This window comes from Micromonospora sp. NPDC005305 (genome assembly GCF_040607315.1).
Classification (GTDB): Bacteria; Actinomycetota; Actinomycetes; order Mycobacteriales; family Micromonosporaceae; genus Micromonospora.
The window spans coordinates 134227-246676 of record NZ_JBEXGL010000009.1 but is presented as its reverse complement, the minus strand read 5'-3'; the positions used below and the strand labels follow the sequence as shown (position 1 = coordinate 246676).

Here is a 112450-nt window from a genome sequence, read left to right as displayed (position 1 = left end):
TCGGCTGCTGGCGCTGATGCTGCACGAGTCGTTGAGCGGGTCCGGCGCCCTCTCCCTGCCCACCGCCGACCAACTCCCCGAGGCGATCCGGGACCTGTACGCGCGCGGCCAGGCGGAGGGTGTCTTCCGCCCGGACTGCCCGTTCGAGGTGGCGTACGCGACCGCGATGGGCGCGCTCGTGGCGTTGCAGGTCTTCGCTCCCCCGTTCGCCGGCGAGGCGGGCGGGCCCCAGCTGCGGGACCGGGTGATCGGGCAGTTGCTCGACGGGATGACCGGGCCGGTCGCGCGCCACTGAACCAGGACACAGCCACCGACGGCGGAAGCCCCACCAGCGCAGTAAGTGTTTACCGCAGGATCGAGGGAGGACCCGATGGATCGGACCGTGGAGCCGCCCGCGCCGGCGTCCGGGATGCCACCGGCGCTGCGCCGCCTTGTCGGGGTGGTGATGCTCGGGGCGCTCGCCGTGCAGCTCGACGCCACCATGACCAACGTCGCCGTACACACGCTGCTCTGGGAGTTCGGCGCGACCCTGTCCACCGTCCAGTGGGTCGGCACCGGTTACCTGCTGGCGATGACGGCGATGATCCCGCTGACCGGGTGGGCCGCCGACCGGTTCGGCACCCGCACGCTCTGGACCCTCGGCCTCGCCGGGTTCCTGCTGGGCTCGCTGCTGTCCGGGCTGGCCTGGTCCGCGGGCAGCCTGATCGTGTTCCGGGTCGTGCAGGGCGCCGGGGGCGGCATGCTCGTACCGCTGGCGCAGACCATCCTGGCCCGGGCCGCCGGTCCGGACCGGCTGGGTCGGGTGATGGCCGCCATCGGCGTACCCGCCATGCTCGGTCCCGTTCTCGGGCCGGTCCTCGGCGGCCTGATCGTCGACGACCTGGGCTGGCGGTGGATCTTCTTCGTCAACCTGCCGGTCGCCCTGGCCGGGTTGCTTCTGGCGCGCCGGGCGGTGCCCGACGACCGGGCGGCGGTCGCCGCCCCGCTGGACCTGACCGGGCTGGCGCTGCTGCCGCCCGGCTGCGCCGCCGTGGTCTACGGCCTGGCCGAGGCCGGCCGGCACGGCCGGTTCGACGACCCCGCGGTGCTCGTCGCGGTGGGTCTGGGCGGCCTGCTGCTGGCCGGGTTCGCCGGGCACGCGCTGCGGACCCGGCGCGAGCCGCTGATCGACCTGCGGCTGCTGGCCGACCGGACGTTCGCGGCCTGTGCGGCGGTCGTCTTCCTCTCCGGTGTCGCCCTGTTCGGGGCGATCATCCTGCTGCCGCTCTACCAGCAGCAGGTGCGGGGTGCGTCCGCGCTGGCGGCGGGGCTGCTGTTGGCGCCGCAGGGGGTGGGCATGGCGGTGGGGCTGGTGGCCGCCGGGCGGCTCACCGACCGCATCGGACCCCGGCCGATCGTGCTGGTCGGGCTGGTGGTGGCCGCCGCCGGCACGCTCACGTACACCCAGGTGGCGGCGGACACGGCGCAGCCGCTGCTCGCCGGCGCGCTGGTGGTCACCGGCGTCGGCATGGGGGCCACCGTGGTGCCGGTGCTGGCCAGCCCGTACCAGGGACTGCCGCCGGCGGCGATCCCCCGGGCGACGAGCGCCATCCGGATCTTCCAGCAGCTCGGCGGGGCCTTCGGCGGGGCGGTGCTGGCCGTGGTGCTGCAACGGCAGCTCGCCGGGCAGGGCGGCGCGGCCGGGCGGGCGGCCGCGTTCGGGGCGACCTTCTGGTGGGTGCTCGGGTTCACGCTGCTGGCGGCGCTGCCCGCGCTGCTGCTGCCGGCGACCAGGGTGCCGCGTCCCGGCGTCGGGCCGGCCTGAACAGCCGCCGTCGGGGACCACCGGCTCGGGGGTGGTGGTCCCCGACGGCGGCGAATCAGCGGCGTCGCCAGGGCCACCACGGGCGACGCCTCGGCGGGGCCGGGACGGTCGCCGGGTCCGTCGCGACGGCCACCCGCTCGGCCGCGGCCCGCTCCCGGGCGGCCCGCCAGTCACGGACCACGTCGTCGGCGTTGACCGGGCGTACCACCACGCGCGGCCCGGTGGGCGTGCGCAGCCAGGCCACCACCTCGGTGTTGAGGGCGGCCAAGTACGCCCGCACCGACTCCTCGGTGGGCAGGTCGCGCACCTCGTCGGGGAGCTTCTCGATGCGCCGGCGCAGTTGCAGCGGGGTGGGCAGGAGCAGGTCACCGGGAAGCTGCTCGCGCTCCAGGAAGCTCCGGATCCACCAGCCCTCGTCGTAGGGCAGGTCGCGGCCGGGGATCGGCTTGCCGGCCCCCGGCAGGTTGTCGAACTCGCCGCGCTGCTGGGCCGAGCGAATCTGCGCCTCGACCGCGGCCTCCCAGCCTGTCGTCACCGCCGTCACCTCCCGTTCCCACCGTATCCGCCGGTCACCGACCCGTTTCAGCGCCGACCTGGACCCGGCTGTTCCCGGGGCTGAAGAAGAGCGACCACGAAGCCCTGTCTGTCCCGTATCGGCGGGTTTCGGGGGTAGCCGGGCAGATCGAGTGGCCCGCCCGGCTACACCCCGGGGCTAGTCCCCGGCCGTCACCGTGAAGGTGAAGCCGGCACTCGTCGAACGGCGCAGCGAGATGTCGCACTTGATCCGGCGCAACACCTCGGTCCTGCTGAAGCCGAGACCCTGCGCGATCAGCCGTTCCGGGCGTACCGGTACCGGATCCTCGAAGGCGACGTCCACCCGCACCGGCCACGTCTCGTCGAGCCGTTCCGACAGGGTGTCCAGCCGCCAGGCTCCCGTCCAGTCCAGGGTGAAGCGGTTGCGCCGGGCGAGCAGCGGGTCCAACAGCCGGGAGGCCACCAGTTCCGGATCGTTGACGTGGTAGCCGTGCAACTCGCCCGGATCGATGGACCTGACCGCCGTCCGTTCGTGCACGGTGAGCTTGCTCGTCCGGTCGCAGGACACGCAGCGGACGAGCAGCCACACGTCCAGCAGCTTGCCGTTGGCGTTGACCCGGAATCTGCCGGCGCCGGTGGTCGCCGACTCCGACCGGCAGTCCACGCACCGCAACGACAGCAGCGGCAGCCTGGTCCGACGAACAACCCAGGGCAGCACGATATGAGGGGATGAAGACATGACTCGCTAGACCTGATCTCTAGACCTGACACGAGGCCGATCACGCGCGGCCTCAATCGCTGTACGACCGGGCGCACAGGGGCAGCCCGGCGGAACCGACGGGAGCGTCGGCTACCGGTGAGCGGAAGAAGGTGTCTGGTCTAGAGAGCAGGCGGGGTCACGCGGTTTTGTCCTCTGTCTTCAGTCCGACGGGTTGCGGGCAACCTACGGGAACCCGGAAGCAGGGCTCAAACGGTTTACGACTGACCCTCATGTATGGGGGCGTACATTCCTGGTGGGCCGGCGGCGGCCCGTACCCCCGGCGGGAGGGACCAGCGGCGTGCGTGACTGGCTCATCGGCCTCGGGGTCGCGGTGGTCTGCCTGCTGGCCAGCTGGGCACTGCTGGTGCTGCTGGCCCGGCGGCTGCCGCCGGGCATCCTGCGCGACCTCGCCGCGTTCATCCCGGACTGCCTGACCACCGTGCGCCGGTTGCGCCGCGACCCCCGGGTGCCGCGGCGGGCCCGGGTCGCGATCGTGTTCGCCGGGCTCTGGCTGGCCAGCCCGATCGACCTGATCCCGGAGTTCCTGCCGGTCATCGGCCCGCTGGACGACATCGTGGTGGTGGCGCTCGCGCTGCGCTACGCCGGCCGGCAGGTGCCCCGGCAGGTGCTGCTCGACGCCTGGCCGGGCGAGCCCCGGCTGCTGCGCCTGCTCGGCCCGGCTCCGACCGGCGAGAGCACCGAGGGGCGCCACCGCTGAGCGGCCTGCTGGCGGCCTCGGCGGCGGCGTTCCTGCTGGCCGTGCTGTCCGCGGTGACCGGCTTCGGTGGCGCGCCGCTGCTGGCACACGCGCCGCTGTCCGCCCTGAAGCGGCTGCTCGGGGTGTTCCTGCTGGGCGTGGTGGCCTGGCGTCGCCTCGGCCGGCCACCCGCACGGCCCGGTGCGCGGACCTTCGTGGCGGTCGGCGCGGTGTCCGGGCTCGGGTCGGCGCTGCTCGGGTCGGTCGGCCCGCTGACCGCGCCGTTCTTCCTGGCCTACGGGCTGACCCGGGCCGCGTAGGTGGGCACCGAGGCGGCCGCCGCGCTCACCCTGCACCTGGCCAAGACCGCCGGGTACGCCGGGGCGGGACTCCTCGACCGGCAGGTGCTGCTGCTCGGCGCGGCACGGACCCCGGCCACCCTGGCCGGCGCGTGGGTGGGGCGACGGATCGTCGGCCGGATCAGCGACCGCACCTTCGTCGCCCTGGTGGAGGCGGGACTGGTCGCGGCCGCCCTGCTCTTCCTGGCCGGCCGCTGAGCGCGTCCCGGCTCAGGACAGCAGGCGGACGTGGCGGTGGCCGTCGCGCGGGAACGGCGGCCGGGCCGGCAGCACCTCCGCGAAGGCGTACCCGCTCTTTTCCGCCACCCGGCAGGAGGCCGGGTTGTCCACCTGGTGCAGCAGTTCCAGGCGGGTCAGGCCGCCCGCGCCGAAGCGGGCGAACGCCCAACCGGTGACCGTCTCCACGGCCCGCGGCGCGACCCCGCGCCCGCGGGCCGGCGCGGCCGTCCAGTAGCCCACCTCGGCGGCCGGCCGGCCGGGCGTGACGTCCTTGAGCACCACGTTGGCCACGAGCCGCTCCCCCTCGGCCGCGGCCTCCAGCACGGCGAAGCTGAACCGGCTGCCGGCCGCCCAGCCCTGGCGGCTGCGGCGCAGGAACGCCCTGGCCTCCGCCCGGGTGGTCACCGGGTACCGGGTCCAGCTGCGCAGCACCGGGTCCCGGTAGGCAACCAGCAGCGCCTCGGCGTCGTCGTCGCGCCACGGCCGCAGCAGCAGGCCGGGGGCGGAGGGGGTGGCGGCGGCGTGGAGCACGATCGGCATCCCGGTAGTGTGGCGCGTCACGCCGCCGCGCCGCGAGCCCGCCCTCGCGTCGCCGCCGACCGCTCGCGCGCCGCCGTCGCCACCCCCGGACCGCTCACAGGTTGTCCGGCCGGTGCAGGGCGGGGTGGTGCTCGCCCGGTGCCGCGTACCAGGGGTGCGGGTCCTCGCGCAGCGCCGTGGCGATCCGCAGGCGGGACCATTCGTCCAGCTCGGGCAGCTCGCCCGGGGCGAACCAGCCGACCGCGAGGGACTCGTCGCCGTCGGCGGTGGGCACACCGCCGACGGCCCGGCAACGGAACCAGACGTTGAGGTATTCGCAGGCGTCCCCGTTGGGGTAGACGACCGGGTGGGTGGCCACCCCGCCGATCCGCTCGATCTCGACCTCGATGCCGGTCTCCTCGCGGACCTCGCGGACCAGCGCGTCGGCGGGCTGCTCGCCCGGGTCGACGGTGCCGGCCGGCACCGACCAGCGGCCGTTGTCGCCCCGCCGGGCCAGCAGCACCCGCCCCGCCTCGTCGGTCACGACGGCGCTGACCCCGTAGAGCATGAGCAGGTCGCGTCCGATGTGCCGGCGCATCCGCGCGATGTAGGGCGAGACAGGCATGGCGGCACCCTACCGGCGGGCCTCCCGGTGCCGCCGCACCATGCCGGCGGCCAGCGGCGCGGCGTCCAGGTCGCCGGCGGCGATCCGCCCGGCGACGGTACGCCGCACCAGCCGGTCGGCCAGCGCGGGCGCGTGCCGGGCCAGGGCCAGCTCCAGCCGGCCCCGGGGGGTGGTGGCCACGTCCCGGGGCGCCCGGCGGGCGGTCGCGGTGCGCAGGATCGCGGCGACGACCCCCTCGACGGTTTCCAGCCGGGACACCCCGCTCAGCGACAGCCCGGCCTCGGCGGTGGTGTCGTGGATCGGTGAGGCGACCATGCTCGGGTAGACGACGCTGACCCCGACGTGGGTACCGGCGGCACCCGGGCCCAGCCGTCTTGCGGAAACCGCAAAGATGACGGGGTGGAAGCCGACCTCACGGAACTCCTCGACGCCATCGGGCCCCGGCTGCGCGCGCTGCGCCGCGACCGCGAGCTCACGCTGGAGGATCTCGCGGCGCAGACTGGCATCTCGGTGAGCAAACTGTCCCGCCTCGAGTCGGGCAAGCGGCGCCCCACGCTGGAACTGCTGATCCCGCTGGCCCGCGCCCACCGCGTCGCGCTGGATCAGCTGGTGGCGGCGCCGGCCACCGGCGACCCCCGCGTCCACCTGCGGCCCCACCGGCGCCGCCGCGGCGGCGTGGTGGTGCCCCTGACGCAGTATCCGGGGCGGGTCCAGGTGTTCAAGCAGGTACTCGCGCCTCGGGAGCCGAGCCTCGTCACCCACGCCGGATATGAATGGCTCTACGTGCTCGCCGGGCGGCTGCGTCTCGTCCTCGGTGACCGCGAGTTCACCCTCGCCCCCGGCGAGGTCGCCGAGTTCGACACCGGCGAGCCGCACTGGTTCGGCCCGGCCGGCACGGACACCGTCGAGATCCTGCACCTGTTCGGGCCGCACGGCGACCAGGCCGTCGTCCGCACCGGGCCGTCGACGCCGTCGTGACTTCCGGCAACTAGACTTCGCCGCCGATGGACGCCCAGACCGCCCCCGAGACCCGCCCCTGCGCCCACTGTGGACGGGATGTGCCGCAGCGCGCCGGCGCGGGCCGGCCCTTCCGGTACTGCCGGGACAACGACGGCGCCTGCCAGCGGGCGTCGCGCAACTCCCGGATGCGCCACCGCAACGCCCCCGGCCTGCCCGGGCAGGTGGCCCGCACCTGGGAGGCCGTGGACCGGCTCGACCAGGTCGTGGAGACCCTCACCGAGGCGCTGCACGCCGAGCTGTCCCCGGCCGGGGTGGAGCGGCAGCTCGCCGAGGTCCGCGCCGAGACGGCCGCCCAGGTGGCGGCGGCGCACACCGCACGCGACGAGGCCCGCCGGGACGCCGAGGACGCCGCCGCGGCCGCCGCGCGCGCCCGCCAGGAGGCGCAGGCGGCGCTGGCCGAACGTGACGCCGCCCGGGAGCGGGCCGACCGCGCCGAGGCGGCGTCGACCGCGGCCGCCGACCGGGGCCGGCGCGCCGAGGCGGCCCGGGACGAGGCGCGGGGCGAGGCCGGGGCCGCGCAGGCGCTGCGGGTGCAGGCCGAGCGGGACCGCGACGCCGCCCGTCACGAGCTGCGTACCGTGCGGTCCGAACGCGACGGTGAGCGCCGGCGGGTCACCGACCTGACCGCCGAACGGGACGCCGCCCGGGTCGACGCCGAGCGGGCCACCCGCTCGGCGGGTGAGGCCCTCGACCGGGCCGAGCGGCTGCGCGCCGAGACCGACGGAGCCCGGGCCGACGCCGCGGCGGCCCGCGCGGAGGCCGAGCAGGCGCGGCAGGCCGCGCAGGAGACGGCGCAGCGGGCCCGCGCGGAGGCCGCCGAGGCGCAGGCCGCCCGGGACCGGGCCGAGGCCGGCCGCGGGGAGGCCGTGGCGGCGGCCTCCGCCGCCCGGGAGGAGCTGGCGGCCCGGACCGCCGAGCGGGACGCCCTGGCCGCCGAGCTGGCGGCCGCACGGCAGTCCACCGCCGCCGTCGAGGCCCGGCTGGCCGAGCTGACCGTACGGCTGGCCGCCGCCGAGACCGACCGCGACGCCGCCCAGCGGCGGGCCGGCCAGCTCGCCGACCAGGTCAGCGATCTGGCCAGCGCCCTGGCCCGGCTGGGCTCGCGCACCGGCTGAGCCCGCCGGCCACGGGCTGGGACGGGCGGGGACGGGTCAGCGGGAGGTGGCCTACGGCGAGGATGATCCGGGCGTGGGTAAGACGTACGAGCGCATCGACGGGCGGCTGCGGACCTTCATCGAGGCGCAGCCGATGTTCTTCACGGCCACCGCCCCCCTCGCGGGCGACGGCACGATCAACCTCTCCCCCAAGGGCCTGCGCGGCTCCTTCGCGGTGCTCGACGAGCTGACCGTCGCCTACCTGGACTTCGCCGGCAGCAACGCCGAGACCGTGGCGCACCTGCGGGAGAACGGCCGCATCACGCTGATGTGGTGCGCCTTCGACGGCCCGCCGAACATCGTCCGGGTGCACGGGCGGGGCGAGCCGGTGTTCCGCGACGACCCCCGCTGGCCGGAGCTGCTGGGCCACTTCCCCGAGATCGACCCGGACCCGCACGGCCTGCGGGCGATCGTCGTGGTCCGCGCCGAGCTGATCCGCGACACCTGCGGCTACGCGGTGCCGCTGATGACGTACGGGGCCGACCGCGACCTGCACGGGCGGCGGTTCGCCCGGGAGGACGACGCGTCGCTGAGCGTGTACTTCGCCGGCAAGGAGCACGTGGCGACCAGCATCGACGGGCTGCCGGGCCTGCCGTTGCCGCTGCCGCCGACACCGGCCCGGTGACGTCCGGGCCGGTCAGTGGATGCCGGCCATCAGCTGCCGGATCTGCCGGGTGAACATCACGGCGGCGAACCCGAGCACCACCGAGGCCAGCCCGAAGGTCAGGAAGTACGTGGGCTCGGACCAGCTGTCGGCGAGCCGGGCGACCTGACCACCGATCGCGTCGCCGACGGCGGTGGCGAGGAACCACAGGCCCAGCATCTGGCTGGCGTACTTCACCGGGGCGAGCTTCGTGGTGGCCGACAGGCCCACCGGGCTCAGCGCCAGCTCGCCGGCGACCTGGATCGCGTACACCGCGACCAGCCACCACGGGGAGACCAGGTCGCCGCCGACGGCGGCCTGCGCGGCGGCGGCCATCAGCACGAACGACAGGCCGTTGAGCACCAGGCCGACGGCGAACTTCGTCGGCGTGGAGACCCGGTGGCCGAGCTTCAGCCACAGCGCGGCGGCCAGCGGCGCCCCGATGATGATCAGGATCGGGTTCACCGACTGCAGCCAGGACGCCGGGAAGGTGAAGCCGCCGACGTTCCGGTCGGTCTGGTCCTCGGCGAAGATGTTCAGCACCGACCCGGCCTGGTCGTAGATCAGCCAGAACGCCGCGGCGAAGACGAACAGCCACACGTACGCCTTCATGCGGCTGCGCTCGGTGCCGCTGATCTCCCGGTCGGTCAGGATCCGGGCGAAATAGGCGATGGTGACCAGCACGGTGACGAGGGTGAGCAGGTTCACCACCGTGTCGACGGTGAACAGCCCGATCACGGCGAGCACGGCCAGCACCACGAGCACCACCACGGTGACGACGGCGATGCGGGTCAGCGCCCGCCGCCGGTCGGCGCCGAGCAGCGGGTCGGCCGGCCGGGCGCCGGCGTCACCGAGGTTGCGCCGGCCGAGCACGTACTGGATCACGCCGAAGGTCATGCCGATGGCGGCCGCGCCGAAGCCCAGATGCCAGTTGATCTTCTCGCCGAGGAAACCGGTGATCAGCGGGGCGATGAACGCGCCCAGGTTGATGCCCATGTAGAAGATCGAGAAGCCGGCGTCGCGGCGCGGGGAGTCCCGGTCGTAGAGGTCGCCGACCATGGTGGAGATGTTCGGCTTGAGCAGGCCGGTGCCGAGCACGATCAGCGTCATCCCGGCGAACACGCTCCACCGGGCCGGCACGGCCATCACGTAGTGCCCGGCCGCGATCACCACGCCGCCCCAGAGCACGCTGCGCCGTGCGCCGATCAGCCGGTCGGCCACCCACCCGCCGGGCAGCGCCATGAGGTAGACCATGGCGTTGTAGGTGCCGTAGACGGCGTTGGCGGTGGACTCACCGATGCCCAGCCCCTCGTCGGCGACCGACGCGGTCAGGTACAGCACGAGGATGGCGCGCATCCCGTAGAAGCTGAACCGCTCCCACATCTCGGTGAGGAACAGCGTGGACAGCGCCCGCGGGTGGCCGAAGAACGTCTTCCCGCCGGGCGCTCGGGCCTCGGCCGGCGCGTCACCGGTCATCGTCACCTCCGCACACGTGGAGGCGGCTAACATCCCCGTTGACAGTCGAAACACTCCACCGATTCGGCCCGGCCGGGGACGACCCCGCCGGGCAGCTGTCATGACCGGCTACTGTTGAGGATCCCGACCCCGTGCCGGGCCGTCGGCATGGCCGGGAATGGGGCGGCGGTGACGGGCCGTTACACCTGATGACCAGCACCACGAACGAGGGGAAGTCGATCATGGGCGAGCGTATGCTGCGCGGTAGCCGGCTGGGCGCAGTCAGCTACGAATCCGACCGCAACACGGAGCTCGCGCCGCGTCAGACCCGCGAGTACCTCTGCGCGAAGGGGCACCAGTTCGAGGTGCCGTTCGCCGTCGACGCCGAGGTCCCGACGACCTGGGAGTGCAAGTTCGACGGCAGCGTCGCCCGCCTGGTCGACGGCAACGAGCCGGAGCAGAAGAAGGCCAAGCCGCCGCGCACCCACTGGGACATGCTGCTGGAGCGGCGTTCGATCGCCGAGCTGGAGGACATCCTCGCCGAGCGGCTGCAGGAGGTCCGCACCCGCCGCGGTCGCGCCTGAGCACCCGTAACGACGAAGCGCCCCCGGGATCACCCCGGGGGCGCTTCGTCATGTCTGTCCGGTTTCAGCGGCCGGGTTCGACGATCTCCCCCTCGATGGCGCGGCCCGGCTCGGTGACCGGCGGCGGCTGCGGCGCCGGGGTGGGCTGGGGCGCGCCGCGACGCACCCGGACCCGGCGGGGCCCGAACAGGTCACCGGCGACCATCGACGACACCCGGCGCTCGGTGGCTCGGCGCACCCCGGAGCGGGCCAGGCGCCGCACCGGCGGCACCAGCAGGAGCAGCCCCACCGCGCCGCTGACCAGGCCGGGCAACGCCAGCAGCAGCGCGCCGAGCAGGCCCACCAGGCCGTCGGTGACCTGCTGACCCGGCGGCTGCCGGGACTCCACGGCGGCCCGGAAGCCGCGCCAGGCCCGCATGCCCTCCCGGCGCAGCAGCACCAGGCCCAGCAGCGAGGCCGCGAACACCAGCAGCACCGCGAACCCGAACCCGACGCCCCGGCCGACCAGGACGAACACGGCCAGCTCCACCAGCGCGAGCAGCAGCAGGGCCGGTGGTACGTACTTCAGTCCTCGGCGCATCTCACCTCATCCGCCCGGGGGTGTCATCACGCCCCTCCAGCATGACACGCCCGCGCTCACGGCCAGCGGGCCAGCGCGTCGGGGCGGCGCGCCGCGGCACGGCGGTCCCGCAGCCCCCAGGTGGTGATCCGCCACAGCGCCTCCGCCACGATCAGCGGGCTCATCTTGCTGTCGCCGTGCTCCCGCTCGGCGAACGTGATCGGCACCTCGACCATGCGCACCCCGGCGCGGTGCGCCAGCCGGGACAGCTCCACCTGGAACGCGTACCCCTGCGAGCGCACCGAGGCCAGGTCGATGGCGTCCAGCGCGGCGGCCCGGTACACCCGGTAGCCGCCGGTGGCGTCGGAGACCGGCACGCCGAGCGCGAGGCGCGCGTAGAGGTTGCCGGCGCGGGACAGCAGCAGCCGCCGCAGCGGCCAGTTCACCACCCGCGCGCCGCGGGTCCACCGGGAGCCGATCACCATGTCGGCGTCGCGGGCGGCGTCCAGCAGCGCCGGCAGGTCCTCCGGGGCGTGTGAGCCGTCGGCGTCCATCTCCACCACGGCGTCGTAGCCGCGCTGCCGGGCCCAGGCGAAACCGGCCAGGTAGGCGGCGCCCAGCCCGTCCTTGCCGGGGCGGTGCAGCACGTGCACGTGCGGGTCGGCGCCGGCGAGGCCGTCGGCGATGGCGCCGGTGCCGTCGGGGCTGTTGTCGTCGGCGACGAGGACGTCGACCCCCGGCGCCGCCTCCCGCACCCGGGCGACGATCCGGTCGACGTTGTCGGCCTCGTTGTAGGTGGGAATGACCACGAGGACCCGTCCCACCCCGGGATGGCCGACCGTCCGCCTGTCGGCTACCACGCCCACCGTCTACCGCCTCCCGCTCGTCGTCCTACCCCGGGTCGACCTCCCGGCGCCGGCGCAGCACGGCCGCGCCGGCCAGGGCCGCGACGGCGAGCGCCGCGAGGGCCACCTCCGGCCACACCCCCGCCGTGGTGGCCGGGGTACGCCCGTCGCCGAGCCGCATCTGCCGCACCACCACCGCGGAGGTGTTGAACCCGGTGGCACCGTCTACCCGCCCGTCCGGGGAAACGAACCCGGACACACCGACCGTGGAGGCCATCAGGGCGGCGCGACCGTGCTCGACGGCGCGCAGCCGGACCATGGCCAGCTGCTGGCGGGCCTCGGCCGCGTCGAAGGTGGCGTTGTTGGTCTGTACGACCAGCAGCTGCGCGCCGCCGGTGACGGTGTCCCGGACGATGCCGTCGTAGGCGACCTCGAAGCAGATCACGTCGCCGAGGGTGGCCACGCCGGTGTCCAGCACGCCGGGAGTGCTGCCGGGGACGAAGTCGGAGCGGACCCGGTCGACCTCGGAGCTGACCATCCGGGCGATCTCGCGCAGCGGCACGTACTCGGCGAACGGCACGGGGTGCCGCTTGGTGTAGAGCTGGTCGAGGTCGGCGCCGCTGCCGGGGCGCCACAGCAGGCCGGCGTTGCGGACCTCGCCCTCGCCGGGGCCGAGCAGCACGGCGCCGACCAGGATGGGTGCGCCGATGGTGTCGGCGGCCTGGGAGATCCGCTCGCCCGCGCCGGGGTAGCGCAGCGGGTCGATGTCGCTGGAGTTCTCCGGCCACACCACCAGGTCGGGGTGGCGTTGTGTGCCCTCGGCGACCTGTTCGGCCAGTTTCAGGGTGGCCTCGACGTGGTTGTTCAGCACCGCCTGCCGTTGGGCGTTGAAGTCCAGCCCGAGGCGGGGCACGTTGCCCTGGACGATGGCGACGGTGACAGTGTCGCCGCCGCCGCGTACCCCGGCCGGCACGGCGGGGCCGGCGGCGAGCACGGCGGCCAGGGCGGCGGCGAGGCCGGCCACGGGCCGCCACAGCCCGGCGGGCTGGCGCCAGTCCCGCCAGGCGAGGGTGAGCAGGATCCCGCCCGCGAGGGCCACGGCGAAGGTGACCAGCGGGGCGCCGCCGAGCGCGGCCAGCCGCAGCAGCGGGGAGGTGTCCTGGCTGAACGCCAGCCGTCCCCACGGGAAGCCGCCGAACGGGGTGCGGTCACGCAGCGCCTCCTGGCCCACCCACAGCACCCCGGTGACCAGCGGCCACGCCGCGCGGTGCCGGTCGACCAGCGGGGACACCCAGGCGGTGGCGGCGCCGAGCAGCGCCAGGTAGCCGGCCTGGAGCAGGGACAGCAGCAGCCACGGCAGGTAGCCGGTGTGCAGGTTGGTCCATTCCAGCAGCGGCGCGAACAGCGCCACCCCGGCGAGGAAGCCCAGCCCGGCGCCGGCGCGCAGCCGCCGCCGGTGCGCCGCGGCGGCGAGCAGCGCCACACCGGCCGGGGCGAGGGGCCACAGCCCGTACGGGGGGAAGGCGGCGAGCAGCGCCAGACCGGCCAGCAGGGCCGCCGGGACGGCCAGTTTCAGCGGCAGCGGTCCCCCGCCGGCGCCCAGGCGTGCCCCGCCGGTGGCCTGCGTCTCTTCCCGGTCCAGCGTCGTCACCGGCACCTCACCACGATCACGGGCCGAAGGCTACCCGGCGGACGGGCCCGTCGGCCCGTCCGGGCCGGGTCACCCGGGCAGGTGGATCACCGGCAGGTCGTCGGTGCCGTAGCGGGACTCGCCGGTGAGGATCGGCGCGTCGTGGTCGAGGCAGGCCAGCACGGTGGCGGCCAGGTCGACCCGCCCGGTGAAGCCCCGCCAGTACGCCAGTTCCTGCCAGGCCCCGCCGTCGGTGGGCAGGACGGCGCAGGCGTCGAGGGCGAGCAGCCGCCGTAGCGCCCCCCGGTCCTTCGGGTCGTCGACGGCCGCGTACGCCTCGGCGGCGGCGACCGCCGTCACCCCGAAGCGCACCCCGTCGGCGATGACCTCGTGCAGCGTCTCCCCCACGTGCACCGACCCGGCCACGTACGCCAGCAGCGCCGACCGGTCGAGGACCAGCCGCACGGGCGGGCCGTCGGGGTCGCTCACGCGGCGGTGACCCGGGCGGCGAGGTCCTCGCCGTCGGCGGCGACCTGCCGCGCGCGGTCCCGGATCGCCTGGTAGCGCTCGGCCGGCCAGGCCACGTCGACGGCGGCGCGCGTCGCCCGCGCCCGGGCGACGCCCTCCTCGGTGACGGTGACGCCCTGGTGGGCCAGCTCGGCGTCGAGGGCTTCCCGGCGCATCAGCGCCCGCGCGGCGTGCACGAGGAAGGCGCTGGCGTTGGGTTCCCGTTCGAGGCGTTCGGCGACGTCCGGCGGAACCGAGATCGACAGCTTCCGCACCGCTCCGGTCATACCGCACAGCATAACCGGTCGTACCGCCCTGGCCGGGGCTCCGGCGGGCACGAAAATCGGGGCGCGGCTCGCGCCGCGCCCCGATGCTCCCAGGCCCTTCCCGGCCGGTGGGGCGAGGACGATCGGCGCCGACCTTCGGACCGACCCGACGTGGACTGGCTGCCCCCGCCTGGCCGTTGTCTACTGGCCGTGCCTCTCACCCTGCCCGTACACCGGTAACCGCGGCCGGTTCGCGCCGCCCCGCCGACCCCCGCCCGCTGGACCTGGCCGCCGCAACCTTCCGGTCGCTCGGCCAGCGGACGAAGGGACGAAGCGAACAACAGCCGCTTCCCGTGGTAGGACTCAAAGACGGTACGGCGTGGACCCCCGCCGCTGTCAACCCACCCGGGCCTGTCGTGTGTTGCGACACGGCGTGTCGCGTCGGCGCGTCTCGATGCGAACGGGGGTCGTTCACGTGTGGTGGTGGTGCGCCGCCTGGTACTGCTCGTCGGGGAGGGGTTCGAGCCAGGTGGTGGGGTCCTGCCCGCCGGGCAGGGCTTCGAGCAGGGCCAGGTGGCTCATGAAGGTGTCGGCGGTGGCGCCGTGCCAGTGCTCCTCCCCGGGCGGGCAGCTGACAGTGTCGCCGGCGCGTACGCGCACCACGGTGCCGTCGCGGGTGCCGACCAGGCCGACGCCCTCGGTGACGTGCAGGGTCTGCCCGACGGCGTGGGAGTGCCAGTGGGTGCGGGCGCCGGGGGTGAACCGGACCAGGGCGACGGTCATCCGGGACGGCTCGGTGCCGGTGTGGATCGGGGTCAGGTAGACGTCGCCGGTGAAGTTCGACGCGGGTGTCCTGACGGTGGGGTTGACGGGCCGGAGTTCCATGCCTGCTCCTGAAGTGCGTGGGGTGGTCAGGGCCGCAGCAGCGTCTTGACGGCGCGGCGCTCGTCCATCGCCGTGTAGCCCTCGGCGGCCCGGTCGAGGGGCAGTTCGAGGTCGAAGACGCGGCCCGGGTTGATGGTGCCGTCGCCGATGAGGCGCATCAGGTCCGGCAGGAACCGGCGTACGGGTGCGGGACCGCCGTGCAGGTGCACCAGGGACCAGAACAGCTCCATGCCGGGCACGGCCACGTCGTGGGTGACGCCGACGAACCCGACGTGCCCACCGGCGCGCGTGGAGTGGACGGCCTGCAACATCGACTCCTGCGTGCCGACCGCCTCCACCACCGAGTGGGCGCCGAGCCCACCGGTGAGGTCCTTGATCCGGGCCACGCCCTCGTCGCCGCGTTCGGTGACGATGTCGGTGGCGCCGAACTCGCAGGCGAGCTTCTGCCGTGACTCGTGCCGGCTGACCGCGATGACGCGTTCGGCGCCCAGTTGCCGGGAGGCCAGGACGGCGAGCAGGCCGACCGCGCCGTCGCCGACGACCGCGACGGTCCGGCCGGGGCCGGCCTGGGCGGCGACCGCGGCGAACCAGCCGGTGCCCAGCACGTCGGAGGCGGCCAGGTAGCTGGGGATCAGGTCGGCGGGCGGCACCTCGGGCGTGGCGACGAGGGTGCCGTCGGCGAGGGGCACCCGCAGGTACTGGGCCTGGGACCCGAGACTGCCCATGGGCACCCGGTGCACGCAGGCGGACTGGTAGCCGGCCCGGCAGATCTCGCAGGTGTTGTCGGAGGCCCAGAACGAACCGACCACGAACTGGCCGGGCCGGACGGTGCTCACCTCCGCGCCGACCTGCTCGACGATGCCGACGTACTCGTGGCCCATCGGCGTCGGGCCCGCCACCTTCTGCACCCCGCGGTACGGCCACAGGTCCGAGCCGCACACGCAGGTCGCCGACACGCGGATGATCGCGTCGGTGGGTTGCTCGATCCGCGGATCCGGGCGGTCCTCCACCCGGACGTCGCCGGGTGCGTGCATGACGACGCCACGCATGATGTTCTCCCTTGCCGATCGTGTGGGTCCGGCGGTGAACCGCCGCACGGATGCCCCGATGACGGGCGCCTAGTCCCGCCCGGGGACCAGGTAACTCCCTTTCCGCGCCGGCAGGGAGTTCCTGGTGAGGGGTGTACCGGCAGTACATGGTTGCCGCGGTCCCCGCCGCGTACGGTCGACCGCGTGGACAACCATGAGCAGGTCCGCGACTTCCTCGTCTCGCGGCGCGCCAAGATCACCCCGGCGCGGGCCGGTCTGCCGGCCGGCACCCGGCGCCGCGTGAAGGGGCTGCGCCGCAGCGAGGTCGCCGCGCTCGCCGACGTGAGCGTCGAGTACTACGCCAAGCTCGAACGCGGCCACCTCGCGGGCGTCTCCCCCGGCGTCCTGGAGGCCGTGGCCCGCGCCCTGCAGCTCGACGACGCCGAACGCGCCCACCTGCTCCACCTGGCCCAGGCCGCCGAGGGCTCCGACGCGCTCGCCCGGCCACGTCGGCGGGCGGGCCGGCAGGCGCCGCTGCACCGCAGCCTGCAGTGGACCCTGGACGCCGTCACGGCCGGCCCGGCGTACGTCAGCAACGGCCGCCTGGATCTGCTGGCCACCAACCAGCTGGCCCGCGGCTTCTTCAGCGACATCTACACCGGCGGCGGCTCGCCGCCGCCGAATCTGGCCCGCTACCAGTTCCTCGACCCCGCCGCGCGCCGCTTCTATCCCGACTGGGAACTCATGGCCGACGTCACCGTCGACGTGCTGCGCACCGAGGCGGGCCGGGACCCCCACGACAAGGACCTGCACGACCTGGTGGGCGAGTTGTCCACCCGCAGCGACGCGTTCCGGACCCGGTGGGGCGCCCACAACGTCCGCCGGCACGGGACCGGCGTGAAGCGTTTCCACCACCCGGCGGTCGGGGATCTCACCCTGGCCTTCGAGACCCTCGCGATGACCGCCGAACCCGGCCTCTCCCTCGTGATCTACACCGCCGAGCCCGGTTCCGCCGCGGAGGACAACCTGCGGCTGCTGGCGTCCTGGGCGGCCTCGCAGGAGGCGGACGCCCGCGGCGCGACGCTGCCCGCCGAGTAGCGCTCAGACCCCGCCGAGGTGGCGGCGCAGCAGCGCGGCCGCCGCGTCGGGGTGCTCGGCGGCGAGCAGACCTCCGGCGGCCAGGACGTAGTCGACGTCGACGACGGGCCGGGCGGCCCGGGGCAGCGGCCACCCGCCGGCGTGGTCGCCGAGGACCGCGGCGAGCACCCCGGCGGCGTCGCCGGGCGCGGCGTGCCGCAGCACCCCGCCGGAGCCGACCATCAGCTTGACGTCGCGCAGGTCCCGGCCGGCGCGTTCGCCGGTGGCGGCGCCGCGGGCGTGCCGGCGCAGCGCCACGGTCGCGGCGAGCGCGGCGATGCGCCGGTCGGCGGCCCGGTCGGCGTCCCCGGCGGGCAGGTACCCGGGGTCGGCGGCCCGCACGGCCGCCGCGGCGGCCAGGTCGTCCTCCTCCCCCGCGGCGAGGAGGCGTTCCTCGGCGGCGGCGCGGACCACGCCAGGGGCGCTCCACCGCATGCCGAGGTCCCCCTCGACGGTGCGGGCCCGCCACAGGGTGCCGGTGACCTCCTGGCTGGGGCCGGTGTCGCGCTCGTCGGGGGTGAGCACCGAGTACACGTCGGTCGTGGCGCCGCCGACGTCGACGACGGCCAGGTCCCCGCCGAGGGCGTCGGCGAGGACCTCCACCCCGGTGAGCACCGCGTCGGGGGTGGCGGCCCGCACCAGGCGGGCGAAGCGGCTGCCGCGGGACAGCTTCTTGCCGCCGATGACGTGCCGCAGGAACACCTCGCGGATCGCGGCGCGGGCCGGCGCGGGGGCGAGCACCCCGATGCGGGGCAGCACGTTGTCGGCGGCGGTGACCGGCACTCCCGCCGCGGCGAGCAGCGCGTGCAGGTCGTCGCGGACGTCGGTGTTGCCGGCCAGCACCACCGGCACCCGCCAGCGGGCCCGGGCCAGCCGGGTGGCGTTGTGGGTGAGGGTGTCGGCGTCGCCGCCGTCGGTGCCGCCGACGAGCAGCACCACGTCGGGACGGGCGGCGCGCAGCGCGGTCAGGTCGGCCGCGCCGAGCCGCCCGGCGGCCACGTGCACCACGTTCGCCCCGGCGGACAGCCCGACCCGCCGGCCGGCCTGCGCGGTAACCAGCGGCTCGTAGCCGATGACGGCCAGCCGCAGGCCACCGCCGGCCGACGAGCACACGTACCAGGGCAGGTCGCCGGCGGTGAGCCCGGCGGTGGCGGCGCCGACCGCGGTGTCCAGGCCGTGCAGCACGTCGGTGCCGACGGTGGTCGGCGCGGCCGCCGCGGCGACGAGCCGGCCGCCGTCGAGGTCGACCACCGCGGCCTTGGTGTACGTCGACCCGACGTCGGCGCAGACGGCGAGGTTCACGCGGAGCCGTCCTTCGTTCGCGACTGCGGGGCTCGCAAACCCGGCTCACTCCTCGCGCTCACGGGCAGCCGTCCTTCGTTCGCGACTGCGGGGCTCGCAAACCCGCGCTCACGCCGCCGGGGGTACGACCACCGTGCCGGTCGCGGTGACCGCCACGATCGGCTCGGCGAGGACCTCGGCGGCGGACTCGCCCTTGTCGGGGCGGCCCCGGCACACCACCCGGGCGGCGAAGTCGATGGTGCGGCTGCGGGTGCCGACCCGGGTGACGGTGGCGGTCACCTCCAGCACGTCACCGGCCTTCATGGGCGCGGTGAACTGCACGTCGGAGTAGGAGGCGAACAGCCCCTCGTCGCCGTCGGTGCGGATGCACACCTCGGTGGCGACGTCACCGAACAGGCCCAGCGCGTACGCCCCGTCGACGAGGTTGCCCGCGTAGTGGGCGTGGGAGTACGGCACGTAGCGGCGGTGGGTGACGGTCAGGCCGACCCGGGGGTCACTCATGCTCTCGCCTTCTTGTCGGTGATCAGGGCGTGGACCAGGTAGCTGGCGACCTCGCCGGGGGTGGTGCCGCGGCCGAAGATCCGGTCGACGCCCAGCTCCCCGGTCATGGTCTCGTCGAAGCGGGGGCCGCCGACGATGAGCAGGGGCCGCCTGCCGGCGGGCAGGGCCTCCCGGAACGCGGCGGACATCTCCCGGGTGTTGTGCAGGTGCGCGTCGCGTTGGGTGACCACCTGGGAGACGAGCACGGCGTCGGCCTTCTCCCGGCGGGCGGCCTCGACGAGCTCGGGGACGCTCACCTGCGCGCCCAGGTTGGTGACCTTGAGCTCGCGGTAGTACTCCAGGCCCTTCTCCCCGGCGATGCCCTTGACGTTGAGGATGGCGTCGATGCCGACGGTGTGCGCGTCGGTGCCGATGCAGGCGCCCACCACGGACAGCTTGCGTCGCAGCCGCTGCTTCACCACCGTGTTGACCTCCTTGGCCGACAGCAGCGGGAAGTCCCGCTCCACCACCTGCACCTTGTCGAGGTCCACGAGGTGGTTCGCGCGGCCGTAGACGACGAAGAAGGTGAACCCGTCGCCCATCTGCTTGGCGTGCACCAGCATGGCCGGGTCGATGCCCATCTTGTTGGCGAGCTGCACGGCGGCGCCCTCGGCGCGCTTGTCGTGCGGCACCGGCAGCGTGAACGACACCTGCACCATGCCGTCGCCGGTGGTGTCCCCGTACGGCCGGACGATCTTCTTCTCCGTCATGCCGCCTGCTCCAGGATGTCCGTGGCGGGGTTGTAGTAGTCCGCCTCGTGCTTCGCGACGCCGTCGAGGCCCTTGCCCCGGTCGGCGGGCCGCTTCATGATCCCGAAGGTGCCCTCGGCGATCGCGGTGAGCAGCGACTGGTCACCGATGCGGTCGAGCAGGTCGACGGCCTCGCCGAGCACCCGGTGGGCGCGCTGCTGGATGAACCCGCCCGGCGCGGGCACGAAGTCCTCGTGCAGCCCGCCGGCGGCGCCGAGCACGTAGCGGACGTTCTGCAGGGCGATGTCCCGGTCGGACAGCCACGGGGTGACCACCGCCTCGGTCATCATGCCGACCAGCAGGATGCCCTGCCCGGTCATGGTGCCGACCAGGTTGAAGAACCCGTCGAGCAGGTTGCCGCGGAACACGTCGCCGGTCATGTGCTTGGTCGGCGGCATCCACTTCAGCGGGGCGTCGGGGAACAGTTCCCGGGCCAGCAGCGCGTGCGCCAGCTCCAGGCGGAACGACTCCGGCACGTCCGGGTTGATCTCGAACGCGTGGCCGAGGCCGAGCTGCCAGTCGGCCAGCCCCGCCTCGTGCGCGAAGTACTCGTTGAGCAGCTGCGACACGGTCACCGTGTGCGCCTCGTCGACGGCGTCGGCGGTGGTGAGGTAATTGTCCTCGCCGGTGTTGATGATGATGCCGGCGCGGGCGTGCACCTGCCGGGAGAACCGCTGGTCGACGAACGTGCGGATCGGGTTGATGTCGCGGAACAGGATCCCGTACATCGAGTCGTTGAGCATCATGTCGAGCCGTTCCAGGCCGGCCAGGGTGGCCATCTCCGGCATGCACAGGCCCGACGCGTAGTTCGTCAGCCGCACGTACCGGCCCAGCTCCCGCGACGACTCGTCCAGGGCGGCCCGCATGAGCCGGAAGTTCTCCTGCGTGGCGTAGGTGCCGGCGAAGCCCTCCCGGGTGGCGCCCTCGGGCACGTAGTCCAGCAGCGACTGCCCGGTGGAGCGGATCACCGCGATGACGTCCGCGCCGGCGCGGGCGGCGGCCTGCGCCTGCGGGATGTCCTCGTAGATGTCGCCGGTGGCCACGATCAGGTAGATCCACGGCCGCTGCTTCGGGTCGCCGTACCGTTTCACCAGGCGGTCCCGTTCGGCGCGGCGCCGGTCGATCTGCCGCACGCCCGCGGCGACCGCCTTGCGGGCGGCCTTCCGGGCCGCGGTGGCGGCCTTGCCGGTGGGCTGGGTGAACCGCACCGACCCGGCGGCGGCCTTCTGCGCCAGCAGCGTCACGTCGGCGATCTGCTCCCGGGCGAGGGCGTCGAACACCGGCGCGGCCACCCCGTGGCCGAGACCGACGTCGGCGACGACCGCGTCGACGAGGCGGTTCACCCACGGGATGCCGTCGGGGTCGGCGCCGGTCACCCCGGCCAGCCGCAGCACCGCCCGCTCCACCGACACGGTGGTGTGGCTGCGCGCCAGATCCACCACCGGCTGCCCGGCGCGGCGCGCCAACTCCCGCGCCCGCGCCACCAGCGCCGGATCCAGCCCAAGCTTGCCTGTCACGTAGAAGAGCCTTCCTGATAGATCACGTCACCGCGCAGGACCGTGGCCCGGCACACCGGCAGCGGCGTCGGGTCGCCGGCGCCGCGCGCCTCCGGGTCCTCGGCCTGCAGCACCGGCAGCCCCCGCTCCACCCCGGCCGGGGTGTCCCACACCGCGAACGTCGCCGGCGCGCCGAGGGCGAGGACCCCCTCGTTGTCCAGGTGCACGGCCCGCCACCCGCCGCGGGTGTGCGCGGCGAACGCCGCCCGCCCGCTCATCCGCTGCGCCGGGTTGTGGTGCGCCGCCGCGGCCCGCACCGACCCCCACGGGTCCAGCGGCGTCACCGGCGAGTCCGACCCGAACGCCAACGCCACGCCCACCCCGTGCATGGCGCCCATCGGGTTGGACTCCAACGACCGGGACAGGCCCAGCCGCGACTCGTACATGCGGCCGGCGCCGCCCCACAGCCGGTCGAACGCCGGCTGCATCGACGCCACGATGCCGTACTCCACGAACCCGGCGATCAGCCGCTTGCTCATGATCTCGGCGTGCTCGATCCGGTGCCGGGCGGCCCGCAGCCGGTCGACGCCCACCTTCTGCGCGGCCTGCGCGAACCCGTCCAGCACCGTGCCGATGGCCGCGTCCCCGATGGCGTGGAAGCCGCCCTGCAGCCCGTGGGCCGCGCAGTCCAGCAGGTGGTCGCACACCTGCTCGGCGGTCACGTACCCGTGCCCGCACGCCCCCGGCTCCCCGTCCAGGTACGCGGCCGACACGTGCGCGGTGCGCGACCCGAGCGCCCCGTCGGCGAACAGGTCACCGCCGGCGCCGACCGCGCCCAGTTCCCGGGCCCGCGCCGCGCCCAGCAGTTCCCCCCAGTACCCGTACACCTCCGGCACGCCGGCCCCGGAGATCGCCAGCAGGCCGGTGAAGTCCTCCTCGTCGGAGATGTCCGGGCCGCCGCACTCGTGCACCGCAGCGATGCCCAGCGACGCCGCGTGCGCCAGGGCCCGCCGCTGCGCCGCCACCCGCTGCGCCCGGGTCACCGACGCGAACGCCGCGGCCCGCACCACGTGGTGGGCGTCGCGGCGCAACCAGCCCGACGGGTCGTACCCGGCGGCGGCCGCCGCGTCCGGGCAGGCGGCCAGCAGCGCCGCCGACACCAGCGCCGAGTGGATCGACGCCTGCGACAGGTACACCTTGCGGCCCCCGGCCGCCCGGTCCAGCGCGGCCGCGTCGGGCAGGGCCGGCTCCGCCCAGAACGACTCGTCCCAGCCGTGCCCCAGCACCACCGCGTCGGACGGCAGCGCGGCCGCGAACGCCGCCACCGCGTCCAGCAGCCCGGACGCCGACCGCACCGCCGACAGGTCCAGCCCCGACAGGGCCAGCCCCGTGTCCGTGGCGTGCACGTGCGCGTCCACGAACGCCGGCGTCACCAGCGCCCCGCCCAGCTCCACCACCCGGTCGGCGGCCGGCGCGTCGGCGTCGGCGCCCAGCCAGGCGATCCGCCCGTCACGCACCAGCAACGCCGTCGCGCTCGGGTCGGCCGGACAGTGCAGCACTCCGCCGCGGTACAAGGTCGAGGGGTTCGTCATGATGCTCAGTCTGCCGCCAGGCGGGCCTCGAACAGACGACGCACCCCCGGCTCGCCGCGCAGCAGGTCCAGCGCCAGCGCGGCGTGCCCGGGCACGTACCCGTTGCCGACCAGCATGGTCACGTCCGCCGCCAGGCCCTCGGCGCCCAGCGCGGCCGCCGCGAAGCTCGTCGCCATCGAGAAGAAGATCACCGTGCCGCCGTCCCCGGTCGCGAGGACCGCGCCGTGCTCGCAGCCCGGCACGTCCACGCAGACCACCGTGACGTCCGCGGGGGCGCCCAGCGCCGTCGTCACCGCCGTGGACAGGCCCACCGGGTCGCGGGCGTCGGCCAGCGCGACCACGTCGGCCAGGCCGGCCGCGTCGAGCGCGTCGCGCTCCGCCGCCACCGGCACCACCCCGACGGTACGGCCGGCGCCGGCCCGCCGCGCCGCGGCCAGGGACAGCGAACCGCTCTTGCCGGCGCCGCCGATCACCGCCACGGTCACCGGGCGCGGGTCCTCCTCGCGGCGGCGCCGCGCCACCTGCTCGGCCACCACCCGCGCGGTCAGCGCCGGCGCCCCGCACACGTCGAGCACGGCCAGGGACAGCTCCGGGTGCAGGTCGCCGGGCAGCACCGCGGCGATCGACCGGGCGAACAGGATCGCGTAGCCGTCGCAGGGCACCTGCTCGCTGCGCCCGTCCCAGCGGGCCAGCCCGTCGAGGACCGTCAGCGGGGTCAGCGTCAGCGACACCAGGGTGGCCACCCGGTCGCCCGGTCGCAGCCCCAGCGGGGAGCGCTTCCCGGCCTCCTCCACCGTGCCGATGAGCATGCCGCCGGAGCCGGTGACCGGGTTCTGCATCTTCCCCCGGGTCGAGATGATCTCCAGCACCTCGGCGCGGACCTTCTCCCCGTCGCCGCCGTGCTTCTCCGACAGCTGCCGGAAGCTCGCCGCGTCCAGGTTCAGCCGCTCGACCCGGATCCGCACCTCGTTGGCGCCGATCCGCGGGTCGGCGTCCAGCCGCCACGCCGCCTGCGGCAGCACCCCCGCCGGTTCCACGACTCGGTGCAGACCCACCGGTGACGTCACGCCGACCCCCTATGTCCAGCCGCCCGAAACCCCGGCCAGGGCTCGCGTCGCGGGAAAACTTACGGCAGACTAATTTCTTCACCGGATATTTTCCAGTAGCCTTCGGGATCGTTGATCACCCGCACCACATGTCAGGAGGGGCCGTGACCCAGACCCAACCGGTTGAGACCATCCCTCAACCCCGTCACGCCCCGGTCGCCGTTCCGACCGCCGGGCAGCCGTACGAATACCGCCGCAGCCCCCTGGTCGAACCCGACTGGACCCGCTTCCCCGGCTGGCGCCACGTCACCCGGGAGCAGTGGGAGAACGCCCAGTGGCAGCGGGTCAACTGCGTCAAGAACATCAAGCAGCTGCGCACCGTCCTGGGCGACCTGGTCGACGAGAGCTTCTACGCCGACCTCGAGGCCGACCAGAAGGCCCTGGCCACCATGTCGATGCTGGTGCCCCCGCAGATGGTCAACACCATGGTGCCGTTCGAGCCCATGACCACCGAGGCGTTCCTCGCCGACCCGATCCGCCGCTACATGATCCCCGTCGCCTCCGACCGGCGCACCGACTGGCCCTCCCACCCCTACGCCAGCCGCGACAGCCTCCACGAGCACGACATGTGGGTCGCCGAGGGCCTCACCCACCGCTACCCCACCAAGGTCCTCGCCGAGCTGCTCTCCACCTGCCCGCAGTACTGCGGGCACTGCACCCGGATGGACCTGGTCGGCAACTCCACCCCGGCCGTCGACAAGCTGAAGCTCACCCTCAAGCCCGTCGACCGCTACGACGCCCACATCACCTACCTCAAGGCCCACCCCGGCGTCCGCGACGTGGTGGTCTCCGGCGGCGACGTGGCCAACGTGCCGTGGAAGAACCTCGAGTCCTACCTCATGCGGTTGCTCGAACTGGAGACCGTCCGCGACATCCGGCTCGCCACCAAGGCCCTCATGGGCCTGCCCCAGCACTGGCTGCAGGCCGACGTCGTCGAGGGCCTCGAACGGGTCGCCCGCACGGCCGCCCGGCGCGGCGTCAACCTCGCGATCCACACCCACGTCAACCACCAGCAGTCGATCACCCCGCTGGTCGCCCGGGCCGCGCAGACCGCCCTCGACGTCGGCGTCCGCGACGTCCGCAACCAGGGCGTGCTCATGCGCGGCGTCAACGCCACCAGCGCCGACCTGCTCGACCTCTGCTTCGCCCTCCAGGGCGAGGCCGGCATCCTGCCGTACTACTTCTACATGTGCGACATGATCCCCAACGCCGAGCACTGGCGGGTCCCGGTCTGGCACGCCCAGCAGCTCCAGCACGACATCATGGGCTACCTGCCCGGCTACGCCACCCCGCGCATCGTCTGCGACGTCCCGTTCGTCGGCAAGCGCTGGGTGCACATGCTCACCGAGTACGACCGCGAACGCGGCATCTCCTACTGGACCAAGAACTACCGCACCTCGATCGAGTCCGCCGACCTCGAAGCGCTCAACAAGCGCTACGCCTACTACGACCCGATCGACACCCTGCCCGAAACCGGCCAGGCCTGGTGGGCCGCCCACCGCGACGACTGACCCGCACCACCCCGCCGCCCCCGTGAGCCACCAGGCCGCGGGGGCGGCGGCTTCTCACCCGCCGCCACCATCGCCACGACCACCCGAGGTCGCTTCGGGCTTCGTGTAGAGGATCTCCCGGGCCTGCTCCGCGGCGCGGCTGATGCTCTCGGCGATGAACTCGACGAAACGCGCGATGCTCTCCAGGCGGATGGCGGCCGGGGTGCCGGGCCCGAGGATGCTCACGCCCTGCCGTGCGGTCTCCGCGAGCTGGGCGTTGGCCCGGGCGCCGGCGATCGTGCCCTGGTAGAAGACGTCGTCGTCGACGACGTAACGCTCGCGGCGGCGTTCGTCGCGTTCCCGGCGGATCAGCCCCTGGCTCTCCAGGAACGTGATCGCCTTGGAGACCGACGCCGGGCTGACCTGGAGGCGCCGGACGAGTTCGGACGCCGTGAGGCTGCCCGCGTCGGCGGTGTAGAGAGACGTCAGCACCCGGGACATCATCTTGGGCAGGCCCTGCTGCATGAGCAGGGTCGTGAACATCTCCTCGTACTCGCGCACGGCCTCGGCGTCGCGCCCGTGCGCCTGCGATGGGGCCTGCGGCCCTAGTGCGGGGGCCTGCCTGCGCCGGTGGGAGCGGCGTTCGGTGGCACGGTGGGCCAGGTCGGCGCGGTAGGCGGTGGGACCGCCGTTGCGCATCACCTCCCGGGTGATCGTCGAGGTGGGCCGGTCGAGACGTCTGGCGATCTCCGCGTAGGCCAGGCCGTCGGCCAACCCCAGCGCGATCTGCTGGCGTTCCTGCTGGGTGAGCCTGCCTCCCGGCATCGCGATATCCCCTCCACGGTCGCTCGATGCCGCCAGCATAGCGTTCACTCCTCAACCAATGCAACGAGCAGGCATCCCGCGTTGCGTTAGATTTATGTCGGTTGCAACGATAGTCCCGTACTGACCTGCACTGATACTGGGTTTGCGCAACGCACTTGTTGCCGTATTTGTGAACGCAACGTAGCGTTTCCGGTGTCAGAAACAAGCGCAGGAGGAGAGCACGATGCAGACATTCGACACCCCCACCCCGATCACCGCCGTCCTCCACATCCCCGCCGGGCGCATCCAGCTCATCGCCGCCGACCGGACCGACACCACCGTCGACGTCCGGCCCGCCGACGCCACCAAGAGCCGCGACGTGAAGGTCGCGGAGCAGACCACGGTCCAGTACGGCGACGGCGTCCTGCGCATCGAGGCCACCGCCAGGAACCAGATCCTCGGCAGCTCCGGCGTCATCGAGGTCACCGTCCAACTGCCCGCCGGCTCCCGAATCGAGGCCAAGGCCGCCAGCGCCGACCTCCTGGCCGTCGGCCGCGTCGGCGACGTCACCTTCGAGGGCGCCCACGGCACCATCAAGATTGACGAAGCCGCGGGCGTCCACCTCACCGCCGCCGCCGGTGACGTCACGCACGGCCGCCTCAACGGCCCCGCCGAGATCAGCACCGCCAAGGGCGACATCCGCATCGCCGAGGCCGTGCGCGGCGCCGTCGTGCTGCGCACCCAGGCCGGCGACATCACCGTCGGCGCCGCCCACGGCGCCTCCGCCTCCCTCGACGCCGGCACCACCCACGGCCGGATCCACAACTCCCTCAAGAACACCGACGGCGCCCCCGACCTGACCATCCACGCGACCACCGCCCACGGCGACATCGACGCCCGCAGCCTCTAAAGGAGCACCCACCATGACCAACCTGGCCATCGCGGCGAACGGACTGCGCAAGTCCTACGGCGACAAGGTCGTGCTCGACGGCGTCGACCTGGCCGTCCCGCACGGAACCATCTACGCCCTGCTCGGCCCGAACGGCGCCGGCAAGACCACCGCCGTCAAGATCCTCTCCACCCTCATCTCCCCCGACCCCGCCTCCGGCCCCGTCCGCGTCGGCGGCCACGACCTCGCCACCGACCCCCGGGCCGTCCGCACCGCCATCGGCGTCACCGGCCAGTTCTCCGCCGTCGACGGCCTGATCACCGGCGAGGAGAACATGCTCCTCATGGCCGACCTGCACCACCTGCCCAAGCGCGACGGCCAGCGCGCCGCCGCCGAACTCCTGGAACGCTTCGACCTCACCGACGCCGCGAAGAAGCCCGCCTCCACCTACTCCGGCGGCATGAAACGCCGCCTCGACCTCGCCATGACCCTCGTCGGCAACCCGCGGATCATCTTCCTCGACGAACCCACCACCGGCCTCGACCCCCGCAGCCGCCACAACATGTGGCACATCATCCGCGACCTTGTCGCCGACGGCGTCACCGTCTTCCTCACCACCCAGTACCTCGAGGAGGCCGACCAACTCGCCGACCGCATCGCCGTCCTCAACGACGGGAAGATCGCCGCCCAAGGCACCGCCGAGGAACTCAAGCGCCTCATCCCCGGCGGACACGTCCGACTGCGCTTCGAGGACCCCGCCGCCTACGAGCGGGCCGCCGCCGCGCTGCCCGACACCGCACGCGACGACCAGGCGCTCACCCTCCAGATCCCCAGCGGCGGCACCCAGCGCGAACTGCGCGCCATCCTCGACCGCCTCGACGACGCCCACGTGCACGCCGACACCCTCACCGTCCACACCCCCGACCTCGACGACGTGTTCTTCGCCCTGACCGGCGGCGACGCTCGCATCCCCACCCAGCCCAAGGAGGCCCTCCGATGAGCTCCCTCGCCCTCGCCGTACGCGACTCGTCCACCATGCTGCGCCGCAACCTGCTGCACGCCCGGCGCTACCCGTCCCTCACCCTCAACCTGCTACTCACCCCGATCATGCTGCTGCTGCTCTTCGTCTACGTCTTCGGCGACACGATGAGCGCGGGCATCAGCGGCGGCCCGGACCGCTCCCGGTACATCGCCTACCTCGTCCCCGGCCTCCTGCTCATGACCATCGGCAGCACCGTGATCGGGACCGCCGTGTCCGTCTCCACCGACATGACCGAGGGCATCATCGCCCGCTTCCGCACCATGGCCATCCACCGCGGCTCCGTGCTCGTCGGACACGTCGTCGGCAGCGTGCTGCAGTCGGTCCTGAGCGTGGTCCTCGTCGGCGCCGTCGCCGTGGCCATCGGCTTCCGGTCCACCGACGCCGGCGTCCTGGAGTGGCTCGCCGCGCTCGGGCTGCTCGTCCTCTTCGCCACGGCGCTCACCTGGATCGCGGTCGGCATGGGACTGGTCAGCCCGAACGCCGAGGCCGCCAGCAACAACGCCATGCCGCTGATCCTGCTGCCGCTGCTGTCCAGCGCCTTCGTCCCGGTCGACGCCATGCCCGGCTGGCTCCAGCCGATCGCCGAGTACCAGCCGTTCACGCCCGCCATCGAGACCCTGCGCGGCCTGCTGCTCGGCACCGGGATCGGCCACAACGGGTGGCTCGCGGTCGCCTGGTGCCTGGGCCTCGCGGTGCTCGGCTACTTCTGGTCGACGTCGAAGTTCAACCGCGACCCGAGGTGACCCCCGCCCGGTCAGGGCGGCGCACTCCGACACCCGTCGGCGTGCGCCGCCCGCCGGCGCTTCCCGCGACCGTCAGCCCCGCGGCGCGTACATGATCACCGCGACCCCGGCCAGGCAGATCACCGCTCCCGTCAGGTCCCACCGGTCCGGCCGGAACCCGTCCACCAGCACACCCCACGCCAGCGACCCGGCCACGAACACACCCCCGTACGCCGCCAGGATCCGGCCGAAGTTCGGATCGGGCTGGAACGTCGCCACGAACCCGTACGCCCCCAACGCCAGCACCCCGGCCGCCACCCACCACAGCCCCCGGTGCTCCCGCCAGCCCTGCCAGACCAGCCACGCGCCCCCGATCTCCGCCACCGCGGCCAGCACGAACAACACGAGGGAACGCAGAACCGTCACCCCGCGACCCTAACCAGACCACGACCCCCCGAACGGCATGCGTACGGCGGCGGGCCCCCGGGTGATCCGGGGGCCCGCCGCCGTACGGTCACTTGTCGAAGGCGTTGCGCCCGGCCTCCTTGACGTTCTGCCCGGCCTGCCGCGCCCGGGCGGTGCTCTGCTCGTTGGCGCCCTCGGCCCGCAACCGCTCGTTGTCGGTGGCGTCGCCGATCCGCTCCTTGGCCGCGCCGGCCAGCTCCTGGGCCCGGCTCTTGGCCTTGTCGGTGAAGCTCATCCCGCCTCCTCGGCTTGTTCGGGCTTCCGCCGGTTGCGTCCCCGGTGTCGGTCCCCTGAAACGTTGTGCGGGGGCGCACACCCCGTAAGGCATCCTAGGAAGATAGGTTCCAGCGCTGGCAGGTTCCGACAGTTGGTCCGTGGTTGACTGGGCTGGTGAGCGAGATCCTGCTGATCCGGCACGGCGAGACCACCTGGAGCGCCAGCCGCCGGCACACCTCGTACACCGATCTGGAGCTGACCCCCGACGGCGAGCGACAGTCCCGGGCGCTCGCCGTCGCGCTAGCCGGCCGGCGCTTCGTCCGGGTCCTGTCCAGTCCCCGGCAGCGCGCGACCCGCACCGCGCACCTGGCCGGGCTCACCGTCGACGCCACCGACCCCGACCTGGTCGAGTGGGACTACGGCGCCTACGAGGGGCGCACCACCGTGGACATCCACGAGGAGAACCCCCGCTGGAACATCTGGACCGACGGCTGCCCCGACGGGGAGTCACCCGCCGAGGTCGGCGCCCGGCTCGACCGGGTGCTCGACCGGGTGGCCCCGCTGCTGGAGCGGGGCAGCGTCGCGCTGGTCGGCCACGCACACAGCCTGCGGGTGCTCGGCGCACGCTGGATCGGCCTCCCCCCGTCCGCGGGCGGGCTGCTGCGGCTGGACACCGCCACCGTCAGCATGCTCGGCCACGAGCACGGCCGGCGGGTCGTCCTGCGCTGGAACCAGCCGGTCCCGCAGACGACCACGCCCGGCCCCGAACGGGCCGCTCGGCACTGATCCGCGGCCGGTTCCCGTCGGGGCGGCGACACCCGCCGCGCCGTCGTGCCGGGAGCAGCCGCACGGACAACCGGCTCCGGTTCGGCGTCCATGCCGAACCGGAGCCGGTCGTGGGCGGCCCGCCGCTCGCCGTCAGAGGTAGCGCGAAGCCTCGTCGAGGAAGCGCTGCGCGTACCGGTCCGCCGGGATGTCCCCGAGGTAGTACTTCTTGAGGTCGCGGCGGGCGGCGGCGAGCGGGTCGCTGCCCAGGAAGTCGTCGAGGACGGCGTCGAGTCCCTGCAGCCGTCCGCCGTGGGCGTCGATCACGTAGGCCGCGCGCGCGAGCGGGAACGCCTCCGGGAACCGGGCCCCCGGCACCGAGACGGCGACCATCACGAAGGGCTTCTCCGAGTAGAGGTAGTCCGCCACCACGCTCGACACGTCCGACACCATCGCGTCCGACGCGTTGAAGCAGTCCGCCACCGTCATCGACACCTCGGCCTCGGCGCCGAAGACGTGCGGCCGTCCGTTCGTCCGCCGGTCCTCGGCCAGCAGCGTCCGGATGCGGTCGCACTCGCGGGCCAACTCCGGGGACCGCCGACTGTACGGATGCGGCCGGAACACGACGCTGCACCCGCGAGCCACGAGCGCCTTCACGATGTCGTAGCCGACCAGCAGGGACGAATAGTTCGAGTCGGCGTAGAAGCCGGCCCACGTCGGGGCGTACAGGACCCGGGGGCTGGCGATCGAGCCGATCGGCTCGGTGGCGATGGCGACGTTCTCCACCTGAGGGCGCCCGACGATCGTGAACATCTCCGCCGGCATGCTCACCCCGTTGGCCGCGAACCGGTCGATCGCGGCCTGGCCGGCGACGAAGTTCTTGTCGTAGATCCGGAAGACCGGGTTGTGGCTCGGGACCTTGTCGCTGTCGCCGTGGTTGAGCTGGATGTGCTTGAGGTTCGTGTACCGGAGGACGTGGTTGTTCATCGTCGCCGTGTTGACGTAGAAGGCCGCCCGCAGCGACGGGGCGATGACGTCGTCGATCTGGTTCAGGCCCATCCGTAGCACCACCGGGGCCTTGGTGAGACCCGTCACCTCGTGGAAGTTGGTCTGGTTGCGCACCAGCACGAAGAACTTCCGGCCGAGGCGTTCCAGGTAGGGCAGCCACATCGCGAGCTGGTAGGCGGTGCCGGCGGGCGCGTTCCAGTGCACGAGGAAGACCGGCTCGTAGGCGGTCAGCGCGGCAAGGAGCTTCGCCTCCCGGCTGCGCCGCGCCCGCACCCTGCGCAGCGCCTGCAACCCGGTGAGCAGGGTCACCCCGAGCGCCGCTGCCGCCACGGCCAGCGCGACCCACCCGACGAGGCCGGTGAACGCGCAGACCAGCGCCGCGACCACGGCGACGCCGTTGGCCAGCGCCACCCGGCTCAGGTTGGGGCTGCGGTCCGCCCCCGAACCGCTTCCGGGCAGGTTGGCCGCGACGGGGTAGACCGCCTCGGACACGGAGGCCAGTAGCGGTTCGCTGAGAATCGCCAGGCCGGCGACGGCGACACCGACGGCCAGGGCCGGGTCGAGACTGCCGTGTACCGCGCCGAGCAGGTACGCGCAGGCGAGCAGGAGGATGCGCCCCGCGACGGCGGTCCCGGCGGCCGCTGAACCGCCGCGCCACATCCAGGCCAGCAGGGCGAGCGCGAGAACGGCCGGGGGAAGCGCCCAGAGGCGGGAGCTTCCCACCGCCGCCAGCAGCAGGGCGGCAAGGGCCGTCACCTCGACCACCGAGGCGGGCAGCTGCCCGCCGGCGGCCGACGTCCGCGCCTCCGCGAGCCATCCGCTGAACCGGGACCGGCCCGGCCTCGAAACGGTCATCGCCCGGTCCCCGCCGACCAGGGGCCGGCACACCGCAGCCGCCCCGCCCGACCCCGGCAGGTTGCCAGGAACTTCTGTCGCAACGCCAACTCCTTCTCCAACTGGCTCACCCGTCCACCGGGCCCCCACGGCTCGGTGGACGATGGTTCACAAGCGTAGGCGGACGCCGGCGGATCACTCCGAGCCCGGCGGCCCGCCGACGCACGCGCGCACTCATCTGCCGCCGCCCGGTGACCTCCGTCACGGGCCGGCCGCGAAGGTGATCTTCGCTCGCTCGGGCGCGGTCAGCCCGGCTGCGGGCCCGCCGACCCGGCCGGGACACCACGGAGCCGGTGCTGGTCCGCCGGATCCGGGCCGACCTTCGGGGGGCGATGCTCGTACGGGGTGGAGAGCACCACGGTCGTGCGGGTGGTGACGTTCGCGGACGTGCGGATCTCCTGCAGCACCCGCTCCAGGTCCGCCGGGCTGGCCACCCGCACCAGCAGCAGGTAGAAGTCCTCCCCCGCCACCGAGTAGCACGAGTCGATCTCCGGCAGGTGGGCCAGCCGCTCCGGGGCGTCGTCCGGCTGCGAGGGGTCGAACGGCCGGATCGCCACGAACGCGGTCAGCGGCAGCTCCAGCGCCTCGAACGAGACGCGGGCCGCGTAGCCCTTGATGACCCCGCGCTGCTCCAGCCGGCGGACCCGCTGGTGCACGGCCGACACCGACAGCCCCACCTTCTCGGCCAGGTCCGTGTACGACAGCCGACCGTCTCCGGTCAGTGCGGCGACGATGGCGCGGTCGATCTCCTCCACGCGGTGCAACCTACCTGGAATAGCGCTCCCACGCCGCACCCGGCCCGCCGCCGTGACGCTGCGCGGGCCGGCTGTCGCGCACCGCGTCGATCAGCCCCTGGCCAGGGACCGGGAGATGACCAGCCGCTGGATCTGGTTGGTGCCCTCGACGATCTGCAGCACCTTCGCCTCGCGCATGTACCGCTCGACCGGGTGGTCGGCGACGTAGCCGGCGCCGCCGAGCACCTGCACCGCGTCGGTGGTCACCCGCATGGCCATGTCGGTGGCGAACAACTTCGCCTTCGCCGCCTCGATCGAGTACGGCCGGCCGGCGTCGCGCAGCCGGGCGGCGGCCAGCGTCAGGGCGCGGGCGGCGGAGATCTGGGTGGCGTGGTCGGCCAGGGTGAACCCGAGCCCCTGGAAGTCGAGGATCGGCCGGCCGAACTGCTGGCGCTCCCGGGCGTAGCCGACGGCGTAGTCCAGGGCGGCTTGGGCCAGGCCGACCGCGCAGGCGGCGATGCCGAGCCGGCCCGAGTCCAGCGCCGACATGGCGATGGTGAAGCCGGCCCCCTCGCCGCCGAGGAGCCGCTCGGCCGGCACCCGGGCGTCGTCGAAGGCGATCTGGGCGACCGGGGAGGCGTGCAGGCCCATCGTCCGCTCGGCGGCCTGCGGGTGGATGCCGGGGGTGTTGCGGTCGGCCAGCAGGCAGGAGATGCCCTTCGGGCCGGGGCCGCCGGTGCGGCAGAAGATGTTGTAGAAGTCGGCGACCCGGGCGTGGGTGATCCACGCCTTGGTGCCGGAGACCACGTAGTCGTCGCCGTCGCGGACCGCCTTCGTGGTCAGCGCCGCGGCGTCGGAGCCGCCTTGCGGCTCGGAGAGGCAGTAGGCCCCCAGCAGCTCGCCGCCGATCATGTCGGGCAGCAGCTTGCGCTGCGCGTCGGTGCCGAACTGGGCGAGGGGGTAGCAGGACAGGGTGTGCACGCTGACCGCCTCGGCGACCGCGAGCCAGCGGCTGGCCAGGATCTCCAGCACCTGGAGGTAGACCTCGTACGGCTGGGCGGCGCCGCCGTGCTCCTCGGCGTACGGCAGGCCGAGCAGGCCGGCCCGGCCCAGGGTGCGCAGCACCTCACGGGGGAACTCGGCGCGCTCCTCGAAGCCGGCGGCCCTGGGGGCGAGCTCCCGGTCGGCGAGTTCGGTGGCGAGGTCCAGCAGGACGTGGGCCTCGTCGGTGGGGAGGATCCGGTCGACAGTCATAGCGCGATGAGCTCCGTGGGGGTGGTGTTGAGCCGCTGCCCGCCGTCCGTCGTGCAGACGACGATGTCCTCGATCCGGGCGCCGTGCCGCCCGGCGAGGTAGATCCCGGGTTCGACCGAGAACGCCATGCCGGCCTCGATCGGTCGGGGGTTGCCGGCCACGACGTACGGGTCCTCGTGGGTGTCGAGGCCGATGCCGTGTCCGGTGCGGTGCAGGAACGCGTCGCCGTGACCGGCGGCCGTGATGATGTCGCGGGCGACCGCGTCGAGCGCCTCGGCGGTCACCCCCGGGCGGACGGCCGCCACGGCGGCGCGCTGCGCCTCGTGCAGGACCGTGTAGTAGTCGGCGAACTCCGCCGGGGCGGGGCCGCCGGCCACGTAGGTGCGGGTGCAGTCGGACCGGTAGCCCGACGGCATGGTGCCGCCGATGTCGACCACCACCGGCTCGCCCGCCCGGATCGGCCGCTCGCCGGTCTGGTGGTGCGGGCTGGCGCCGTTCGGGCCGGCGGCCACGATGACGAAGTCGACGCGGACGTGCCCGGCGGCGCGGATGGCGGCGGCGATGTCCGCGGCCACCTCGGCCTCGGTCCGGCCGGGGCGCAGCCACTCCCCCATTCGCCGGTGCACCGCGTCGATCGCGGCGCCCGCCTCGGCCAGGGCGGCCACCTCGGCGGGCGACTTGCGGATCCGCAGCTCGCGCAGGACCTCGGAGGCGAGCCGCTGGGCCGCCTCGGGCAGCGCGGCGCGCAGGGCGAGCACGTGCTCGGCCCACATCCGGTCGGCCAGCCCGACGGCGGCGGCCGGGCCGGGCAGCGCGGCCCGCACCAGCGGGAACGGGTCCGTGCCGTCGGCGTGGTCGACGATCCGGTATCCGGCGCCGGGCGCGGCCTCGGCGCCGGGGCGCTCCAGCGCCGGCACGATCAGCGTGGGCTCGCCCTGGGCGGGGACCACCAGGCAGGTGAGCCGCTCCCCCTCGTGGGCGTCGTAGCCGGTCAGGTAGCGCAGGTCGGAGCCGGGAGTGAGCAGCAGCGCGTCCAGCCCCGCGGCGGCGGTGGCGCGCTGGGCGGCGGCCAGCCGCTCGGCCGGGTACAGCTCGTCGGTTCCCACCCCCAGAGCTTAACGGTCGTTTGGGCACCAGCGGGAGCCGGTGGCCGAGGCCCCGCCCGCGCCCGTGACCGGTTCTTGACCGGACCGGAAGAATGGTTCGTATTCACCGCCTGCGAGGGGGAGGGCGATGCGGTGCACGGGGATCTCCCCACCACACGCGCGGGTCCGGCCCGGCCTGGCCTCCGCCGGACTGTCGGAGAACCGACAGTCGACATGAGACAATCTCCCCGACTGCGATCATGGACGTCCGCCGCGGCCGGCGGGCCGCGGCCGGACGACCCTCGGCACCCACCGCGTGACAGACCGGATGGCCCATGACGCAGCTCCCGTCCAACGGTGAAGCGGAGCGACGCCGCATCGAGGATGAACTGGTCGACGTGCTGTCCGGCATGCGCCTGCTCCAGCAACCCAACAGTCGTCAGCTGATGGTGGAGAAGCTGCGGGAACGGCTGTACGACCGTGGGGTCAACGACTTCGCCAACCCCCGCGACCAGAGCATCGAGATCGCCGGCGCCTGCCTCGGTGACCTGCCGACCCTCATCGAGGTCGTCGCCCTCTTCGAGCCGGCCGCGGCGCAGCTCACACCGCTGCACCGGCTGCGCTGCGAGGTCGACGCGATCGACCTGCTGACCGCCGAGGACTGGACCGAGCTGCGCCCCGCGCTGTCCGGCCAGCGCCTCGACTCGCTCGGCTGGCTCTACCAGCGGGCCAGCGAGCACAAGCTGTCCATCCCGCCGCACTGGTGCCTTAGCGCGTGGGATGTCTTCGTCTACCTCACCGGGCAGAACGCGCCACCGCGCGGGCTGCCGCCGAACATGCTCTTCCTGGTCCTGCTCGAACACGAGGTCGACCCGGCCACCGCCCGCCTGATCCGGCACCGCAACCGGCGCGCGGCCACCCTCCTCGAACTGACCGAGGACCTGGACCTGCGGCGGGCGGCGGTCAACGCCGGCACCGAGGCCCCCGAGCCGTACGTGTACCTGGTGATCCAGATCGAGCCGGACCTGGCGCCGGGCAGCACGGTCCACACGGTGTCGCACTACCGGCAGTGGCGCGGCGCGGACGGGTGGCACTCCCGGCGTCGCGGTCAGTTCACCGACGTCGCGTACGACGAGCTCGAAGCGACGGTGGAGCGGATCGTGCACCAGATGGAGGTCGAGTGGGCCGACCGGCGCGCCGACGTGGCCGTCGAACTGGTCCTGCCGGTGGAGCTGCTCAACGAGGACGTCGCCTGGTGGCGCAAGGAGCCGGCCAGCGTGCACCTGGAGCAGAAGGTGCTGGCGATGGACTACCCGGTCGTCGTCCGCAGCCTCAACCGGCTGCGCCAGCCCGAGTGGCACCGGGCCTGGCGGCGCCGGTGGGACCGCCTCCAGTCGGAACCGGCGAGCAGCCGGCTGTACCGCAGCCAGCCCGACGGATCCGCCTATCTCACCCGGCTCGAGGCCGAGCTGACCGCCGACCAGCGCTGGTCGACCCTGCTGCTGAGTCAGGCTCCCACCGCGGCGAACCCGCTCGGTTTCAAGGAAGTGATGACCGCCCTCCGGGCGGGGCTGCCGGTGATCGTCTGGCATCGCACCCGCCCGTCCGACACCGAATTCTGGGAGGAGATCCGGGACATGACCTCCGACGGACGCATCGCGCGTCTCCCGGTGCAGGCCCGCCACTCGCGGCTCGCCGCGCTGGCCTTGGAACCGCCGCACGCCGACCGGCACACCGGCCGCAATCTGGTGGTGCTCTGGGACGACCCGGACCGCACCCCGGAGCTGGACCGGCCCGGGGGCGCCGCCGGGCGGCCGGCGTGACCGCGCCGGGCGGCTCCGGCTGGCGGGTCTACCGGGGTACCGGCGAGCCGATCGACCCCGACGAGCGGGACGCGCGCTGGCCCGCGCCGCCGCGCTGGCGCGCCTTCGACGGCGGGCCGGACGAACCGCCCGCGCCGGCGGAGGATCCGGACCTGCAGCGGCGGCTCGGCCGGGCGGTGCCGGCCGAGCGACCGGACCCGCGCGAGGTGGACGTGGTCAACGCCGCGCTGCTGCTGCGCCGGCCGTTGCTGGTCACCGGTCGGGCCGGCTCCGGCCGGTCGAGCCTGGCCTACCGGATCGCCCGGGAACTGCGCCTGGGCCGGGTGCTGCGCTGGCCGGTGACCACCCACGACACCGTCCGCGCCGGGCTGTACCAGCACGACCCGCTCGGCCGGGTACGGGCGGCCCAGGCCCACGACGGCCGCGACGACGCCCGGGCGGTCGACCTCGGCGAGCACCTCACCCTGGGGCCGCTGGGCACCGCGCTGCTGCCCTACCGCACCCCACGGGTGCTGCTCGTTGACGAGCTCGACCAGAGCGACATCGAGCTGCCCCAGCAACTGCGCACCGTCTTCGACGACGGCGGATTCGAGATCCCCGAACTGGTCCGGGCCGCCCGGCGGAATCCGGAGGTGACCGTGCACACCGCCGACCCGGGCGGCCGGGCGACGGTGCGGGGCGGCCGCGTCCGCTGCCACGAGTTCCCGCTCGTGGTGATGACCTGCACCGAGGACCGGGTCTTCCCGCCGGCCTTCCTGCGGCACTGCCTGCGGCTGCGGATCACCGAACCGGACGAGGCGACCCTGCTGCGGGTGGTGGACGCCCACTTCCCGGACCGCCCGCCGGCCGCGGCCGGGCTGGTCCACGCGTTCCTGGACCGGCAGCGCGGGCCGGACGCGCCCACCCTGGACCAACTGCTGGACGCGGTGCACCTGGCTTCGGCCGGCCCGGCCGGTGAGGCCGCCGACTGGGACCGCCTGGCCCGGGTGCTGTGGCGGGGCGGTCCGACGGCGGATCCGGAATGACGCTGCCGGCCCGGCTCACCGAGGGCGGCACGCCGGCCCCCGGCGCCGCGGCCGCCGGCAGCGAGTCGCTCGCCGAGGTGCTGCGCCCGTTCCGACGGCTGGTCTCGGCGCGCGAGCTCTTCGCGTACGACGAGGAGAGCACCGCCGCCCAGGCCGCCGCCGGTCTGGTGTGGCCGGTGTTCCACCGGGCGGCGCAGGCCCGGTGGGACGTGGTGCTCGTCCGGGACGAGCACCCCTCGATGGCGGTCTGGTCCGCCCGGGTGCGCACCTTCGCCGCGCTGCTGCGCCGGCACGTGGCCTTCCACGACGTACGCGTGTGTTACCTCACCACCAGCGGGACGCGACCGGAGGAGGTACTGCTGCGGCGGTCGCCGCACGGCCCCGCCGTGCCCGCCGCCGACGGGCTGCCGGCGGTGCGGCGGCACCGGATCGTCCTCCTGCTCTCCGACGGTGCCGCCCCGGCCTGGCGGACCGGCGCGGCGCTGCCGCACCTGCACGCCTGGGCGCGACGGCAGCCGGTGGCGGTGGTCCACCTGCTGCCGCAGCAGATGTGGCACCGGGGCGGGCTCGCCCCGCAGCGCCTGCGACTGTGGGCGCCGCGGGCCGGCGTACCGAACTCCCGCCTGCGGTGGCAGCAGCAGGACCCGTTGCGGGCGTTGGCCGACACCGACGACGGGCCGGTGGACCAAGACGCGGTGCCCGTGCCGCTGGTGGAACTGCGCCCCCGGTGGCTCGCCGCCTGGGTGGACCTGATCGCCGGCCGGCACCCGCGGTGGACCGACCTGCCCGCCGTCCTCACGCACGCCCGGCCGCCGGCGGAGCCGGACCGGCCGGCCCGCGCGGAGCCGGACCCGGCCGCGGCGGTACGCGAGTTCGTCTCCTGGGCCTCGCCGGCAGCCCTGCAGCTGGCCACCTGCCTCGCCGCGGCCCCACTGGACCCGGACGCGATCCGCGTGGTCCGGTCCGACGTGGTGCCGGAGGCGACCGATCTGCACCTGGCGGAGGTGCTCACCGGCCCGCTGGTGCGACCGCGTCCGGACGCCGCCGGCCGGCCGGGGTTCGACTTCGTGCCCGGCGTCCGGGAGGAGCTGCTGGCCACCGGTCGGCGCGCCGACACCGTACGGGTCTGGCAGGCCCTGGCGGCGCGGCTCGGCCCGGCCCGGCCGGAGCTGGCGCGGTGGGGCCGCGTGCTGGCCGACCCGGACGGCGCGCCACTCCCCCGGCCCGGCGCGGACGGCGACGCGCTGCGGCGCGTCGAGCGGGCGGTGCTGCGCGCGCTGTCCGGCCGCTACCTGGCCCGATCCCGCCGGCTGCAGGCCATGATCGAGCGGGACACGCCGGACGAACGCGACGTCCGCGACACTCCCGCAGTGCCGGGCACGAATGTCATCATGGCGGGAGGCGAAGATGCCGACGCCCACCGTAGCGGTGCTACTGAAGGAGCCGGATTGTCGTCGACCCCCGTGGACGCCACCCCCACCGGCCGGACCCCCGCCGTCTGGGGCAACATCCCGCCGCGGAACCCGAACTTCACCGGCCGGGCCGACCTGCTGCGCCTGCTGCACCAGCAGATCAGGGGCGGCACCACGGCCGTGCTGCCACACGCGCTGCACGGCATGGGCGGGGTGGGCAAGTCACACCTGGCCGTCGAATACGTCTACCAGCACCAGGGCGAGTACGACCTGATCTGGTGGATCCCCGCCGAGCGCGCCACCCAGATCGGCGCCTCACTGGTGGAACTGGCCCACCGGATGAACCTCACCGCCGGCCCGGACGTGGGCAGCGCCCGCCTCGCCGTGCAGGAGGCGCTGCGGCTGGGTCGGCCGTACCCGCGCTGGTTGCTTATCTTCGACAACGCGGAGAGCCCGGAGGCGCTGGTGCCCTACCTGCCGACCGGCGGATCCGGCAACATCATGATCACGTCGCGCAACCCGCAGTGGGCGACCATGGCGCGCACGCTCGAGGTGGATGTCTTCAGCCGGATCGAGAGCGTCGAGCTGCTCCGGCGGCGCGGACCGGAGCTCACCGACGACCAGGCCGACCAGCTGGCCGAGGCGCTCGGTGACCTGCCGCTGGCGCTGGAACAGGCGGCGGCCTGGCGCGCCGAGACGGGCATGCCGGCCGAGGAGTACCTGCGGCTGTTCGAGGAGAAGCGGGTCGAGCTGCTCGAACAGGCCCCTCCGATGGACTACCAGCTGCCCGTGGCGGCCGCCTGGAACGTCTCGCTGGACCGGCTGGTGGTGTCCAATCCGGCCGCCTTCCGGCTGCTGCAGGTCTGCTCCTTCCTGGCCCCCGAGCCGATCCCCCGCACCCTGTTCAGCGGCGCGCAGAACGCCGACATCCACGCCGAGCTGAACCCGGCCCTGCGGGACCCGATGCGGCTGGGCCGAGCGATCCGGGACATCAACCGGTACGCGCTGGCTCGGGTCATCCACCGCACCAACTCGATCCAGATGCACCGGCTCATCCAGGCGGTGCTGCTCGACCGGATGACCGAGGCGGAGCGGACGTCCATGCGCGCCAGCGCCCACCGGCTGCTCGCCTCCGGCGACCGCAACGACCCGGACACCCCGGCCAACTGGCCCAGCTACGCCGACCTGTACCCGCACGTGCTGGTTTCCGGCGCGGTGGAGTCCACTCAGGGCTGGGTGCACCAGCTGGTCTACAACGAGGCACGCTACCTCTACTGGTGGGGTGACCTGGAGGCGTCGCTGGAGCTGTCCCAGCACGCGTACCAGACCTGGCGGGAACGGCTGGGCGAGGCCGACCAAATGACCCTCCAGATCGGGCAGTGGCTCGGGTTCATGCTGTTCAAGCTGGGCCGGCACGGCGAGGCGGCCGAGCTGAACGCGCGGATCCTGGAGGCGCACCAGCGCACCACCACCGAGGACACCGAGGAGTTGCTGAGCGCCCTCGGCGCGGTGGCCGCCGACCTGCGGATCGCCGGCGAGTTCGCCCGGGCGCTGGAGGTGGACGAGGACGTCTACCGCCGGCACGTGGCAGCGCTGGGTGAAGAGGACCCGAGCACCCTCAACGCCGCGCACAACCTCGCCGTGAGTCTGCGCCTGACCGGCGACATGCGGCGCGCCTTCGAGGTCGACCGCGCCACCTACGCGCACCGGGTGCTGCTGTTCGGCGAGGACCACGCCCAGACCCTTGAGTCCCACCTGAACCTGATCATCGACCGGCGGGAGCTGGGCGAGTACCTTCCCGCCCGGGCCGAGATGCAGAACGTCGTGGACCGGCTGCCTCTGGTGTGGGGCAGCGCGCAGACGCAGACCCTGCTCGCCAAGCGGCGGCTGGCCTCCGCGGTGCGCAAGGCCGGCGACCACACCACCGCCCGCGCCCTGTCCCAGGAGGTACGCGACGGCTTCGCCGCCCGCTACGGTGAGGCCCACCCCGACACCCTGCTCGCCGCGTTCGGCCTGGCAGTCGACCTGCGCGCCACCGGTGACCTGACCACCGCCGCCCGGCTCAGCGAGGACATTACCGAGCGGTACCGTCAGCTCTTCGGCGACGAGCACCCGTACACCGTCGCGGCCGGGTTGAACGCGGCGATCGTGCACCGGCTACGTGGGGAACCCCGCCTGGCCCGGTCGGTCAACGAGGCGGGCCTGGCGGTGCTCACCCGGCGGCTCGGTCCGGACCATCCCCTGGTGCTGGCCGCCTCGATCAATCTCGGCAACGACCTGTTCGTGCTCCGCGAACACGCGGCGGCGTACGAGGTGGACCAGGCGACGACCGAGCGGGCCCGGCGGGTGTTCGGGGCGGAGCACCCGACCACGCTGATCACGCTGGGCAACCTGGCCATGGACCTGATCGCGCTGGACCGGGAGGCGGAGGGCCGGGAGTTGCTCGCGGAGATCGAACCGAAGTTCCGCCAGACCCTCGGCGACGCCCACCCGGCGACCCGGGCGGGCCTGGACGCCACGGTCCGGGGCGACTGCGACCTGGACCCGATGCCGCTGTAGCGGGCGCCCCCGGCGGCGCGGCGGGAGCGCCGCCGGCCGCCGGAGACGCGGCGCTCACGACCGGGTCGGTGCCCGCACGATCCAGGCGGCCAGGGCCACGGGATCGACCGCCGATCCCGGGCCGATCCGGCGGTGCACGGCCCGGACGAGTTCCGGGCGGTCCCGCAGCGCCTCGGCGGCCGGGCCGGGGTCGAGCGCGGCGGTGGTCAGGCCCAGCCCGGCCCAGGCCGCCGGGTCCGCGGGCTCCGCCGCCAGCCCGGCGAGGTAGTGCGCGTGTGCCTGCGCCAGGTCACCCGCGACATAGGCGAGGTCGGCGGGGGTGGCTCCGGACACCTGCGCGCCGACTGCCGACGGGTCCTTGCGCAGCCGTTCGAAACCCTCGGGATCGGTGAGCCGCCACAGCAGCAGGACCGCGCGGGTGTCGAGCCGGCGGGCCGCGCCGTCCGCCTCCACCGGCGGTTCCGGGTAGTCGATGTCGGGTCGGGCCGCCCCGGCCCGCCAGGCCGCGGCGAACGCGTCCACCACCGCGGGATCGGGGCGCCGGTGGTGCAGCCGCCACCGGGCCCGGTGGTCGGCGACCGCGGCCTTCGCGGCGGCGAGGACATCCGCGGGCACCTGCTCCGGCCACCACGTCTCGGCGGTCGCGTGCAGGCCATCGAGCAGATGCCGGCCGACGTCGGTCAACTCGGGCAGGGTGCGCATCATGTCCAGCGTGGCGGACACCTGCTGCCGCCAGCGGGCGAACTCGAAGTGCGCCACGGCCCGCGCGGCGCCGGTGGCGATCGTCCGGTACGCCCGCCAGAACTCGGTGATCCCGACGAAGGCGTACACGCCCTGGACGAGGCCACCCAGCGGACGCGGGTCGTCCCGCCACGGCGCGTACAGGCGACGCGCGGGCTCCGCGGTCAGCAGCGGCGTGAGGTGCAGCAGCCCGCCGAGCTTGATGTGCTGGAACTCGTGCACCAGGGTGACCGCGAGTTCCGGGGCGTCCTCAGGCTCCGAGACGAGCATGCTGCCGAAGGCGTCCCCGGCCGAGGCGCTCATCGTGCGGAACCGCTCCGCGGCGCGCTGCGGCACCACCGAGAACAGGCCGCGAGCGATGGGCACGGCCCGGTCGGGACAGACCTGGACGAGCAACTCCCACGCCTGGGTGAGCAGCGTCCGCCACCGGTCGATTGCCGCGACCGTGTCCAGATCGGGCGGCGTCGGGGTGCGCAGGTTCCGGTACGGGTCGAGGAAGTCGAGGGTGACCGCGAGGATGTGCCCGCCGGCCTCGGCCCGGACGGTGGGCAGGGCGAACCAGCCCTCGCTGCCGGTGCCGGCGGCCTCGAAGCGCACGCGGGAGCCGCCCAGCGCCAGGGCCGCCGCGCCGTCGGTGCCGGTCACCTCGGCGACCGCCCATCGGTCCGTGGCCGGCAGGGTGGCGCCGCCGAGCGTGGGCAGCGCCACGAACCCGTCGCGCACCGGCACTCGCAGTGCGAAGTCGAGGCCCGCGCGGACCCCGGCGACGGCCGCGAGGGCGTGCAGGTACCCGAGGTCCACCCACAGCGGACCGTCGGCCGTGCCGGTGGAGGCGCGCAGCCGCCGCAGCACGTAGCCCGCCCAGGTGCCGACGTGGGGGTGCAGAATCAGCCGGTCGACCTCGGCCGGGGCGCGCCGCTGGGCCGCCACCAACAGAGCCCAGGCGTCGGCCACCGGCGGCAACGGGCCCGCCACCTCCGGCGCCTCGGCCACGGCATCGAGCACGGCGCGCAGCTGAAGGAGCCGCCAGCTGTGCTCGGCCGCCAGCAGCTCCTCGATGGTCCCGGCGTCCCCGCCGCCCACCGCCACGGCCGCGAAGTGACGGTGGTCGAGCCGGTGTCGGACGGGCTCGTCCACCGGCTGCGCAACGGTCATGGTCCCTCCACGCAGGCTGGCGTCATCAGTCGAGACGTTGCGGATTGTAACCACTGGTGATGCTCTCGGGATCGTCGACACGGCGGAGCAGCCGACCCATGACGGGACCGAGAATCTCCTGGTCAAGCTCGGGAAGTCGGTCGAGGGACACACCCGCGAGGTCGACGAGTTCCGAGTCGACGTCGACAGCGAACGGTTGATTCACGGGGAGTCATTATCCATAGTGCCGGGGCTCCGCAGCGCTCGGCAGGCCGAAGAAACGCCACGTGGCGTGGTCGCGAATTCGACGATGGGGACCGCCCGCGCGTCCGCTGTGGAGGACGGCGCCGGCCTCCGGTGCTAGGTTCGGTCCGTGGCCGGGACCGCGGTGGTGTTCGTACACGGATTCCTGTCCTCGGCGCGGGTCTGGTCGAACTTCCGCGGCCTGATCCGCCGCGACGAGGCGCTCGGCGCGTTCGAGACACACGCGTTCACGTACGCGACGTCGCTGTTTTCGGTCCATCCGCTGCGGCAGGTGCCGACCTTCGACGAGGTGGCCGACAGCCTGCGCACGTTCCTACGCCACGACCTGGCGGACCGGGCCCGGCTCGTGCTGGTCTCGCACAGCCAGGGCGGTCTGGTGGTGCAGCGGGCGCTGGCCAGGATGCTCGCCGACGGCGGCGACGAGCTCGCCCGGATCCGCCTGGTGGTCATGTACGCCTGCCCGAGCGCCGGTTCGGACCTGGGCCTTCCGGCGCGCCGGCTGTTGGTCCGCAACAACCCGCAGGAGCGGGAACTGCGTCCGCTCAACGCTGCCGTGCTCGACGCGCAGCGCGTGGTGCTGCACCGGATCGTGCACGCCCCGGAGCCGCCGCTGCGGGTGCTGACCTTCGCGGGCGAGAGCGACGGGGTGGTGCCGCCGGCGTCCGCACGCAGCGTCTTTCCGGACGCCGGGGTGATCCCCGGGGACCATTCCAGCATCGTCCAGCCTGAATCGCCCGGGCACCGGTCGTACGTGGTGCTGCGCCAGGCCCTGCTGGCCCTGGCCGCGTCCGAGGACCGGCCGGCCGGGGGTGGCGTGCCCGCACCGCGCGCACCCGCCGACCCGCCCACCCCGCAGGAGTACGGCGAGCTGGTGGACCTGCTGCTGGCCGTGCCGGGAATGGCCGATCCGACGTTCCGGGCCCAGGTGTACGCGCAGCTGCCGCCGCCGGTGCAGGCGCAGTTGCCGCGCGGCGGCCCGGCCCGGCTGGAGCTGATCGGGGTGACCGGCACGCTGTGGGCGTACCGGCACCTGTGCCCGGGACGGGCGTTCGGCGAGGCCCTCGCCCTGCTGGTGCCGGGGCATCCGGTCCTGGCCGACGTGCAGGGCCGGCTCGCCGCGCTCGACGGTCCCGGCTGCCCGTGACGGTCACCCGCCGGTGGCGCCGGCGCGGGCGCGGCTCAGACCCCGGCCATCCGGTCCGCCTCGTCCTTGATCAGGCCAGACGCCTGGAGCAGCTCGCCGACCACGATGAAGATCTGCGAGGCGACGATGGCGCCGGAGAAGCCGAGGTCCTGCGTCCGGGCCCGGTGGGCCGCCTCGGCGGCGTGCAACGCCTGCGACCGGGCGATCTCCGGCAGGACAGCCCGGCCCCGAGGCCGGCCTGGAGGGCGACGATGAAGTACCGGCGCAGCCGCTCGTACGCCTCCTGCGCCTGCAGGCGGGCGGCGGCCACCACCTCGGTCACGGCGGGCCCCGGCGGTCCGGGCGCCACCGGCGGTACAGCCCGGGCGCGGGCGCGCCGTCCGCAGCAGTCGCTGCATCGCCTACGGATCGGCGTGACCAGCGCGTTCGGCCAACGACCAGAAGGTCTTGCGTTCTGCGTTCGTCCTCACAAACCATCGATGATCAACGCGATGGCCGTCCTCATACCCACGCCCCGCCCAACGCCGAAGCCAAGTGACGTTGGAGTATTAACCCCCGTGGCGCTGCGGTCCCGCCGCCGGGCCGGTCAGGCGCTCGCGGCCTCGGCCCGGAGGTCCTCCTCCGACGCGCCGCGCCGCCAGTAGCCGGCGAAGGTGACCCGGCGGCGGTCCAGCCCTCGCTCGCCCACCAGGTGCCGGCGGACCGACCGGACCATGCCGGCCTCGCCGGCGATCCAGGCGTACGGGGCGGCGCCGGGCAGCCGGGCGCCGCGCAGCGTGTCGGCCAGCAGGCTGCTGCCCGGTGTGGTGGCGCCCCGGACCAGCCAGGTCACCTCGGCGCGGGCGGCGCTGGGCAGCGGCTGGATGTCGCCGGCCGTGGGGACCTCGACGAAGGCCCGGACCGGGGTGCCGGCGGGCAGCCAGTCGAGGATCCCGCCGACGGCCGGCAGCGCGGTCTCGTCGGCGACCAGCAGCACGGAGTCGGCGCCGGTGGGCGGCTGGAAGCGCACGGTGCGCTCGTCGGGCACGGCCGGGCCGAGCACCAGCACCTGGTCACCCGGCCGGGCCCGGCCGGCCCAGCGGGTGGCCGGGCCGGTGTCACCGTGCCGGACGAAGTCGATGTCCAGCTCGCCGAGCTCCGGGCGCTGCGCGCGGATCGTGTAGGACCGCATCACGGCCCGGACGGCGGGGTCCAGGGCCTGCCAGGCCGCGTACCAGTCCTCCCCCGCCCCGACCGGGACGACCGGGGCGTCCTGGCCGGGGTGCGGCAGGAAGACCGAGACGCTCTGGTCGCGGCCGCCGCCCGCGAACTCGCCGAGGTCGTCGCCGCCGAAGGTGACCCGGACCAGGCAGTCGCCCACCGCCCGGGTGGCGGCCACCCGGGCGGCGTAGAACCGGTAGCGCAGGGCGACCGCGGTGGTCACGCGCTGACCTTCTTCGCGGCCCGGATGGCGGTGGCCAGGTTCTCCAGCAGCGGGGCGGCGCCGGCGTACGAGAAGCGGGGCACCGCGTCCCACGGGGTGACCTGGTTGGCCTTCACCGCGGGCAGCTGCGCCCAGGTGGGCTTGGCGGCGAGATCCTTGGGCTGCAGGGCGGTGGGGCGGTTGTCGAGCAGGATCAGGTCGGCCGGGAACTTGGCGGTGTTCTCCCAGCTCAGCGCCTCGAAGTAGTCGCCCTGTTCGAGCTTGGTCGGCACCACGATGTCGACGCCGAGTTCGGCGAAGTACATGAGGTCGGTGCTGACCTTGGGGTTGGAGACGTAGAACAGGTCGGGGCTGCCGGAGGCGGCCATCACCCTGATCCCCGGGTTCGCCTTGACCGCCTGGCGGACCGCCTCGGCGGCGGCGGTGAACCGGGCCTTCGCGTCGGTGACCTTCTTCGCGTCGAGGTCGGCGCCGAGGGAGCGGGCGAGTTCGGCGTACCGCTCGATCGGCCTGGTCATCGGCACGCGCGCGGTGGTGATGGCGACGCTCGGTGCCAGCGGGAGGATCTTCGCCTTGCTCTCGTCCGGGACGTACCAGAGCGCGCCCGGGTCGTACATGTGGGTGACCAGCAGGTCGGGCCGGAGCCCGGCGTACTTCTCCAGGTTGAACTCGCCCCAGGCGTTGCCGAGGATCTCGACCTGCTCGACGTTCAGGTCGCCGGCCTGCGGCTCCTTGCTGCCGTCGGCCTTCTTCGTCTCGCCGAACACGCCGACGATCTGCGTGTCGAGTCCGAAGTCGACCAGGGCGGCGGCCACCCCGGTGAAGGCGACGATCCGGGACGGTCGGGCTGCGGCGTCGACCTTCTGCTGCCGGTCGTCGGTGAACGACCAGGGGCCGCCGGTCGGGCCGGCGCTGGTGGCGGCGTCGTCGCCGTCCTTGCCGCAGCCGGCGAGGAGGGCGCCGAGGCCGGCGGCACCGGCGGCGGCGAGGAGGCCACGGCGGGAGAGCCGGCGGCTGGACGCGATGTCGGGCATGGCGAAGTCTTTCGGTACGGGTCTGCGAACGACCATGGACAGCGAGGTTAGGCTAACCTAACCCACGTCCCCGTCAAGGCCCTTCCTGCCCCCGGAGCCCACGCTGTCCGTCATCACCCCACCCCGAAGCGGCGCCGTCGCCGCCCCGGCGACCGGCCGCCGCCGGCTTCGGGCCGGCGGGCTCGCCCTCGGCGTGCTGCTGCTCGCCGCGGTGGCCGTGCTCAGCCTCGCCCTCGGCGCGAAGCCGCTCTCCCTCGCCGACGTGTGGCACGGCCTCACCGACCCGGCCTCCCCCGAGTACGCCGTGGTGCACCAGGGACGGCTGCCCCGCACCCTGCTCGGCCTTGCCGCCGGCGCGGCGCTCGGCGTCGCCGGCGCGGCCATGCAGACGCTGACCCGCAACCCGCTCGCCGACCCCGGCCTGCTCGGCATCAACGCGGGCGCCTCGGCCGCGGTGGCCACCGCCACCGCGCTGCTCGGTGTCGCCGACCTCGACCAGCAGGTCTGGTACGCGCTGCTCGGCGCCGCCGCGGTGACCGTCGCCGTGCACGCCATCGCCGGCGGCCGGCAGGCCACCCCCGCCCGGCTGGCCCTGGCCGGCGCGGCGCTCAACGCGGCCCTCTACTCCTACGTCAGCGCCATGATGCTGGTCGACAGCACCTCGCTGGAGCGCATGCGGTTCTGGACCGTCGGCTCCCTCGCCGCCGCGCGCACCGACACCCTGCCGAGCCTGCTGCCGTTCGTCCTGGCCGGGCTGGTGATCGCCCTGCTGGTGACCCGCCCGCTGGCCGCCCTGGCCCTCGGCGACGACTCCGCCCGGGCGCTCGGCGCCCGGCCCGGCCTGGTCCGGGGCGCGGTGATCGTCGCCGTCACGCTGCTCTGCGGGGCGGCCACCGCCGCGTGCGGGCCGATCGTCTTCGTCGGCCTGCTCGCCCCGCACCTCGTACGCGCCCTCACCGGGCCCGACCCGCGCCGGCTGCTGCCCTGGTGCGCCGTGTTCGCACCGGCGCTGCTGCTCACCGCCGACGTGGCCGGCCGGCTGCTGGGCCGCCCCGGCGAACTCCAGGTCGGCCTGGTCACCGCCGTGCTCGGCGGTCCGCTCTTCCTGCACCTGGTCCGGCGCGGACGGGTGGGCCGGCTGTGATCGTGCTGCGCCTTCCCGGCGGGCTGTCGCTGCGCCTGCGCCCCCGCGCCCTCGTCGTCGGCCTGGCCGGCACGCTGCTCGCCCTCGGCCTCGCCGTGCTGGCCGTCGGCGCCGGCGACTATCCGATCGCCCCGGCCGACGTGCTGCGCGTGCTGGCCGGCGGCGGCAGCCCCGCCGACCGGTTCATCGTCACCGAACTGCGGCTGCCCCGGCTGGCCACGGCCCTGGCGGCCGGCGCCGCCCTCGGCCTGGCCGGCGCGGTGTTCCAGTCCCTGACCCGCAACCCGCTGGGCAGCCCCGACGTCCTCGGGGTCACCTCCGGCGCCGCCACCGGCGCGCTGACCGTGGTGGTGGCCGGCGGCGGCAGCGCCGCGCTGGCCGGGGCCGCCGCCGCCGGGGGGCTGGCCACCGGCCTGCTGCTCTACGCGCTGGCCGGCCGGCACGGCGTCGGCGGGCACCGGCTGGTGCTGGTGGGCATCGGCGTCACCGCGATCCTCACCGGCGTCAACGGCTGGCTGCTCACCCGCGCCCCGCTGATGGACGCCGCCCGCGCCGCGCTCTGGATCACCGGCAGCCTGGACGGGCGGGGCTGGGCGAACGCCCTGCCGGTGCTCGGCGCGCTCGCGGTGCTGCTGCCCGCCGTGCTGCTCGCCCGCGCCCCCGCGCTGCGGCTGCTGGAGATGGGCGACGACTCCGCGGCCGGGCTCGGCGTGCCGGTGCGCCGGGTCCGGACGGCCGCGCTCGGCTCGGCCGTGCTGCTGGTCTCGGCCGCCGCGGCGGCCGCCGGGCCGGTGTCCTTCCTGGCGCTGACCGCGCCGCACCTGGCCCGCCGGCTCACCCGCGCGCCCGGGCCGAACCTGCTGCCGTCGGCCGTCGTCGGCGCGGCCCTCCTGCTCGCCGCCGACCAGCTCGCCCAGCACGCGGTGGCCGGCCGGCAACTGCCCGTCGGCGTCGTCACCGGCGTACTCGGCGGCGGCTACCTCGCCTGGCTGCTCGCCGGTGAACGCGGAAGCCGGCGATGACCGGCCCCGACGAGAAGGGAACCCTGATGCGGCCCGACACCCCCCGGCTGGTCGGCGAGGCGCTGACCCTCGGCTACGACCGGCGCACCGTCGCCGAGGACCTCACGGTCGCCGTCCCCGACGGGTCCTTCACGGTGATCATCGGGCCGAACGCGTGCGGCAAGTCGACGCTGCTGCGCGCCCTGGCCCGGCTGCTGCGCCCGGCCCGCGGCACGGTGCTGCTCGACGGCGCCGACATCCACCGCCGGCCGGCCCGCCAGGTGGCCCGTACCCTCGGGTTGCTCCCGCAGTCGGCGGTGGCCCCGGACGGGCTGACGGTGGCCGAGCTGGTGTCCCGGGGCCGCTACCCGCACCAGGGCCTGCTGCGGCAGTGGTCCCGCGAGGACGAGCGGGTGGTCGACCGCGCGATGGCCGACACCGGGGTCGCGGAGCTCGCCGACCGGCCGGTCGACGAGCTGTCCGGCGGGCAGCGGCAGCGGGTCTGGATCGCCATGGCGCTGGCCCAGCAGACGCCGCTGCTGCTGCTCGACGAGCCGACCACCTACCTGGACATCGCCCACCAGGTCGAGGTGCTGGACCTCTGCGCCCGGCTGCACGAGAAGCAGGGGCGCACCCTGGTGGCGGTCCTGCACGACCTGCACCAGGCCGCCCGGTACGCCACCCACCTGGTGGCCATGCGGGACGGACGGGTGGTTGCCGCCGGCGACCCGCGGCGGATCGTCACCACCGAGCTGGTCGAGGAGGTGTTCGGCCTGCCCTGCCGGATCATCGAGGACCCGGAGACCGGCACGCCACTTGTGCTGCCGGCGGTCCGCCGACCCGGCGCCGACGCAAAGCCCGCCCCGGCCGTCCCCGGAGGCCCGCGCTGATCGACGCCCCCGCCCGGACCGGCGCCCACCGACGTTGGTGCGGCCCATTGCCGGGTAAGCGAGCCGGGACCGTGAACCGCCACAACCAGGAAGTGGCGAGACGGACGACAGCGGCCAAAGGGTGCGGCCAGGCCGTCACCGGCACGATCGGCCTTCGACCCGGCGACGCCGACCGGGTCCCCCGTTCGTCCGCCCACCGAAGGAGGAACGATGGCTCGCGATCCCGCCCAGATGAAGACCGGTGAGCTCCGCAAGCAGGCGGAACGCGCCGGAATGCGCAACGTCGACCAGATGAACAAGGGCGAGATGATCCGGAAACTCGGTGGGTCGGCCAACGCCAACCAGGGCGGCGGCCAGCGGCAGAAGGACCCGCGCCCGAAGGGCATCAGCCCGCAGGACTACAAGAACGTGCCCGGCAACCAGACCTGACCACCAGCCGACGCCTGGTGCCCCGCCCGTCCCGGGTGGGGCGCCAGGCATCGGTTCACCCACCGCGCGGCGCCGCGTCCACGTCCTCCACCGGCTCGGCTTCGTCACCGTCCCGCTGCCGGCGGCGGTCGCGCCTGCGCTCGACCAGCGCCGCGACGAGCAACGAACCGGCGGCTGCCGCCCGTCCCCACCGGCGCAGGGCGGCCCGCACCGGCCCGGGCGGAGGCGGTGGGGGCGGCCCCGGCACCACGACCCGGTCCACGCCCGGGTACGCCAGTCGGGCGGCCTCGACCGCCTCCTCCTCCGACACGGCGACCCGGTTGGCGGTCAGCACCACCCGCCGGGCCTCGTCGCGGTAGCGCCACCGCCACACCTCCCCCTCCGGCCACAGCTCGATCCGCACCCCCGGTCGGTCCGGCGCGGGGATCTCGGGTTCGTCGTCGCGCTGCGCGGGTCGGCGGGAGGGACGGCCGGCACGCCGCAGGTCGACCCGGGTGAGGTCCCCGAGCGAGGTTGCGTCGCCGCGGCGCAGCGCCCGCGCGGTCAGGAACGCGACGGCGCCGGTCAGGATCGGCAGGACGAGCACCAGGACCCGGAAGAGGTACAGCAGGTCGTAGACCGGCACCCCGAGCAGCCGGGCCAGGAGGTCGTCGCCCGCGGCCACCACGAGCACCGCGAAGAAGGTCAGGGCGGCCACACCGACACCGATCCGCACGGGGTGGTCCCGGGGCCGGTCGAGCAGGTGGTGCTGACGGCGGTCGCGCGTGCGCAGGCGCTCGGCGAACGGCCAGAGGTAGAGGGCCAGGAAGGTCAGCCCGCCGAGCACGACGCCGGGGAAGAACGGCGCCGGCACCAGGTAGCCGCCGATGCGGAACTCCCAGGGCGGGAACAGGCGCAGCGCGCCGTCACCCCAGGCGACGTACCAGTCCGGCTGCGCCGGCGAGGTGGACTGGGCCGGCTCGAACGGTCCGTAGAGCCACACCGGGTTGATCTGGGCCAGGCCGCCGAGGGCGAACAGCACCGCCAGCACCCAGGCGAAGAGGGCGAGCGAGCGCAGGGTGTAGCTCGGCCACAGCCGGGACCCGACCACGTTGTGCTCCGTCCGGCCCGGGCCCGGGAACTGGGTGTGTTTCTGCCGCACCAGGATGCCCAGGTGCAGGGAGATGAGGGCGACGAGGACGGCCGGCACGAGCAGCACGTGGGTGACGAACATCCGCGGGATCATCGCGTCGGAGGGGAACTCGCCACCCAGGGCCAGGGCGGCCAGCCAGGTCCCCACCAGGGGAATCGACTCCACCACCGAGGTGATGATCCGCAGGCCCAGTCCGGAAAGGAGGTCGTCGGGCATGGAGTAGCCGGTGAAGCCGTTGGCCAGCGCGAGGGTCAGCATGGTGACGCCGATCAGCCAGTTGATGTCGCGCGGCTTCCGGAACGCCCCGGTGAAGAAGATCCGGGAAAGGTGCAGGACGATCGCGGCGACGAAGACCAGCGAGGCCCAGTGGTGGGTCTGCCGGATCAGCAGACCGGCGCGCACGTCCCAGCTCAGCCGCACCACCGAGGCGTACGCGGCGGAGGTGGTGCTGCCGTCCAGTGGGGCGTACGACCCCTGGTAGACGCGGTCGGCGGAGCTGGCGTCGAAGAAGAAGGTGAGGTAGGCGCCGGTGAGGACCAGCGCCACGAAGGAGTAGAGCGCGAGTTCGCCGAGCATGAACGACCAGTGGTCGGGGAAGACCTTCGCCAGCGCCCGGCGGGTGATCGGGGAGAGCCGGAGCCGGTCGTCCAGCGCGCGGGCCAGCCGGTTCATGATCATGGCCGGCTCCAGAAGCCGGCGCCGGGCGGCGCGGTGAAGTCGCCGGTGGCCCGGAGGAAGCCGTCCGGACCGACCTCGATCGGCAGTCCCGGCAGCGGCCGCGCCGCGGGACCGGCGACCGCCCGGGCGCCGGCCAGCAGGTCGAACGACGACTGGTGGCAGGGGCAGAGCACCCGGCCCGTGCCCTTGAGATAGAGCCGCACCGGGCAGCCGGCGTGGGTGCAGAGCATCGACCAGACGACCAGGCCGCCCAGGTGGCCGCCGGCGGGCGGGCGGGAGAAGCGCTCGGGGTCGAGGCGGACCACGAAGGCGGGGGCGTCGCCGGCGGCGGGGTCCCCCTCGGGGAAGACCGCCACCATCGTCTCGGCGGGCACGTCGTCCGGCCGCAGGGGTCGTCCCGTGTCGTCGACCAGCCGCACGCCGGGCCCCCACGGGGTGTCCTTGAGGGTCCGGGGCGGGCGCACCCGGTCCAAGGGAAGCAGGGAGCGCAGCGGGAAGAGCGCGGCGACGCCGAGGGCGGTCAGCGCGAACCCGAGTGCCGCGAGCAGACCGTACCGGCGCGTCGGGCTGTCCGGCGCGGCGAACTCCGCCGCGGTCATCGCCTGCTCGGCCGGGGGCGGGGTGAAGCCCTCGTGCTCCTCGACGTACCCGCCGACCGGGACCAGCCGCCCAGCCCAGACCGCGAGCCCCACCGCAAGGCCGGCGAACGCGACCGCCAGGCTCACCCCCTCCCACCGGGTGTCGCCGCCCAGCCCGTACGTCACCGCGAAGCCGGCCGCCCCGGCGGCGCTCACCAGGAACGCGCCGACGATCCGGCGGCTCGCGGACTCCTCGGCCGGCGACGGGGGCGGCCGCCTCACTCCGCCGCCCTCCGGCCCAGCCAGCGCACGCCGGCCACCAGGAGTACGAGCACCGCCAGCCAGGCGAGCAGCCCCTCGGCCAGCGGGCCGAGCCGGCCGAGCGGGTTGCCGCCCGGGTCCAGCCGCTCGGTGCGCAGCCGCCGCACGTAGCTGGTCAGGTCGTCGACCTGCTGATCGGTGAGCACCTGGCCGGGGAAGGCCGGCATCAGCCCGGGCCCGACCCGGACCGCCTCGGCGATCTGGGTGGGCGAGGCGTCGTACAGCGGTGGGGCGCTCCAGCCGTTCGTGAGCACGGCCCCCGAACCGGTAGCCCCGTGGCAGGGCGCGCAGTTGGCGGCGAAGAGGTCCCGGCCGGAGACCACGTGGCCGGGGGCGACCCGGGGGATCCGCGGGCCGCCGCCGCCGAAGCTGGCGACGTGGTCGACCAGCGCGGAGATGTCCTCGGCGGAGAGGACGGGCTCGCGGCGCCGCGGCTGGGAGACTTCGCCCCACACGGGCATCCGGCCAGTGGAGAGCTGGAAGTCCACCGCGGCGGGCCCGACGCCGACCAGGGACGGCCCCTGCTGCGACCCCTGCCCGCGCACGCCGTGGCAGCTCGCGCACTGCTGCAGGTAGAGCTGGGTGCCGCGGTCGCCGGCGGGGGTGGTGGTGGCCGGGGTCGGCGTGGGGTCGGGCGCGGGCGCGAGGGCCACCGGGCCCACGGCGAGCGCCAGCACGGACCCGGCCACGAGGGCCCGGCGCGGGTGCGGGGCGGGCAGGGTCACCGCTCGTGGTCGCCGCATCCTCAGTCCAACGTGTAGAGGTACGCGGCGATGTCCTGCGCGTCGATCGCGCTGACGCCGAGGTTCGGCATGGCGGTGCCCGGCTCGACGGCCTGCGGGTCGTTGATCCACCGCCGCAGGTTGTCCGCGTTGTTCGGCAGCTCACCGGCGATGTACGACCGGGCGCCGAACCGGGTCAACGGCGGGCCGACCAGCCCACCGGCCCGGTCGACGCCGGGGACGGTGTGGCAGGAGCCGCACCCGTACTGGGCGATCAGCTTCGCGCCCCGGTCCGGCCGCCCGGCGCGGGTCTCGGGCGGTGGTGGTGGCGACGTCGACGCGCAGCCGGTCACGGCCACGATCGGCAGCGCCGCCAGCACCGCTGCCAGCATCCAGAGACGACGGCTCATCGCACCATCCCTTCGGTTGCCGCGTCGCTCGCCGTCGGCACGGCGGGCCGGCCGGGCCCGGCCGGGACGAGGCGGGCGGGCCGCTCCCGGTCCAGCCGCAGCAGCCAGCCGAGGAAGACCGCCAGCGCCGCCACCAGGACCACCAGGTCCATCGGCGCCCACATCAGCAGCCCGGCGAGCTGTTGGTCGGCGAGCGGATCGGGGCCGAGGACGCGCGCCGGGTAGACCGGTTCGGGGGCGAAGGTGAGGACCGCGCCGAGCGCGGAGGCGGGCAGCATGGTGCCGACCAGCAGCAGCAGCGACACCGGCGCGGGCGTCCGGTGGCGGGCCGGGCCGAGCACCGGCGCCCACAGCAGCCAGGCCGCCGCCACCAGGCTCAGGTGCTCGGCGGCGTGCAGGACCGGGCGGTCGACCGCGGCGACGTACGGGCCCGGCAGGTGCCACACCCACACGGCCAGGGTCTGCGCCGCCGCGGCCAGCAGGGCGTACTCGGCCGGACGGCGCAGCCGGCGCACCGGCGCCGCGGCCCGGACGCGGGCCAGCAGGCGGCGCAGCGGGCGGGGCGTGGCCAGGGTGAGCGGCAGTCCCGCCGCACCGGCCGCGAGCAGCGGGCCCGCCACCAGCAGGAGCAGCATGTGCTGGGCCATGTGTCCGGCGTAGGAGGACTCCGCCAGCCGGTGCACCGGCCCCTGGTCGGCCGCCAGCACCACCACCAGTCCGGCGCCGAACGCCGTCACCCGCCGGCCCGCCACCACCCGGCCGCGGCCGCGCCGCGCCCACAGCTCCTGCACACCCCGGCCGTAGCCGGCGGCGAGCAGGCAGACCACGGCCACGGCCAGCATCGTCAGCAGCCCGTCGGCCACGTCGCCCGGGCCGGACCCGTGGGCCCGGTAGACGGTCAGCCCTGACATGGCGGGAAGACCAGCACGGCGACCCCGCCGAGCACGATGATCGTCAGGAACAGGAGGTTCGCCCAGACCCCGACCACGGCGAGCATCCGGGAGCGGTCGACGGCGCGGTCCTCGGCGCCGGCCGACGCCCGGGCGGTGCGCCGCCACGCCAGCGTGGCCACCAGCAGCGATCCCACGGTGACCAGGGCCGGGATCACCACCGCGAGCCACACCGCCAGCCAGAGCGGCACGGCGGAGACGCGCTCGCGGCCCGCAGCGCAGGTCAGCTCGTCCAGCGGCCAGGCCACGAGCAGGTGCGCGGCCCAGGCCACGGCCCCGCCGAGGACGCCGTACCAGAGCAGCAGCCCGCCGGCCAGGCGGGTGTGCGGGCCGGGTCCGGTGGTCATCACAGCCGCGGGGAGAGGTAGATGGTGAACAGGATGGCGACCCACACCGCGTCGACGAAGTGCCAGTAGATCGCGGCGTTGCGGACGCGTTCGTGGCGGTGGGACCCGAAGCTGCCACCGCGCAGGGAGGCGGCGAGCAGCCACCCGATCATGGTCAGCCCGACCAGCACGTGCAGCCCGTGGAAGCCGGTGATCAGGTAGAACAGCGAGCCGTAGACGTCGGTGGTCATGGTGAAGTGCTTGAGGTCCTCGGCGTACTCGACGGCCAGCAGGGCCAGGAAGGTCAGCCCGAGCACCAGGGTGGCGGCGAGCCCGGCCCGCAGCCGCCCGCGCCGGCCGCGCCGGATGCCGTGCTCGGCCCAGACGACGGGCAGGCTGCTGGGCACCAGGACCGCGGTCATCAGCAGCGGGATGAGCAGCTTCGGCTTGTCGACGCCGCCCGGCGGCCACTGCGGACCGAACTGGAAGCGGAGGTAGAAGTAGCTGCCGAGCAGGCAGGCGAAGAGGGTGGCCTCGGTGGCCACGAACAGCACCATGCCCCACCAGCCGGTCGGCCGGCCGACCGGCTCCTCCGTGGTCAGCGCCGTGACGCCGGTGGCCGCGGCCACGACCCCGCCCTGGTGCGTCATGACGCCACCCCGAGCTCCTCGTCGGGGCGGCGCGGCGGCCAGAGCCAGGCCGCGATGGTCGCCGCCACCACCAGCACGGCGACGACCGCGACGGGGTACGCGGCCAGCAGCATGGCGGTGAAGAAGACCAGCAGCGCGCCGGCGAGGACGAGTGGCTTGAACGACGCTTCGGGCATCTCCACCGCCCGCTCGGTGCGGGCGTCCAGCTCGCTGGTGAACAGGGTGCGCCGGCCGTCGCTGAGGACGCGGTCCGCGGTGGCGCCGGTGGTGGTCGACTCGGTGGTCCGCGCGTCCCAGGTGGGGTGCAGGCTGTGCACCCGGGGAATGACCGGGAAGTTGTACGGCTCGGGCGGCGAGGCCGTTGACCACTCCAGGCTGTCGCCCTCCCAGGGGTCCGCCGGCGCCGGCCGGCCTCGCCGCACCGCGTGCACCACGCCGACGAGCACCAGCAGCAGCCCGAGCGCCAGCAGGTACGACCCCACGGTGCTGACCAGGCTCCACCCGTCCCAGCCCGGCTCGCTGCCGTAGGTGTAGATGCGCCGGGGCATGCCGAACAGGCCGGTGAGGTGCATGGGGAAGAAGGTGACGTGCATGCCGGCGAAGGTCAGCGCGAACGCCCACCGCCCGAGCCCCTCGTGGTACATCCGGCCGGTGATCTTGGGGAGCCAGTAGTAGATGCCGGCGAGCATCGGGAAGACCGCCCCGCCGATCAGCACGTAGTGGAAGTGCGCCACGACGAAGTAGGAGTCGGTGACCTGCTGGTCGAACGCGGTGACCGCGAACATCGCGCCGGTGACGCCGCCGAGCACGAAGGTCACGAGGAACCCGATGACGAAGAGCAGCGGCACCCGCAGCACCAGCCGGCCGAGCAGCATGGTGGCCAGCCAGGCGAAGATCTGGATCCCGGACGGGATGGTGATGACGGTGCTGGCCGCGCTGAAGAAGCTGTAGGACAGCTGCGGCAGCCCGGTGGCGAACATGTGGTGCACCCAGACCCCGAACGAGATGATCGCGATCGCCACGATGGAGAGCACGATCAGCGAATAGGCGACCACGCCCCGGCGGGTGAACGCGGGCAGCACCGCGGAGACGATGCCCAGCGCGGGCAACACGATGATGTACACGTCGGGATGTCCGAATATCCAGAACAGGTGCTGCCAGAGCAGCACGTTCCCGCCGCCGGACGGGTCGAAGAAGTGGGTGCCGAACCGGCGGTCGAAGAAGAGCATCGCGTTGTCCGCGTTCAGCGCCGGCAGGGCGAAGACCACCATGAACGCGGTGGCCACGATCGCCCAGACGAACAGCGGCACCCGGTTGAGCGACATCCCCGGTGCCCGCAGCTTGAGCGCGGTGACGATGAAGTTGATGGCGCCCGAGGTGGTGGAGATGCCGAGGAACAGCAGCCCCAGGGCGTAGACGTCCATGTGCAGGCCCGGGTTGTGCTGCACCTGGTTCAGCGGCGCGTACGCGAACCACCCGTTGTTGGGTGCCGCCCCGAACGGCAGGCTGGCCCACATGAACAGCCCGGCGAAGAGGAACACCCAGTAGCCGAAGGCGTTCAGCCGGGGAAACGCCATGTCCCGGGAACCGATCATCAACGGCACCAGGAAGTTGCCGAAGCCGAAGAGCATCGGGGTGGCGAACAGGAAGATCATCGCCGTGCCGTGCATGGTGAAGAGCTGGTTGTACTCCTGCGGCGACACCACGCCGGACTCGGGCCGGGCGAGCTGGGTGCGCATCACCAGGGCGCTGAGCCCGGCGAGGACGAAGAAGAACGCGGCGGTGACCAGGTAGCGCCGGCCGATCTTCTTGTGGTCCACCGTGGTGAACCAGGCACGCAGCGAGCGGGGCTCGGCCCAGTGCTCGGCCAGCCGGGCCAGGTCGTCCCGGCCCACGCCGGGGGCGGTGCTGGTGGTCGAGGACATGGCGGCCCCTACTCCAGCGACCGCAGGTAGGCGATGAGGTCGGGCAGTCGGGCGGCGTCGACCGGCTGCGGGGGCATGGCGTTGCCCGGCTTGACGGTCTGCGAGTTGGCGATCCAACCGCCGAGGTGTCCGGCGTCGTTGGGCACCGCACCGGCGCCGATGCTCCACCGCCGGCCGAGGTTCGACAGGTCGGGCCCCACCTGCCCCTGCGCGCCGGTGCCGCGGACCGTGTGGCAGGCGGCGCAGGTGCCTTGAACGAAGGTCTGCTGGCCGCGCCGTTCGGCCTCGGTCCGCGGCGCCCGGGCGGGGGCGTCGAGCCGGGCCAGCCAGGCGTCGAAGTCGGCGCGGGGTTCGGCCACCACGAGGAACGCCATGTGGGCGTGCTGGGTGCCGCAGTACTCGGCGCACTGGCCGCGGTAGCTGCCGCCACGCCGGGCCTCCACCCAGGTCTCCCGGGTCTCGCCGGCAATCAGGTCCGTCTTCGGCATCAGCTGCGGCACCCAGAAGCTGTGCAGCACGTCGTCGGTGCGCAGGCGGACCCGGACCCGCTCCCCCACCGGAATGTGGATCTCGTTGGCGGTCGCGCCGGAGGCGCCCGCGTACCGCACCTCCCACCACCACTTGTGGCCGGTGACCTCCACGGTGGGCGCGTCGCGGCCCGGGCCGGCGCCGAGCGCGGCGAGGTCCCGCAGACCGACGCCGTAGACCGCCACGAGGATGATGAACGGCAGCCCGGCCCCGGCGATCGTGACGAAGCGCAACGGCTGGCCGTGACGCACCCGGGCGGCGCCCCGCCGGAACACGAGCGCCCAGGCCAGCAGCGCCATGACCTCGGCGAACACCGCCATGGAGATCCAGAACAACAGCCACCACAGGCCGCTGACCCGCGCCGCGCCGGTCCCCGCCGGATTCAGGGCCGACGGGCTGCCGCCGGAGCAGCCGGCGAGCAGCAGCGGGCCGTAGAGCAGCGGCAGCACCGAGCGCGGCCGGCGCTGCCGCCGGACCGGGCGCGAGGTGGTCTGCGCTGTCGTCTTCACCGGCAAGGACCTTAGTACCGGTTTTCGGCGTTAATACCTTTTATCCCCGAACGACGGCATCTGGGGCGCGGACCGCCCTATGGTGGGTCCAGTTCCCACCTTCTCGGTCAAGCGCCCCAGGGACGCGGACAGGGAGATGATGCAAGCCTCCACCGTGGACCTCCTCACGGACACCGCCAGAGCGGCCGGGGCACGTCGGACGATGGCCTGGGCCGCCGGCGGGCTCGCCGCCGCGGCCACGGTGGCCGGCGGATGGCTCGCACCCGCCGATGAACTGCAGGGCGACGCGCAACGCCTGATGTACCTGCACGTCCCCGCCGCCTGGGTGGCGTACGCCGCGTTCGCGGTCGTGCTCGCGGCCAGCGGGGCGTACCTGATCGGCGGTGACCTGCGCTGGGACCGGTTCGCCCGGGCGGCGGCCGAGCTCGGGGTGGTGCTCACCGCCGCCGCCATCGCCACCGGGTCCGTCTGGGGGCACCTGGTGTGGGGCACCTGGTGGGCCTGGGATCCCCGGCTGGTCAGCACCGCCCTGCTCCTGCTCGCCTACGCCGGCTACCTCGCCCTGCGCCGGGCGCTGGCCGAGCACCGGGGAGCACGCGACGGCGGCGACCACCGGGTGGCCCGGCCCGCCGCGGTCGCCGGCGTCGCCGGTTTCCTCCTCGTGCCCGTGGTGCACTTCTCCGTGGTCTGGTGGCGCTCGCTGCACCAGCAGGCGACGGTCCTGGCCCCGCAGCGGCCGCCGATCGACCCCCGGATGGCCACCGCGCTGCTCTTCGCCGTGGCCGCCGCGACCCTCGCCGCGTTCTGCCTCCTGCTGCACCGGGTGGTCCGCCTGGAGCGCCGCCTGGCCCCCGAGCCCTCCCCCGCCGCCGAGCGCACGCCGGCCGGAGTCGGATGATGCCTCGCCGGGCGGGCCGGGTGGCTCTCGTCGTGGTGCTGCTCGCCGCCGGCGGCCTGCTGGTCACCAGCGCGCTCCGCGACACCGTCACGTACTACCGGACGCCGGGCGAACTGCTCGACGATCCGGGCCTCGCGGGCCACCGGGTCCGCCTCGGCGGCGACGTCGTGCCCGGATCGCTGCGCCACGACGGCGATCTGGTCGTGTTCCGCCTCGCCGAGGCGGGCCACGAGATCACCGTCGAGCAGCGCGGCGCACCCCCGGAGACCTTCCGGGAGGGAACCGGGGCGGTCGTCGAGGGCACGCTGTCGTCCGACGGCGTGTTCCGCTCGGAGCACGTGGTGGTCCGGCACGGCAACGAGTACCGGCCGTCGTCCTCCCCGGTGGTTCCGGTCGATGCTGGGTGACCTCGGCACCGCCGGCCTCGCCGTCGGGCTCGCCTGCGCGACCCTCACCGCCCTGCTCTGGGTGCGGGTGGCCCTGTTCGGCGCGGCCGTCCGCACCGCCCGGCGCGGCACCGCCGCCACCCTGGCCGCCGCCGCCCTGGCATGCGGCCTGCTGGAGACGGCGCTGCTGCGGCACGACTTCAGCGTCCGGTTCGTGGCCGAGAACGGCGGCCGGGACGTCCCGCTCTACTACACCCTGACCAGCCTCTGGTCGGCCCTGGACGGTTCGCTGCTGCTGTGGTTGCTGATCCTCGGCGGGTACGCCGCGCTGCTGGCCCGGCGCGCGTACCCGCCGCGGCTGCACGCGTACGCCATGGTGGTCGTCAGCGTGGTCATGCTGTTCTTCTTCGCGCTGTCCACCTTCGCCGCGAACCCGTTCCGGGCGGTGAGCCCGGTGCCGGTCGACGGCCCCGGACCGAATCCACTGCTCCAGCAGCACCCGGCCATGGGCGTGCACCCGCCGCTGCTCTACGCCGGCTACCTCGGTCTGGTCGTACCGTTCGCGTTCGCGGTGGCGGCGCCGCTGGCGGGACGGGCCGGGCCGGGCTGGGTGCGAATGGCACGTCCGTGGGCGCTGGTGGCCTGGGCGGCGCTGACCGCCGGCATCGGGATGGGCGCCTGGTGGTCGTACGCGGTGCTGGGCTGGGGCGGCTACTGGGCGTGGGACCCGGTGGAGAACGCCTCCCTGCTGCCCTGGCTGACGGCCACCGCGTTCCTGCACACGACCCTGGTCCGCGGCCGGGTTGCCTGGCACGGTGCGCTCGCCTGCGCGAGCTTCCTGCTGGTGCTGCTCGGCACCTTCCTCACCCGATCCGGTGCGGTGGCCAGCGTGCACGCCTTCACCGACTCGCCGCTGGGCCCGATGCTGCTCGGCTTCGTGCTGCTGGCGGTGGTGGTGTCGGCCGTCCTGACCGGCCGTCGGGCCCCCGAGCCGACCCGCCCCGGGCGCTCCCCGGCGCTGTCCCGAGCCACCCTGGTGCTGGTCCACGGCGTACTCCTGGTGACCATCGCCGCGGTGGTGCTGATCGGCACGATCCTGCCGCTGCTCACCGCCCCGCTGACCGGGGCGGGCTCCTCGGTCGGCCCCGCCTACTACCAGCGCACCGCGGTGCCCCTGGCGGTCGTGGTGCTGCTGGTGATGGGCGTGACGCCGGCCCTGCGGGTCCGCGACCGGTCGGCGGCGCTGCGGCGGCTCGTCGTCCCGGCCGCCGCCGGTCTGGGCACCGTGGCCCTGGCCGGCCTGCTCAGCCGGCCCGGTCCGGCCGCTCTCACCGCGTTCGGCGCGGCCGGGTTCGTCCTCACCGGACTGGCCGGGGACCTGGCCCACCGGTTACGCCGGCCCGGCCCGCACCGGCGGCCCAGCCGGCTCGCCGGGCTGGTCGCGCACGCCGGTCTCGCCCTGGTCGCGGTGGGCGTCGCCGGCTCCTCGGCGTACGGCCGGGACGCCGAACGGACGCTGCGGGTCGGCGAGACCCTGCGGGTGAGCGACGTCGCGGTACGACTGATCGGGGTGGACCGGACCGGCGGCGGCGGCATGGCCGTACAGGCCCGGCTGGCGCTCACCGCGTCGGGCCGCGCCGCGCGGACGATCACGCCGGCGCTGCGGTACCACGCCGCCCGGGACACCGCCGTCACCGTGCCGGCGATCGACACCCGCCCGCTGCGCGACACCTACGTCACGCTGCTCGCCGTCAGCCAGGACAGCGGCACCGCCACCGTGCGGCTCGCCGTGAACCCGCTCGTGGGCCTGATCTGGGCCGGCGGCGCCCTGACCGCCGTCGGCGGGTTGCTCGCGGCCGCCGCCACGGCCCGCCCGCGGACCGGCCGGGCCGCTCGCGCGGACCGACCGCGACCCGCCCCGGTGGCCGTCGGACCGGGAGCCGCGACGTGAGACGGCCGACCGCGCGGCGCCCCGGATGGCTGCGCGCAGGGCCGGCGACGGTCCTCGCGCTCACCGTCGCCGTCGGCGCCCTGATCGCCTTCGGCCTGCGCGCACCCGCCACGCCGGACCCTGCCGGGGCCACGGCGGTGGCCGGCCGACCCGCCCCGGCGCTGTCCGGCGCCACCCTGGACGGTGGCCGCTTCGCGCTGTCCGAGGCCCGGGGCCAGGTGGTGCTGGTCAACGTGTTCGCCTCCTGGTGCGGGCCGTGCCGGGACGAGCTGCCAGTGCTGGTGGATGCCGAGCGCAGCTGGTCCCCGCGCGGCGTCCGGCTGGTCGGGCTGAACATCCGCGACGGCGCCGACGCGGTCCGGGCGCTGCTCGACGAGACCGGTGCCACCGGGTTGACCGTGGTGCCGGATCCTGACGGGACGCGGGCGGTCGAGTGGGGCGTGCGGGGCGTGCCGGAGACCTTCGTTGTCGGCCGGGACGGCCGGCTCGTCGACCGGCAGCAGGGGGTGGTGACCCGGCAGTGGCTGGAGCAGCGGATCGCGCCGCTGCTGGCCGGATGAGGTGGCGTCGCGCCCTGGTGGCGCTCGTGCTCGTCACGCTCGCCGCAGCGGCCGGCGCGGCGCTGGCCCGGTCGGCGGGCGACCCCGGCGGGCAGGACCCGGTACGCGCGGTGTCCGCCGAGCTGCGCTGCCCGGCCTGTCAGGGCGAGTCGGTGGCCGACTCCCGGTCACCGATCGCGGCGGCGATGCGGCAGGTGGTGGCGGACCAGGTCGCCCAGGGGCGGGACGCAACCGAGATCCGGCGATGGTTCGTCCAGCGGTACGGCGCCGACGTGCTGACCGACCCACCGGCCCGCGGGGTCCGGCTGCTGCTGTGGGGCGTACCCGTGCTGGCGCTGCTGGCCGGCGGCTACGCGGCCCTGCGGACGCTTCGACCTGGTGCCTCCCGGACCGGTTCCGCCGCACCCCGGACGCCGGACGCTCGGGCCGCACGATGGGCGTGGCGGGTGGTGTCCGTGGGGGTGCTGGCGCTCGTGGCGTCCGTCGCGATCGTCGCCAACCGGCTCGACCCGCCCGCCCGGCCGGCGCCGGCCGACCCGGTCGCGGTCGCCCTCCAACTCGCCCACGACCTGGAGACCCAGGACCGCTACGACGTCGCCGCGCAGATGTACCAGGAGGCGCTGCGGGACCGGCCCGACGACGCCGTCCGGCTGCGACTCGCGTTCGCGCTGCTCCGGGCCGGCGACGGCGCCGCCGCGCAACGAACCGCCCGGGACGTGCTCGCCCGGGAGCCGGATTCCCCCGACGGCCTGTTGGTGCTGGGGCTGGCGCAGCGGGACAGCCGGTCCGTCGAGGCGGAAGACACGCTGCGGCATTTCCTGACCGTCGCACCGGCGCACCCGGCCGCCGCGGAGATCAGGCGGCTGCTCCCGACGGGCCGGGAATTTACCGGGCGCTGACGGTGATCTTGGAAGATTGCCGGGGCGCCGCCCGGCGGGTCCCGGCCGGCGTGCGGGCTACCCGACCGCGGCCGCGGCGGCCCGGCCGGCGGTGCGGCCGGAGAAGAGGCAGCCGCCCAGGAAGGTGCCCTCCAGGGCGTTGTAGCCGTGCATGCCGCCGCCCCCGAAGCCGGCGACCTCCCCGGCGGCGTACACCCCGGCGAGGGGCTCGCCGTCGGGGCGCAGCACCCGGCCGGACAGGTCCGTGTGCAGGCCGCCGAGGGTCTTGCGGGTCAGCACGTGCAACTGCACCGCGATCAGCGGGCCGGCGGCCGGGTCGAGCAGCCGGTGCGGGGTGGCGACCCGGATCAGCCGGTCACCCCGGTAGCGGCGGGCGCCCCGGATGGCATGCAGCTGCGCGTCCTTGCCGAACGGGTGGGCGATCTCCCGGTCCCGGGCCTCGACGAGCCGGCGCAGCCCCACGGCGTCGAGCTGCGGCCCGCCGCTCTCGACGGCCAGCTTGTTCATCCCGTCGACCAGCTCCGGCAGGTCGCCGGCGACCACGAAGTCCGCGCCGTGCCGCTTGAACGCCTCCACCGGCCCGGGCGCGCCGGGGCGGACCCGCTGGAGCACCTGCCGCACGCTGCGGTTCGTCAGGTCCGGGTTCTGCTCCGAGCCGGACAGCGCGAACTCCTTCTCCAGGATCTTCTGGGTGAGCACGAACCAGCTGTAGTCGTGGCCCGTGGCCCGCAGGTGGCGCAGCGTGGCGAGGGTGTCGAAGCCGGGGAAGAGCGGCGCCGGCAGCCGCTCGCCGGTCGCGTCCAGCCACAGCGAGGACGGCCCGGGCAGGATGCGGATGCCGTGCCCCGGCCAGACCGGGTCCCAGTTGCGCAGCCCCTCGGTGTAGTGCCACATCCGGTCCGGGTTGATCACCTGACCGCCCGCCGACTCGGTGACCGCGAGCATCCGGCCGTCGACGTACGCGGGCACCCCGGTGACCATCCGCTCCGGCGGGGTGCCGAGCCGCGCCGGCCAGGCCCGCCGGACCAGGTCGTGGTCGCCGCCGATCCCGCCCGAGGTGATGATCACGGCCTGCGCCCCGTACGCGAAGTCGCCCACCACGGTCCGGGAGGTGGGTCGCCCGCGCGGGGCGTCGTCGGGAGCGAGCACCGCGCCGCGTACGCCGGTGACCGCGCCGCCGCTTGTGACCAGCTCGTCGACGCGGTGCCGGAACAGCAGCCGGATGCGGCCTTCCTCGGCGGCGGCGCGGACCCGCCGAGCGAACGGCTCGACCACGCCCGGGCCGGTGCCCCAGGTGACGTGGAACCGGGGCACCGAGTTGCCGTGGCCGTGGGCCGCTCCCCCGCCCCGCTCCGCCCAGCTCACCACGGGGAAGACCCGGTGGCCCAGGCCGCGCAGCCAGGCGCGCTTCTCCCCGGCCGCGAAGTGCACGTACGCCTCGGCCCACCGGCGCGGCCAGTGGTCCTCGGGGCGGTCGAAGGCGGCGCTGCCGGTCCAGTCCTGCCAGGCCAGCTCGACGGAGTCCCGGATGCCCATCCGCCGCTGCTCCGGCGAGTCGACCAGGAAAAGCCCGCCGAACGACCACCACGCCTGCCCGCCGAGGTTCTGCTCCGGCTCCTGGTCCAACAGCAGCACCCGGCGGCCCGCGTCGGCGGCCTCGGCGGCGGCGACCAGGCCGGCCAGCCCGGCGCCGATCACGATCACATCGGTATCCACGGCACCGACGGTACGTAGCCTGGTGCCAAAATCCTTGGTCCGGGCGTGCGTGATCCGCCACCGGATTTGTCACCGCGATGACAAAGTGGGGAGCCGACGTTGGCGGACACGCTGCTCGACATCGAGCCCGGCCTCGCGCGCCTCGCGCCGGCGGTCGGCGAGCAACTGCGCGGCCTGCGCGCCCCGCTGCACGGGCGGATCCTGGAGACCGTCCGCGCGGCCATGCGGGCGCAGGGCCGCTCCCTCACCGGCGGGCAGGGGCGCGGCCTGGCCCTCGGCGTGCGGACCGCGGTCGACGCCTTCGTCGACGCGGTCGCCGATCCGGCTCGCGACCTGGCCGACACCCGGGCCGTCTTCCACGCGCTCGGCCGCACCGAGTACCGGGAGGGGCACCGGGTCGACGCGCTGCGCGCCGTGCTCACCCTCGGCGGCCGGGAGATCTGGGCCTTCCTGGTCACGCACACGACGACCGCCGGCCCCGCCCCGGCGGACCTGTACGTGGTCGCCGGGGCGCTCTTCGGCTACGTCGACGCGCTGGCCGGCGCCGCCGCCGAGGGATACCTGGACGAGCAGCGCGACGCCGCGCAGGACTGGGCCACCACCCGCCGGCGGCTGATCACCCTGCTCGTGCAGCCGGAACCGCCCGCCGAGGCCGCGCTGCGCGCCGCCGCCGACGCGGCCCGCTGGCCGCTGCCCCGCACGGTGGCCGTCCTCAGCGTCGACGGCGACGACGCCGAGCACCTGGGACGGACCATCGGCGGCGGCGCGATCGCCACCGTCATCGACGACGTGGTACGGATCGTGCTGCCCGAGCCGGACACGCCCGGGCGGCTGGACCGGGCCCGCCGGGCGCTGGCGGGACGGCGGGCGGCGCTCGGGCCCAGCGTGGCGCTGGGCCGGGCCCGGCTGTCGTACCGGATCTCCGGGCGGGCCCTGGCGTTGCGCCGCGACGGGGTGCTGCCGGCCGACCCGCTCGCCGGGGACGCGCACCCGCTCACCCTGCTGCTGCGCTGGGAGCCGGGCCTGGCCGACCATCTCGCCGACGCCTGCCTCGCGCCGCTGGCCGGCCTGCGGCCGGCCGCCCGGCGGGCCCTGGCCGAGACCCTGCACGGCTGGCTGCGGCGGCAGGGGCAGGTGATCGCCGTGGCCGAGGACCTGCACACCCACCCGCAGACCGTGCGCTACCGGATGCGCCGGCTGCGGGAGCTGTTCGGCGACGCTCTCGACGATCCTGACCGGCGGCTGGTGCTCCACCTCGCGCTGCGCCACCGCCTCGGCGGCGGGTAGGCGTCGGCCTGGCGAACGTGCTCCGGGTGCTCCTCGCCGGGTGGTGGCTGGCTCACACCGCCTAGAGCATCCTAGGAGGCTGGGTGGCGGGCTTGCGGTGGGTCATCCGAAAGGGGCTCATGAACAGGTCCGCGCCGCTAGCGTCGGCAGGGTGGGTGGTCATATCGGGGTGATCGAGGCACTCAAGGCAGACCCCACCATGTCGGGCCTGCGCCGGTCCCTGGAGGCGTACTACGGCGACCCGGACCGCGAGGCGGCGATGGACGCCTTCTACGCCCCCCTGGTCCGCCCCGGCGCTCTGGTCTTCGACGTCGGCGCGCACGTCGGTGACCGGCTCGGCAGCTTCCGCCGGCTCGGCGCCCGCGTGGTGGCCGTCGAGCCCCAACCGCTCTGCACCCGTGCCCTGCGCGCCCTGTACGCGGACGACGAACACGTCACCGTCGTCGAGGCGGCGTGCGGTGCGCGTACCGGGCCGGTGCGGCTGCACGTGAACTCGGCGAACCCGACGATCTCCACGGCGTCGGCGGGGTTCCTGCAGGCCGCGCACGGGTCCGGCGGCTGGGCGCACGAGGTGTGGGACGCCGAGATCGAGGTGGCCGGCACGACGCTGGACACGCTGGTCGCGGCGCACGGCGTACCCACCTTCGTGAAGATCGACGTGGAGGGCTTCGAGGACGCCGTGCTGGCCGGGCTGAGCCGGCCGCTTCCGGCCCTGTCCTTCGAGTTCACCACCATCGAACGCGACCTGGCGGTGCGCTGCCTGGACCGGCTCACCGGCCTGGGCTTCACCTCGTTCACCGTGGCGCTCGGCGACGAGATGGGGTTCGCCCTGCCCGGTTGGCGGCCGGCGGACGACATCGCGGCGTACCTGCAGGCCCTGCCGTACGAGGCCAACTCGGGCGACGTCTACGCCCGCGCCCGCCCGGCCTGACCGGCCGTCGACCGGGCCGGGCCGGCAACCGCAGGGCCGGCACTCCCCGGCCGCCATCCGCGTATCGACGCTGCTCACACCCTTGATCGACCGCACTGTCCACAGCCACTTTTTTCACGTTTCGAACTTAGCCATGTTTCGTTATCCGGCCGTTATTGACGTGACCGCCGCCACTTCGGTTGACTGCGACGGAACCGCTTCCGCAACCGGTTCCGAAACATCCACCTCACCCCTGCGACCCGGGAGCGTCACGTGCCGATCACCATCGCCGACGTCGCCACGCGCGCCGGCGTGAGCAAGACGACGGTGTCGCGGGTGCTCAACGGCAAGGGCGAGGTGCACGTCCGCACGGCGGACCGGGTCCGCGCCGTCATCAACGCCCTCGGGTACGTGCCGAGCGCCCGCGCGGTCGGCCTGGCCCGCGGGCGTACCCGGGTGGTCGGCATGCTGGTGCCCGCCCTGACCTGGCCCTGGATGGGTGAGGTGCTCCAGGGCGCGGCCGACGTGGTCGAGGCCGAGGGCTACGGCATGCTGCTGTTCACCTGCACCCAGGGCGACGAGTCGATGCGGCGGTTCGCCTCCCAGGTCTCCGCGAAGTCCTTCGACGGCCTGCTCGTGGTCGAGCCGGAGGGCACCCTCGACTACATCACCGAGCTGCACGAGCGCGGCCTGCCGGTCATCCTCATCGACGACCGCGGCCACCAGCCCGGCTTCCCGTCGGTGCGCACCACCAACGAGTCCGGCGCGCGGGCCGCCGCCGCGCACCTGCTGGGGCACGGCCGGAAACGGCCGCTGGTCGTTACCGGCCTGCGCCGCTTCGGCTGCACCCGGGAACGGCTCGCCGGCTTCGCGGACGGCTACGCCGACGCGGGCCTGCCCATCGACCCCGCCCTCGTCGTGGAGGGCGACTTCACCTTCGAGTGCGGGCGGGTCGCGGTGGAACGCCTGCTCGCCGACGGGGTGCCGTTCGACGCCGTCTTCGCCCACAACGACCTCTCCGCCGCCGGGGCGCTCCAGGCGCTGCGCGACGCCGGCCGGCGGGTCCCCGAGGACGTGGCGGTGGTGGGCTTCGACGACCTGCCGCTGGCCGGGCACACCCACCCACCGCTGAGCTCGGTCCGCCAGCCGTTGCGGGAGATGGGGGCGGTCGCCGCGCGCACCCTCATCGCCCACCTCGCCGGCACGCCGCTGCCCCACGCCCCGACCGTCATCCCCACGACCTTCACCGTCCGCGCCTCGACCGGCAGCACCTGACCTCGCCACCGCTGCAGTTCCACCCGCACCGGCGGGCGCCCCGCCCGCCGGTGGTAACACCGCACACCCTCCATCCACCACATCCCGCTCGAGGATTGCGGGAGCACCGAGGGAGACCTCCATGAGAAGAAGGCAACTCCTCGCCGTCGCGCTGGCCGGCGCGATGGCCACCGGCGTCGCCGCGTGCGGCGACAGCCCGAACGCCAACAAGAAGAACGGCCAGGCGGCCACGGTGCTGAACGTCGGCATGCCGAACGGCCCGCAGGCCGAGAACAACAACCCGTTCCTCACCACGTCCGCCGCGGCCTCGCTGGGCTACCGCTGGCAGATCTACGAGCCGCTGATGATGTGGAACCCGGTGAAGCCGGCCGACCCGTTCAAGCCGTGGCTGGCCACCAAGGCCGAGTGGTCGTCGGACTACACCTCGGTGAAGGTCACCATCCGGGACAACGCCACCTGGTCGGACGGGCAGAAGGTCACCGCCGAGGACGTGGCCTTCACCTACAACCTGGTGAAGAAGTACCCGGCGCTGAACGACCAGGGCGTGCCCTACACGGACGCCACCGCCAGCGGCAACGACGTCACCATCAAGATGGAGAGCCCGCAGTTCGTCAACCAGCAGAAGGTGCTGTGGCGGGTGCCGATCGTGCCCAAGCACATCTGGGAGAAGATCAGCGACCCGACGACCGACACGGTCAAGCAGCCGGTCGGCAGCGGCCCGTACACCCTGAAGTCCTTCACCCCGGCCAGCATGACGCTGTCGGTGCGCGACAAGGGCTACTGGCAGGACCCGCCGAAGGTCAAGGAATTGCGCTACACCTCCTACACGGACAACAGCGCGCAGACCACCGCCCTGGCCAACGGCGAGTCGGAGTGGAGCTTCGTCTTCATCCCCAACTACCAGGCCGTCTTCGTGGCCAAGGACCAGGAGCACCACAAGGTCTGGGCGCCGGCGATCCTGGGCATCCACGGCCTCTACCTCAACACCACGAAGAAGCCGTTCGACGACCCGGCGCTGCGCCGCGCCATGAACATGGTCATCGACCGCGCCGACATCTTCACCACGGCCGAGGCCGGCTACTTCCACCCGCAGGTGAAGAGCGTGACCGGCCTGCCCAGCCCGGCCGGTGACTCGTTCGTCGCGCCCGAGTTCAAGGGCCAGGAGCACAAGGTCGACGTCGAGGGCGCCAAGACGCTGCTCGCCGGCGCCGGCTACAAGCTGGACGGCAACACCCTCAAGGACAAGGCCGGCAAGGCCGTCACGATCAAGCTGACCGACCCGGCCGGCTGGTCCGACTACCAGACCAGCCTGGAGATCGTGAAGGACAACCTGTCGAAGATCGGCATCGCGGCCACGGTCGACAAGGCCAACCAGGACGCCTGGTTCCGCAACGTCGAGCAGGGCAACTTCGAGGCGACCTTCCGGTGGACCGAGGGCGGCGCCACGCCGTACGACATCTACCGGACCATCATGGACGGCCGGCAGCTCAAGCCGATCGGCACCGCCTCCCCCGCCGGCAACTTCGGCCGCTTCAACAACAAGGAGGCGACCGACGCCCTGGTCGCCTACGCGAACGCGACCGACGACGCCGCGCGCACCACCGCCATGAACACGCTGCAGAAGATCTTCGTCGACCAGATGCCGATGATCCCGGTCGGCGCGGACAACATTGGCGGCGCGTACAGCACGAAGAACTGGACCGGCTGGCCGGACGACTCGAACCCGTACGGCGCCATGCAGCCCACCCAGCCCAACGCGCTGGACGTGGTCCTGCACCTCAAGCCCGCCAACGGCTGACGCCCGCACCGCCTCCCCGGCCGGCCCCCGGCCGGCCGGGGAGGCGCACCCCACGCTCAGACAGGAACTCGGCATGACGTTGAGCGAGAGCGCGGCGGCGCCGGCCGACGAGGTGGTGCTGGAGGCCGTCGGCCTGACCAAGCACTTCCCCGTCCGCAGGCGGCTGCGTGACCTCTTCTCCCGGACGCCGGCCGTCGTGCACGCCGTCGACGACGTATCGTTCGCGCTGCATCGGGGACGGGTGACCGCGCTGGTCGGGGAGTCCGGCTCCGGCAAGTCCACGGTGGCCCGGCTGCTGGCCCAGATCTATCCCCGCACGGCCGGCGACCTCCGCCTGCACGGCACGTCCACCCGGGTACGCGGCGGCCGGCCGTTCCGGTCGTACGTGCGGCGGGTCCAACTGATCCTCCAGGACCCGTTCGCCTCGTTGAACCCGGTGCACACCGTCCGTTACCACCTCACCCGGTCGCTGCGGATCCACGGCAACGCCGGGCGCGGCGCCGAGGACCTGGACCGGGCCCTCGCCAAGCTGCTCACCCGGGTCAGCCTCACCCCGCCCGAGCGCTACCTGGACGCCTTCCCGCACGAGCTCTCCGGCGGCCAGCGGCAGCGCGTCGCCATCGCCCGGGCGCTCGGGGCCGACCCGGAGGTGCTCCTCGCCGACGAGCCGGTGTCCATGCTCGACGTCTCGATCCGCCTCGGCGTGCTCAACCTGCTGCAGGACCTGAAGCAGCGGTTGAACATCGCCATCCTCTACATCACGCACGACATCGCCTCGGCCCGCTACTTCGCCGACGAGACGATCGTGATGTACGCCGGCCGGATGGTCGAGGGCGGCGACAGCGAGACCGTCACCCAGAACCCGGCCCACCCGTACACCCGGTTGCTCACCGATTCGGCGCCCGACCCGGAGCGGATCACCGGCGACGGCGCCGGGGCCGACGCGGCCGCCCGGGAGGACCGCGGCCGGGGTGAGCCCCCGAGCCTCATCGCCCCGCCCGCCGGCTGCCGCTTCCACCCCCGGTGCCCGCACGCCATGCGGCGCTGCACGGTGGACCTGCCGCCGCGGCTGACCATCGGCGACCGGCCCGACCACTGGGCGGCGTGCTGGCTCTACGACCCGGACACCGTCGCCGCCGACGCCCCCGGCTCGGCGGCGCCCGACGCCGACCCGGCCGTGTCACCGCCCGCGGCGGCGGCCGGCCGGACCGACATCGCCACCCTGGGGGAGCCGCGATGAGATTCCTCCTGCAGCGCGCGGCCTTCTACCTGTTCACGGCGTGGGCGGCCATCACGCTCAACTTCTTCATCCCGCGGCTGGTGCCGGGCGACCCCGTGCAGTCCCTCATCTCGCGCAACCAGGGCCGGATCAGCGCCGACGCCATCGAGTCGCTGCGCGTGCTGTTCGGGCTGGACACGCACGAGAACATCTGGCAGCAGTACCTCGACTACTGGGGGCAGCTGCTCCACGGCGACCTGGGCCTGTCGTTCACCTTCTTCCCCACGCCGGTGGCGACGGTGATCGGCGACAGCCTGCCGTGGACGGTCGGGCTGGTCGGCATCACCACGATCATCAGCTTCCTCCTCGGCACCGCGCTCGGCGTCGGCGCCGGCTGGCGGCGCGGCTCCTGGGTCGACGGGCTGCTGCCGGCCACGACGTTCCTGTCCTCGATCCCGTACTTCTGGCTGGGTCTCGTCGCCATCGCCGTGTTCACCGGGCCGGGGAGCTTCTTCCCGTCCTCCGGCGGCTACGAGGCGGGCCTCGTGCCGGCGTTCGACGGGTACTTCATCCCGAGCGCGATCAAGCACAGCGTCCTGCCCGCCGCCACCATCCTGGTCTCCTCGATGAGCGGCTGGATCCTCAGCATGCGCAACATGATGGTGACCGTCTCGTCGGAGGACTACATCACCGTCGCCCACGCGAAGGGCCTGTCGGAGCGCCGGGTGGCCCTGAGCTACGCCGCCCGCAACGCGCTGCTGCCGAACGTCTCGGGCTTCGCGCTGTCGCTCGGGTTCATCGTCGGCGGCACGCTGCTCGTCGAGATCGTGTTCTCCTACCCGGGCCTCGGCTACCAGCTCTTCCAGGCGGTCGGCTACAAGGACTACCCGCTCATGCAGGGGATCTTCCTGATCATCACGATCTCCGTGCTGGTGGCGAACCTGCTCGCCGACGTCGCGTACCTGCTTCTCGACCCGCGGACCCGAAAGAGCTGAGCGATGACCATCTCACCGTCGAGCATCGAACAGGTCATCCCCGGCCAGGGGGCGATGGCCCAGCCGTCGGCCGCGCCGGGCCGGGCGAAGCGGCGCCGGTTCCGGTTCGTCGCCAACGCCAAGGCCGCCACCGGCCTGGTCATCCTGGCCGTCTACTGCCTGTTCGCCATCATCGGGCCCTGGGTGGCGCCGTACGACCCGGACGCGCGCAGCGCCGACGTGCTCCAGGCGCCGTCGACGCGGCACTGGTTCGGCACCACCCACCTCGGTCAGGACATCTTCAGCCAGATCCTGGTCGGCGCGCGCAGCGTCATGCTGGTGGGCCTGCTCGCCGGCGTGCTGGCGACGGTCCTGTCCATCCTCATCGGCGTGACGGCCGGCTACATCGGCGGGGTGCCGGACGAGGGCCTGTCGGCGCTGTCCAACGTGTTCCTGGTGATCCCCGCCCTGCCGCTGATCATCATCGTGACGTCGATCGTCGAGCAGGCCAGCGACACGCTGGTGGCGCTCATCATCGGCTTCACCTCGTGGGCGTGGGGCGCCCGCGTGCTGCGCGCCCAGACGCTGTCGCTGCGGCGCCGCGACTACGTCGAGGCGGCCCGGGCCACCGGCGAGCGGACCTGGCGGATCATCCTGTTCGAGATCCTGCCCAACCTGACCGCGATCATCGCCTCCGGCTTCGTCGGCACGGTCATCTTCGCGGTCATGTCGGAGATCACCCTGGCATTCATCGGCATCTCGTCGATCTCGTCGTGGAACTGGGGCACCATCCTGTTCTGGGCGCAGGGCCAGCAGGCCCTCGCGCAGGGCGCCTGGTGGTGGTTCGTGCCGGCCGGGCTGGCCATCGCGGTGCTGGGCACCGCCCTCGCCCTGATCAACTTCGGCATCGACGAGTTCGTGAGCCCCCGGCTGCGCAGCGCCGGCAGGACCCGGATCCGCACCGCCGACGGCCACACCGTGCGGATGCGGGTCGGCTTCACCCCCGTGCTGGCCCCGGTCTCCCGTCCGATTCCGGCCCCCCGAGAGGAGGTCACGCCATGAGTGATCCGTTGCTGGAGATCCGCGGGTTGCGGGTCGACTACGGGCTCGGCCGCGCGGCCGTGCACGCCGTACGCGACGTGGACCTGACCCTGCACCGCGGCGAGGTGCTGGGGCTGGCCGGCGAGAGCGGCAGCGGCAAGTCCACCCTGGCGTACGGGCTGACCCGGCTGCTGCCGCCGCCCGGCGTGGTCAGCGGCGGCCAGGTGATCTACCACCCGGCCGACGGCCCGCCGGTCGACGTGCTGACCCTCAGCCCGGCGCAGCTGCGGCGGTTCCGCTGGGCGGAGACGTCGATCGTCTTCCAGGGCGCCATGAACTCGCTGAACCCGGTGCACAAGGTCTCCACCCAGCTGCTCGACGTCATCAAGGCGCACGAGCCGACGAGCACGGCGGCGGGGCGGCTGGCCCGCGCCCGGGACCTGCTGCGCCTGGTCGGCATCGCGGCGGACCGGCTGGACAGCTACCCGCACCAGCTCTCCGGGGGCATGCGGCAGCGCGTGATGATCGCCATGGCGCTGGCGCTGGAGCCGCAGGTGGTCATCATGGACGAGCCGACGACCGCGCTGGACGTGGTGATGCAGCGGCAGATCCTCGGCCAGCTCGCCGAGCTGCGGGAGCGCCTCGGCTTCGCGGTGCTGTTCATCACCCACGACCTGTCGCTGCTGGTGGAGTTCTCCGACCGGATCGCCATCATGTACGGCGGCCGGATCGTCGAGGAGGCGCCCGCCGCCGAGCTGTACCGGCGGGCGCTGCACCCGTACACCGAGGGGTTGCTGCACTCCTTCCCGGCGCTGCGCGGACCGCGCCGCGAGCTGACCGGCATCCCCGGCTCGCCGCCGGACCTGCGGGCCATGCCGGAGGGTTGCGCGTTCCACCCGCGCTGTCCGAAGGCGTTCGACCCGTGCGACAAGAAGGTGCCGGCCCTGGGCGCCGCCGAACCGGGCCGGGACGTCGCCTGCTGGCTGCACCCGGTCGCCGCCCCGGCCCCCCGCTGACCCCGCTCTCCGTCCGACCGAACGACCCGCTACCGCGAGGAGAACCATGGACACCGACCTCACCCGCTCCACCGCCACGGGGCAGGCCGACCCGATCGACACCCTTCCGCCGACCTTCCGGTGGGGGGTGGCGACCTCGTCGTACCAGATCGAGGGTGCGGTGGCCGAGGACGGCCGGACGCCGTCGATCTGGGACACCTTCTGCCGCGTGCCGGGCGCGGTGGCCAACGGCGACCACGGCGACGTGGCCTGCGACCACTACCACCGGATGCCGCAGGACGTCGGGATCATCGCCGACCTGGGTCTGGACACCTACCGGTTCTCGGTGGCGTGGCCGCGGGTGCAGCCGGGCGGGCGCGGGCCGGCGAACCCGGCCGGGTTGGCCTTCTACGACCGCCTCGTGGACGAGCTGCTGGGCCGCGGGATCGACCCGTGGGTGACCCTCTACCACTGGGACCTGCCGCAGGAGCTGGAGGACGCGGGCGGCTGGCCGAACCGGGACACCGCCTACCGGTTCGCCGACTACGCGGAGATCGTTTTCGCCGCGCTCGGCGACCGGGTGAAGACGTGGACCACGCTGAACGAGCCGTGGTGCTCGGCCATGCTCGGGTACGCGTACGGCAACCACGCCCCGGGGCGGCGGAACCTGGGCGACGGGATCGCCGCCGCGCACCACCTGCTGCTCGGGCACGGGCTGGCGGTGCAGCGGCTGCGCGCTGCGGCGGCCACCCCGATCGAGCTGGGCCTGACGGTCAACCTGTCCACCGCCGACCCGGCCACCGACGGCGCGGCCGACCGGGACGCGGCGCGGGCCGCCGACGGTCTGGGCAACCGGCTCTACCTCGACCCGGTGCTCCGCGGCGCCTACCCAGAGGACGTGGTGGCCGACCTGGCCGCCGAGGGCGTGCGCATCCCGGTGGAGGAGGGCGACCTGGAGGTCATCTCGTCCCCGATCGACGTGCTCGGGGTGAACTTCTACTTCGGGCAGGTGCACTCCGGGGTCGACGAGCAGGGCCGGGAGCGGGACGACGACGGCCGGCCGGTGCGCCGGGTGATCCGCCGGGACCTGCCGCGCACCGCGATGGACTGGGAGATCGTGCCGGACTCCTTCACCGAGCTGCTGGTCCGGCTGCACCGGGACTACCCGGGCGTGCCCCTGGTCATCACCGAGAACGGGGCGGCCTTCGACGACAAGCCGGACGCCGACGGGTTCGTGGCCGACGACGACCGGGTGGCGTACCTGACCGAGCACCTGCGGGCGGTGGCCCGGGCCCGGCAGGCCGGCGCGGACGTGCGCGGCTACTTCGCCTGGTCGCTGCTGGACAACTTCGAGTGGGCGTACGGCTACGACAAGCGGTTCGGCATCGTGCGCGTGGAGTACGACACCCAGCGGCGCACGCCGAAGCGCAGCGCGCACTGGTACCGCGACACCATCCGGCGGGTGCGCGGGGAGCGCTGACCCGGCCGCTCGGGGCGGCCGCGCGGGATCCTCCCGGGCGGCCGCCCCGCCGTGCCCGGACACCCCGTCCGGGCCCTTTTTTCATGTCTTGACATAAGCAGGTGCGAGGGGTTTTCTCATTCGCGGATGTCGATTTATCCGGAAGGAGCATCCGTGTCCCCCACCACCGTTCCCCGGCTCGCCGGCCGCGCCGTCCTGGCGCTCTGCCTCGCCGCCGGCACCCTCGCCCTCGCCCCGCCACCGGCCGCCCGGGCCGCCGGCGAGACCGTCAACCTCTGGCTCACCACCACCTCCGACTCCGGCGGGCGGACCGCCACCCGGGGCCTGCAACAGCAGAGCCCCCTGACGTTCGCCGCCACCAGCCCGGCCGCCACGCACACCGTCACCGTCGACGAGAACACCCGCTACCAGCCGTTCGAGGGCGCCGGGGCGTCCATCACGGACACCACCGCGTACCTGCTGCGCGGTGGGCCGGTCAGCGCGGCCACCCGGGACGAGGTGATGCGCCGGCTGTTCAGCCCCACCGACGGCATCGGCCTGTCCTACGTGCGCAACCCGATCGGCGCCTCCGACCTGTCCCGGCCCGGCAACGTCTCCCTCGACGACACCTGCTGCGACCTGAACGACTTCGGTGCCAACGGGTACGACACCAACGTCGAACTGCTCACCGCGCAGGCCCGGCAGCTCAACCCCGCGCTGCGGGTCATGGTCGTGCCGTGGAGCGCGCCCGGCTGGATGAAGGACAACGGCCGGATGGACCAGATGGGCTGGCTCCGGTGGGAGTACTACGCCACCTACGCCCAGTACTTCGTCAAGACCATCCAGGCGTACGCGGCCCGGGGCGTGAAGGTCGACTACCTCTCGGTGCAGAACGAGCCGAACTGCTGCCAGTCCGGCAACCCCACCGCCATGGACTACCCGGGAATGAGCTGGAACTCCTCCGGCCTCGTGGAGCTGACCAAGAACTTCGTCTACCCGGCGTTCCGCGCCGCCGGCATCACCACGAAGGTGCTGGTGCACGACTGGAACTACGGCGACTACGGCACCATCGGCTCCGGGCTGCTCGCCGACAGCGCGGTCCGTACCGACCCGCTCTTCGGCGGCATCGCCTGGCACGGCTACTGGGGTGACCCGGCGGTCGGCAGCCAGGTGCACGGCCAGTACCCGGCCGTGCCGCAGTTCAGCACCGAGCACTCCGGCGGCACCTGGATCACCAACCAGCACAACGAGGACATGGCCGACATCGTGAACTACGCCCGGAACTGGAGCCGGAGCGTGGTGAAGTGGAGCCTCGCGGTCAACCAGTTCATGGGCCCGCACAACGGCGGCTGCGGCACCTGCACCGGCCTCATCACCGTGCAGGAGGGCGGCCCCCGCGCCGGCCAGGTCGACTACACCATCGAGTACTACACGACCGGGCACCTCACCAAGTTCGTCCGGCCCGGGGCCGTCCGCATCGACTCCACCGCCAACGGCACCGTGCAGAACGTCGCGTACCGCAACCCGGACGGCACCAAGGCGCTGCTCGCGCACAACGGCGGCGGCTCCGCGCAGTCGGTGAAGGTGGTCTGGGGCGGGCAGTCCTTCACCTACACCCTGCCGGCCCGCACCACCGCCACGTTCACCTGGGCGGGCACCCCGTCCGGCGGCGGCGGGGGCGGCACGCCGACCGGCCCGATCACGGGCATCGGCGGCAAGTGCCTCGACGTCACCGACAACAGCAGCACCGACGGGGCGCTCGCGCAGATCTGGAGCTGCACGGGCGGCGCCAACCAGCAGTGGACCCGGGCCGCCGACGGCAGCATCCGCGCACTGGGCAAGTGCCTCGACGTGGCCGGCGGCGGCACCGCCGACGGCACCACAGTGCAGCTGTGGACCTGCAACGGCAGCGCCGCCCAGCGGTGGACCTGGACGGCCGGGCGGGACCTGGTGAACCCGCAGGCCAACAAGTGCCTGGACGTCACCGGCAACACCTCCGCCGACGGCACGAAGACGCAGATCTGGAGCTGCACCGGCGCGGCCAACCAGAAGTGGACGCTCCCGTCCTGAGCCGGGGCCGGGCCGGCGGCGCCCCGCCGCCGGCCCGGCGGCTCAGCGGGTCCGTGAGCGGGGCCGCCGCGCCGGCCGCGCGGGCGCCGGCACCAGCCGGGCGGCGGGTGCGCGCGGCACGCCGCCCTCGCGCAGCAGCCGGGCCATCGGCAGGGTGGCCGCGCCCATCGCGACCGCGTCCGGTCCGAGCCGGCACAGCTCGATCGAGGTCTGGGCGTACGGCTGGCGCAGCGCGTGCCGCGCGGTGACCTCGCGGATCTGCGGCAGGTAGCGCTCGCCCAGGGCCAGGCCGGCCCAGCCGCCCAGCACCACCCGCTCCGGGTTGAACAGGTTCACCAGGTTCGCCACCCCGGCGCCGAGGTAGCCGACCGTCTCGTCTAGCACCTTCGCGGCGGTGCGGCTGCTGGCGCGCAGCAACTCGCCGAAGGCGCTCTCCTCGTCGCCGCCGGCCGCCGGGCGGCCCCGGTTGGCCTGCCGGAACCGGTCGAGCACCCCTTCCGCCCCGACGTACGCCTCCAGGCAGCCGAGGTTGCCGCAGCGGCAGCGCCGGCCCCCGTACACGATCGTGGTGTGCCCCCACTCACCGGCGCTGCTGTGCGCGCCGCGGTAGCCCACGCCGTCGGCGACGACGCAGGCCCCGACGCCGGAGCCGACCAGGGCGACGACCGCGTGCCGGACGCCGCGGCCGGCGCCGAACCACATCTCGGCCTGGCCGAGGGTCTTCGCGCCGTTGTCGATGTGCACGGGGATGTCGGTGCCGGCGCGGAGCATGGCGCCGAGCGGCACGCCGTCCCAGCCGAGGGTCTGCGCGTGCACGACGGCGTCGGCGGCGCGCTCGACGGTGCCGGACACGGCGACGCCGAAGCCGAGCACCGCCGTCGGGTCGACGCCGGCCTGTTCGACCACGGCGGCGAGGCCGTGCAACAGGTGGTCGGTGACCTGCCGGGGGTCCGGCTCGGCGCCGGCGATCGGGTACTCCGCCTTCGCCAGTGCGGTCATCGCCAGGTCGAAGAGTTCGACCTGCACGCGCGTCTCGCCGACGTCGGCGCCGACCAGGTAGCCGTAGGCGGGCGCGACGCGGAGCAGCACCCGGGGGCGGCCGCCGTCGGACTCGACCGAGCCGGCCTCCTCGACCAGGCCCTCGGCGATCATCTCGCCGACCAGGTTGCTCACGCTGGCCAGGCTGAGCGCCGTGGACTGCCCCAGCTCGTGCCGGCTCAGCGGGCCGTCCAGCCAGATCCGGGTGAGCAGGACCGACCGGTTGGCACGACGCATGTCGCGCACGGTGGTGCGTCTGGCGTCCACGTCCGCCGCCGTCCTCTCCCGGCCGCCCCGGCGGCCTGCTTCACGCCGTGAACCAAGTGCTGACAGACTACTGCGCATTTACATTTAACAAAGTTAACTGCTAGCCTCCGGCGCATCGATGAGGAGGTATGTCATGCGACTTCGACGACGGCTGACCGCCGTGCTCGGCGGCGCCCTACTGCTCGCCGTACCCACCGCCCTGCCGGCCGCCATCGGCCCGGCCGCCTCCGCCGCGGAGACCGCGCTGGTCTCCTGCGCGGGCGTGCCGGCCTGGGCCGAGGGGGTGACCTGGACCGCGGGCAGCCGGGCCAGCTACGCCAACCGCCTCTACCAGGCGCTGGTCACCCACACCCCGCCGGCAGGCGCGGGCTGGACGCCGGCGGCCACGCCGGCGCTCTGGACCGACCTGGGCGCCTGCGGCGGCGGCACCCCGTCGCCCACCACCACCAAGCCGCCCTCGCCCACCCCCACGCCCACCGCCTCCCCCACGGCGACGCCCACCTCGACGCCGACCACCCCGCCGCCCGGCGGCACCACCTGCGCGCTGCGGTCCCGGCCCGCAGGCAAGGTGCTCCAGGGCTACTGGGAGAACTGGGACGGCGCCGCCAACGGCGTGCACCCCGGCATGGGCTGGATCCCGGTCACCGACTCCCGGATCACCGCCCACGGCTACAACGTGATCACCGCGGCGTTCCCGGTGATCCGCGCCGACGGCACGGTGCTCTGGGAGAACGGCATGGACGCCGGCGTGAAGGTGCCCACCCCCGCCGAGGTGTGCCAGGCCAAGGCCGCCGGCCTGACCGTCCTGCTGTCGATCGGCGGCGCGACCGCCGGCATCGACCTCGGCTCCAGCGCGGTCGCCGACCGGTTCGTCGCCACCGTGGTGCCGATCCTCAAGCGGTACAACTTCGACGGCATCGACATCGACATCGAGACCGGGCTGACCGGCAGCGGCAACATCAACCAGCTCTCCACCTCGCAGGCCAACCTCGTACGCATCATCGACGGGGTGCTGGCGCAGATGCCCGCCGGCTTCGGGCTCACCATGGCCCCGGAGACCGCGTACGTCACCGGCGGCAGCGTCACCTACGGCTCGATCTGGGGCGCGTACCTGCCGATCGTCAAGAAGTACGCGGACAACGGCCGGCTCTGGTGGCTGAACATGCAGTACTACAACGGCTCGATGTACGGCTGCGCCGGCGACTCGTACCCGGCCGGCACCGTGCAGGGCTTCGTCGTCCAGACCGACTGCCTCAACACCGGCCTGGTCGTGCAGGGCACCACCATCCGCGTCCCGTACGACAAGCAGGTCCCCGGGCTGCCCGCGCAGACCGGGGCCGGCGGCGGCTACCTGAGCCCGGCGCTGGTGGCCCAGGCCTGGAACACCTACCGGGGCGGCCTCAAGGGGCTGATGACCTGGTCGGTCAACTGGGACGGCTCGAAGGGCTGGACCTTCGGCGACAACGTCAGGTCCCTTCAGGGCCGCTGAGGCCGCGCGGGGCCCCGCAGGCGCGCGGGGCCCCGCGTCCGGCGCCCTGATCGTCGCCGCGCCCTGGGTGCTGGCCGGAGGCGTCGCCTACCTGGCCGCCCGGCGGGTCATGGGACGCCGGCGCCGGTAGGCGCCGGCCGCTTCGCCACCTCAGCCGGGGCTGTCCCGGATCGCGAGCGCGGCCTGGACGAGCGCGGCGTGGGTCAGCGTCTGCGGATAGTTCCCGAGGTGGGCGCCGGTCGCGGGGTCGAGTTGCTCGGCGTAGAGGCCGAGCGGGCTGGCGTGGTCGCGCAACGCCCGGAACAGCTCCTCGGCCTCGCGGCGTCGCCCGGTGCTCGCGAGGGCCTGGACGAGCCAGAACGAGCAGGGCAGGAAGGCGCCCTCGGCGCCGGGCAGACCGTCGCGTCCCGGCGGGTAGCGGTAGAGCAGCGGACCGCCGGCGGAGAGCCGTTCGCGGATGGCGTCGATGGTGCCGCGCACGCGGGCGGACCCGATGTCGTCGATGCCGAGCAGGGGAAGGACGAGCAGAGCCGAGTCCAGGTCCTGCGTGCCGTAGCTGCGGACGTAGCTGGCCTGCGTCGGGTCGAAGCCGCGCGTCCGCACGTCGGTGGCGATGGCGTCGCGGGCGTCCTGCCAGCGCCGGCGTTGCCGGGCGGTAACCCGGTGGGTCTCGGCGATGCGCAGGGCCCGGTCGAGGGCGAGCCAGCCCATGAGCTTGGAGTGCACGTGCTGACCGGCCTCCCGGACCTCCCAGATGCCGGCGTCGGGCTCCCCCCACCGGCCGGCGACGACGTCGGCGAAGCCGCGCACGGCCCGCCACGTCTCGGAGTAGAGGGGGTGCCCGGCCTGGACGAACACCCAGGCGGCGTCGACCACCCAGCCGTAGCCGTCGAGCTGGTGCTGCTCGGCGGCGGCGTTGCCGAACCGCACCGGCACGCTGTCGAGATAGCCCGGCCAGCCGGCCAGCTCCCGTTCCGGTGGCACGCGGCGGCCGGTCAGGGTGAACAGCGCCGGCAGGCGGGGCCGGTCCAGCCGGCTGGCGTGCAGCAGCCACGCGAGGAAACCCTGGGCCTCCTCGAGTTTGCCGACGCCGAGGAACGCGTTGACCCCGATGCTGGCGTCGCGCGGCCAGACGTAGCGGTAGTCCCAGTTCCGCACCCCTCCGGGATCCTCGGGCAACGACGTCGTCGGTGCGGCGACCGGGGCCTGCGACGGGGAGTACGTCAACAGCCGCAGGGTCAGCAGACTGCGTACGACGTCCTCGCGGAACGGCAGCGCGCCGTCGATCCCGGCCGTCCAGGCCCGCCAGCGGGCCTCGTCGGCGAGGACGAGCCCCCAGGCCGCCTCGGGCTCGACGTGGATCAGCGGTTCGCGGTTGGCCACGGCGAGCACGAGGGTGACCGGGCGGCCCGGCACCACCTCGACGGGGGTGGGCCGGCCCGGCTCGACCGCGAGGTCGGGCGCGCAGCTCAGGGACACGGCCAGCGCCCCCCACTCACCGACCAGGATCCCGCCGCGGCGGCGGACGCGGGGCCGCCGGTGCCGTGCGCCGAGGCGGGGATCGAACTCGACGACGGCGTCCAGCGCTCCGCCCTCGGCCGAGAGACGCCGCACGAGCAGCGTGGCGGGCAGCAGCCGTCCCGAGACCTCGGCCACCATGGACTCGGTGAGGGTGAGCCGGCGGTCGCCCACCGCCCAGGTCGTCTGGAGCGTCGCGGTGTCCTGCCGGTAGCGCCGCTCGACGACCGTGGCGCGCGCGGCGGGGCCCACCCGGAAGGTTCCCGCCGCCGGGCCGCCCACGAGGCGCCCGAACAGGGGCTCACCGTCGAAACGGGGTACGCAGAGCCAGTCGATGGCGCCGTCGCCGCTGACGAGGGCGGCGGTGCGGGTGTCGCCCAGCAGGCCGTAGTCGCTGATCGGCGCCGGGGCACGGGGCCCGGTCACGGCCGGCTCACCGGTCGCCGGGGGCCGGTGGGGCTCAACCGGCCCGGAGGAGCAGTCCGAGGACCACCCCGTAGATGACGTGGACGACGGCCGCGACGGCCGGCGTCTGGACGCCGTAGTTGAGCGCGAACAGGCCGGGTGGCTCCAGCACGGCCGTGCTGGACGGGCCGGCCCGCTGCGAGGCCATGCGCGGATGGACACCCGGCAGCAGGGGTAGGAGCACGGTCAGCGCGATGGCGACGTGGAGCCCGCCGAACAGAGCACCGATCCACCAGGTGGCGCGGTGCAGCACGGCGAACGCGGCCGCGTACCCCAGGGCGAAGCCCTGACCGGCGACGAGGTGGATGAAGAAGCCGACGACCCGCGCCCGGTCGGGATCCGGGGTCACGAGGGTCCCCAGCACCAGGGGAAGGTCCAGGCGGGTGAACCCCGCCATCTGCGCCGTGATCATCGCCGCGGTGAGCGCGGCGGTGGCCACCAACCCGAACACTGCCCATCCGGCCCAGTCCATCTCAGCGGCGGCCGTCGGGGCACGCCCTGGCGTTCCGTACGCGGCGCGGCGCGGTTGTCTCGGCCATCGATGCCTTCCGGCTGTACCCACGAGGTCGTGTGCGCGCCCCGGACCGGAGCCCGCCAGCAACGGTCTCCAGCGTAGGCCCACCCGACCTCGACGCCGGGTGGCTTGCCGGAACACACCGCGCGAATCGACCGACCGGGTGAGCGGCGGCGCCGGCGCGTGGCCTCCGGCGATCAGCGGGTCGACCCGGAGGAGCGCTCCGTCGGCTCGTTTCCGGGCGGGGCCGGCCGGCATTCGAGGTAGGCGTCGAGTGCGGCGGCGCCGGTGAGCATGGCACGGCTCCGGGCCGAGAGCCGGGCGCGCCAGTCGGCCAGCATCGACGCGAGCGGCACGACGCCGCCGGCGGCGCGGACCTGGGCGATCAGCGGGGCGATCTGCTCCAGCCGGTAGCCGCCCCGGCGGAGCTGATGGGCCAGCCGGGCGTCGCGTACGTCGGCCGCGCGGTAGACCCGGTAGCCCGTCCGCGGGTCGCGGCGCGGCTGGACCACGCCGGCGCGTTCCCACTTGCGGAGGGTGGCCGGGCGGAGGCCGAGCCGTCTCGCCAGGGGGCCGACGAACGTGTCGCCGCGCTCGGGCGGCACCGGCTCCAGGTCGCGCAGCGCGGCCTCGACGGCCCGGAGGGTGTGGCGGTCGTCGAGAAGCTGGGCGTGGCTCTCGTCGATCAACCGGAGCGCGTCCTCGGTGGCGTCCCGGTTGATCGCCTGCATGACCGAGGTGGCCGTCCGCTGGCCGTGTCCGGGCACGAGGGCGAGGAAGGCGCGCAGGGCCTGCGCGTGCCGCGGAGTGTAGGTGCGGTAACCGTGCGGGGTGCGCTCGGCGCCCGGGAGGATGCCGGCCGCCTCGTAGTTCCGGACCGCCTGCGTGGACAGGCCGTGCGCACGCGCCAGGTCGACCGGCCTGAGCCGACCACCGTCTTGAGGGTTTCGCCGCATCGTCCCGCTCGAATCGCGCAAAAGTCTCCACCGTCGGTTCAACGATAGCGTTGAGAGGTATGACTGCTGGTATCAGAGACACCGCCCATCCCGTTGACGCCGCTGGCGCCATGCGCCTGCTCCCGGCCCGGCCGCGGCTGCTGGCGCTCGGCGAGCCCACCCACGGCGAGGACACCCTGCTCGACCTGCGCAACGACCTGTTCCGGCAGCTCGTGGAGCAGGAGGGCTACCGGACGATCGCGATCGAGAGCGACTGCCTGATGGGCCTGCTCGTGGACGACCACGTCACCTCGGGCGCCGGCACCCTCGACGAGGTCATGGAGCGCGGCTTCAGCCACGGGTGGGGCGCCTTCCCGGCCAACCGCGAGCTGGTGCGGTGGATGCGGGCGTACAACGACGGTCGGCCCGCGGCCCAGCAGGTCCGCTTCGCCGGGTTCGACGGGCCGCTGGAGATCACCGGCGCCGCGAGCCCCCGGCCGGCCCTCGCGGCACTCCACGCCTACCTCACCGCCTGGGTCGACCCCGACCTGCTCCCCTGCGACGCCGCCACGCTCGACCGCCTGCTCGGCGCCGACGACGTCTGGACGAACCCCGCCGCCATGATGGACCCGTCCCGGTCCGTGGGGCGGACGCCCGAGGCCACGCGGCTGCGGCTGCTCGCCGACGACCTGGTGGCCCTGCTCGACGCGCAGACACCACACCTGGTCGCGGCCTCCCCGCGGGAGGACTGGGACCGGGCCCGCCTGTACGCGCGTACCGCCACCGGGCTGCTGCGTTACCACCACTGGATGGCGGACACGTCACCGAGCCGCATGGCGTGGTTGCTCGGCGTGCGGGACTCCATGATGGCCGCCAACCTGCTCGCCCTCGCCGAACGCGGGCCGGCGCTGGTGAACGCCCACAACGGCCATCTCCAACGGACCAGGAGCACGATGCGGATGGGCGGCCGGCCGGTGGAATGGTGGAGCGCCGGCGCGATCGTGGACGCCCACCTGGGCGACCGGTACGCCTTCCTCGCCACGGCCCTCGGCACCATCCGCCACCAGGGAGTCGACACCCCTCCCCCGGACACCGTCGAGGGGCTGCTGTACGCGCTGCCGGAGGACCGTCACCTCGTCGACGCCCGCCGCCTGGCCGCCGTCCTCGCCGACCTGGCGCCCGCGGCCCGGGTGTCCCCCTGGTTCGGTTACGCCCCGCTCGATCCGGCCAACGTGGCCAGCACCGACGGGATCGTGTTCGTCAGGGACTCCCGGAAGGCCGACCCTTCCCCGCCGCTCGACAACGACTGACCCCCACCGACCGGGCGCCGTCGGCTGCTCGCCGGCGGCGCCCGTGCTGCGCGGTCCTCGATGCCCCGCCGAACGGGAGTCAGGACTCGCGGTTGAACAGGCGCTTCGACCAGAGGTAGCCGACCAGCGCGATCACGGCGCACCACTCGACCATCCGCGCCATCGAGGAGAGGCTGTCCCACGACGGCCTGCTGCGCCGCTGGGACGGCGACCCGGCGGCCCGGCAACCGCCGGTCACGGGCTGCGCGGGCGCCGCGCCGGTCAGCGGTTACCGCCCGCGGTGGCGCCGGGCGCAGTGTGCCAGTAGAGCGTGGGGCCGGCACCGTCCCGTTCCTCGCGCAGGTCACGGATCGCCGCTGCCGCCTTGGCCGTGTAGACCGGGTCGGCGACCAGGCCGGCATGTTCGCGGAGCCATCCCGCGGCCTCGACACTCGCCCCGGACGGTTTCCCGTACCCGGGCCCGAGCCACTCGCGGCGCAGGTCGAACGGCGCGAGGGGCACCGGGTCGGGCACCGGCGCGCCGTGCCGGCGCAGCAGTCGCGCGGTCGCCCCGGCCAGGCGGCGGACCTGGGCCGGACCCACGCGGGTCCGGTCGTTGACGAGGATGCCCACCACCTCGCTGTCGAGCCCGGCGAGGGCCAGGCCGAGGATCAGCCCGGCGGCCGTGCCACCCGAGCCGACCGCAACGACCACCCGCCGGGGCGGGGGCAGCTCCCCGGCGGAGACCTGCTCGGCGAGTTCGAGGGCGGCCTCGACGAAACCCAGGCAGCCGTGCGTGTTGGACCCGCCGACCGGCAGCAGGCCGGGACGTCGCCCGCGCAGGGCCGCGCCGACGAGCAACCGGCCCGCCGTCGCGTACGCCCCGGCCACCGTGTCCACCCGGTGCATCGTGGCGCCGGCCGCCCGGACAGCGGCCATCTGCTCCCCCACGTGCGCGTCGTACGGCTGCTCGACGGCGACGACGTGCGCCTGGATCCCGGTGTCCGCGGCGTAGCGGGCCACCGCCACGGCGTGGTGACTTCCGGTGCCACCACCGGTCACCACGACACCGCACCGTCGTCGTAACAGGTCCGCCAGGCTCCACTCGAGTTTGCGGACCTTGTTGCCGCCGTACCGGTCGCCGTACCGGCTGTCGTCCTTGATCCACAGCTCGTGCGGCTCGATCCGGCGGACCGGGCTCGGGCCCGTGCCCAGCGGCAGGAACGGCAGCCGGGGCGCGACCGAGGGGTAGCGGGAGTGCAGGCGGGGTCCCGTCATGCCAGCCGTCCTCGCTCCACAGGGGATCGACATCCGTTCACAAGCCGCGCTTAGCATAGACGCGAGCCGATCGGGTCGGCGGTCGGCGGAGCGGGCTGCGGGAGGCTGCGGTGGTCGGACGTCGCGAACGGGGCGTGGTCCTGGTGGTCGTGGCCGGCCTGATCGCCACGGGCGCACCCGCAAGGGCGGACGACGCCGCCGCGCCCGACGGGACGTACTACCTGCAGAGTGTCCGCACCGGCCTGAACGCGGCGGAGCGCAACGGCGTGATCCTCCAGCGGTCCCCGCGCGGCGACGAGGACCGGCAGCAGTGGCGGCTGCGCACCGGCGGCGACGGGGACCTGCTGGAGAACACGGTCACGCCCGGGTGGTGCCTGGGCCGCCGGGACGGCGCCGTGGTGGCTGTGGGCTGCGCCGACCCGGCGGCCCGGTGGGTCGTCACCGCCGCCGGACCCGAGCGGTTCACGCTCGCCGAGCCCGGCGCCGGCCGCGTCCTCACCGCCGTGCCCGGGCGGGCGGAGCTGAGCCTGGAGCCGGCCGGAGCGACCTGGTATCTCACCCCCGTCGAGCCGGTGACCCGCCCGCTGCCGGCCGAGGACGAGCGCCGCCTCGACCAGGTGACCTTCCTGACCGCGCACAACGCCTACGCCAACGGCGTCGACGGCGGCTTCGCCCCGCCCGTGCTCGACCTGCTCCCCAACCAGGTGCGGGGTGTCGAACGGCAGCTCGCCGACGGCGTACGCGGATTCCAGCTGGACATCCACCAGACCCGCGACGGCGCCATCCTGTGCCACAACAGCTGCTTCCTGGTGTTCCGGCCGGTGGCGCTGTGGGTCGACCTGCAACGGATCGTGGACTTCCTGCGGGGCAACCCGCGCGAGTTCGTCACCGTCTTCCTGGAGGACTACGTCAGCGCGCCGGTGCTCCGCGCCGAGCTGGCCCGCGTCCGGGGCCTGACCGACCTGTTGTACCGGCCGGACCTCGACGGGGTGCCGGCCACCGGCTGGCCCCGCCTGCGCGAGCTGCGCGAACGCGACCGGCGACTGCTGATCTTCACGGACCGCCGCCGCGAGGACGACCAGGCCGGCGGGCTCACCCGGGACACCTTCGGGGTGCTCTACCAGCGCGAGTGGACGGTGGAGAACCACTGGTCCATGGGCCCGGGCGTCGGCGCCAGCGACTGGACGTGCGTGAGCCGGTGGCCGGACCGGCCGTTGACCGACGGCGGCGAGTCCGCGTTCCGGCCGCTGTTCGTGATGAACCACTTCCGGGACGCCCCGGTACCGGTGACCGCCGCGGCCGACAACGCCCGCGTGCTCAACCGGGCGGGCCGGTTCTGCCAGCCGGCCGCCCGGAAGAAGCCGAACTACGTGGCGGTCGACCGGTACGACCTCGGTGGACCCGCCGCCGCGGTGGCGGCCCTCAACACGTACTGGTACTAGCGCTCACGTCCTCCCTCAGAGGGTGGTTTCGCCGGGCAGGCCGAAGAAGTCGTCCATTTGGCGCCGCCGGTGAAGGTGGTGCCGGTGGACAGGCCGACGTAGACGTCGTTGGTGTTGGCTTTGGTGAACACCATGATGTCGTCTCTGCCGTCGCCGTTGATGTCACCGACGCGGGGCTGTTCGGTGCCGACGGCAGGGCGCTAGCGGTGCAGGCGCCCCAGGAAGTCGCGCATCAGCGCCACCACCTCGTCGAGGTGGGTCTCCAGCAGCCAGTGGCCCCCGTCGAGCAGATGCAGCTCCGCGTCGGGGAGGTCCCGGAGGTACGCCCGCGCCGCGTCGGCGGGCATGTAGCCGTCGTGCCGCCCCCAGAGGATGAGCGTGGGCGGCCGGTGCCGACGCAGGTACGCCTGCTGGCGCGGGAACCACTCGACGGTGGTGCGCTGGTCGGCGAGCAGACGGGCGAGGTTCTGCGGGCCGGGCGGTCGGCCCACCTGCGCCCAGGACAGGACCCACAGGTCCGGGCTGACCCGGCCGGCGATCTCCTCCGGCAGGTCACCGACGAACTCGTCGCGGAATCCCCAGCAGGCCGAGGACCTCGGTGAACCGGCGCAGGAAGCCGGCCTACGCGTCGAAGGTGTAGGCGAACGGTCCCTCGTCCGCTCGTGTGTAGCCGAATCCGGGCAGGTCGGGGGCGAGGAGCCGCCACCGGTCGCCGAGCGCCGGCAGCAGGCGGCGGAACTGGAAGGACGACGACGGGTAGCCGTGCGGCAGGAGCACGACCGGGGCGTCGGCCGCGCCGGCCTCCCGGTAGAACGTCGCAATGCCGTCCACGTCGACGGTGCGGTGCGTGACCGGCGCGGCTGCCATGGCGCGGCCTACCCGTCCGCCCTCCTGGCAAACGACCGGCCGTGGTCGCCCGGCCGACCCTGGTCAGGTCGCGGGTGGGGTGCCGGCCCACCGCCGGCACCCCACCCCCGCATCGGGTCAGCCGGTCGCGCAGCTCGCGGTGGGCGTCGTGTTGTTGCCGTTCTTGTAGAGCGTGATGCCGAAGTTGTTGCCGTTGCCGTTGGGCCGGGCCGTGAGGGTGCCGCTGGTGCCGCTGATCGAGGCGTTCCAGCTGTTCTGCAGGGTCTGACCGCCGTTGGTCCGGATGGTGACGACCCAGTTGCTGCTGCCGCTGACCGAGAGGTTCACGTTGAACCGGTCGCTCCACTCGTCGGCGCGGCTGACGCTGACCGAGCAGCCGCCACCGCCGGGCGGCGGGGTGGTCGGGCCGGGGGCGGCGCCGCCCACCGTGATGTTGGAGTTGCCGCTGCTCTGGTAGCCCTCGGTGGCCAGGATCTGGTAGTCGTGGCTGCCCAGGTTCATGCCGTATCGGGCCCACGCGTCGAAGTGGTTGCCGGCGGAGATGGTGCCGCCCACCCGCTTGGACTGCCGCACGCTCCAGTACTGGTAGAAGGTCCGGGTGCCCTCGATGGAGGGCGCGTTGACCCGCTGGGTCCGGTAGATGTCGTACGTGCCGCCGTCGCTGGTGACTGTGCCCATGAACCCCTGGCCACCGGGGGGCCGGTAGGTGCCCCAGCTGTCGACGATGTAGTACTCGACGAGCGGGTTCCTCGTCCACCCGTAGAGGGTCAGGTAGGCGTTGCCGGACGGGTTGAACGTGCCGGAGTAGGTCACCGTCCGGCGTGCGCCCGGATTCCAGCCCTTGCCGGCGACGAAGTTGTTGACGTTGCTCCACTGGGTGCTGTACTGGCCGCCGCTACCCATGTTCATGGAGACGTTGCCGCTGTCCTTCCAGAAGGAGTAGAAGTAGCCGTTGTTCGTCCCGGTCGAGTTCGACGTCACGGTCTCGGCCTGCGCGGGGCTGGACAGCAGGGCCGTGGCGCCGGCGGTGACCAGGACGGCGGCGCAGGCGCCGCCGATGAGCATTCGGAGGCGTCCGCGTCGGGGTGTCCTCGCGCGGGCGGGGGCGTCGGTCATGTGCGTGCTTCCTCTCTCGACGGCCGGCGGAGGGGCAGGTGGCGGGTGGTCCGCAGCGGCGGGGATGGATGGATTTCGATGGCGAAAGCATCGACCGCACGTCGTCACACTGTCAACAACTTCCGGAAATGTTGCGGTGACCCCGCGGTCACCTAGGACCTCGACCCGAAGGCATCACCGCTGCTCACGGACGATCAGCGGCGGTTGCGATCCGAGGATGACGATCCGGGCGGCGGATGCGAAGGTCACGGACCGCCGCAGCGAGTCCGGAACTTCCGGGCGCTCAGTCGGAGAGGGCGGTACGCAGGAAGTCGAGCGCCGCGGCGTCGTCGTCGATCCCGCCCGCCTCGTGGCCGTTGTACCGCCACACGGCCAGCTCGGCCGGTCCCCGGTAGGCGTTGACCGCGGCGAAGACCGTGGACGGGGGCACGATCTCGTCCATCAGCGCCACGGAGAAGCGCGCCGGCACGGTGGCCCGGCGGGCGAAGGCGACCCCGTCGACGTAGCCGAGGGTGCGCAGCACCTGCTCCTCCCGGTCCCGGTGCACGGCCAGGTAGTCCCGGATCTCCCGGTAGGGCGCGGCGTCGGTGATCGTCACGGCGCGCGGCATGTCGCAGAGGAACGGCACGTACGCGACCGCCGCGCGCAGGTCCGGCACCAGGGCGGCGGCCGCGAGCGCAGCCCCGCCGCCCTGGCTGTGGCCGAGCACGGCGACCCGGGCGGCGTCGACGGCCGGCAGGCGGCGCGCCGCGTCGACGGCCCGCACGGCGTCGGTGAGGAAGCGGCGGTAGTAGTACCGGCGGGGGTCCTCGACGCCGCGGGTGGTCATCCCGGGGGCCTGCGGGCCGGCCCCGGCGATGTCCGGGGTGTCGCCCCGGCTCCAGCCCGAGCCCTGTCCCCGCGTGTCCATCTGGAGGTGCGCGAAGCCGGCGGCGGCCCAGAGCAGGTTCTCCAACGGGTGGCCGCGTCCGCCTCCGTAACCGACGTACTGCACGATCGTCGGCAGCGGCCCGGGCGCGTCCCGGGGCACCCGCAGCCACGCCTTCACCGGCTGCCCGGCGAAGCCCGGGAAGGTGACGTCGAAGACGTCCAGCCCGGCCAGCGGGGTGGCCACCGCGGTCACCTCGACCGGGTCGCCGCAGGACCGGGCGTCGGCCAGGGTGTCGGCCCAGAACGCGTCGAAATCCGGCGGCTCGCGCAGGTCGCTGCGGTGGGCGCGCAGCTCCGCCTCAGGCAGGTCGGTGTACACGGCCGCCTCTCAGCTCGTCGGGGTGCGCGGGTCAGCCAGCCGGAGCGGGCCGAGAGTTTCCGGAACAGTGCCGCGATCTCCCGGCACGCTAGGACCGCCCGGCCCTGTCGTCAACCGGCGGTCCGGCACCGGCCGGCGCGCCGAGCACCCGGGCCAGCCAGCGCAGCTGCCGCCGCACCTGCACGGCCTCACCGCCCTCGTGCTGGTTGAACGGGTAGACGTGGATCTCCCGGTCCACTGGCGCCGGCCGGCCGGTGGCGGCGCCGTACTGGTTGTAGGCGGCGAACCCGGTGCTCGGTGGACAGACCCGGTCCCGCAGGCCGATCCCGAAGTGCGCGGGCGCGGCCGCCCGGCGGGCGAAGGGGACGCCGTCGACGTAGGACAGGGTGCGGCGGACCCTGTCCTCGGCCTCCCGATCGACCGCCAGGTACCCGGCGATCTCGCCGTACGGCCCCGTCGGTGATCTCGACGGCGCGCACCGCGTCGGTGATGAGGCGGCGGTAGTAGTAGTCCCGCGGGTCCAGGATGCCCCAGGTCACTCCGCAAGTCCGGGGTCCCGGACGCCCGAGGACGTCCCCTGACTGAGCGGGTGCCGGTCCGCCGGGCGTCCACGCGGACGCCCGGCGGACCGGTCTCACCTGATCTCGGAGGTCGTCCAGCGCGGAGAGTCGGTGGTGACCGCCACGGTCTCACCGACCAGGGCGGTCAGGGCCTGCGTGTCCCGCCGCGCGCTCGTGCCGATCCACAGTTCGACCTCGCCGGGCTCCACGACCCGGGTGAGCGTGCGGTCGGAGAAGGCCAGTCGGGTGGTGGGGACCGTCAGCTCGACGGTGACCGACTGGCCCGGGTCCAGGTGGACGCGCCGGTAGCCGAGCAGCTGCGCCACCGGCCGGGTCACCGAGGCCACCAGGTCGCGGCCGTAGAGCTGGACCACGTCGTCTCCGGCCACCGCGCCGGTGTTGGTCACGCGCACGGTCACGTGCAGCGCGCCGTCCGTCGGCGCCGTCGCCGGGGCGCTGAGCCCGTCGTGCGCGAACGTCGTGTAGGACAGGCCGTGACCGAACGCCGCGGCGGGCGTCGCCGGCAGGTTGGTCACCTCGCTGCCCTCGCCGAGCGTGGGGTGCAGGTAGGAGTACGGCTGCGCCCCCGCCGAGCGGGGCAGGCTCACCGGCAGCCGGCCCGACGGGTTGACCCGCCCGGAGAGCACGCCCGCGATCGCTCCGGCCCCCTCCTCACCGGGGAAGAACGCCTGCACCACCGCCGCGCAGCGCGACAGTGCCCAGCCGACCGCGTACGGGCGCCCGGTGAGCAGCACGAGGACGACCGGCGTGCCGGTGGCCAGCACGGCCTCCACGAGCTCGCGCTGGACTCCGGGCAGCTCCAGGTCCTCCCGGTCGCAGCCCTCGCCGACCGTGCCGCGCCCGAAGAGGCCGGCGTGATCCCCGACGACCAGGACGGCCACCTCCGCGGCGGAGGCCGTGGCCACGGCCTCGGCGAAACCGGAGCGGTCGTCGGTGTCCACGTCGCAGCCACTCGCCCAGGTGACGAGGTCGGCGCCGAACTCGACGCGCATCGCGTCGAGGGCGGTCGAGACCTCGATGCCGGTCTCCACGCCGGGATGCTGGACGAGGACGTGGTTGAGGAAGGAGTAGCACCCGAAGAGCGCGGCCTGCCGGTCCGCGTTCGGACCGATGACCGCCACGCGCCGGCCGGCGGGCAGCGGTAGGACACCCTGGTTGGCGACCAGGACGACCGACTCCTCGGCGAGGCGGCGGGCGATCGACCGGTGCTCCGGTGAGTCGAGGTCGACGGCCCCGGGCGGCTCGTCGGTGAACGTGGCGTCGAGCAGCCCGAGTTCCTGCTTCTCGCGCAGGACCCGCAGCACCGCCCGGTCGATGAGCGCCTCGTCGAGCTCGCCGGCCCGCACCCGCTCCCCCAGGGACAGATAGGCGTCGCCCGTCGGGAGTTCGACGTCGACACCGGCGGCCAGCGCCTGCGCGGCCGCCTCCGCGTGGTCGGCCGCGACGTGGTGCAGCAGGTTCAGGAAGGCCACGCCGTAGTAGTCGGACACGACCGTGCCGTCGAAGCCCCAGGCGTCCCGCAGCACGCCGGTGAGCATCGTCGGATCGGCCGCGACGGGAACGCCGTCGATCTCCGTGTAGGAGTGCATGATGCTGCGGGCGTTCCCGTCGAGAACCGCCATCTCGAACGGGAGGAACAGCACGTCGGCGAGCTCCCGGGGGCCGGCGTGCACCGGGGCGAAGTTGCGTCCGGCGCGCGACGCGGAATAGCCGGCGAAGTGCTTCAGCGTGGCGTGCACGCCCTCCGACTGGAGGCCCCGCACGTACGACGTGCCGATGGTGCCGACCAGGTAGGGGTCCTCGGCGATGCACTCGTCGACCCGGCCCCAGCGCGGGTCCCGGATCACGTCGAGCACCGGGGCGAGTCCCTGGTGGATGCCCAGCGCCCGCATCGAGGCCCCGATCGCCGCGGCCATCTCGGTGACGAGCTCGGGATCGAAGGCGGCGCCCCAGCTCAGCGGGGTGGGAAAGGTCGCCGCCTTCCAGGCCGAGAGCCCGGTCAGGCACTCCTCGTGGACGATCGCCGGGATCCCCAGTCGGGTGCCCGTCACCAGCTCCCGCTGGAACTTCCACAGCCAGGCCGCGCGGTCCGCGGCGTCGACCGGGCGGGTGCCGTAGGCCCGGGTGAGATGGCCCAGTCCGTGCCGGGCGAAGTCCTCGAGCTTGACGGCGTCGCCGAACTCGCCCTGCAGGGGTGCGACCGCCTCCCCGTCCTCCTTCTCCCAGAAGCCGACGAGCTGGGCGATCTTCTCCTCGATCGTCATCCGGCCGAGCAGCTCACGGATGCGCGCCTCGCCGGCGTGCCCGTCGGGCCGGTCGTGGTCGGGAGCAGCCTGGGCCGGTACCGGCCCGTCCACCACCGCGTGGACCTCAGTCATGCTGTGCCTTTCCTCTGGTTGTGCTTGTACCGCTGCCGCTCAGCCCTTGACCGCGCCCTGCAGGCCACCGACGATCTGCTTCTCGGCGAGCGTGAAGAAGAACAGCGCCGGCAGCATCGCCAGCGACGTGAAGGCGAGGACGCCGGCCGTGTCGGTGGAGAACTGGCTCGAGAAGTTCTGCACTCCCAGCGGGAGGGTGTGCAGGCTGACGTCGCCGAGGACGAGCAGCGGCAGCAGGAACGCGTTCCAACTGGCCACGAACGCGAGGACGCCGACGGTGACGATCGCGGGCCGCGACAAGGGCAGCGCGATGCGCCAGAGGAAACCGAGCCGGCCCGCGCCGTCGATCGCGGCGGCGTCCTCCAACTCCCGGGGGATGGCGGACAGGAAGGGCCGCAGGATCACGATCGTCAGCGGCAACTGGAAGGCGACCTGCGGGAGGATCACCGCGTAGTAGGAGTTGACCAGGCCCAGGTCCCGCAGCATCAGGTAGAGCGGCAGGATCGCCGCCCCGGCCGGGAAGAGCAGCCCCAGCGTGAAGAAGGTGTAGAGCCCTTCGCGCCCCCGGAAGGTGTAGCGGGCCAGCACGAAGGCGGCGGCCATGCCGAGCACCACGACGCCGAGCGTGGTGCCGAGGGCGATGACCCCGCTGTTGAACGCCTGCTGCCAGAACTTGCTCTGCGTCAGCACCCGGGTGTAGTTGTCGAAGACCCACGGGTCGGGCAGGCCGCCCGGGTCGGCGACGATCTGCGGGGTGGTGCGGAAACCGCCGACGATCACGTAGAGGATCGGCGCGATCGACACGGCCGCGACCGCGAGCGCGAGCGCGTACGTGAGCGGGGTGCCCCACGACACCGGCCGGCGCCCGGCGGACGAGGAATGGACGGGGTTCGTGGCCACGGTCAGTTCGCCCTTCTGGTGATGGCGCCCTCGATGTCCCGACGGAGGAGGAAGCGCTGGAACAGCAGCGCCGCGACGAACGAGATGACGAAGAGGATTACGGCGACCGCGTTGCCGTAGCCCCACAGCCGGGCGAAGAACCCGTTGTCCACCATGTACGTCGCCATGGTCCCGGAGGCCCCGAGCGACCGGATCGCGGGCACCGAGGTCACCCAGATCACGTCGAAGACCTGCAGCGAACCGATCATCGACAGGAACATCCAGATCCGGATCGTCGGCCCCAGCAGCGGGAGGGTGACGTGGCGCTGGGTCTGCCACCAGCTCGCGCCGTCGATCGCGGCGGCCTCGGTCAGCTCGTGCGGCACGTTCGACAGGCCGGCGAGCAGGAGGATGATCGCGAAGCCGACGTACTTCCAGGTGAGGACGAAGAGCAGCGTCCAGATGACGACGTCGAGGTCGGCGAGCCACGCCTGCACCAGGCTGCCCAGTCCCAGGGACCGCAGCAGCGCGTCGACCGTGCCGTCCTCGGCCAGGATCAGCTTCCACATGATCCCGACGGTGACCTCGGCGAGCACGTAGGGCACGAACACCAGCAGGCGGAACACGGCGCGCCCGCGGAAGCGACGGTTGAGCAGCAGCGCGATGCCCAGGGCGACCGGGCCCTGGATCAGCAGCGAACCGAACACGATGATGGCGTTGTTGCGCAGCGCGTCGAGGAAGATCGGGTCCTGGAAGGCGAGGGTGTAGTTCTTGAAGCCCACGTACTCGGTGGGTGGCCCGACGCCACGCCACCGGAACAGGCTGTAGTAGACCGCGAAGCCCATCGGCACCAGCACGAACATCACGTAGACCACGAGCGCCGGCGTCGTGAGCCCGATGATCTCGTACCACTTGCGGCGAGTCTCGGCCCGGCGGGACGACGGGCGCCCGGCGGGCCGGCGACCCGCCGGCGGCGCGGAGACGCCGCCGGCGGGGAACCGGGTTTGGTCGGTGGAGGTCACTTGCTCGCGGCTGCCTTCATCCCCGCGACGACCTGCTCCGGCGTGCCCTTGCCCGAGAAGATGCCGACGATCCCGTCGTTCATCGCGGTGCCCACGGTGCTGCCGTAGGCCGTGTCCAGCCAGAGCTGGACGTAGCTCGCCTCCGACGTGGCCTGCAGGATGGACTTCAGCGCGGGGTCCGTGATGCCGGCCTCCGCTCCCTTGGCGACCGGGAGCCCGGTGCCGGTCTCGGCGTAGCCCTTCTGCACCTCGGGGCTCGCGATGTACTTGAGGAACTCGACGCACTCGGCCGGGGCCTTCTTGGCGCAGGCGAACCCGTCGCCGCCGCCGAGCGCCGCTTTGGGATCACCGGCGGAACCGGAGATCGCCGGCACGGGGAACCAGCCGAGGAACTTCGCGAGCTTGGCCTTGTCCGTGGCGACGTTGTCCAGCGTGCCCCGGTTCCAGTCGCCCATCAGCTCCATCGCGGCCTTGCCGTTGGCGAGCAGACCGTTGGCGCTGGTCGGGTCGTTCTGGCCCGGCGTGGCGATGAAGTTGTTCTGGAACGGCTTGGTGTCGATGAAGGCCTTCAGGTCCTGGCCGGCCTTCACGAAGCACGGGTCGTCGAAGACCTTCTCCTTGGACGCCTTCTTCAGGGTGTCGACCGAGCAGGCGCGCAGCGCGAAGTTGTACCACCAGTGCGCGGCGGGCCACTTGTCACCGGCGCCCACGGCGATCGGGGTGACGTTGATGGCCTTGAGCTTCGCGACCGCGGCGTTGAGCTCTTCGAACGTGGTCGGCGGAGCGCTGATGCCCGCCTGCGCGAACATGTCCTTGTTGTACCAGATGCCCTCGATGCCCATCCGGAACGGCAGGCCGTACTGCTTGCCGTTCACCTGCCAGATCTCGGCCGCGCTGCCGATGTTGGCGACCTCGGTCTTGACCTGGTCGGTGATGTCCTTGAGGTATTCGGCCTCGACCTGCTCGACCATCTCGCCGCCACCCCACGACATGAAGATGTCCGGCGGGTCGTTGCTCAGCAGCGCGGCGGGGATGCGGGTGCGTTGCAGCTGGTTGGTCTCGATCGCCTCGATCTCGATCTTGACGGTCGGGTGGAGCGCGGAGAAGTCCTTGGCGACCTTCTCCCAGTAAACCTTGCCGGGCCCGTCCTGGGGGGCGTTGTGCCACCAGGTCAGGGTCACGGGGTTCTTGTACAGCTCGGTCTCGCTGGACGCCTCGTCGTCGCCGCCGCTGTTGCAACCAGCGACGACGAGAGCGCTTGTCATAAGCAGTGCCAGAGCGGCACCCGCACGGCGCTTCGTCGCCATCGATGTCTCCTCCGTCAGGCAGTCGCGGTACTCGGCCTGCGGGGGAGTTTTACAGCCGTGAAACTGAGTGTCAATCGGTATCGATAACGTTTTCGAGTCACTCGTGACGGGGTCTGCGCAGCGGCTCTATCATCGTCGGGTGGTGTTCCCGGAGCGCGTCAAGATGTCGGATGTGGCACGTACCGCCGGCGTCTCGGTGGCGACGGTATCGAAGGTTGTCAATGGTCGGTACGGCGTGGCCCAGGCGACCGTGGAGCGTGTCCAGCAGGTCATCCACGAGCTCGGCTACGAGGCCAGCCTGGGGGCGCAGAGCCTGCGCAGTCACCGCACGAACGTGCTGGGCATCCTGGTCGCCGAGTTCGAGCCGTTCTCGACCGAACTGCTCAAGGGGGCGTCCCGGGAGGTCGCCGGCAGCGGTTACCAGCTGCTCGCCTACTCGAGCGGCGACGGCGAGGGCGCCGCCATCGGCTGGGAGCGGCGCTCGCTGGCCCGCCTCTCCGGGACCCTCATCGACGGCGCCGTGATCGTCACGCCGACCGTGATCGAGACCAAGCAGGGCTTCCACGTCGTGGCCGTCGACCCCCACACCGGCCCGTCCGGCCTGCCCACCGTCGACTCGGACAACTTCGCCGGCGCCGTGCTCGCCACCAACTACCTGCTGTCGCTCGGCCACCGCCGCATCGGCCACATCAGCGGACGCCCCGACCTCGAGTCGGCGCGCCTGCGCGAGGCGGGCTTCCGCAAGGCCATGGCCGACGCCGACGTGGCGGTGGACGAGAGGATCGTGCGCGTCGGCGGGTTCCGGACCGAGAGCGCCGCCGGTACGGCCGCGGCACTGCTCTCGCTCCCGGACCGACCGACGGCGATCTTCGCCGGAAACGACCTCTCGGCGATCTCCACGATGGACGTCGCGCGGAGCATGGGCCTCACCGTGCCCGACGACCTGTCCGTCATCGGCTTCGACAACGTCCCGGAGTCGGCGCTGGTGAACCCCCCGCTGACCACGATCATGCAACCGCTGCAGCGCATGGGGGCCGAGGCGCTGCGCCTGCTCATCGACCTGATCGCCGGCGTCGAGCGGGACACACACATCCGGCTCCCCACCGAGCTGGTCGTCCGGGCCTCGTGCCGTCCCTACCGGTGATGCCGCGGTGCACCCGTAGCCAGTCGCGCCGGATCGGACGGCGGTGACGGCCGGGCGGCCAGCGGGGCTGCGCTGTCCCGGACGACGAGTTGGGTGGCCAGTTCCACCCGCGGGCTCTCGATCCGCTCACCCTGAGCCAGGCGCAGGACCGTGCGGGCGGCGAGCAGACCCATCTTCGCGAGGGGCTGCCGGACGGTGGTCAGCGGCGGAGAGCACCACCGGACCTCCGGCAGGTCGTCGAAGCCGACGACGCTGACGTCGTCGGGCACCCGCAGGCCCCGTCGTCGGACGGCCTCATAGACGCCGAGGGCCATCTGGTCACTGGCCGCGAAGATCGCGGTGGGCGGTTCGGGCAGGCGCAGCAGGTGGTTACCGGCGGCGAACCCGCCCTCGTGGTAGAAGTTGCCCGGGTGGATCAGCTCCTCGTCGACGCTGAGGCCGGCGGTCTCCAGCGCCGCCCGGTAGCCGTCGAGCCGCGCCCGGCTGCACATCAGCTGCGGCGGCCCGGCGACGAAGCCGATCCGCCGGTGGCCGAGACCGAGCAGGTACTCGGTCGCGCGCAGGCTGCCCACCCAGTTGGTCGCGCCGATCGTGTGCGCCTCCTGCGGGGGCACCCCCACCGGGTCGACGATGACGACGGGGATGTTGAGGCGGCGCAGCTCGGCCTGCAGCGGCGGCTCCAGGGTGGAGGTCACGAAGATGACGCCCTGGGTGGAGCGGGTGCGCAGGTTGTTCAGCCACTGCCTGGCCGACGAGCTGCGCCGGTGGATCGCGGAGACCACGGTGCCGATGCCGGCCGCGTGCGCGACATCCTCGACCCCACGGATGATCTCGACCGCCCAGGGACTGTCCAGGTCGTTGAAGACCAGGTCGATCAGGCCGGAGCTGGGCCGCGCGCTCGGCCTGCGGCGGCGGTAGCCGTGCCGGGTCAACAGCTCCTCGACCCGTTCCCGGGTGCGCGGCGCGACGTCGGAGCGGCCGTTGACAACCCGCGACACCGTGGGCACCGACACGCCGGCCAGCCGCGCGATCGCGGCGATGGTGACTTTCCGGGGCTCGTCCGAGGCCACCTGTCGCCCCTTCGTCATCGACTTCCGGTCGGATGCCGGTACTTTTCGATCGCTTGAGGGCAAGGTAGAACCTGCCGCGTGTCGGGTCAAGGCCCTGCCGGGCCTGCTCGGCGGCCACCGCGGCCCTGGCCTCCGGCCGGTCCGGGCGGTCTCGGACGGTTGACGACGGGGATCGACGCTCGTATTGTTCCGGCTCAGTTACCGGGAATTTGCCCGGAAGTATCGGCCGGGCCGCGCTCGAACCACAGCTCCCCGCACCGTTCCTCTCATCGGCGTCCGGCGCGTCACCTGCCCACACCCCCGCGCCCTCTCGGTCGACGTCCCGGTCGACCCGTTGCACACCGGAGAAGCCCATGAAACTGCGACGATGGATAGCCGCCGGCGCGGTCGCCGTGGCCGCCGCCGCCACTCTCAGCAGCCCACCGGCGACGGCCGGCCGCCCGTACGACCCGGCCGACCAGAGCCTGCGCAACCTCGCGCTGCGCCACGGCCTGGCCATCGGCACGGCCGTCGACATGGCCGCCCTCGACGACCCCGCCGACCCGCGGTACCGCCAGCTCGCGGCGTCGGAGTTCTCCACGGTCACCGCGGAGAACGTGATGAAGTGGGAGAGCCTGGAGCCGACCCGTGGCACCTACAACTGGGCGCCGGCCGACCGGCTCCTCGCCTTCGCCAAGCAGAACAACCAGCGCGTACGCGGGCACGTCCTGGTCTGGCACAACCAGCTGCCCGGCTGGCTGACCGCCGGCGTGGCCGACGGCTCCATCAGCGAGACCGAGCTGCGCGACATCCTGCGCCGGCACATCACCGCCGTGGTCACCCACTTCAAGGGCCGGATCTGGCAGTGGGACGTGGTCAACGAGGCGGTCAGCGACCCCTGGGACACCCCGTCGACCCTGCACTACAAGGGTTTCTGGGCCCAGCACCTCGGTCCCGGCTACATCGCCGACGCCTTCCGCTGGGCCCGCGCGGCCGATCCGCACGCCCTGCTGTTCTACAACGACTACAACATCGAGGCCTTCGGCTCGCGCGACCCGGCGAACGACAAGACCCAGTTCGTGTACGACATGGCCAAGAACCTGCTGGCCCAGCGCGTGCCGATCGACGGCATCGGCAGCCAGGGCCACCTCGGCACCCAGTACGGCAACTTCGACACCCTCCAGGTCGCCGGGGCGCTGCGGAGGTTCGCCGGGTTGGGGCTGGCCACCGCGTTCACCGAGGTCGACGTGCGCAGCCAGCTCACCGAGGGAGTCCAGGCGGGCGACTCGAACGAGATCAACCCGCGGCTGCAGGCCTCGGCGGCGAACTTCAGCGTGCTGCTGCAGGCCTGCCTGGCCGAGCGGCGCTGCCTGTCGTTCACCGTCTGGGGATTCACCGACAAGCACTCCTGGGTGCCCGGCTGGTTCTCCGACCCGCCAGAGGGGCTGGCCACCATCTACGACGAGAACTACCAGCCCAAGCGGGCCTACCAGCTCATGAAGGCCGACCTGATCTACAGCGGACCGCCGTACGTCCTGCCGCGCGTCCCGCAGCGGCCGCGCCGCTAGGCGTGGCGGTCCGGGCGGGGCGCGTCGCGCGAGGCGTCCCGCCCGGACCGCTGCCGCGGCGGTGCCGGCGTGCTCAGCGGTGCTGGCCGGCGCGGAGCATCTCGATGGTCTTCGTGACGCGCTGCGCCCGGGTGGCCTCCCGCTTGGCCTCGGTGACCCAGCGGACGAACTCCTTGCGGTGCGAGGGGGCCAGCGCCGCGAACGCCGCCTGCGCCTCGCCGTCAGCGGCGAGAGCGGCGGCCAGGTCCTCGGGCACCTCGACGCTGCGGGCCTGCGCGTCGAGGGCGATGGCCACCTCGTACGTCGCCCCGATGCTCACCCCCGCCTGTTCCCGCGCCGCGCGGGACAACCCGATCAGGTTCTCCCCGCCCATCCGGGCCAGGCGCAGCGGGAGCGTCACCCCGTTGACACTCACCCGCACGGGGAACGCCTTGCGCCCCTCCCCCAGGACGGACACCTGCTCGTCGGAGAGGACGAACGCTCCCGCCGGACCGCGCTGCTCCAGCGCCAACGTCAACGCGAGGGTCTCGGCCACGCCCGTCATCCTAGTCGCCGGTACCCCGAGGGGCGATCAACGACGGGCGATCCCGGTGATCGATGGATACCGTCATGGCCATGGCCGACGCTGCGACCGCCCGCGCCCGCTCCTGGTGGGGCTGGGGCTGGGCGGACGAACACCCCGACGACACCGAATGCGCGGCACTGGGAGCACTCCTCCCCGGTACGCTCCCGCGCCCGCTGCCCGTCCCTCGGGTCCCCGACCTGCGGATTCCCCGGCCGGCCGTCGAGCCGCCGCGCAGCCTCGCGCACCTCGTCACCGCCGACCCCGAGGCGCGCGCCGCGCACGCCATGGGCAAGGCGTACCGGGATGTCATCCGCGCCCTGCGCGGCCGCCCCGGGCGGATACCCGACCTGGTCGCCTGGCCGGCGGGCGACCAGGACGTGGCCGACCTGCTGGAGTGGGCCGGCGACCGCGGCGTGGCCGTGATCCCCTACGGCGGGGGCTCCTCGGTGACCGGCGGCGTGGAGTACCGCGGCGACGCGCACCGGGCGGTCGTGTCGCTCGACCTGACCGCGATGGACCGGGTGGTGGAGGTCGACACCGACAGTCAGGCCGCGCGCATCCAGGCCGGTGTCCTCGGCCCGGCGCTGGAGAACCAGCTCCGGCCGCACGGCCTGACGCTGCGGCACTTCCCGCAGAGTTTCGAGTTCTCCACCCTCGGCGGCTGGCTCGCCACCCGGGCGGGCGGTCACTACGCCACGGTCCACACGCACATCGACGACTTCGTGCAGTCCCTGCGGGTGGTCAGCCCGGCCGGCGCCGGCACGTCGTGGCAGGTGCCCGCCTCGGGCGCCGGACCGTCCCCCGACCGGCTGTTCCTCGGCTCCGAGGGCGCCCTGGGCGTGATCACCGAGGCGTGGATGCGCCTGCAGGAGCGCCCCCGGCACAAGGCATCCGCGTCGGTCCGTTTCGCCGACTTCGCCGCCGCGCTGAGCGGGGTTCGTGCGATCGCGCGGTCCGGCCTCTCCCCGGCCAACTGCCGACTGCTCGATGCCGGCGAGGCCGCGCTGTCCGGCGCCGCCCCGGACGGCTCGTCCGTCCTCGTCCTCGGCTTCGAGTCGGCCGCCGTGCCGGTGGACGCCGCTCTCGCCCAAGCGCTGGACCTGGCCCGCGCACACGGCGGGACGCCCTCCTCCGGCCCCGGCCGTCAGGGCGACGAGGCGGTCGGCGCCTGGCGCTCCGCGTTCCTCCGGATGCCGTACCTGCGCGACGGCCTCGCCCGGATGGGTGCGGTCGTCGAGACGTTCGAGACGGCGGCCACCTGGAACCGGCTGCCCGCGCTGATCGACGCCGTCCGGGACGAGGTCGGCGCCGCCGCGCGCCGGGCCACCGGCCATCCCGCCATGATCAACTGCCGCCTCACCCACGTCTATCCGGACGGGGCGGCGCCCTACTTCACCGTGCTCGCCGGCGGCCGGCCCGGCGACGAGGTCGCCGTCTGGGACCACCTCAAGGACGTCGCGACCGACGTCCTGCACCGCCATCACGCCACCATCACCCACCACCACGCCGTCGGTCGCGACCACCGACCCGGCTACGACCGGCAGCGCCCCGAACCGTTCGCCCTGGCCCTGCGCGCCGCGAAGGCCGCGCTCGATCCGCACGGGATCCTCAACCCCGGGGTGCTCGTCGACTGAGCCGCACCCCTAGCCCGCCGGTGCCGCGGCCGCCCGGTACGCCCGCGGCGAGAGACCGATAGTGCGTTTGAAGGCGACGCTGAAGGCGCTCTCCGAGCCGTACCCGACATCGCGGGCGATGGTGGCGACGGTGCCGTCACCACGGCGGATGCGGTCGGCCGCGAGTTCGATGCGCCACGCGGTGAGGTACTCCAGCGGGCCCTGGCCGACCACCTGCTTGAACCGGGCCGCCAGGGTGGAGCGGGAGACCGCCGCGCTGCGGGCCAGCTCGGCGACCGTCCAGGGGTGGGCGGGCCGGGCGTGCATCCGCCGCAGGACGGTCGCCACCGTGGGATCGCTCAGGCCGGCCAGCCAGCCGGAGGTGTGCCCGGCGTCCCGGCTGAGGGACAGGCGCAGGATCCGCACCAGCATGACGACCGCCAGGTGCTCGGCGACAAGTCTCGCCCCCGCCGCGTCCTGCCGCAGTTCCGCGTCGATCTCGTCGACCGCCCGTCGCACGGTCGCGGCCTCCGGCGTCTCGGCAGCCACCCGGATGACCGGCGGCAGGCCGTCGAGCAGCAGGGCCTGGGCGCGGTCGGTGAAGGAGAACGCGCCGCCGATGAGGAACACCTCGTCGCCGGTGCCGGCACGGGCCACGCCGCCGGCGGCCACGGTGAACAGGGGCCCCGCCGGCTCGGTCGGCAGGCTCAGGTCACTTGCCAGCGTGAACGCGACCGGCCGGGTCAGCAGGAAGCAGTCACCCGCGCGGAGCCGGAGGGGTTCCGGCACCCCGTCCACCCGAAGCCAGCAGGCGCCCCGGCGTACGACGTTGAACTTCACGCCCGCGGGCGGCGGGAACCGGACGGCCCACGCTCCGCCGGCGGACATACTGGCGGAAAGGTGGCTCGTCGCCCCGATCAGCGAGAGAACGTCCTCCAGCGGGTCCACGCGACCTCCCTCGGACGCTGGCTAAACTTTCCCGGACCGCAAACTATAGGCCGTCCAGGTCGCAGGTCGTAGCGTTGCCGTCATGACAGAGAGCACATGCCTGACCACCCCATTCACCGCTCGCGCCACCGCCGAGGAGATCATCGACGGCGTCGACCTCACCGGGCGCCGCATGATCGTCACCGGCGGCGCCTCCGGCATCGGCCTGGAGACGGTCCGCGCCCTCGCCCGTGCCGGCGCGGAGGTCACCGTGGCGACGCGCGACCCCGCCCGCGCGGACGACCTGGTGGCCGAGTTCGCCGGCCCCGGGCCGGGCACGGTTCGGGCCGCCGCGCTCGACCTGGCTGACCTCGACTCCGTCGACGCCTTCGTCGCCGGCTGGACCGGGCCGTTGCACGCCCTGATCGCGAACGCCGGAATCATGGCACTGCCGGACCGCCGGCTGACTCCGGAAGGCTGGGAACTGCAGCTGGCCACCAACTACCTCGGGCACTTCGCGCTCGCCCGGGGCCTGCACGAGCACCTCCGGTCCGCCGGCTCCGCGCGGGTCGTCGTGGTCAGCTCGGGCGCACAGCTCCGCGCCGGCGTCGACTTCGACGACCCCCACTTCGCCCGCCGCCCGTACGACCCGTGGACCGCGTACAGCCAGTCCAAGACCGCGGACGTCCTGCTGGCCGTCGGCATCGCCCGGCGCTGGGCCGCCGACGGGATCACCGCCAACGCCCTGGCCCCGGGCGTCATCATCACCAACCTGCAACGCCACCTCGGCGCGGACACCCTGCGCACCTTCGGGGTGACGACCGACGAGGCGGGCACCGTGACGGTGCCGGACCACTACAAGACCCCGGCCCAGGGCGCCGCCACCACCGTGCTGCTGGCCGCGTCGCCGCTGGTCGAGGGCGTCACCGGCCGCTACTTCGAGGACAACCAGGAGTCGGAGGTGGTCCCCGGCGGTCCGGACCCGATGACCGGGGTGGCCGAGCACGCGGTGGACATCACCGCCACCGACCGGCTCTGGGCGTACGCCGAGAGCACCCTCGCCTCCCGCCGCGCCTGACCGCGCGCCACTGGACCGGTCGAGCGGCGGACGAGGCCCTCGTCGTCCAGCCGTCGGATCGCCGCCGCCGGGCGGGTCAGAGCCCCCGGGCGAGCCGGTAGTACGCCTGGTTCCAGCGGATCTCCTCGGCGAAGCGACGCGGTTCGGTGTCGGCGTCGATGACGACCAGCTCGGTGCGGCTCATCTCGGCCAGGTCGTGCAGCTCCTCCACCCCCACGGCCTGCGACAGCACGGTGTGGTGCGGCGCCCCGGCGGTGATCCACGCCTCGGCGGAGCCGGCCAGGTGCGGGCGGGGGCGCCAGACGGCCCGGGCGACCGGCAGCCGGCGCAGCGGGTGTGGCGGCGCCACCACGTCGACCTCGTTGGCGACGAGCCGGAACCGCTCCCCCATGTCGGCCAGGCCCAGCACGACGGCGGGACCGGGCGCGGCGTCGAAGACCAGCCGCACCGGGTCCTCCCGCCCGCCGATGCTCAGCGGGTGGATCTCGACGGAGGGCGTGCCCGCGGCGATGCTCGGGCACACCTCCAGCATGTGCGCGCCGAGGACCAGTTCCCGGCCCGGAGTGAGGTCGTAGGTGTAGTCCTCCATGAACGAGGTGCCGCCGTCGACCCCGACCGCCATCGCCTTGAGGGTGTGCACCAGGACGGACGTCTTCCAGTCGCCCTCGCCGCCGAAGCCGTAGCCGTCGGCCATCAGGCGCTGCACCGCGATGCCCGGCAGCTGGCGCAGCCCGCCGAGGTCCTCGAAGTTGGTGGTGAAGGCGCCGAATCCGCCGGCTTCGAGGAAGGCGCGCAGCCCCAGCTCCAGCCGGGCGGCGTAGCGCAGGGACCGGTGGCGGTCGCCGCCGGGGCGCAGCTCGGGCATCAGCCGGTAGCTGTCGTCGTACTCCTTGACCAGGTCGTCCACCCGCGCGTCGGCGACCTCGTCGACCACCTGGACGAGGTCGTTGACCCCGTAGGTGTTCACGGAGACACCGAAGCGCAGCTCCGCCTCCACCTTGTCCCCCTCGGTCACCGCGACGTCGCGCATGTTGTCGCCGAAGCGGGCCAGCCGCAGCGACCGCATGGCCGACCAGCCGATCGCCGCCCGCGACCAGGCGCCCACCCGGGCCACCACGCGCGGGTCGCTGACGTGCCCCGCGACGGTCTTGCGGGCCACACCGAGGCGGGTCTGGATGAACCCGAACTCCCGGTCGCCGTGCGCGGCCTGGTTGAGGTTCATGAAGTCCATGTCGATCTCGTCCCACGGCAGCAGGACGTTGGCCTGGGTGTGCAGGTGCAGCAGCGGCGTCCGCAGCGCGTCCAGGCCGGCGATCCACATCTTCGCCGGTGAGAAGGTGTGCATCCAGGCGATCACGCCGACGGCCCCCTGTGCCGCGGCGTCCCGGCACACCCGCAGGATGTCGCCGCTGGTGGTCAGGACCGGTTTCCAGACGACCCGGGCGGGGATGTGCGGCGAGCCGTCGAGCGCCGCCGCGATCTGCCGCGACTGGTCGGCCACCTGGCGCAGGGTGTCCTCGCCGTACATGGCCTGGCTGCCGGTCAGGAACCAGATCTCAGGCTCAGCGTGCGATGCCATGGGGTTGCCTTCCGCGAGATGGTCGGTCACTTGTAGCGGATTCCGATCAGACGTTGGAGCAGGATGAACGCGAAGAGCAGGCCGCCGATCACGATCTTGGTCCACCACGAGTTGAGGCTGCCGTCGAAGGTGATCAGGGTCTGGATGACCCCGAGGACCAGCACGCCGAGCACGGTGCCGAAGACGTAGCCGGCGCCGCCGGTCAGCACCGTCCCGCCGATGACGACGGCGGCGATGACGTCGAGTTCCATGCCGACGCCGATCAGCGGGGCGCCGGAGAGCGTGTAGAAGGACAGCAGGATCCCGCCGATCGCCGCGCAGAGGCCGCTGATCGTGTAGACGGCGATCCGGGTCCGGCCCACCGGCAGCCCCATGAGCAGCGCCGACTGCGCGTTGCCGCCGACGGCGTACACGTTGCGGCCCAACCGGGTGTAGGCCAGCGTGTACGCGGCGACGGCCACCACGACGAAGGCGACGAGCACACTGATCGAGACGAAGTTGCCGCCGGGGTCGCCGATGCGTTGCTGGGACATGCGGGTCCAGAACCCGTCCGTGATCGGGATCGACGAGCCGCTGATGAAGGTGCACATGCCGCGGGCGAAGAACATCCCGGCGAGGGTGACGATGAACGGCTGGATGTCGAAGAAGTGGATCACACAGCCCATCAGGAAGCCGAGCGTCGGCCCGATGAGCAGCGCGACGAGCAGCACCAGCGCCGCCGGCAGCCCCTCCCGCAGCAGGAACGCCGACACCATGGCGGTCATCGCGACGACCGAGCCGACGGAGAGGTCGATCCCGCCGGTGAGGATCACGAAGGTCATCCCGACGGCGACGACGAGCAGGAAGCCGTTGTCGATGAAGACGTTGAAGACGACCTGGATGTTCGAGAACGCGCGGTACTGGGAGACGCCGACGCCGTACAGGACCAGCAGCAGGGCGAGGGTGGCCAGCACCGGGACGTGCCGCCGGGGAAGGCGTGCCCGGGTGCGGGCGGCCAGCAGGGAGAGGGTGGTCATGCCGGCACCTGCTCCTTCGGCTGCTCGGTGACGGAGGTGGGCCCGGCCGCCGGGGCTCGGCGTCGGGTGAAGCGGGCGCGGAAGCCGGGCGCCTGGATGAGGCAGACCGCGATGACCACGACCGCCTTGAACAGCAGGGAGGTCTGGGGCGAGATGTTCATGGCGTACACCGTGGTGGTGAGGGTCTGGATGAGCAGGGCGCCGAGGATGGTGCCGCCGAGGGAGAACCGGCCGCCCGCCAGGGAGGTGCCGCCGATGACCACGGCGAGGATCGCGTCCAGCTCGACCCAGAGGCCGGCCGCGTTGCCGTCGGCGCTGGACACGTTGGCCGTCATCATGAAGCCGGCGACCGCGGCGCAGGCCGCGCTGATCACGTAGACGAGGAACGTGATCCGCGCGGACCGGATGCCGGCCAGGCGGCTGGCCTGGGCGTTGCCCCCGACCGACTCGATGATCAGGCCGAGGGCGGTGCGCCGGGTCACCGCGGCGACCAGGAGGGCCGCGGCGAGGGCGAGGAAGATGGCCAGCGGCAGGGTCAGCAGGTGACCGACGCCGATCGCCTTGTACGGGTCCGAGTTGATGGTCAGGATCTGCCCCTCGGTGATCAGCTGGGCCAGGCCCCGGCCGGCGACCATGAGGATGAGGGTGGCGATGATCGGCTGGATGCCGATGACCGCGACCAGCACGCCGTTCCAGGCGCCGAGCACGAGAGCCACCCCCAGACCCAGGGCCAGGGCGGTCAGCACGGCGCCGAGGCTGTTCTGGTCGGGCTGCTGGCTGATGTGCAGGCAGGCGATGGCGCCGCTGATGGCGCAGAGCGAGCCGACCGAGAGGTCGATGCCGCCGGTGGCGATCACCAGCGTCATGCCGAGGGCCACCAGGATCAGCGGCGCGCTCAGCCGGAGGATGTCGACCAGGCTGCCGTACAGGTGACCGTCGCGCATCTGCACCGACAGGAAGCCGGGACGGTAGACGGTGTTGGCGGCCAGCATGCCGACGAGGACGACGACCGGCCAGAAGAGCCGGTGGGTCGTCAGCGCCCGGTAACCGGCCGTGCGGTTGCTCATGACGGCACCTCCTCGTGCCCGGCGCCGGCCGCGATGGTCTGCATGATCCGGTCGGCGTCGACGCTCGGGTCGTTGGTGAGTCGCGCGACCATCTCCCGGTCGCGCATCACGGCGATGGTGTGGCTGAGGCGGAGCACCTCCTCCAGCTCGGCGGAGACGAACAGCACCGCCATGCCGCCGTCGGAGAGCTGCGCGACCAGCCGCTGGATCTCAGTCTTGGCGCCGATGTCGATGCCCCGGGTCGGCTCGTCGAGGATCAGCAGGCGCGGCTCCGTGATGAGCCAGCGCGCGAGCAGGACCTTCTGCTGGTTGCCGCCGGACAGGTTGCCCACCGGGATGTCGGGATCGGCCGGGCGGATGCTCAGGGCCCGCACGTACCGTTCGACCAGCTCGTCCTGCCGGCGGCGGGGCACGGGCCGCAGCCAGCCCCGGGCGGCCTGCAGGGCCAGGATGATGTTCTCCCGCACGGACAGCTCGGCGACGATGCCCTCGGCCCGCCGGTTCTCCGAACAGAAGCCGATGCCGTGGCCGATGGCGGTCCCCGGGGTACGCAGTGTCGTGGGTGTGCCGTGCACCCGGACGGTGCCGTGGTCGGCACGGTCGGCGCCGAACAGCAGCCGCGCCACCTCGGTACGGCCGGAGCCGAGCAGCCCGGCGAGGCCGACCACCTCGCCCTCGTGGATGGTGAGGTCGAACCGCGCGACCGCCGAGCGGCGTCCCAGCTCGCGTACGTCCAGCAGCGGTGCGCCCTCCGCCGGCGCGGCGTCGTGCCGGGACTGCTCGTCGAGTCGCTCCAGCGCCCGCAGTTCCTTGCCGATCATCTTCTCCACCAGGCCGAGCTGGGGAAGCTGGCTCGTCGGGTACTCGCCGACGAGCTGGCCGTTGCGCAGCACGGTGATCCGGTCGGCGATCTCGTAGACCTGGTCCAGGAAGTGGGTGACGAACAGGATCGCAAGGCCGTCGTCGCGCAGCTGCCGCATGACCCGGAACAGCTGGGCGACCTCACCGGCGTCGAGGCTGGAGGTGGGCTCGTCGAGGACCAGCACCCGCGCCTCGATGTCGATGGCGCGGGCGATCGCCACCATCTGCTGCACGGCCAGCGAGTAGCTGCCGAGCTGCGCGTTGACGTCGATGTCGAGGTCCAGCCGGGCCAGGAGGGCGCGGGCGCGGCGGCGCATCTCCGCCCACCGCACCGCGCCGAGCCGGCGGGGCTCCCGGCCGATGAAGATGTTCTCCGCCACGGAGAGGTTGGTGCAGAGGTTGACCTCCTGGTAGACGGTGCTCACCCCGGCGGCGGTGGCCTGCATCGGGCCGGTGAAGGACACGGCCTCGCCGCCGAGCGTGACGGTGCCGTGGTCGGCGCTGTAGACGCCGGTCAGCACCTTGATGAGGGTCGACTTGCCGGCGCCGTTCTCGCCCATCAGGGCGTGCACCTCGCCGGGGAGGAGGCGGAAGTCCACGCCGTCGAGCGCCCGTACCCCCGGGAAGGACTTGCTGATCCCGGTCATTGTCAGCACTGGATGGCTACCCGTCATGCCACCGGGTCCTTTCCTGGTCGATGAGGCGGTGCGCGGGGTGGGCGCGGCCGGGCGGGGCGCGCCGCCCCCCCCGCGGCTCTCATGGCGGCGGGCGCCCCC

The 112450-nt window shown here is 73.7% G+C and carries 109 protein-coding genes (1 of these 109 cut by a window edge); 45 read left to right on the top strand and 64 right to left on the bottom strand.

What is annotated here, in order from left to right:
- A protein-coding gene (locus ABZS80_RS18050; RefSeq protein ID WP_355057128.1) for a TetR/AcrR family transcriptional regulator crosses the window boundary here: on the top strand, positions 1 to 295 show its 3' portion. It extends 290 nt beyond the left edge of the window; only the last 295 of its 585 coding nucleotides appear in the window; the start codon falls outside the window, past its left edge; it ends in the stop codon at positions 293 to 295.
- A 75-nt stretch (positions 296 to 370) separates the two neighbouring features.
- Positions 371 to 1804 carry a DHA2 family efflux MFS transporter permease subunit gene (locus ABZS80_RS18045; RefSeq protein WP_355057126.1) on the top strand — a complete coding sequence of 478 codons (1434 nt, stop codon included), beginning with the start codon at positions 371 to 373 and terminating at the stop codon, positions 1802 to 1804.
- 55 nt (positions 1805 to 1859) lie between these two features.
- On the opposite strand, the gene ABZS80_RS18040 is transcribed toward ABZS80_RS18045, so the two are convergent.
- Positions 1860 to 2339: a DUF1992 domain-containing protein gene (locus tag ABZS80_RS18040; protein WP_355057124.1), complete on the bottom strand. Its 480-nt coding sequence runs from the start codon at positions 2337 to 2339 to the stop codon at positions 1860 to 1862.
- A 177-nt stretch (positions 2340 to 2516) separates the two neighbouring features.
- Entirely contained in the window at positions 2517 to 3002 is a 486-nt protein-coding gene (locus ABZS80_RS18035) for a DUF1062 domain-containing protein (RefSeq protein WP_355057122.1), read from the bottom strand.
- 394 nt (positions 3003 to 3396) lie between these two features.
- On the opposite strand from ABZS80_RS18035, the gene ABZS80_RS18030 reads away from it, so the two are divergent.
- Genes ABZS80_RS18030 through ABZS80_RS18020 form a run of 3 tightly spaced genes read left to right on the top strand, consistent with a single transcriptional unit; the run spans position 3397 to position 4352 of the window.
- On the top strand, positions 3397 to 3816 hold the full coding sequence (locus ABZS80_RS18030; RefSeq protein WP_355057120.1) for a DUF1232 domain-containing protein: 420 nt from the start codon (positions 3397 to 3399) through the stop codon (positions 3814 to 3816).
- A 41-nt stretch (positions 3817 to 3857) separates the two neighbouring features.
- Complete coding sequence (locus ABZS80_RS18025) at positions 3858 to 4115, top strand: hypothetical protein (protein WP_355057118.1); 258 nt, start codon at positions 3858 to 3860, stop codon at positions 4113 to 4115.
- Positions 4116 to 4352, top strand: coding sequence for a hypothetical protein (locus ABZS80_RS18020; RefSeq protein ID WP_355057116.1), 237 nt, complete (start codon positions 4116 to 4118; stop codon positions 4350 to 4352). It abuts the gene before it with no gap.
- Positions 4353 to 4364: 12 nt separating this feature from the next.
- Here the strand turns inward: ABZS80_RS18020 and ABZS80_RS18015 are convergent, their stop codons facing one another.
- From ABZS80_RS18015 to ABZS80_RS18005, 3 genes are all read right to left on the bottom strand, one after another.
- The gene (locus tag ABZS80_RS18015) at positions 4365 to 4913 is read right to left on the bottom strand and encodes a GNAT family N-acetyltransferase (protein ID WP_355057114.1); all 549 of its coding nucleotides are present in this window, start codon (positions 4911 to 4913) and stop codon (positions 4365 to 4367) included.
- Positions 4914 to 5007: 94 nt separating this feature from the next.
- On the bottom strand, positions 5008 to 5517 hold the full coding sequence (locus ABZS80_RS18010) for an NUDIX domain-containing protein (RefSeq protein WP_355057112.1): 510 nt from the start codon (positions 5515 to 5517) through the stop codon (positions 5008 to 5010).
- A 9-nt stretch (positions 5518 to 5526) separates the two neighbouring features.
- Positions 5527 to 5832: a hypothetical protein gene (locus tag ABZS80_RS18005; RefSeq protein WP_355057110.1), complete on the bottom strand. Its 306-nt coding sequence runs from the start codon at positions 5830 to 5832 to the stop codon at positions 5527 to 5529.
- An 84-nt stretch (positions 5833 to 5916) separates the two neighbouring features.
- Here ABZS80_RS18005 and ABZS80_RS18000 point away from each other — a divergent pair, with 84 nt between their 5' ends.
- The 3 genes from ABZS80_RS18000 (at position 5917) to ABZS80_RS17990 (ending at position 8316) form a co-directional block, all read left to right on the top strand.
- The gene (locus ABZS80_RS18000; RefSeq protein ID WP_355057108.1) at positions 5917 to 6495 is read left to right on the top strand and encodes an XRE family transcriptional regulator; all 579 of its coding nucleotides are present in this window, start codon (positions 5917 to 5919) and stop codon (positions 6493 to 6495) included.
- 26 nt (positions 6496 to 6521) lie between these two features.
- Positions 6522 to 7652, top strand: a complete 1131-nt coding sequence (locus ABZS80_RS17995) for a hypothetical protein (protein WP_355057106.1) — start codon at positions 6522 to 6524, stop codon at positions 7650 to 7652.
- 73 nt (positions 7653 to 7725) lie between these two features.
- Positions 7726 to 8316 (top strand): pyridoxamine 5'-phosphate oxidase family protein, encoded by a 591-nt coding sequence (locus tag ABZS80_RS17990; RefSeq protein WP_355057104.1) that lies wholly within the window; start codon positions 7726 to 7728, stop codon positions 8314 to 8316.
- A gap of 12 nt (positions 8317 to 8328) precedes the next feature.
- On the opposite strand, the gene ABZS80_RS17985 is transcribed toward ABZS80_RS17990, so the two are convergent.
- On the bottom strand, positions 8329 to 9810 hold the full coding sequence (locus ABZS80_RS17985) for a peptide MFS transporter (RefSeq protein ID WP_355057102.1): 1482 nt from the start codon (positions 9808 to 9810) through the stop codon (positions 8329 to 8331).
- 221 nt (positions 9811 to 10031) lie between these two features.
- Here ABZS80_RS17985 and ABZS80_RS17980 point away from each other — a divergent pair, with 221 nt between their 5' ends.
- Positions 10032 to 10373, top strand: a complete 342-nt coding sequence (locus ABZS80_RS17980; protein ID WP_007460094.1) for an RNA polymerase-binding protein RbpA — start codon at positions 10032 to 10034, stop codon at positions 10371 to 10373.
- Between the two features lie 64 nt (positions 10374 to 10437).
- Here ABZS80_RS17980 and ABZS80_RS17975 read toward each other — a convergent pair whose 3' ends face one another.
- From ABZS80_RS17975 to ABZS80_RS17945, 7 genes are all read right to left on the bottom strand, one after another.
- Entirely contained in the window at positions 10438 to 10953 is a 516-nt protein-coding gene (locus ABZS80_RS17975) for an FxsA family protein (protein WP_355057099.1), read from the bottom strand.
- Positions 10954 to 11009: 56 nt separating this feature from the next.
- On the bottom strand, positions 11010 to 11798 hold the full coding sequence (locus tag ABZS80_RS17970; RefSeq protein ID WP_355057097.1) for a polyprenol monophosphomannose synthase: 789 nt from the start codon (positions 11796 to 11798) through the stop codon (positions 11010 to 11012).
- Positions 11799 to 11823: 25 nt separating this feature from the next.
- Entirely contained in the window at positions 11824 to 13419 is a 1596-nt protein-coding gene (gene lnt, locus ABZS80_RS17965) for an apolipoprotein N-acyltransferase (RefSeq protein ID WP_355057200.1), read from the bottom strand.
- A 78-nt stretch (positions 13420 to 13497) separates the two neighbouring features.
- On the bottom strand, positions 13498 to 13896 hold the full coding sequence (locus ABZS80_RS17960; RefSeq protein WP_151463595.1) for a hypothetical protein: 399 nt from the start codon (positions 13894 to 13896) through the stop codon (positions 13498 to 13500).
- A complete protein-coding gene (locus ABZS80_RS17955; protein WP_355057096.1) occupies positions 13893 to 14201 on the bottom strand; it encodes a hypothetical protein in 309 nt (102 codons plus the stop codon). Before ABZS80_RS17955 ends, ABZS80_RS17960 begins: the two co-directional genes overlap by 4 nt.
- 450 nt (positions 14202 to 14651) lie before the next feature.
- Positions 14652 to 15065, bottom strand: coding sequence for a cupin domain-containing protein (locus tag ABZS80_RS17950; protein WP_355057095.1), 414 nt, complete (start codon positions 15063 to 15065; stop codon positions 14652 to 14654).
- 26 nt (positions 15066 to 15091) lie between these two features.
- A complete protein-coding gene (locus ABZS80_RS17945; RefSeq protein WP_355057094.1) occupies positions 15092 to 16114 on the bottom strand; it encodes a zinc-dependent alcohol dehydrogenase family protein in 1023 nt (340 codons plus the stop codon).
- 183 nt (positions 16115 to 16297) lie between these two features.
- Here ABZS80_RS17945 and ABZS80_RS17940 point away from each other — a divergent pair, with 183 nt between their 5' ends.
- Positions 16298 to 17191, top strand: a complete 894-nt coding sequence (locus ABZS80_RS17940; protein WP_355057092.1) for a helix-turn-helix transcriptional regulator — start codon at positions 16298 to 16300, stop codon at positions 17189 to 17191.
- 3 nt (positions 17192 to 17194) lie between these two features.
- Here the strand turns inward: ABZS80_RS17940 and ABZS80_RS17935 are convergent, their stop codons facing one another.
- From ABZS80_RS17935 to ABZS80_RS17910, 6 genes are all read right to left on the bottom strand, one after another.
- Positions 17195 to 18532: a glutamate mutase L gene (locus tag ABZS80_RS17935; RefSeq protein ID WP_355057090.1), complete on the bottom strand. Its 1338-nt coding sequence runs from the start codon at positions 18530 to 18532 to the stop codon at positions 17195 to 17197.
- A 108-nt stretch (positions 18533 to 18640) separates the two neighbouring features.
- Complete coding sequence (locus ABZS80_RS17930) at positions 18641 to 19033, bottom strand: hotdog domain-containing protein (RefSeq protein WP_151463600.1); 393 nt, start codon at positions 19031 to 19033, stop codon at positions 18641 to 18643.
- Positions 19030 to 19782, bottom strand: a complete 753-nt coding sequence (locus ABZS80_RS17925; RefSeq protein ID WP_151463601.1) for an OAM dimerization domain-containing protein — start codon at positions 19780 to 19782, stop codon at positions 19030 to 19032. Before ABZS80_RS17925 ends, ABZS80_RS17930 begins: the two co-directional genes overlap by 4 nt.
- Positions 19779 to 21338 carry a lysine 5,6-aminomutase subunit alpha gene (locus tag ABZS80_RS17920; RefSeq protein WP_355057088.1) on the bottom strand — a complete coding sequence of 520 codons (1560 nt, stop codon included), beginning with the start codon at positions 21336 to 21338 and terminating at the stop codon, positions 19779 to 19781. Before ABZS80_RS17920 ends, ABZS80_RS17925 begins: the two co-directional genes overlap by 4 nt.
- A complete protein-coding gene (locus ABZS80_RS17915) occupies positions 21335 to 22909 on the bottom strand; it encodes an amidohydrolase family protein (RefSeq protein WP_355057086.1) in 1575 nt (524 codons plus the stop codon). The genes ABZS80_RS17920 and ABZS80_RS17915 overlap by 4 nt, the downstream gene beginning before the upstream one ends.
- Positions 22910 to 22914: 5 nt before the next feature.
- Positions 22915 to 23964, bottom strand: coding sequence for a zinc-binding alcohol dehydrogenase (locus tag ABZS80_RS17910; RefSeq protein WP_355057198.1), 1050 nt, complete (start codon positions 23962 to 23964; stop codon positions 22915 to 22917).
- 155 nt (positions 23965 to 24119) lie between these two features.
- On the opposite strand from ABZS80_RS17910, the gene ABZS80_RS17905 reads away from it, so the two are divergent.
- Positions 24120 to 25526, top strand: coding sequence for a lysine 2,3-aminomutase (locus ABZS80_RS17905; RefSeq protein ID WP_355057084.1), 1407 nt, complete (start codon positions 24120 to 24122; stop codon positions 25524 to 25526).
- Between the two features lie 54 nt (positions 25527 to 25580).
- Here ABZS80_RS17905 and ABZS80_RS17900 read toward each other — a convergent pair whose 3' ends face one another.
- The gene (locus tag ABZS80_RS17900; protein WP_355057082.1) at positions 25581 to 26330 is read right to left on the bottom strand and encodes a helix-turn-helix domain-containing protein; all 750 of its coding nucleotides are present in this window, start codon (positions 26328 to 26330) and stop codon (positions 25581 to 25583) included.
- Positions 26331 to 26553: 223 nt separating this feature from the next.
- Here ABZS80_RS17900 and ABZS80_RS17895 point away from each other — a divergent pair, with 223 nt between their 5' ends.
- From ABZS80_RS17895 to ABZS80_RS17885, 3 genes are read left to right on the top strand one after another with little or no spacing between them, the layout of a single operon-like run.
- Positions 26554 to 27219 (top strand): DUF4097 family beta strand repeat-containing protein, encoded by a 666-nt coding sequence (locus ABZS80_RS17895; protein ID WP_355057080.1) that lies wholly within the window; start codon positions 26554 to 26556, stop codon positions 27217 to 27219.
- Positions 27220 to 27232: 13 nt separating this feature from the next.
- Entirely contained in the window at positions 27233 to 28198 is a 966-nt protein-coding gene (locus tag ABZS80_RS17890) for an ATP-binding cassette domain-containing protein (RefSeq protein ID WP_355057078.1), read from the top strand.
- Positions 28195 to 28983, top strand: coding sequence for an ABC transporter permease (locus ABZS80_RS17885; RefSeq protein ID WP_355057076.1), 789 nt, complete (start codon positions 28195 to 28197; stop codon positions 28981 to 28983). Before ABZS80_RS17890 ends, ABZS80_RS17885 begins: the two co-directional genes overlap by 4 nt.
- Positions 28984 to 29055: 72 nt before the next feature.
- Here the strand turns inward: ABZS80_RS17885 and ABZS80_RS17880 are convergent, their stop codons facing one another.
- Both ABZS80_RS17880 and ABZS80_RS17875 read right to left on the bottom strand, forming a co-directional pair.
- Positions 29056 to 29388: a YnfA family protein gene (locus ABZS80_RS17880; protein ID WP_355057074.1), complete on the bottom strand. Its 333-nt coding sequence runs from the start codon at positions 29386 to 29388 to the stop codon at positions 29056 to 29058.
- Between the two features lie 88 nt (positions 29389 to 29476).
- The gene (locus ABZS80_RS17875) at positions 29477 to 29662 is read right to left on the bottom strand and encodes a CsbD family protein (protein ID WP_355057072.1); all 186 of its coding nucleotides are present in this window, start codon (positions 29660 to 29662) and stop codon (positions 29477 to 29479) included.
- A 155-nt stretch (positions 29663 to 29817) separates the two neighbouring features.
- Between ABZS80_RS17875 and ABZS80_RS17870 the strand changes: the two genes are divergently transcribed.
- On the top strand, positions 29818 to 30429 hold the full coding sequence (locus tag ABZS80_RS17870) for a histidine phosphatase family protein (RefSeq protein WP_355057070.1): 612 nt from the start codon (positions 29818 to 29820) through the stop codon (positions 30427 to 30429).
- Between the two features lie 132 nt (positions 30430 to 30561).
- Here ABZS80_RS17870 and ABZS80_RS17865 read toward each other — a convergent pair whose 3' ends face one another.
- The 4 genes from ABZS80_RS17865 to ABZS80_RS17850 form a co-directional block, all read right to left on the bottom strand.
- Positions 30562 to 32271, bottom strand: coding sequence for a CDP-glycerol glycerophosphotransferase family protein (locus tag ABZS80_RS17865; protein WP_355057068.1), 1710 nt, complete (start codon positions 32269 to 32271; stop codon positions 30562 to 30564).
- A gap of 284 nt (positions 32272 to 32555) precedes the next feature.
- On the bottom strand, positions 32556 to 33065 hold the full coding sequence (locus ABZS80_RS17860) for an Lrp/AsnC family transcriptional regulator (RefSeq protein WP_355057066.1): 510 nt from the start codon (positions 33063 to 33065) through the stop codon (positions 32556 to 32558).
- Positions 33066 to 33155: 90 nt separating this feature from the next.
- Positions 33156 to 34298, bottom strand: coding sequence for an acyl-CoA dehydrogenase family protein (locus ABZS80_RS17855; RefSeq protein WP_355057064.1), 1143 nt, complete (start codon positions 34296 to 34298; stop codon positions 33156 to 33158).
- On the bottom strand, positions 34295 to 35410 hold the full coding sequence (locus ABZS80_RS17850) for a Xaa-Pro peptidase family protein (RefSeq protein WP_355057196.1): 1116 nt from the start codon (positions 35408 to 35410) through the stop codon (positions 34295 to 34297). The genes ABZS80_RS17855 and ABZS80_RS17850 overlap by 4 nt, the downstream gene beginning before the upstream one ends.
- 308 nt (positions 35411 to 35718) lie before the next feature.
- On the opposite strand from ABZS80_RS17850, the gene ABZS80_RS17845 reads away from it, so the two are divergent.
- From ABZS80_RS17845 to fxsT, 3 genes are read left to right on the top strand one after another with little or no spacing between them, the layout of a single operon-like run.
- Entirely contained in the window at positions 35719 to 37206 is a 1488-nt protein-coding gene (locus ABZS80_RS17845) for a hypothetical protein (protein WP_355057062.1), read from the top strand.
- Entirely contained in the window at positions 37203 to 38231 is a 1029-nt protein-coding gene (locus ABZS80_RS17840; protein ID WP_355057060.1) for an ATP-binding protein, read from the top strand. The genes ABZS80_RS17845 and ABZS80_RS17840 overlap by 4 nt, the downstream gene beginning before the upstream one ends.
- Entirely contained in the window at positions 38228 to 42202 is a 3975-nt protein-coding gene (fxsT, locus tag ABZS80_RS17835) for an FxSxx-COOH system tetratricopeptide repeat protein (RefSeq protein WP_355057058.1), read from the top strand. The genes ABZS80_RS17840 and fxsT overlap by 4 nt, the downstream gene beginning before the upstream one ends.
- A 54-nt stretch (positions 42203 to 42256) precedes the next feature.
- On the opposite strand, the gene ABZS80_RS17830 is transcribed toward fxsT, so the two are convergent.
- The gene (locus ABZS80_RS17830; protein WP_355057056.1) at positions 42257 to 44098 is read right to left on the bottom strand and encodes an HEXXH motif domain-containing protein; all 1842 of its coding nucleotides are present in this window, start codon (positions 44096 to 44098) and stop codon (positions 42257 to 42259) included.
- 25 nt (positions 44099 to 44123) lie between these two features.
- Positions 44124 to 44303, bottom strand: a complete 180-nt coding sequence (locus ABZS80_RS17825) for a hypothetical protein (protein WP_355057054.1) — start codon at positions 44301 to 44303, stop codon at positions 44124 to 44126.
- Between the two features lie 147 nt (positions 44304 to 44450).
- Here ABZS80_RS17825 and ABZS80_RS17820 point away from each other — a divergent pair, with 147 nt between their 5' ends.
- Positions 44451 to 45485: an alpha/beta hydrolase gene (locus ABZS80_RS17820; RefSeq protein WP_355057052.1), complete on the top strand. Its 1035-nt coding sequence runs from the start codon at positions 44451 to 44453 to the stop codon at positions 45483 to 45485.
- Between the two features lie 35 nt (positions 45486 to 45520).
- Here ABZS80_RS17820 and ABZS80_RS17815 read toward each other — a convergent pair whose 3' ends face one another.
- The 3 genes from ABZS80_RS17815 to ABZS80_RS17805 form a co-directional block, all read right to left on the bottom strand.
- Complete coding sequence (locus ABZS80_RS17815; RefSeq protein ID WP_355057050.1) at positions 45521 to 45673, bottom strand: hypothetical protein; 153 nt, start codon at positions 45671 to 45673, stop codon at positions 45521 to 45523.
- A 398-nt stretch (positions 45674 to 46071) separates the two neighbouring features.
- Positions 46072 to 46908, bottom strand: a complete 837-nt coding sequence (locus tag ABZS80_RS17810; protein ID WP_355057048.1) for a siderophore-interacting protein — start codon at positions 46906 to 46908, stop codon at positions 46072 to 46074.
- Positions 46905 to 47942, bottom strand: a complete 1038-nt coding sequence (locus ABZS80_RS17805; RefSeq protein ID WP_355057046.1) for an ABC transporter substrate-binding protein — start codon at positions 47940 to 47942, stop codon at positions 46905 to 46907. The genes ABZS80_RS17810 and ABZS80_RS17805 overlap by 4 nt, the downstream gene beginning before the upstream one ends.
- A gap of 112 nt (positions 47943 to 48054) precedes the next feature.
- Here ABZS80_RS17805 and ABZS80_RS17800 point away from each other — a divergent pair, with 112 nt between their 5' ends.
- The 4 genes from ABZS80_RS17800 to ABZS80_RS17785 all read left to right on the top strand — a co-directional run bounded on the left by ABZS80_RS17800 (position 48055) and on the right by ABZS80_RS17785 (position 51406).
- Positions 48055 to 49086, top strand: coding sequence for an iron chelate uptake ABC transporter family permease subunit (locus tag ABZS80_RS17800; RefSeq protein ID WP_355057194.1), 1032 nt, complete (start codon positions 48055 to 48057; stop codon positions 49084 to 49086).
- Positions 49083 to 50108, top strand: coding sequence for an iron chelate uptake ABC transporter family permease subunit (locus tag ABZS80_RS17795; protein WP_355057045.1), 1026 nt, complete (start codon positions 49083 to 49085; stop codon positions 50106 to 50108). Before ABZS80_RS17800 ends, ABZS80_RS17795 begins: the two co-directional genes overlap by 4 nt.
- A gap of 26 nt (positions 50109 to 50134) precedes the next feature.
- Positions 50135 to 50977: an ABC transporter ATP-binding protein gene (locus ABZS80_RS17790; RefSeq protein WP_355057192.1), complete on the top strand. Its 843-nt coding sequence runs from the start codon at positions 50135 to 50137 to the stop codon at positions 50975 to 50977.
- Between the two features lie 210 nt (positions 50978 to 51187).
- Positions 51188 to 51406 (top strand): hypothetical protein, encoded by a 219-nt coding sequence (locus tag ABZS80_RS17785; RefSeq protein WP_355057043.1) that lies wholly within the window; start codon positions 51188 to 51190, stop codon positions 51404 to 51406.
- 55 nt (positions 51407 to 51461) lie between these two features.
- On the opposite strand, the gene ABZS80_RS17780 is transcribed toward ABZS80_RS17785, so the two are convergent.
- From ABZS80_RS17780 to ABZS80_RS17740, 9 genes are read right to left on the bottom strand one after another with little or no spacing between them, the layout of a single operon-like run.
- Complete coding sequence (locus tag ABZS80_RS17780; RefSeq protein WP_355057041.1) at positions 51462 to 53216, bottom strand: ubiquinol-cytochrome c reductase cytochrome b subunit; 1755 nt, start codon at positions 53214 to 53216, stop codon at positions 51462 to 51464.
- The gene (locus tag ABZS80_RS17775) at positions 53213 to 54076 is read right to left on the bottom strand and encodes a Rieske 2Fe-2S domain-containing protein (protein WP_355057039.1); all 864 of its coding nucleotides are present in this window, start codon (positions 54074 to 54076) and stop codon (positions 53213 to 53215) included. Before ABZS80_RS17775 ends, ABZS80_RS17780 begins: the two co-directional genes overlap by 4 nt.
- On the bottom strand, positions 54073 to 54858 hold the full coding sequence (locus ABZS80_RS17770; RefSeq protein ID WP_355057037.1) for a c-type cytochrome: 786 nt from the start codon (positions 54856 to 54858) through the stop codon (positions 54073 to 54075). The genes ABZS80_RS17775 and ABZS80_RS17770 overlap by 4 nt, the downstream gene beginning before the upstream one ends.
- 2 nt (positions 54859 to 54860) lie before the next feature.
- The gene (locus ABZS80_RS17765) at positions 54861 to 55247 is read right to left on the bottom strand and encodes a c-type cytochrome (protein ID WP_355057035.1); all 387 of its coding nucleotides are present in this window, start codon (positions 55245 to 55247) and stop codon (positions 54861 to 54863) included.
- Complete coding sequence (locus ABZS80_RS17760) at positions 55244 to 56158, bottom strand: cytochrome c oxidase assembly protein (protein ID WP_355057033.1); 915 nt, start codon at positions 56156 to 56158, stop codon at positions 55244 to 55246. The genes ABZS80_RS17765 and ABZS80_RS17760 overlap by 4 nt, the downstream gene beginning before the upstream one ends.
- Positions 56146 to 56544 (bottom strand): hypothetical protein, encoded by a 399-nt coding sequence (locus tag ABZS80_RS17755; RefSeq protein ID WP_355057031.1) that lies wholly within the window; start codon positions 56542 to 56544, stop codon positions 56146 to 56148. Before ABZS80_RS17755 ends, ABZS80_RS17760 begins: the two co-directional genes overlap by 13 nt.
- On the bottom strand, positions 56544 to 57173 hold the full coding sequence (locus tag ABZS80_RS17750; protein WP_355057029.1) for a cytochrome c oxidase subunit 3: 630 nt from the start codon (positions 57171 to 57173) through the stop codon (positions 56544 to 56546). Before ABZS80_RS17750 ends, ABZS80_RS17755 begins: the two co-directional genes overlap by 1 nt.
- Positions 57170 to 59098: a cytochrome c oxidase subunit I gene (gene ctaD, locus ABZS80_RS17745; RefSeq protein WP_355057027.1), complete on the bottom strand. Its 1929-nt coding sequence runs from the start codon at positions 59096 to 59098 to the stop codon at positions 57170 to 57172. Before ctaD ends, ABZS80_RS17750 begins: the two co-directional genes overlap by 4 nt.
- An 8-nt stretch (positions 59099 to 59106) precedes the next feature.
- Entirely contained in the window at positions 59107 to 60135 is a 1029-nt protein-coding gene (locus tag ABZS80_RS17740) for a cytochrome c oxidase subunit II (RefSeq protein WP_355057025.1), read from the bottom strand.
- 139 nt (positions 60136 to 60274) lie between these two features.
- Between ABZS80_RS17740 and ccsA the strand changes: the two genes are divergently transcribed.
- Genes ccsA through ABZS80_RS17715 form a run of 5 tightly spaced genes read left to right on the top strand, consistent with a single transcriptional unit; the run spans position 60275 to position 64829 of the window.
- Positions 60275 to 61033: a cytochrome c biogenesis protein CcsA gene (ccsA, locus tag ABZS80_RS17735; RefSeq protein ID WP_355057023.1), complete on the top strand. Its 759-nt coding sequence runs from the start codon at positions 60275 to 60277 to the stop codon at positions 61031 to 61033.
- On the top strand, positions 61033 to 61440 hold the full coding sequence (locus ABZS80_RS17730) for a cytochrome c maturation protein CcmE (protein WP_355057021.1): 408 nt from the start codon (positions 61033 to 61035) through the stop codon (positions 61438 to 61440). The genes ccsA and ABZS80_RS17730 overlap by 1 nt, the downstream gene beginning before the upstream one ends.
- Complete coding sequence (locus tag ABZS80_RS17725) at positions 61430 to 63370, top strand: cytochrome c-type biogenesis CcmF C-terminal domain-containing protein (RefSeq protein ID WP_355057019.1); 1941 nt, start codon at positions 61430 to 61432, stop codon at positions 63368 to 63370. Before ABZS80_RS17730 ends, ABZS80_RS17725 begins: the two co-directional genes overlap by 11 nt.
- Positions 63367 to 63930, top strand: a complete 564-nt coding sequence (locus ABZS80_RS17720; protein ID WP_355057017.1) for a redoxin domain-containing protein — start codon at positions 63367 to 63369, stop codon at positions 63928 to 63930. Before ABZS80_RS17725 ends, ABZS80_RS17720 begins: the two co-directional genes overlap by 4 nt.
- Positions 63927 to 64829 carry a cytochrome c-type biogenesis protein CcmH gene (locus ABZS80_RS17715; RefSeq protein ID WP_355057015.1) on the top strand — a complete coding sequence of 301 codons (903 nt, stop codon included), beginning with the start codon at positions 63927 to 63929 and terminating at the stop codon, positions 64827 to 64829. The genes ABZS80_RS17720 and ABZS80_RS17715 overlap by 4 nt, the downstream gene beginning before the upstream one ends.
- Before the next feature lie 57 nt (positions 64830 to 64886).
- On the opposite strand, the gene ABZS80_RS17710 is transcribed toward ABZS80_RS17715, so the two are convergent.
- Positions 64887 to 66545 carry an FAD-binding dehydrogenase gene (locus ABZS80_RS17710; RefSeq protein ID WP_355057013.1) on the bottom strand — a complete coding sequence of 553 codons (1659 nt, stop codon included), beginning with the start codon at positions 66543 to 66545 and terminating at the stop codon, positions 64887 to 64889.
- Between the two features lie 99 nt (positions 66546 to 66644).
- Here ABZS80_RS17710 and ABZS80_RS17705 point away from each other — a divergent pair, with 99 nt between their 5' ends.
- The 10 genes from ABZS80_RS17705 (at position 66645) to ABZS80_RS17660 (ending at position 79573) form a co-directional block, all read left to right on the top strand.
- Positions 66645 to 67832, top strand: coding sequence for a helix-turn-helix domain-containing protein (locus ABZS80_RS17705; protein WP_355057011.1), 1188 nt, complete (start codon positions 66645 to 66647; stop codon positions 67830 to 67832).
- Between the two features lie 199 nt (positions 67833 to 68031).
- On the top strand, positions 68032 to 68763 hold the full coding sequence (locus ABZS80_RS17700) for an FkbM family methyltransferase (RefSeq protein ID WP_355057190.1): 732 nt from the start codon (positions 68032 to 68034) through the stop codon (positions 68761 to 68763).
- Positions 68764 to 69015: 252 nt separating this feature from the next.
- Positions 69016 to 70017: a LacI family DNA-binding transcriptional regulator gene (locus ABZS80_RS17695; RefSeq protein ID WP_355057009.1), complete on the top strand. Its 1002-nt coding sequence runs from the start codon at positions 69016 to 69018 to the stop codon at positions 70015 to 70017.
- Between the two features lie 121 nt (positions 70018 to 70138).
- Positions 70139 to 71815 carry an ABC transporter substrate-binding protein gene (locus tag ABZS80_RS17690; RefSeq protein WP_355057007.1) on the top strand — a complete coding sequence of 559 codons (1677 nt, stop codon included), beginning with the start codon at positions 70139 to 70141 and terminating at the stop codon, positions 71813 to 71815.
- A 73-nt stretch (positions 71816 to 71888) separates the two neighbouring features.
- Positions 71889 to 73055, top strand: a complete 1167-nt coding sequence (locus ABZS80_RS17685; protein WP_355057005.1) for an ABC transporter ATP-binding protein — start codon at positions 71889 to 71891, stop codon at positions 73053 to 73055.
- Positions 73052 to 74029: an ABC transporter permease gene (locus ABZS80_RS17680; protein WP_151463337.1), complete on the top strand. Its 978-nt coding sequence runs from the start codon at positions 73052 to 73054 to the stop codon at positions 74027 to 74029. The genes ABZS80_RS17685 and ABZS80_RS17680 overlap by 4 nt, the downstream gene beginning before the upstream one ends.
- Before the next feature lie 3 nt (positions 74030 to 74032).
- On the top strand, positions 74033 to 75070 hold the full coding sequence (locus ABZS80_RS17675; protein WP_355057003.1) for an ABC transporter permease: 1038 nt from the start codon (positions 74033 to 74035) through the stop codon (positions 75068 to 75070).
- Positions 75067 to 76065 (top strand): ABC transporter ATP-binding protein, encoded by a 999-nt coding sequence (locus ABZS80_RS17670; protein ID WP_355057001.1) that lies wholly within the window; start codon positions 75067 to 75069, stop codon positions 76063 to 76065. The genes ABZS80_RS17675 and ABZS80_RS17670 overlap by 4 nt, the downstream gene beginning before the upstream one ends.
- Before the next feature lie 46 nt (positions 76066 to 76111).
- Entirely contained in the window at positions 76112 to 77524 is a 1413-nt protein-coding gene (locus tag ABZS80_RS17665; RefSeq protein ID WP_355056999.1) for a GH1 family beta-glucosidase, read from the top strand.
- A 153-nt stretch (positions 77525 to 77677) separates the two neighbouring features.
- The gene (locus ABZS80_RS17660) at positions 77678 to 79573 is read left to right on the top strand and encodes a ricin-type beta-trefoil lectin domain protein (RefSeq protein ID WP_355056997.1); all 1896 of its coding nucleotides are present in this window, start codon (positions 77678 to 77680) and stop codon (positions 79571 to 79573) included.
- A 42-nt stretch (positions 79574 to 79615) separates the two neighbouring features.
- On the opposite strand, the gene ABZS80_RS17655 is transcribed toward ABZS80_RS17660, so the two are convergent.
- The gene (locus tag ABZS80_RS17655; RefSeq protein ID WP_355056995.1) at positions 79616 to 80848 is read right to left on the bottom strand and encodes an ROK family transcriptional regulator; all 1233 of its coding nucleotides are present in this window, start codon (positions 80846 to 80848) and stop codon (positions 79616 to 79618) included.
- A gap of 163 nt (positions 80849 to 81011) precedes the next feature.
- Here ABZS80_RS17655 and ABZS80_RS17650 point away from each other — a divergent pair, with 163 nt between their 5' ends.
- Positions 81012 to 82367, top strand: coding sequence for a glycosyl hydrolase family 18 protein (locus ABZS80_RS17650; RefSeq protein ID WP_355056993.1), 1356 nt, complete (start codon positions 81012 to 81014; stop codon positions 82365 to 82367).
- 150 nt (positions 82368 to 82517) lie between these two features.
- Here ABZS80_RS17650 and ABZS80_RS17645 read toward each other — a convergent pair whose 3' ends face one another.
- The 3 genes from ABZS80_RS17645 to ABZS80_RS17635 form a co-directional block, all read right to left on the bottom strand.
- The gene (locus ABZS80_RS17645) at positions 82518 to 84311 is read right to left on the bottom strand and encodes a glycoside hydrolase family 15 protein (RefSeq protein WP_355056991.1); all 1794 of its coding nucleotides are present in this window, start codon (positions 84309 to 84311) and stop codon (positions 82518 to 82520) included.
- A gap of 34 nt (positions 84312 to 84345) precedes the next feature.
- Entirely contained in the window at positions 84346 to 84801 is a 456-nt protein-coding gene (locus tag ABZS80_RS17640; protein WP_225853656.1) for a hypothetical protein, read from the bottom strand.
- Positions 84802 to 85061: 260 nt separating this feature from the next.
- On the bottom strand, positions 85062 to 85820 hold the full coding sequence (locus ABZS80_RS17635; protein WP_355056989.1) for a TioE family transcriptional regulator: 759 nt from the start codon (positions 85818 to 85820) through the stop codon (positions 85062 to 85064).
- A 59-nt stretch (positions 85821 to 85879) separates the two neighbouring features.
- On the opposite strand from ABZS80_RS17635, the gene ABZS80_RS17630 reads away from it, so the two are divergent.
- Complete coding sequence (locus ABZS80_RS17630; RefSeq protein WP_355056987.1) at positions 85880 to 87109, top strand: erythromycin esterase family protein; 1230 nt, start codon at positions 85880 to 85882, stop codon at positions 87107 to 87109.
- 79 nt (positions 87110 to 87188) lie between these two features.
- On the opposite strand, the gene ABZS80_RS17625 is transcribed toward ABZS80_RS17630, so the two are convergent.
- Together ABZS80_RS17625 and ABZS80_RS17620 are read right to left on the bottom strand one after the other, a co-directional pair.
- Positions 87189 to 87347: a hypothetical protein gene (locus ABZS80_RS17625; RefSeq protein ID WP_355056985.1), complete on the bottom strand. Its 159-nt coding sequence runs from the start codon at positions 87345 to 87347 to the stop codon at positions 87189 to 87191.
- A 23-nt stretch (positions 87348 to 87370) separates the two neighbouring features.
- On the bottom strand, positions 87371 to 88366 hold the full coding sequence (locus ABZS80_RS17620) for a pyridoxal-phosphate dependent enzyme (protein WP_355056983.1): 996 nt from the start codon (positions 88364 to 88366) through the stop codon (positions 87371 to 87373).
- Between the two features lie 110 nt (positions 88367 to 88476).
- On the opposite strand from ABZS80_RS17620, the gene ABZS80_RS17615 reads away from it, so the two are divergent.
- Entirely contained in the window at positions 88477 to 89808 is a 1332-nt protein-coding gene (locus ABZS80_RS17615) for a phospholipase (protein ID WP_355056981.1), read from the top strand.
- On the opposite strand, the gene ABZS80_RS17610 is transcribed toward ABZS80_RS17615, so the two are convergent.
- The 10 genes from ABZS80_RS17610 to ABZS80_RS17565 form a co-directional block, all read right to left on the bottom strand.
- Positions 89805 to 89945 (bottom strand): hypothetical protein, encoded by a 141-nt coding sequence (locus tag ABZS80_RS17610; RefSeq protein ID WP_355057188.1) that lies wholly within the window; start codon positions 89943 to 89945, stop codon positions 89805 to 89807. The genes ABZS80_RS17615 and ABZS80_RS17610 overlap by 4 nt on opposite strands.
- A gap of 63 nt (positions 89946 to 90008) precedes the next feature.
- Entirely contained in the window at positions 90009 to 90299 is a 291-nt protein-coding gene (locus ABZS80_RS17605) for an alpha/beta fold hydrolase (RefSeq protein ID WP_355056980.1), read from the bottom strand.
- Between the two features lie 130 nt (positions 90300 to 90429).
- On the bottom strand, positions 90430 to 90675 hold the full coding sequence (locus ABZS80_RS17600; RefSeq protein ID WP_355056978.1) for an alpha/beta fold hydrolase: 246 nt from the start codon (positions 90673 to 90675) through the stop codon (positions 90430 to 90432).
- 117 nt (positions 90676 to 90792) lie between these two features.
- The gene (locus tag ABZS80_RS17595) at positions 90793 to 91791 is read right to left on the bottom strand and encodes a glycoside hydrolase family 11 protein (RefSeq protein ID WP_355056976.1); all 999 of its coding nucleotides are present in this window, start codon (positions 91789 to 91791) and stop codon (positions 90793 to 90795) included.
- 283 nt (positions 91792 to 92074) lie between these two features.
- Entirely contained in the window at positions 92075 to 93040 is a 966-nt protein-coding gene (locus ABZS80_RS17590; RefSeq protein WP_355056974.1) for an acetylxylan esterase, read from the bottom strand.
- Positions 93041 to 93128: 88 nt separating this feature from the next.
- Positions 93129 to 93467, bottom strand: coding sequence for an acetylxylan esterase (locus tag ABZS80_RS17585; RefSeq protein ID WP_355057186.1), 339 nt, complete (start codon positions 93465 to 93467; stop codon positions 93129 to 93131).
- Positions 93468 to 93674: 207 nt separating this feature from the next.
- Positions 93675 to 95999 (bottom strand): glycoside hydrolase family 3 N-terminal domain-containing protein, encoded by a 2325-nt coding sequence (locus ABZS80_RS17580; protein ID WP_355056972.1) that lies wholly within the window; start codon positions 95997 to 95999, stop codon positions 93675 to 93677.
- A 39-nt stretch (positions 96000 to 96038) separates the two neighbouring features.
- Positions 96039 to 96905 carry a carbohydrate ABC transporter permease gene (locus ABZS80_RS17575; protein WP_355057185.1) on the bottom strand — a complete coding sequence of 289 codons (867 nt, stop codon included), beginning with the start codon at positions 96903 to 96905 and terminating at the stop codon, positions 96039 to 96041.
- On the bottom strand, positions 96902 to 97900 hold the full coding sequence (locus ABZS80_RS17570; RefSeq protein ID WP_355056970.1) for a sugar ABC transporter permease: 999 nt from the start codon (positions 97898 to 97900) through the stop codon (positions 96902 to 96904). Before ABZS80_RS17570 ends, ABZS80_RS17575 begins: the two co-directional genes overlap by 4 nt.
- Positions 97897 to 99207, bottom strand: coding sequence for an extracellular solute-binding protein (locus ABZS80_RS17565; RefSeq protein ID WP_355056968.1), 1311 nt, complete (start codon positions 99205 to 99207; stop codon positions 97897 to 97899). Before ABZS80_RS17565 ends, ABZS80_RS17570 begins: the two co-directional genes overlap by 4 nt.
- A 139-nt stretch (positions 99208 to 99346) precedes the next feature.
- Here ABZS80_RS17565 and ABZS80_RS17560 point away from each other — a divergent pair, with 139 nt between their 5' ends.
- Positions 99347 to 100351: a LacI family DNA-binding transcriptional regulator gene (locus ABZS80_RS17560; RefSeq protein ID WP_151461643.1), complete on the top strand. Its 1005-nt coding sequence runs from the start codon at positions 99347 to 99349 to the stop codon at positions 100349 to 100351.
- On the opposite strand, the gene ABZS80_RS17555 is transcribed toward ABZS80_RS17560, so the two are convergent.
- Entirely contained in the window at positions 100342 to 101421 is a 1080-nt protein-coding gene (locus ABZS80_RS17555) for a LacI family DNA-binding transcriptional regulator (RefSeq protein ID WP_355056966.1), read from the bottom strand. The two genes, ABZS80_RS17560 and ABZS80_RS17555, sit on opposite strands and share 10 nt — an antisense overlap.
- Positions 101422 to 101774: 353 nt before the next feature.
- Here ABZS80_RS17555 and ABZS80_RS17550 point away from each other — a divergent pair, with 353 nt between their 5' ends.
- Positions 101775 to 102968: an endo-1,4-beta-xylanase gene (locus tag ABZS80_RS17550; protein ID WP_355056964.1), complete on the top strand. Its 1194-nt coding sequence runs from the start codon at positions 101775 to 101777 to the stop codon at positions 102966 to 102968.
- Between the two features lie 73 nt (positions 102969 to 103041).
- On the opposite strand, the gene ABZS80_RS17545 is transcribed toward ABZS80_RS17550, so the two are convergent.
- Positions 103042 to 103512 carry a YdeI/OmpD-associated family protein gene (locus ABZS80_RS17545; RefSeq protein ID WP_355056962.1) on the bottom strand — a complete coding sequence of 157 codons (471 nt, stop codon included), beginning with the start codon at positions 103510 to 103512 and terminating at the stop codon, positions 103042 to 103044.
- Positions 103513 to 103583: 71 nt separating this feature from the next.
- Here ABZS80_RS17545 and ABZS80_RS17540 point away from each other — a divergent pair, with 71 nt between their 5' ends.
- Positions 103584 to 105167, top strand: coding sequence for an FAD-binding oxidoreductase (locus ABZS80_RS17540; RefSeq protein WP_355056960.1), 1584 nt, complete (start codon positions 103584 to 103586; stop codon positions 105165 to 105167).
- 9 nt (positions 105168 to 105176) lie between these two features.
- Here the strand turns inward: ABZS80_RS17540 and ABZS80_RS17535 are convergent, their stop codons facing one another.
- The gene (locus ABZS80_RS17535; RefSeq protein ID WP_355056958.1) at positions 105177 to 106094 is read right to left on the bottom strand and encodes an AraC family transcriptional regulator; all 918 of its coding nucleotides are present in this window, start codon (positions 106092 to 106094) and stop codon (positions 105177 to 105179) included.
- 82 nt (positions 106095 to 106176) lie between these two features.
- Between ABZS80_RS17535 and ABZS80_RS17530 the strand changes: the two genes are divergently transcribed.
- Complete coding sequence (locus ABZS80_RS17530) at positions 106177 to 107151, top strand: SDR family NAD(P)-dependent oxidoreductase (RefSeq protein WP_355056956.1); 975 nt, start codon at positions 106177 to 106179, stop codon at positions 107149 to 107151.
- Positions 107152 to 107227: 76 nt separating this feature from the next.
- Here the strand turns inward: ABZS80_RS17530 and araA are convergent, their stop codons facing one another.
- The 4 genes from araA to ABZS80_RS17510 are packed head-to-tail and all read right to left on the bottom strand — an operon-like array spanning position 107228 to position 112348.
- Positions 107228 to 108730 carry an L-arabinose isomerase gene (gene araA, locus ABZS80_RS17525; protein WP_355056954.1) on the bottom strand — a complete coding sequence of 501 codons (1503 nt, stop codon included), beginning with the start codon at positions 108728 to 108730 and terminating at the stop codon, positions 107228 to 107230.
- A 26-nt stretch (positions 108731 to 108756) separates the two neighbouring features.
- Positions 108757 to 109746, bottom strand: a complete 990-nt coding sequence (gene yjfF / locus ABZS80_RS17520) for a galactofuranose ABC transporter, permease protein YjfF (protein WP_355056952.1) — start codon at positions 109744 to 109746, stop codon at positions 108757 to 108759.
- Positions 109743 to 110813 (bottom strand): ABC transporter permease, encoded by a 1071-nt coding sequence (locus tag ABZS80_RS17515; RefSeq protein ID WP_355056950.1) that lies wholly within the window; start codon positions 110811 to 110813, stop codon positions 109743 to 109745. The genes yjfF and ABZS80_RS17515 overlap by 4 nt, the downstream gene beginning before the upstream one ends.
- Positions 110810 to 112348, bottom strand: coding sequence for a sugar ABC transporter ATP-binding protein (locus tag ABZS80_RS17510; RefSeq protein ID WP_355056949.1), 1539 nt, complete (start codon positions 112346 to 112348; stop codon positions 110810 to 110812). Before ABZS80_RS17510 ends, ABZS80_RS17515 begins: the two co-directional genes overlap by 4 nt.
- Positions 112349 to 112450: the final 102 nt, after the last annotated feature.

Bases quoted from the DNA above. Each gene is read 5' to 3' on its own strand.
- ABZS80_RS17680 (WP_151463337.1), top strand. From the start codon at position 73,052: ATGAGATTCCTCCTGCAGCGCGCGGCCTTCTACCTGTTCACGGCGTGG.
- ctaD (WP_355057027.1), bottom strand. From the start codon at position 59,098: ATGTCCTCGACCACCAGCACCGCCCCCGGCGTGGGCCGGGACGACCTG.
- ABZS80_RS17670 (WP_355057001.1), top strand. From the start codon at position 75,067: ATGAGTGATCCGTTGCTGGAGATCCGCGGGTTGCGGGTCGACTACGGG.
- ABZS80_RS17635 (WP_355056989.1), bottom strand. From the start codon at position 85,820: ATGCGGCGAAACCCTCAAGACGGTGGTCGGCTCAGGCCGGTCGACCTG.
- ABZS80_RS17540 (WP_355056960.1), top strand. From the start codon at position 103,584: ATGGCCGACGCTGCGACCGCCCGCGCCCGCTCCTGGTGGGGCTGGGGC.
- ABZS80_RS17780 (WP_355057041.1), bottom strand. From the start codon at position 53,216: ATGATCATGAACCGGCTGGCCCGCGCGCTGGACGACCGGCTCCGGCTC.
- ABZS80_RS17580 (WP_355056972.1), bottom strand. From the start codon at position 95,999: ATGACTGAGGTCCACGCGGTGGTGGACGGGCCGGTACCGGCCCAGGCT.
- ABZS80_RS17530 (WP_355056956.1), top strand. From the start codon at position 106,177: ATGACAGAGAGCACATGCCTGACCACCCCATTCACCGCTCGCGCCACC.
- ABZS80_RS17765 (WP_355057035.1), bottom strand. From the start codon at position 55,247: ATGAGCCGTCGTCTCTGGATGCTGGCAGCGGTGCTGGCGGCGCTGCCG.
- ABZS80_RS17685 (WP_355057005.1), top strand. From the start codon at position 71,889: ATGACGTTGAGCGAGAGCGCGGCGGCGCCGGCCGACGAGGTGGTGCTG.
- ABZS80_RS17620 (WP_355056983.1), bottom strand. From the start codon at position 88,366: ATGACGGGACCCCGCCTGCACTCCCGCTACCCCTCGGTCGCGCCCCGG.
- ABZS80_RS17930 (WP_151463600.1), bottom strand. From the start codon at position 19,033: ATGAGTGACCCCCGGGTCGGCCTGACCGTCACCCACCGCCGCTACGTG.
- ABZS80_RS17945 (WP_355057094.1), bottom strand. From the start codon at position 16,114: ATGCGTGGCGTCGTCATGCACGCACCCGGCGACGTCCGGGTGGAGGAC.
- ABZS80_RS17595 (WP_355056976.1), bottom strand. From the start codon at position 91,791: ATGACCGACGCCCCCGCCCGCGCGAGGACACCCCGACGCGGACGCCTC.
- ABZS80_RS17725 (WP_355057019.1), top strand. From the start codon at position 61,430: ATGCTGGGTGACCTCGGCACCGCCGGCCTCGCCGTCGGGCTCGCCTGC.
- ABZS80_RS17755 (WP_355057031.1), bottom strand. From the start codon at position 56,544: ATGACCACCGGACCCGGCCCGCACACCCGCCTGGCCGGCGGGCTGCTG.
- ABZS80_RS17925 (WP_151463601.1), bottom strand. From the start codon at position 19,782: ATGACGGAGAAGAAGATCGTCCGGCCGTACGGGGACACCACCGGCGAC.
- ABZS80_RS17565 (WP_355056968.1), bottom strand. From the start codon at position 99,207: ATGGCGACGAAGCGCCGTGCGGGTGCCGCTCTGGCACTGCTTATGACA.
- ABZS80_RS17955 (WP_355057096.1), bottom strand. From the start codon at position 14,201: ATGACCGGAGCGGTGCGGAAGCTGTCGATCTCGGTTCCGCCGGACGTC.
- ABZS80_RS17985 (WP_355057102.1), bottom strand. From the start codon at position 9,810: ATGACCGGTGACGCGCCGGCCGAGGCCCGAGCGCCCGGCGGGAAGACG.
- ABZS80_RS17630 (WP_355056987.1), top strand. From the start codon at position 85,880: ATGACTGCTGGTATCAGAGACACCGCCCATCCCGTTGACGCCGCTGGC.
- ABZS80_RS17950 (WP_355057095.1), bottom strand. From the start codon at position 15,065: ATGGAACTCCGGCCCGTCAACCCCACCGTCAGGACACCCGCGTCGAAC.
- ABZS80_RS17715 (WP_355057015.1), top strand. From the start codon at position 63,927: ATGAGGTGGCGTCGCGCCCTGGTGGCGCTCGTGCTCGTCACGCTCGCC.
- ABZS80_RS17845 (WP_355057062.1), top strand. From the start codon at position 35,719: ATGACGCAGCTCCCGTCCAACGGTGAAGCGGAGCGACGCCGCATCGAG.
- ABZS80_RS17760 (WP_355057033.1), bottom strand. From the start codon at position 56,158: ATGTCAGGGCTGACCGTCTACCGGGCCCACGGGTCCGGCCCGGGCGAC.
- ABZS80_RS18010 (WP_355057112.1), bottom strand. From the start codon at position 5,517: ATGCCTGTCTCGCCCTACATCGCGCGGATGCGCCGGCACATCGGACGC.
- ABZS80_RS18015 (WP_355057114.1), bottom strand. From the start codon at position 4,913: ATGCCGATCGTGCTCCACGCCGCCGCCACCCCCTCCGCCCCCGGCCTG.
- ABZS80_RS17665 (WP_355056999.1), top strand. From the start codon at position 76,112: ATGGACACCGACCTCACCCGCTCCACCGCCACGGGGCAGGCCGACCCG.
- ccsA (WP_355057023.1), top strand. From the start codon at position 60,275: ATGCAAGCCTCCACCGTGGACCTCCTCACGGACACCGCCAGAGCGGCC.
- ABZS80_RS17855 (WP_355057064.1), bottom strand. From the start codon at position 34,298: ATGACTGTCGACCGGATCCTCCCCACCGACGAGGCCCACGTCCTGCTG.
- ABZS80_RS17830 (WP_355057056.1), bottom strand. From the start codon at position 44,098: ATGACCGTTGCGCAGCCGGTGGACGAGCCCGTCCGACACCGGCTCGAC.
- ABZS80_RS18005 (WP_355057110.1), bottom strand. From the start codon at position 5,832: ATGGTCGCCTCACCGATCCACGACACCACCGCCGAGGCCGGGCTGTCG.
- ABZS80_RS17770 (WP_355057037.1), bottom strand. From the start codon at position 54,858: ATGCGGCGACCACGAGCGGTGACCCTGCCCGCCCCGCACCCGCGCCGG.
- ABZS80_RS17995 (WP_355057106.1), top strand. From the start codon at position 6,522: ATGGACGCCCAGACCGCCCCCGAGACCCGCCCCTGCGCCCACTGTGGA.
- yjfF (WP_355056952.1), bottom strand. From the start codon at position 109,746: ATGACCACCCTCTCCCTGCTGGCCGCCCGCACCCGGGCACGCCTTCCC.
- ABZS80_RS17900 (WP_355057082.1), bottom strand. From the start codon at position 26,330: ATGCCGGGAGGCAGGCTCACCCAGCAGGAACGCCAGCAGATCGCGCTG.
- ABZS80_RS17895 (WP_355057080.1), top strand. From the start codon at position 26,554: ATGCAGACATTCGACACCCCCACCCCGATCACCGCCGTCCTCCACATC.
- araA (WP_355056954.1), bottom strand. From the start codon at position 108,730: ATGGCATCGCACGCTGAGCCTGAGATCTGGTTCCTGACCGGCAGCCAG.
- ABZS80_RS17545 (WP_355056962.1), bottom strand. From the start codon at position 103,512: ATGACGGGCGTGGCCGAGACCCTCGCGTTGACGTTGGCGCTGGAGCAG.
- ABZS80_RS17515 (WP_355056950.1), bottom strand. From the start codon at position 110,813: ATGAGCAACCGCACGGCCGGTTACCGGGCGCTGACGACCCACCGGCTC.
- ABZS80_RS17980 (WP_007460094.1), top strand. From the start codon at position 10,032: ATGGGCGAGCGTATGCTGCGCGGTAGCCGGCTGGGCGCAGTCAGCTAC.
- fxsT (WP_355057058.1), top strand. From the start codon at position 38,228: ATGACGCTGCCGGCCCGGCTCACCGAGGGCGGCACGCCGGCCCCCGGC.
- ABZS80_RS17790 (WP_355057192.1), top strand. From the start codon at position 50,135: ATGCGGCCCGACACCCCCCGGCTGGTCGGCGAGGCGCTGACCCTCGGC.
- ABZS80_RS17890 (WP_355057078.1), top strand. From the start codon at position 27,233: ATGACCAACCTGGCCATCGCGGCGAACGGACTGCGCAAGTCCTACGGC.
- ABZS80_RS17885 (WP_355057076.1), top strand. From the start codon at position 28,195: ATGAGCTCCCTCGCCCTCGCCGTACGCGACTCGTCCACCATGCTGCGC.
- ABZS80_RS17600 (WP_355056978.1), bottom strand. From the start codon at position 90,675: ATGGCAGCCGCGCCGGTCACGCACCGCACCGTCGACGTGGACGGCATT.
- ABZS80_RS17700 (WP_355057190.1), top strand. From the start codon at position 68,032: ATGTCGGGCCTGCGCCGGTCCCTGGAGGCGTACTACGGCGACCCGGAC.
- ABZS80_RS17785 (WP_355057043.1), top strand. From the start codon at position 51,188: ATGGCTCGCGATCCCGCCCAGATGAAGACCGGTGAGCTCCGCAAGCAG.
- ABZS80_RS17690 (WP_355057007.1), top strand. From the start codon at position 70,139: ATGAGAAGAAGGCAACTCCTCGCCGTCGCGCTGGCCGGCGCGATGGCC.
- ABZS80_RS17875 (WP_355057072.1), bottom strand. From the start codon at position 29,662: ATGAGCTTCACCGACAAGGCCAAGAGCCGGGCCCAGGAGCTGGCCGGC.
- ABZS80_RS17915 (WP_355057086.1), bottom strand. From the start codon at position 22,909: ATGACGAACCCCTCGACCTTGTACCGCGGCGGAGTGCTGCACTGTCCG.
- ABZS80_RS17675 (WP_355057003.1), top strand. From the start codon at position 74,033: ATGACCATCTCACCGTCGAGCATCGAACAGGTCATCCCCGGCCAGGGG.
- ABZS80_RS17730 (WP_355057021.1), top strand. From the start codon at position 61,033: ATGCCTCGCCGGGCGGGCCGGGTGGCTCTCGTCGTGGTGCTGCTCGCC.
- ABZS80_RS17655 (WP_355056995.1), bottom strand. From the start codon at position 80,848: ATGCGTCGTGCCAACCGGTCGGTCCTGCTCACCCGGATCTGGCTGGAC.
- ABZS80_RS17510 (WP_355056949.1), bottom strand. From the start codon at position 112,348: ATGACGGGTAGCCATCCAGTGCTGACAATGACCGGGATCAGCAAGTCC.
- ABZS80_RS17975 (WP_355057099.1), bottom strand. From the start codon at position 10,953: ATGCGCCGAGGACTGAAGTACGTACCACCGGCCCTGCTGCTGCTCGCG.
- ABZS80_RS18045 (WP_355057126.1), top strand. From the start codon at position 371: ATGGATCGGACCGTGGAGCCGCCCGCGCCGGCGTCCGGGATGCCACCG.
- ABZS80_RS17750 (WP_355057029.1), bottom strand. From the start codon at position 57,173: ATGACGCACCAGGGCGGGGTCGTGGCCGCGGCCACCGGCGTCACGGCG.
- ABZS80_RS17650 (WP_355056993.1), top strand. From the start codon at position 81,012: ATGCGACTTCGACGACGGCTGACCGCCGTGCTCGGCGGCGCCCTACTG.
- ABZS80_RS17865 (WP_355057068.1), bottom strand. From the start codon at position 32,271: ATGACCGTTTCGAGGCCGGGCCGGTCCCGGTTCAGCGGATGGCTCGCG.
- ABZS80_RS17805 (WP_355057046.1), bottom strand. From the start codon at position 47,942: ATGCCCGACATCGCGTCCAGCCGCCGGCTCTCCCGCCGTGGCCTCCTC.
- ABZS80_RS17550 (WP_355056964.1), top strand. From the start codon at position 101,775: ATGAAACTGCGACGATGGATAGCCGCCGGCGCGGTCGCCGTGGCCGCC.